This window comes from Actinoplanes sp. NPDC051513, from assembly GCF_044454685.1.
In the GTDB taxonomy this organism is placed as follows: domain Bacteria; phylum Actinomycetota; class Actinomycetes; order Mycobacteriales; family Micromonosporaceae; genus Actinoplanes.
The window spans coordinates 58,843-173,280 of record NZ_JBITDW010000010.1 but is presented as its reverse complement, the minus strand read 5'-3'; the positions used below and the strand labels follow the sequence as shown (position 1 = coordinate 173,280).

General features: G+C 70.4%; 107 protein-coding genes, 1 tRNA gene, 2 pseudogenes and 1 riboswitch (1 of these 111 only partly in view). Of the genes and pseudogenes, 31 read left to right on the top strand and 79 right to left on the bottom strand.

Annotated elements, in window-relative coordinates; all coding sequences use genetic code 11:
• Positions 1–482, bottom strand: the start of a protein-coding gene (locus tag ACIA5D_RS29930) for a hypothetical protein (RefSeq protein WP_396033639.1). It extends 1,192 nt beyond the left edge of the window; 482 of the gene's 1,674 nt are visible here — the first part of the coding sequence; the start codon lies at positions 480–482; its stop codon lies beyond the left edge, outside the window.
• Between the two features lie 170 nt (positions 483–652).
• Here ACIA5D_RS29930 and ACIA5D_RS29925 point away from each other — a divergent pair, with 170 nt between their 5' ends.
• Positions 653–1,489 (top strand): stage 0 sporulation family protein, encoded by an 837-nt coding sequence (locus ACIA5D_RS29925; protein WP_396033637.1) that lies wholly within the window; start codon positions 653–655, stop codon positions 1,487–1,489.
• On the opposite strand, the gene ACIA5D_RS29920 is transcribed toward ACIA5D_RS29925, so the two are convergent.
• Complete coding sequence (locus tag ACIA5D_RS29920; protein ID WP_396033636.1) at positions 1,490–3,211, bottom strand: metallophosphoesterase; 1,722 nt, start codon at positions 3,209–3,211, stop codon at positions 1,490–1,492.
• 86 nt (positions 3,212–3,297) lie between these two features.
• Here ACIA5D_RS29920 and ACIA5D_RS29915 point away from each other — a divergent pair.
• Positions 3,298–3,371, top strand: a tRNA-Thr gene (locus ACIA5D_RS29915).
• 37 nt (positions 3,372–3,408) lie between these two features.
• Here ACIA5D_RS29915 and ACIA5D_RS29910 read toward each other — a convergent pair.
• From ACIA5D_RS29910 to ACIA5D_RS29900, 3 genes are read right to left on the bottom strand one after another with little or no spacing between them, the layout of a single operon-like run.
• A complete protein-coding gene (locus tag ACIA5D_RS29910) occupies positions 3,409–4,626 on the bottom strand; it encodes an MFS transporter (RefSeq protein ID WP_396033635.1) in 1,218 nt (405 codons plus the stop codon).
• Positions 4,623–5,207: a TetR/AcrR family transcriptional regulator gene (locus ACIA5D_RS29905; RefSeq protein ID WP_396033634.1), complete on the bottom strand. Its 585-nt coding sequence runs from the start codon at positions 5,205–5,207 to the stop codon at positions 4,623–4,625. Before ACIA5D_RS29905 ends, ACIA5D_RS29910 begins: the two co-directional genes overlap by 4 nt.
• Complete coding sequence (locus ACIA5D_RS29900; protein WP_396033633.1) at positions 5,204–5,770, bottom strand: sugar O-acetyltransferase; 567 nt, start codon at positions 5,768–5,770, stop codon at positions 5,204–5,206. The genes ACIA5D_RS29905 and ACIA5D_RS29900 overlap by 4 nt, the downstream gene beginning before the upstream one ends.
• A 63-nt stretch (positions 5,771–5,833) precedes the next feature.
• On the opposite strand from ACIA5D_RS29900, the gene ACIA5D_RS29895 reads away from it, so the two are divergent.
• Positions 5,834–6,952, top strand: a complete 1,119-nt coding sequence (locus ACIA5D_RS29895; protein WP_396033632.1) for a geranylgeranyl reductase family protein — start codon at positions 5,834–5,836, stop codon at positions 6,950–6,952.
• Between the two features lie 13 nt (positions 6,953–6,965).
• Here the strand turns inward: ACIA5D_RS29895 and ACIA5D_RS29890 are convergent, their stop codons facing one another.
• The 8 genes from ACIA5D_RS29890 to ACIA5D_RS29855 all read right to left on the bottom strand — a co-directional run bounded on the left by ACIA5D_RS29890 (position 6,966) and on the right by ACIA5D_RS29855 (position 11,335).
• Positions 6,966–7,493, bottom strand: a complete 528-nt coding sequence (locus ACIA5D_RS29890; protein ID WP_396033631.1) for a DUF6226 family protein — start codon at positions 7,491–7,493, stop codon at positions 6,966–6,968.
• A gap of 70 nt (positions 7,494–7,563) precedes the next feature.
• A complete protein-coding gene (locus ACIA5D_RS29885) occupies positions 7,564–7,770 on the bottom strand; it encodes a DUF397 domain-containing protein (protein WP_396033630.1) in 207 nt (68 codons plus the stop codon).
• A gap of 170 nt (positions 7,771–7,940) precedes the next feature.
• Entirely contained in the window at positions 7,941–8,813 is an 873-nt protein-coding gene (locus tag ACIA5D_RS29880; protein WP_396033805.1) for a helix-turn-helix domain-containing protein, read from the bottom strand.
• Positions 8,814–8,997: 184 nt separating this feature from the next.
• The gene (locus ACIA5D_RS29875; RefSeq protein WP_396033629.1) at positions 8,998–9,189 is read right to left on the bottom strand and encodes a DUF397 domain-containing protein; all 192 of its coding nucleotides are present in this window, start codon (positions 9,187–9,189) and stop codon (positions 8,998–9,000) included.
• A gap of 88 nt (positions 9,190–9,277) precedes the next feature.
• On the bottom strand, positions 9,278–9,652 hold the full coding sequence (locus ACIA5D_RS29870) for a hypothetical protein (RefSeq protein WP_396033628.1): 375 nt from the start codon (positions 9,650–9,652) through the stop codon (positions 9,278–9,280).
• 156 nt (positions 9,653–9,808) lie between these two features.
• The gene (locus tag ACIA5D_RS29865) at positions 9,809–10,240 is read right to left on the bottom strand and encodes a DUF6232 family protein (RefSeq protein WP_396033627.1); all 432 of its coding nucleotides are present in this window, start codon (positions 10,238–10,240) and stop codon (positions 9,809–9,811) included.
• Positions 10,241–10,591: 351 nt separating this feature from the next.
• Positions 10,592–10,768 (bottom strand): hypothetical protein, encoded by a 177-nt coding sequence (locus ACIA5D_RS29860; RefSeq protein WP_396033625.1) that lies wholly within the window; start codon positions 10,766–10,768, stop codon positions 10,592–10,594.
• A 120-nt stretch (positions 10,769–10,888) separates the two neighbouring features.
• The gene (locus ACIA5D_RS29855) at positions 10,889–11,335 is read right to left on the bottom strand and encodes a DUF6232 family protein (protein WP_396033624.1); all 447 of its coding nucleotides are present in this window, start codon (positions 11,333–11,335) and stop codon (positions 10,889–10,891) included.
• 413 nt (positions 11,336–11,748) lie between these two features.
• Between ACIA5D_RS29855 and ACIA5D_RS29850 the strand changes: the two genes are divergently transcribed.
• Entirely contained in the window at positions 11,749–12,207 is a 459-nt protein-coding gene (locus tag ACIA5D_RS29850) for a DUF2231 domain-containing protein (protein WP_396033623.1), read from the top strand.
• A 318-nt stretch (positions 12,208–12,525) separates the two neighbouring features.
• Entirely contained in the window at positions 12,526–13,623 is a 1,098-nt protein-coding gene (locus ACIA5D_RS29845) for a peptidoglycan-binding protein (RefSeq protein WP_396033622.1), read from the top strand.
• Positions 13,624–13,626: 3 nt separating this feature from the next.
• Here the strand turns inward: ACIA5D_RS29845 and tmk are convergent, their stop codons facing one another.
• Positions 13,627–15,882, bottom strand: a complete 2,256-nt coding sequence (gene tmk / locus ACIA5D_RS29840; RefSeq protein WP_396033621.1) for a dTMP kinase — start codon at positions 15,880–15,882, stop codon at positions 13,627–13,629.
• 195 nt (positions 15,883–16,077) lie between these two features.
• On the opposite strand from tmk, the gene ACIA5D_RS29835 reads away from it, so the two are divergent.
• Positions 16,078–17,298 (top strand): amino acid deaminase/aldolase, encoded by a 1,221-nt coding sequence (locus tag ACIA5D_RS29835; protein ID WP_396033804.1) that lies wholly within the window; start codon positions 16,078–16,080, stop codon positions 17,296–17,298.
• 19 nt (positions 17,299–17,317) lie between these two features.
• Here the strand turns inward: ACIA5D_RS29835 and ACIA5D_RS29830 are convergent, their stop codons facing one another.
• Positions 17,318–17,947 carry a TetR family transcriptional regulator gene (locus ACIA5D_RS29830; protein ID WP_396033620.1) on the bottom strand — a complete coding sequence of 210 codons (630 nt, stop codon included), beginning with the start codon at positions 17,945–17,947 and terminating at the stop codon, positions 17,318–17,320.
• A 134-nt stretch (positions 17,948–18,081) separates the two neighbouring features.
• Between ACIA5D_RS29830 and ACIA5D_RS29825 the strand changes: the two genes are divergently transcribed.
• A complete protein-coding gene (locus tag ACIA5D_RS29825; RefSeq protein WP_396033803.1) occupies positions 18,082–19,386 on the top strand; it encodes a D-arabinono-1,4-lactone oxidase in 1,305 nt (434 codons plus the stop codon).
• A 46-nt stretch (positions 19,387–19,432) separates the two neighbouring features.
• Here the strand turns inward: ACIA5D_RS29825 and topA are convergent, their stop codons facing one another.
• The 6 genes from topA to ACIA5D_RS29795 all read right to left on the bottom strand — a co-directional run bounded on the left by topA (position 19,433) and on the right by ACIA5D_RS29795 (position 27,622).
• Positions 19,433–22,240, bottom strand: coding sequence for a type I DNA topoisomerase (gene topA / locus ACIA5D_RS29820; protein ID WP_396033619.1), 2,808 nt, complete (start codon positions 22,238–22,240; stop codon positions 19,433–19,435).
• Between the two features lie 195 nt (positions 22,241–22,435).
• Positions 22,436–23,596, bottom strand: a complete 1,161-nt coding sequence (locus ACIA5D_RS29815; RefSeq protein WP_396033618.1) for a hypothetical protein — start codon at positions 23,594–23,596, stop codon at positions 22,436–22,438.
• A gap of 15 nt (positions 23,597–23,611) precedes the next feature.
• Positions 23,612–24,142 carry a hypothetical protein gene (locus tag ACIA5D_RS29810; protein ID WP_396033617.1) on the bottom strand — a complete coding sequence of 177 codons (531 nt, stop codon included), beginning with the start codon at positions 24,140–24,142 and terminating at the stop codon, positions 23,612–23,614.
• A gap of 81 nt (positions 24,143–24,223) precedes the next feature.
• Positions 24,224–26,578 carry a sodium-translocating pyrophosphatase gene (locus ACIA5D_RS29805; RefSeq protein ID WP_396033615.1) on the bottom strand — a complete coding sequence of 785 codons (2,355 nt, stop codon included), beginning with the start codon at positions 26,576–26,578 and terminating at the stop codon, positions 24,224–24,226.
• Between the two features lie 247 nt (positions 26,579–26,825).
• Entirely contained in the window at positions 26,826–27,266 is a 441-nt protein-coding gene (locus ACIA5D_RS29800; protein WP_396033613.1) for an ATP-binding protein, read from the bottom strand.
• Positions 27,263–27,622: an STAS domain-containing protein gene (locus ACIA5D_RS29795; protein ID WP_396033612.1), complete on the bottom strand. Its 360-nt coding sequence runs from the start codon at positions 27,620–27,622 to the stop codon at positions 27,263–27,265. The genes ACIA5D_RS29800 and ACIA5D_RS29795 overlap by 4 nt, the downstream gene beginning before the upstream one ends.
• A 121-nt stretch (positions 27,623–27,743) precedes the next feature.
• On the opposite strand from ACIA5D_RS29795, the gene ACIA5D_RS29790 reads away from it, so the two are divergent.
• Entirely contained in the window at positions 27,744–30,038 is a 2,295-nt protein-coding gene (locus tag ACIA5D_RS29790; RefSeq protein WP_396033611.1) for a DEAD/DEAH box helicase, read from the top strand.
• 11 nt (positions 30,039–30,049) lie between these two features.
• Here ACIA5D_RS29790 and ACIA5D_RS29785 read toward each other — a convergent pair whose 3' ends face one another.
• The 9 genes from ACIA5D_RS29785 to ACIA5D_RS29745 all read right to left on the bottom strand — a co-directional run bounded on the left by ACIA5D_RS29785 (position 30,050) and on the right by ACIA5D_RS29745 (position 35,474).
• On the bottom strand, positions 30,050–30,445 hold the full coding sequence (locus tag ACIA5D_RS29785; protein WP_396033610.1) for an Rv3654c family TadE-like protein: 396 nt from the start codon (positions 30,443–30,445) through the stop codon (positions 30,050–30,052).
• Complete coding sequence (locus ACIA5D_RS29780; protein WP_396033609.1) at positions 30,442–30,801, bottom strand: TadE family type IV pilus minor pilin; 360 nt, start codon at positions 30,799–30,801, stop codon at positions 30,442–30,444. Before ACIA5D_RS29780 ends, ACIA5D_RS29785 begins: the two co-directional genes overlap by 4 nt.
• The gene (locus ACIA5D_RS29775; protein WP_396033802.1) at positions 30,798–30,926 is read right to left on the bottom strand and encodes a DUF4244 domain-containing protein; all 129 of its coding nucleotides are present in this window, start codon (positions 30,924–30,926) and stop codon (positions 30,798–30,800) included. The genes ACIA5D_RS29780 and ACIA5D_RS29775 overlap by 4 nt, the downstream gene beginning before the upstream one ends.
• A 164-nt stretch (positions 30,927–31,090) precedes the next feature.
• Positions 31,091–31,813, bottom strand: a complete 723-nt coding sequence (locus tag ACIA5D_RS29770; RefSeq protein WP_396033801.1) for a type II secretion system F family protein — start codon at positions 31,811–31,813, stop codon at positions 31,091–31,093.
• Between the two features lie 5 nt (positions 31,814–31,818).
• A complete protein-coding gene (locus ACIA5D_RS29765) occupies positions 31,819–32,013 on the bottom strand; it encodes a hypothetical protein (RefSeq protein WP_396033608.1) in 195 nt (64 codons plus the stop codon).
• Entirely contained in the window at positions 32,010–32,753 is a 744-nt protein-coding gene (locus ACIA5D_RS29760; RefSeq protein WP_396033607.1) for a hypothetical protein, read from the bottom strand. Before ACIA5D_RS29760 ends, ACIA5D_RS29765 begins: the two co-directional genes overlap by 4 nt.
• Positions 32,750–33,976: a TadA family conjugal transfer-associated ATPase gene (locus ACIA5D_RS29755; protein ID WP_396033606.1), complete on the bottom strand. Its 1,227-nt coding sequence runs from the start codon at positions 33,974–33,976 to the stop codon at positions 32,750–32,752. Before ACIA5D_RS29755 ends, ACIA5D_RS29760 begins: the two co-directional genes overlap by 4 nt.
• A complete protein-coding gene (gene ssd, locus ACIA5D_RS29750; protein ID WP_396033605.1) occupies positions 33,973–35,052 on the bottom strand; it encodes a septum site-determining protein Ssd in 1,080 nt (359 codons plus the stop codon). The genes ACIA5D_RS29755 and ssd overlap by 4 nt, the downstream gene beginning before the upstream one ends.
• A gap of 95 nt (positions 35,053–35,147) precedes the next feature.
• The gene (locus tag ACIA5D_RS29745; protein WP_396033604.1) at positions 35,148–35,474 is read right to left on the bottom strand and encodes a hypothetical protein; all 327 of its coding nucleotides are present in this window, start codon (positions 35,472–35,474) and stop codon (positions 35,148–35,150) included.
• 485 nt (positions 35,475–35,959) lie between these two features.
• Here ACIA5D_RS29745 and ACIA5D_RS29740 point away from each other — a divergent pair, with 485 nt between their 5' ends.
• Complete coding sequence (locus ACIA5D_RS29740; RefSeq protein ID WP_396033602.1) at positions 35,960–36,757, top strand: HAD family hydrolase; 798 nt, start codon at positions 35,960–35,962, stop codon at positions 36,755–36,757.
• Positions 36,758–37,274: 517 nt separating this feature from the next.
• Here the strand turns inward: ACIA5D_RS29740 and ACIA5D_RS29735 are convergent.
• A complete protein-coding gene (locus ACIA5D_RS29735) occupies positions 37,275–37,751 on the bottom strand; it encodes a PH domain-containing protein (RefSeq protein ID WP_396033600.1) in 477 nt (158 codons plus the stop codon).
• Between the two features lie 60 nt (positions 37,752–37,811).
• Entirely contained in the window at positions 37,812–38,549 is a 738-nt protein-coding gene (locus ACIA5D_RS29730) for an oxidoreductase (RefSeq protein ID WP_396033598.1), read from the bottom strand.
• A 205-nt stretch (positions 38,550–38,754) separates the two neighbouring features.
• Here ACIA5D_RS29730 and acs point away from each other — a divergent pair, with 205 nt between their 5' ends.
• From acs to ACIA5D_RS29710, 4 genes are all read left to right on the top strand, one after another.
• Positions 38,755–40,764: an acetate--CoA ligase gene (acs, locus tag ACIA5D_RS29725; protein ID WP_396033597.1), complete on the top strand. Its 2,010-nt coding sequence runs from the start codon at positions 38,755–38,757 to the stop codon at positions 40,762–40,764.
• Between the two features lie 241 nt (positions 40,765–41,005).
• Complete coding sequence (locus tag ACIA5D_RS29720) at positions 41,006–43,330, top strand: immune inhibitor A domain-containing protein (protein ID WP_396033800.1); 2,325 nt, start codon at positions 41,006–41,008, stop codon at positions 43,328–43,330.
• 122 nt (positions 43,331–43,452) lie between these two features.
• On the top strand, positions 43,453–43,881 hold the full coding sequence (locus ACIA5D_RS29715; RefSeq protein ID WP_396033595.1) for a hypothetical protein: 429 nt from the start codon (positions 43,453–43,455) through the stop codon (positions 43,879–43,881).
• A gap of 65 nt (positions 43,882–43,946) precedes the next feature.
• Entirely contained in the window at positions 43,947–44,861 is a 915-nt protein-coding gene (locus tag ACIA5D_RS29710) for an alpha/beta fold hydrolase (protein WP_396033594.1), read from the top strand.
• Between the two features lie 49 nt (positions 44,862–44,910).
• Here ACIA5D_RS29710 and ACIA5D_RS29705 read toward each other — a convergent pair whose 3' ends face one another.
• Genes ACIA5D_RS29705 through ACIA5D_RS29670 form a run of 8 tightly spaced genes read right to left on the bottom strand, consistent with a single transcriptional unit; the run spans position 44,911 to position 51,652 of the window.
• Complete coding sequence (locus ACIA5D_RS29705; RefSeq protein ID WP_396033593.1) at positions 44,911–47,079, bottom strand: chemotaxis protein CheA; 2,169 nt, start codon at positions 47,077–47,079, stop codon at positions 44,911–44,913.
• Positions 47,079–47,366 carry a lipid asymmetry maintenance protein MlaB gene (locus ACIA5D_RS29700; RefSeq protein WP_396033592.1) on the bottom strand — a complete coding sequence of 96 codons (288 nt, stop codon included), beginning with the start codon at positions 47,364–47,366 and terminating at the stop codon, positions 47,079–47,081. The genes ACIA5D_RS29705 and ACIA5D_RS29700 overlap by 1 nt, the downstream gene beginning before the upstream one ends.
• Complete coding sequence (locus tag ACIA5D_RS29695; RefSeq protein WP_396033591.1) at positions 47,363–47,731, bottom strand: response regulator; 369 nt, start codon at positions 47,729–47,731, stop codon at positions 47,363–47,365. The genes ACIA5D_RS29700 and ACIA5D_RS29695 overlap by 4 nt, the downstream gene beginning before the upstream one ends.
• Positions 47,732–47,740: 9 nt before the next feature.
• Positions 47,741–48,784, bottom strand: coding sequence for a methyl-accepting chemotaxis protein (locus ACIA5D_RS29690; protein WP_396033590.1), 1,044 nt, complete (start codon positions 48,782–48,784; stop codon positions 47,741–47,743).
• Complete coding sequence (gene cheB, locus ACIA5D_RS29685) at positions 48,777–49,760, bottom strand: chemotaxis-specific protein-glutamate methyltransferase CheB (protein WP_396033589.1); 984 nt, start codon at positions 49,758–49,760, stop codon at positions 48,777–48,779. The genes ACIA5D_RS29690 and cheB overlap by 8 nt, the downstream gene beginning before the upstream one ends.
• Positions 49,757–50,260: a chemotaxis protein CheD gene (locus ACIA5D_RS29680; protein WP_396033588.1), complete on the bottom strand. Its 504-nt coding sequence runs from the start codon at positions 50,258–50,260 to the stop codon at positions 49,757–49,759. The genes cheB and ACIA5D_RS29680 overlap by 4 nt, the downstream gene beginning before the upstream one ends.
• On the bottom strand, positions 50,253–51,089 hold the full coding sequence (locus ACIA5D_RS29675; protein WP_396033587.1) for a CheR family methyltransferase: 837 nt from the start codon (positions 51,087–51,089) through the stop codon (positions 50,253–50,255). The genes ACIA5D_RS29680 and ACIA5D_RS29675 overlap by 8 nt, the downstream gene beginning before the upstream one ends.
• Entirely contained in the window at positions 51,089–51,652 is a 564-nt protein-coding gene (locus tag ACIA5D_RS29670) for a chemotaxis protein CheW (protein WP_396033586.1), read from the bottom strand. Before ACIA5D_RS29670 ends, ACIA5D_RS29675 begins: the two co-directional genes overlap by 1 nt.
• 148 nt (positions 51,653–51,800) lie before the next feature.
• On the opposite strand from ACIA5D_RS29670, the gene ACIA5D_RS29665 reads away from it, so the two are divergent.
• Entirely contained in the window at positions 51,801–53,498 is a 1,698-nt protein-coding gene (locus ACIA5D_RS29665; RefSeq protein ID WP_396033585.1) for a methyl-accepting chemotaxis protein, read from the top strand.
• A gap of 25 nt (positions 53,499–53,523) precedes the next feature.
• Here the strand turns inward: ACIA5D_RS29665 and ACIA5D_RS29660 are convergent, their stop codons facing one another.
• The 4 genes from ACIA5D_RS29660 to ACIA5D_RS29645 all read right to left on the bottom strand — a co-directional run bounded on the left by ACIA5D_RS29660 (position 53,524) and on the right by ACIA5D_RS29645 (position 58,059).
• Positions 53,524–53,886: a hypothetical protein gene (locus ACIA5D_RS29660; protein WP_396033584.1), complete on the bottom strand. Its 363-nt coding sequence runs from the start codon at positions 53,884–53,886 to the stop codon at positions 53,524–53,526.
• Complete coding sequence (locus tag ACIA5D_RS29655) at positions 53,886–57,095, bottom strand: SseB family protein (protein WP_396033583.1); 3,210 nt, start codon at positions 57,093–57,095, stop codon at positions 53,886–53,888. Before ACIA5D_RS29655 ends, ACIA5D_RS29660 begins: the two co-directional genes overlap by 1 nt.
• A 309-nt stretch (positions 57,096–57,404) precedes the next feature.
• Positions 57,405–57,701, bottom strand: coding sequence for a WXG100 family type VII secretion target (locus tag ACIA5D_RS29650; protein WP_396033582.1), 297 nt, complete (start codon positions 57,699–57,701; stop codon positions 57,405–57,407).
• A 25-nt stretch (positions 57,702–57,726) separates the two neighbouring features.
• The gene (locus ACIA5D_RS29645; protein WP_396033581.1) at positions 57,727–58,059 is read right to left on the bottom strand and encodes a WXG100 family type VII secretion target; all 333 of its coding nucleotides are present in this window, start codon (positions 58,057–58,059) and stop codon (positions 57,727–57,729) included.
• Positions 58,060–58,350: 291 nt separating this feature from the next.
• Here ACIA5D_RS29645 and eccE point away from each other — a divergent pair, with 291 nt between their 5' ends.
• The 3 genes from eccE to rarD all read left to right on the top strand — a co-directional run bounded on the left by eccE (position 58,351) and on the right by rarD (position 61,676).
• Entirely contained in the window at positions 58,351–60,207 is a 1,857-nt protein-coding gene (eccE, locus tag ACIA5D_RS29640) for a type VII secretion protein EccE (protein WP_396033580.1), read from the top strand.
• Between the two features lie 43 nt (positions 60,208–60,250).
• Positions 60,251–60,634: a phage holin family protein gene (locus ACIA5D_RS29635; RefSeq protein WP_396033579.1), complete on the top strand. Its 384-nt coding sequence runs from the start codon at positions 60,251–60,253 to the stop codon at positions 60,632–60,634.
• A 115-nt stretch (positions 60,635–60,749) separates the two neighbouring features.
• Positions 60,750–61,676 (top strand): EamA family transporter RarD, encoded by a 927-nt coding sequence (rarD, locus tag ACIA5D_RS29630; RefSeq protein WP_396033578.1) that lies wholly within the window; start codon positions 60,750–60,752, stop codon positions 61,674–61,676.
• Between the two features lie 15 nt (positions 61,677–61,691).
• Here rarD and ACIA5D_RS29625 read toward each other — a convergent pair whose 3' ends face one another.
• Positions 61,692–62,384 (bottom strand): anti-sigma factor family protein, encoded by a 693-nt coding sequence (locus ACIA5D_RS29625; RefSeq protein ID WP_396033577.1) that lies wholly within the window; start codon positions 62,382–62,384, stop codon positions 61,692–61,694.
• A 138-nt stretch (positions 62,385–62,522) separates the two neighbouring features.
• A complete protein-coding gene (locus tag ACIA5D_RS29620; protein WP_396033576.1) occupies positions 62,523–63,317 on the bottom strand; it encodes an IclR family transcriptional regulator in 795 nt (264 codons plus the stop codon).
• A 153-nt stretch (positions 63,318–63,470) separates the two neighbouring features.
• Between ACIA5D_RS29620 and ACIA5D_RS29615 the strand changes: the two genes are divergently transcribed.
• Positions 63,471–64,652, top strand: coding sequence for an MFS transporter (locus ACIA5D_RS29615; RefSeq protein WP_396033575.1), 1,182 nt, complete (start codon positions 63,471–63,473; stop codon positions 64,650–64,652).
• Here the strand turns inward: ACIA5D_RS29615 and ACIA5D_RS29610 are convergent, their stop codons facing one another.
• From ACIA5D_RS29610 to mqnC, 19 genes are all read right to left on the bottom strand, one after another.
• Positions 64,653–65,651 (bottom strand): polyprenyl synthetase family protein, encoded by a 999-nt coding sequence (locus ACIA5D_RS29610; protein ID WP_396033799.1) that lies wholly within the window; start codon positions 65,649–65,651, stop codon positions 64,653–64,655.
• 410 nt (positions 65,652–66,061) lie between these two features.
• Positions 66,062–67,594 (bottom strand): NADH-quinone oxidoreductase subunit NuoN, encoded by a 1,533-nt coding sequence (nuoN, locus tag ACIA5D_RS29605; RefSeq protein ID WP_396033574.1) that lies wholly within the window; start codon positions 67,592–67,594, stop codon positions 66,062–66,064.
• Between the two features lie 2 nt (positions 67,595–67,596).
• Positions 67,597–69,135, bottom strand: coding sequence for an NADH-quinone oxidoreductase subunit M (locus tag ACIA5D_RS29600; RefSeq protein WP_396033573.1), 1,539 nt, complete (start codon positions 69,133–69,135; stop codon positions 67,597–67,599).
• Positions 69,132–71,057 (bottom strand): NADH-quinone oxidoreductase subunit L, encoded by a 1,926-nt coding sequence (nuoL, locus tag ACIA5D_RS29595; RefSeq protein WP_396033571.1) that lies wholly within the window; start codon positions 71,055–71,057, stop codon positions 69,132–69,134. The genes ACIA5D_RS29600 and nuoL overlap by 4 nt, the downstream gene beginning before the upstream one ends.
• A 12-nt stretch (positions 71,058–71,069) precedes the next feature.
• On the bottom strand, positions 71,070–71,369 hold the full coding sequence (gene nuoK, locus ACIA5D_RS29590) for an NADH-quinone oxidoreductase subunit NuoK (protein WP_396033570.1): 300 nt from the start codon (positions 71,367–71,369) through the stop codon (positions 71,070–71,072).
• A 34-nt stretch (positions 71,370–71,403) separates the two neighbouring features.
• A complete protein-coding gene (locus ACIA5D_RS29585; protein WP_396033569.1) occupies positions 71,404–72,153 on the bottom strand; it encodes an NADH-quinone oxidoreductase subunit J in 750 nt (249 codons plus the stop codon).
• A complete protein-coding gene (gene nuoI, locus ACIA5D_RS29580) occupies positions 72,150–72,782 on the bottom strand; it encodes an NADH-quinone oxidoreductase subunit NuoI (RefSeq protein WP_396033568.1) in 633 nt (210 codons plus the stop codon). The genes ACIA5D_RS29585 and nuoI overlap by 4 nt, the downstream gene beginning before the upstream one ends.
• A gap of 1 nt (position 72,783) precedes the next feature.
• Positions 72,784–74,142, bottom strand: a complete 1,359-nt coding sequence (gene nuoH / locus ACIA5D_RS29575; RefSeq protein WP_396033798.1) for an NADH-quinone oxidoreductase subunit NuoH — start codon at positions 74,140–74,142, stop codon at positions 72,784–72,786.
• Between the two features lie 5 nt (positions 74,143–74,147).
• Positions 74,148–76,673 (bottom strand): NADH-quinone oxidoreductase subunit G, encoded by a 2,526-nt coding sequence (locus ACIA5D_RS29570; protein WP_396033567.1) that lies wholly within the window; start codon positions 76,671–76,673, stop codon positions 74,148–74,150.
• A complete protein-coding gene (gene nuoF / locus ACIA5D_RS29565) occupies positions 76,673–77,989 on the bottom strand; it encodes an NADH-quinone oxidoreductase subunit NuoF (protein ID WP_396033566.1) in 1,317 nt (438 codons plus the stop codon). The genes ACIA5D_RS29570 and nuoF overlap by 1 nt, the downstream gene beginning before the upstream one ends.
• Positions 77,986–79,026 carry an NADH-quinone oxidoreductase subunit NuoE gene (gene nuoE, locus ACIA5D_RS29560; protein ID WP_396033565.1) on the bottom strand — a complete coding sequence of 347 codons (1,041 nt, stop codon included), beginning with the start codon at positions 79,024–79,026 and terminating at the stop codon, positions 77,986–77,988. The genes nuoF and nuoE overlap by 4 nt, the downstream gene beginning before the upstream one ends.
• Positions 79,027–80,352, bottom strand: a complete 1,326-nt coding sequence (locus tag ACIA5D_RS29555) for an NADH-quinone oxidoreductase subunit D (RefSeq protein WP_396033564.1) — start codon at positions 80,350–80,352, stop codon at positions 79,027–79,029. It lies immediately after the preceding gene.
• Complete coding sequence (locus ACIA5D_RS29550) at positions 80,349–81,065, bottom strand: NADH-quinone oxidoreductase subunit C (protein ID WP_396033563.1); 717 nt, start codon at positions 81,063–81,065, stop codon at positions 80,349–80,351. The genes ACIA5D_RS29555 and ACIA5D_RS29550 overlap by 4 nt, the downstream gene beginning before the upstream one ends.
• Positions 81,062–81,733 carry a NuoB/complex I 20 kDa subunit family protein gene (locus ACIA5D_RS29545; protein WP_396033562.1) on the bottom strand — a complete coding sequence of 224 codons (672 nt, stop codon included), beginning with the start codon at positions 81,731–81,733 and terminating at the stop codon, positions 81,062–81,064. Before ACIA5D_RS29545 ends, ACIA5D_RS29550 begins: the two co-directional genes overlap by 4 nt.
• 6 nt (positions 81,734–81,739) lie before the next feature.
• Entirely contained in the window at positions 81,740–82,099 is a 360-nt protein-coding gene (locus ACIA5D_RS29540) for an NADH-quinone oxidoreductase subunit A (RefSeq protein ID WP_396033797.1), read from the bottom strand.
• Positions 82,100–82,226: 127 nt separating this feature from the next.
• Entirely contained in the window at positions 82,227–83,537 is a 1,311-nt protein-coding gene (locus tag ACIA5D_RS29535; protein WP_396033559.1) for a geranylgeranyl reductase family protein, read from the bottom strand.
• Positions 83,538–83,635: 98 nt separating this feature from the next.
• Positions 83,636–83,914: a hypothetical protein gene (locus tag ACIA5D_RS29530; protein WP_396033558.1), complete on the bottom strand. Its 279-nt coding sequence runs from the start codon at positions 83,912–83,914 to the stop codon at positions 83,636–83,638.
• Positions 83,915–83,962: 48 nt separating this feature from the next.
• Complete coding sequence (locus tag ACIA5D_RS29525; protein WP_396033557.1) at positions 83,963–84,676, bottom strand: demethylmenaquinone methyltransferase; 714 nt, start codon at positions 84,674–84,676, stop codon at positions 83,963–83,965.
• Positions 84,677–84,986: 310 nt separating this feature from the next.
• Positions 84,987–86,222, bottom strand: coding sequence for a cyclic dehypoxanthinyl futalosine synthase (mqnC, locus tag ACIA5D_RS29520; protein ID WP_396033556.1), 1,236 nt, complete (start codon positions 86,220–86,222; stop codon positions 84,987–84,989).
• Between the two features lie 63 nt (positions 86,223–86,285).
• Between mqnC and ACIA5D_RS29515 the strand changes: the two genes are divergently transcribed.
• On the top strand, positions 86,286–89,204 hold the full coding sequence (locus ACIA5D_RS29515) for a DEAD/DEAH box helicase (protein ID WP_396033555.1): 2,919 nt from the start codon (positions 86,286–86,288) through the stop codon (positions 89,202–89,204).
• 1 nt (position 89,205) lies between these two features.
• Positions 89,206–90,051, top strand: coding sequence for an SWIM zinc finger family protein (locus tag ACIA5D_RS29510; RefSeq protein WP_396033553.1), 846 nt, complete (start codon positions 89,206–89,208; stop codon positions 90,049–90,051).
• Between the two features lie 9 nt (positions 90,052–90,060).
• Here the strand turns inward: ACIA5D_RS29510 and ACIA5D_RS29505 are convergent, their stop codons facing one another.
• Positions 90,061–91,653, bottom strand: a complete 1,593-nt coding sequence (locus ACIA5D_RS29505) for a beta-1,3-glucanase family protein (RefSeq protein WP_396033552.1) — start codon at positions 91,651–91,653, stop codon at positions 90,061–90,063.
• 147 nt (positions 91,654–91,800) lie between these two features.
• Between ACIA5D_RS29505 and ACIA5D_RS29500 the strand changes: the two genes are divergently transcribed.
• Together ACIA5D_RS29500 and ACIA5D_RS29495 are read left to right on the top strand one after the other, a co-directional pair.
• Positions 91,801–92,748: an aldo/keto reductase gene (locus ACIA5D_RS29500; protein WP_396033796.1), complete on the top strand. Its 948-nt coding sequence runs from the start codon at positions 91,801–91,803 to the stop codon at positions 92,746–92,748.
• Between the two features lie 73 nt (positions 92,749–92,821).
• Entirely contained in the window at positions 92,822–94,519 is a 1,698-nt protein-coding gene (locus ACIA5D_RS29495) for a phospholipid carrier-dependent glycosyltransferase (protein WP_396033550.1), read from the top strand.
• Positions 94,520–94,627: 108 nt separating this feature from the next.
• Here ACIA5D_RS29495 and ACIA5D_RS29490 read toward each other — a convergent pair whose 3' ends face one another.
• The 5 genes and pseudogenes from ACIA5D_RS29490 to ACIA5D_RS29470 all read right to left on the bottom strand — a co-directional run.
• Entirely contained in the window at positions 94,628–95,479 is an 852-nt protein-coding gene (locus ACIA5D_RS29490) for a menaquinone biosynthetic enzyme MqnA/MqnD family protein (protein ID WP_396033549.1), read from the bottom strand.
• Positions 95,480–95,605: 126 nt separating this feature from the next.
• Entirely contained in the window at positions 95,606–96,832 is a 1,227-nt protein-coding gene (locus tag ACIA5D_RS29485; RefSeq protein WP_396033548.1) for an MFS transporter, read from the bottom strand.
• 48 nt (positions 96,833–96,880) lie between these two features.
• Positions 96,881–97,462 (bottom strand): ArsR/SmtB family transcription factor, encoded by a 582-nt coding sequence (locus tag ACIA5D_RS29480; protein WP_396033547.1) that lies wholly within the window; start codon positions 97,460–97,462, stop codon positions 96,881–96,883.
• A 52-nt stretch (positions 97,463–97,514) separates the two neighbouring features.
• A complete protein-coding gene (locus ACIA5D_RS29475) occupies positions 97,515–97,835 on the bottom strand; it encodes a helix-turn-helix domain-containing protein (protein ID WP_396033546.1) in 321 nt (106 codons plus the stop codon).
• A pseudogene (locus tag ACIA5D_RS29470) lies at positions 97,822–97,979 on the bottom strand (DNA-binding protein); the annotation flags it as partial. The gene ACIA5D_RS29475 and the pseudogene ACIA5D_RS29470, both read right to left, overlap by 14 nt.
• A gap of 163 nt (positions 97,980–98,142) precedes the next feature.
• On the opposite strand from ACIA5D_RS29470, the gene ACIA5D_RS29465 reads away from it, so the two are divergent.
• A complete protein-coding gene (locus ACIA5D_RS29465; RefSeq protein ID WP_396033545.1) occupies positions 98,143–100,152 on the top strand; it encodes a HelD family protein in 2,010 nt (669 codons plus the stop codon).
• On the opposite strand, the gene ACIA5D_RS29460 is transcribed toward ACIA5D_RS29465, so the two are convergent.
• Positions 100,133–100,549 carry a GNAT family N-acetyltransferase gene (locus ACIA5D_RS29460; protein WP_396033795.1) on the bottom strand — a complete coding sequence of 139 codons (417 nt, stop codon included), beginning with the start codon at positions 100,547–100,549 and terminating at the stop codon, positions 100,133–100,135. The genes ACIA5D_RS29465 and ACIA5D_RS29460 overlap by 20 nt on opposite strands.
• Positions 100,550–100,616: 67 nt before the next feature.
• Between ACIA5D_RS29460 and ACIA5D_RS29455 the strand changes: the two genes are divergently transcribed.
• The 6 genes from ACIA5D_RS29455 (at position 100,617) to ACIA5D_RS29430 (ending at position 104,974) form a co-directional block, all read left to right on the top strand.
• On the top strand, positions 100,617–101,234 hold the full coding sequence (locus ACIA5D_RS29455) for a transporter (RefSeq protein WP_396033543.1): 618 nt from the start codon (positions 100,617–100,619) through the stop codon (positions 101,232–101,234).
• On the top strand, positions 101,231–101,590 hold the full coding sequence (locus ACIA5D_RS29450) for a winged helix-turn-helix domain-containing protein (RefSeq protein WP_396033542.1): 360 nt from the start codon (positions 101,231–101,233) through the stop codon (positions 101,588–101,590). The genes ACIA5D_RS29455 and ACIA5D_RS29450 overlap by 4 nt, the downstream gene beginning before the upstream one ends.
• The gene (locus tag ACIA5D_RS29445; RefSeq protein WP_396033794.1) at positions 101,590–102,480 is read left to right on the top strand and encodes an ABC transporter ATP-binding protein; all 891 of its coding nucleotides are present in this window, start codon (positions 101,590–101,592) and stop codon (positions 102,478–102,480) included. The genes ACIA5D_RS29450 and ACIA5D_RS29445 overlap by 1 nt, the downstream gene beginning before the upstream one ends.
• Positions 102,481–102,497: 17 nt before the next feature.
• Positions 102,498–103,202, top strand: coding sequence for an ABC transporter permease (locus tag ACIA5D_RS29440; RefSeq protein ID WP_396033541.1), 705 nt, complete (start codon positions 102,498–102,500; stop codon positions 103,200–103,202).
• A gap of 50 nt (positions 103,203–103,252) precedes the next feature.
• Positions 103,253–104,002, top strand: a complete 750-nt coding sequence (locus ACIA5D_RS29435) for a VOC family protein (RefSeq protein WP_396033540.1) — start codon at positions 103,253–103,255, stop codon at positions 104,000–104,002.
• 150 nt (positions 104,003–104,152) lie between these two features.
• Positions 104,153–104,974 (top strand): SGNH/GDSL hydrolase family protein, encoded by an 822-nt coding sequence (locus tag ACIA5D_RS29430; protein WP_396033539.1) that lies wholly within the window; start codon positions 104,153–104,155, stop codon positions 104,972–104,974.
• A gap of 25 nt (positions 104,975–104,999) precedes the next feature.
• On the opposite strand, the gene ACIA5D_RS29425 is transcribed toward ACIA5D_RS29430, so the two are convergent.
• The 6 genes from ACIA5D_RS29425 to mqnE all read right to left on the bottom strand — a co-directional run bounded on the left by ACIA5D_RS29425 (position 105,000) and on the right by mqnE (position 110,366).
• Positions 105,000–105,911, bottom strand: coding sequence for an ABC transporter ATP-binding protein (locus ACIA5D_RS29425; protein WP_396033538.1), 912 nt, complete (start codon positions 105,909–105,911; stop codon positions 105,000–105,002).
• On the bottom strand, positions 105,908–106,996 hold the full coding sequence (locus tag ACIA5D_RS29420) for a FecCD family ABC transporter permease (protein ID WP_396033536.1): 1,089 nt from the start codon (positions 106,994–106,996) through the stop codon (positions 105,908–105,910). Before ACIA5D_RS29420 ends, ACIA5D_RS29425 begins: the two co-directional genes overlap by 4 nt.
• Positions 106,993–107,952 (bottom strand): ABC transporter substrate-binding protein, encoded by a 960-nt coding sequence (locus tag ACIA5D_RS29415; protein WP_396033534.1) that lies wholly within the window; start codon positions 107,950–107,952, stop codon positions 106,993–106,995. The genes ACIA5D_RS29420 and ACIA5D_RS29415 overlap by 4 nt, the downstream gene beginning before the upstream one ends.
• A 115-nt stretch (positions 107,953–108,067) precedes the next feature.
• A riboswitch (cobalamin riboswitch) is annotated at positions 108,068–108,135 on the bottom strand.
• Positions 108,136–108,281: 146 nt separating this feature from the next.
• Positions 108,282–108,719, bottom strand: coding sequence for a DUF4229 domain-containing protein (locus ACIA5D_RS29410; protein WP_396033533.1), 438 nt, complete (start codon positions 108,717–108,719; stop codon positions 108,282–108,284).
• 10 nt (positions 108,720–108,729) lie between these two features.
• A complete protein-coding gene (locus ACIA5D_RS29405; protein WP_396033532.1) occupies positions 108,730–109,161 on the bottom strand; it encodes a hypothetical protein in 432 nt (143 codons plus the stop codon).
• A 35-nt stretch (positions 109,162–109,196) separates the two neighbouring features.
• Entirely contained in the window at positions 109,197–110,366 is a 1,170-nt protein-coding gene (gene mqnE, locus ACIA5D_RS29400; RefSeq protein ID WP_396033531.1) for an aminofutalosine synthase MqnE, read from the bottom strand.
• A 210-nt stretch (positions 110,367–110,576) separates the two neighbouring features.
• On the opposite strand from mqnE, the gene ACIA5D_RS29395 reads away from it, so the two are divergent.
• Complete coding sequence (locus tag ACIA5D_RS29395; protein ID WP_396033530.1) at positions 110,577–112,244, top strand: C40 family peptidase; 1,668 nt, start codon at positions 110,577–110,579, stop codon at positions 112,242–112,244.
• A 1,072-nt stretch (positions 112,245–113,316) separates the two neighbouring features.
• On the opposite strand, the gene ACIA5D_RS29390 is transcribed toward ACIA5D_RS29395, so the two are convergent.
• Positions 113,317–113,457 (bottom strand): hypothetical protein, encoded by a 141-nt coding sequence (locus ACIA5D_RS29390; protein WP_396033528.1) that lies wholly within the window; start codon positions 113,455–113,457, stop codon positions 113,317–113,319.
• A gap of 718 nt (positions 113,458–114,175) precedes the next feature.
• Between ACIA5D_RS29390 and ACIA5D_RS29385 the strand changes: the two are divergent.
• Positions 114,176–114,438 (top strand): annotated as a pseudogene (locus ACIA5D_RS29385) (hypothetical protein); the annotation flags it as partial.

Here is a 114,438-nt window from a genome sequence, read left to right as displayed (position 1 = left end):
CCCATTCCGCCGGTGCCGGTTCCGGTGTCCTCATCGAACTCGTCGTCGGCCGGATCGGCCTCCGCGTTGTCGGCGCGCGGCGCGGCGGACTCGCCGGTGGCCGCACGCGGAAGGATCGGGTTGTTCCTGGGCAGCAGCGGCTCGAGCAGCGCCGCTCCCGCCATGCCGATCCCCTCGCTCAGCGTGTCGCTGTCGTCGGGACTGTCCAGCGTCGGGTCGATGTTCCCGTCCGGAACCCGATCGGTGGCGCCCGCCGGGGGCGACGGCGGCTCCTGGTCCTCGTCCTCGGCCACCGGCCGCTCCTGCTCGCCGGCGCGTACCTCCAGCCGATCGATGCGGAGCAGTTCGGCACCGGACTGGGCCGCATAGCTCTCGGCCCGTTCGCAGGGCGCGGGAGCGCCGAAGGCGGGCAGTGGCGCGGCGACCGAACCGGCGAATCCGAGTGCTACGACACTGGCGGCCAGCGACCTGGCGGGCTTCATGGCAGTTCCCTCCCGAAGTGTTCCGCGATGGGCGGCGTCTACGGGTCTGCACAACGACGGTCGATCTGGGCGGTTGCGTGGTATCTATGCGACAACCCCAGCGGGTAGTTCAAAACCGGCATTTGGTACGGCTGATCTCGGTTCGGCGCGACCGTCGTAGGCTGGGGGCCATGGGCATGCTGTGCGCGGTCAGCTTCAACCGGTATGGCCGTCTCTACTACCTCGATCCGGGCGAGTTCTCGCCCCAGGTCGGCGACCGGGTGCTCGTGCCCACCGATGACGGCCCCGAGGTGGCGGAGTGCGTCTGGGCGGCGCAGTGGGTGGACGAGGACACGTCCGCGTTCCCCAAGGTCGCGGGCGTGGCGGCCGACGACGACCTGCGGCGCGACGAGCTGCTGCGCAAGCGCAAGGCCGAGGCCAAGGTCGCCGCGAAGAAGCTGATCAAGGCGCATGAACTGCCGATGAAGGTGGTCGCCGTCGACCACGTGCTCGATCAGAGCGGTTCCGGCGGCCCGCGCACGACGATCTATTTCACCGCGCCGCACCGGGTCGATTTCCGCTCACTCGTACGCGATCTCGGCGCGACCCTGCATTGCCGGGTCGAGCTGCGGCAGCTGTCGGCCCGCGATTCCGCCCGGGTGCAGGGCGGCATCGGCTCCTGCGGCCGCGACCTGTGCTGCGCGACCTTCCTCACCGACTTCGAGCCGGTCACCATCCGCATGGCCAAGGATCAGGACCTGCCGCTCAACCCGCTGCGCATCTCGGGCGCGTGCGGCCGCCTCATGTGCTGCCTCAAATACGAGCACCCTTTGTACCAAAAGTTCCAGGCGTCGGCCCCCGCCGTCGGCAGCCGGGTCACCACCCCCGAGGGCGACGGCCGGGTGGTCGCGCACAGCGTGCCGCGGGACGAGGTCGTGGTGCGGATGGACGCCGACGGGTCACGCTGCTCGTGCAGCCGCGCCGCGGTGTGCGGGCCGCGCCAGAGCCACGAGGAACGTTACAGCTGATCACCGCACCTGGATGGGCGGCTCGATCCTCCGCGCGACCAGCGGGGCGTCCGGCCGCAGCCACGAGCTTTGCGGTTCGGCCTCCGGGTCGGCCACCCACTTCTTGCAGATCTTGTCGATACCGATCGGGTGGATGGTCAGCGTTCCGTCGGCGGCGATGTGCATGCGCAGGAAGCTCTTGGCGTCCTCGATGCCCTGACCGGCGAACAGCTCGTTGACGTTCACCTGGAACTGCCCGGCGATCAGCAGGTAGAGCGCGCACAGCTGGGTCGACAGGAAACCGACGATCGGCAGGTACACGACCGCGGCCACCGCCAGCGGCGCCGGCCCCGTCCAGTTGTGCGGCGGCAGTTGCAGCCACACCCAGGCGCCGAGGATGGCCAGGCCGATCTGGGCGAGGCCGTGCCCCAGCCCGAACAGCCAGTGCCGGGCGTGATGGGTGAACGCAGCGCCCGGCGGCCGGGCGAACAGGACCGTGCCGGCCAGGATGATGAAGACCATCAGGCCGAGCGGGATCGTGAACAGCCGCTGGATGTTGCCGCCCTGGCTGGCCGCGCCGGCCATGGCGAGCATGGTCAGCGTCTGGATGATGCCGAGCATGGTGGCGAAGCCAGGGTTGCGCGCCGGCACCCGGCGGAAGACGCCCCAGCTCATCCGCCGGGAGGTGCCGGCGTCGGGGAAGCGGGTCTTCAGGTCGTATACCCGGCTGCGGCTCTTGCTTCGGGTCAGCGTCTCCTCGGGCGGGACGGTGAGCTGATCGGGCAGCTGGTGGGTGGCCAGCAGGTACGCGCCGCCGCCGCCACACGTGATCAGCTGCCGGTCGGGTCCGTCGTAGCGCGCGTAGTGGTGCAGGTCGCCGGAGACCAGCACCCGCACGTTCGCCCCGGTCGGCGCGAGGATGGTGCGGATGAAGTAGTCGGTCGCGTCGTACGCGTCAGGGTTTTCGGCCGCCTTCACCCACTTGGGAGACGGGGTCATCAGGATGATCCGGTCCTGCGGGCCGACGTGCCGGGCCGCCTTCTCGAAGTACAGCAGCTGCGGGTCGTCGATGTACGCCCCGAACTGCTCGTCCATCGCGAACAGCCACCAGTCCCCGGGCAGCTTGACCGCGAAGTACGACCGGCGCTGCTGGGTGCGCCAGCCGCCGATGTGGCCGTCCTTGCGGCGCGCGAACAGGCGCAGGAACGCGGTGAGGCCGTCGTACCAGTCGTGGTTGCCGGGCAGCGCGAACAGCGTCGGCCGTGGCTCGCCGACCGGCGGCTCGGGCAGGGCCGCCCGGTAGGGGCCCTTCATCCGGCTCTCGTACCCGTCGCCGCTGGCCAGTGGGTAGACCTGGTCGCCGCCCATCATCAGCAGCCGGCCGCGGGGTAGCTCGTCGCCGTCGACCGCGAGGCGCGGCTGGGCGAGCAGCCAGGCCACCGAGTACGTCGCGTGGAAGCCGTCGCCGAGGTCGGCCACGTAGTCGAGCCATATCTCGCCGTCCGCGGTCGCCGAGTGGTCGAACCACTCGCCGTCCAGCGAGTTCTGCAGCTCGCGCTTGTCGAGGTACGCCCCGAAGAGGACCGCCAGCAGCGCACGTAGCCCGGTGCTGAGCAGCAGCAGCGGCGCGAGCCAGCCCACCGAGCGCTGCGGGGTGAATCCGAGCTCCTTGGGATCCATGCTGCGCGGGCGGGGCGGCACGACGGGCTCCGCCTCGGCGGGCCGGGAGTGATCGTCGGTCACGCCTGGCACAGTAGTCCCGCGGGCCGACACGATGCAGCGCCCGGGTCCGGACGGCAGGGACGGATACCGTACACTTATCCCTCGTTGCCGCCTTAGCTCAGTCGGCTAGAGCGACGCACTCGTAATGCGTAGGTCGACGGTTCGATTCCGTCAGGCGGCTCCGCGAAAGGCCCAGGTCACCGACCTGGGCCTTTCTGTCATCTCCCCGCTTTGAGCGGCTTGATCGAGGTGGCCAGGGCCATCGCCACCACCAGCAGCACCATCACGGCGAGCAGGGCCTTGAGCACCGTGAAGTGGTCGCCGAGAAAGCCGATCAGCGGCGGCCCGCCGAGGAAGGCGCAGTATCCGATCGTCGCCACCACGCTCACCCGCGGCGCGGCGTGCGCCGGGTCGTCGGCGGCCGCGCTCATGCCGACCGGGAAGCCCAGCGACGCCCCGAAGCCCCACAGCAGCGCCCCGGCGAAGGCCACCGCCGGCCACGGCCCGAAGACGAACAGGGCCAGCCCGGCGATGCTCACCACCGCGAGGACCCGCACGACCGGCACCCGGCCGTAGCGGTCGAGCCAGCCCGGCCCGAACCAGCGGCCGACCGTCATCGCCGCCAGGAACACGGCGAACGCCAAGGTGCCGACGGTGGCGGGCACCCCGTAGCCGTCGATCATCGCGACGCTGATCCAGTCGATGCCGACGCCCTCGGTGAAGGCGAACGCCAGCACGAACAGGCCGATCAGCACGGTCCGCGGCTCCCGCCAGGTGGCGAGCGTGCGGCGCAGCCGGCTGGACGGCGCGGCCACGGCGTGGGCGGGCTCGTCGGGTACGACGTCCGCGGGGTCCTCGTCCGGCCCGAACGACCGCACCGAGGCGATCACCACGACCGCGACCACCACGGCGACGATCAGCAGGTGGACGGTGACGGAGAGGTGCAACGCCACCGCGAGGGCGCCGACCAGCGCGCCCGCCACGGTCCCGACGCTGAAGCCGGCATGGAAGCGCGGCATGATCGCTTTCCCGAGCCGCCGCTCGACGACCGCGCCCTGCACGTTCATCGCGACGTCCCAGGCGCCGGTGGCGAAGCCCAGGCAGAACAGCGCGAGCACCACCGGCAGCACCCCGAGCTGGTAGCCGAGGGCCACACCGGAGATCGCGATCCAGAGGATCACCGCCATCACGGTGACCGTTCGCCGCGAGCCGAAGTGGGCGACGATCTGCCCGGCGAGCGGCAGCGCCACGATCGAGCCGGCCGCGATGGCGAGCAGCACGAAGCCGAGCCGCGACGGCGTCAGCGACAGCTCGTCGCGAACCTGCGGGATCCGCGACGCCCAGCTCGCCCCGGCGAAGCCGAGCATGATGAAGGCGGCGTACACGGCCCGGGTCGCCTGCCGGACCGGCGTCGCGACCATCTCGACGGTGCTCATCGGCCGGCCTCCAACGGTCGAGTCTCCAGCAGGCGGGCGACGATCGCGCGGGTGTCGGCGCGGTCGGAGGTGGCGGTCGAGAGCGTCAGATGCATCACCATGCCCTCGATCTGGGCGTCCACACCCCGGGCCGTCACCGGATCGACGAACCGCTCGAGCACCGTGCGTGACCGCCGCATCCAGGACTCGGTCACGTTCCGGAGCGCGGGCTCGCGCAGGGCGGCGAGATAGAGCTCGTACGCGACGACCCAGTCCCGCGAATCCATGCCCGCCCCGCCGTGGATCAGATCGGTCACGGCATCGAGGAAACCCTCGTGATCGCGTACGTCCGCGAAGCGCGCCTCGTAGAGCGGCGACATCCGCTCGGCGTGCCGCTGGAAGGCCTGCGCCAGCAGGTCGTCCAGGCCCTCGAAGTGGTAGGTGAGCGAGCCGAGCGGCACGTCCGCGGCGGCCGCGATCCGGCGCATGGTGGTGCCCGCGACGCCGTGCGCGGCGACGACGTCGATGGCCGCGTCCACGATCCGGCTCTTGCGGTCGGGGTCGTACCGTCGCGGCGACCGCGCCACGGGAATGGCCGTCACGGCTCCACCTGCCGGATCACCCGGGCCGGGTTGCCGACCGCGACCACGCCGGGTGGCAGGTCGCGCGTCACCACCGCGCCGGCGCCGACCACCGTGTTGTCACCGATCGTCACCCCCGGCAGGACGATCGCGCCGCCGCCGAGCCACACGTTGTGACCGATGGTGATCGGCTTGGCCGCCTCCCACTTGTCGCGGCGCGGACCGGCGGCGACCGGGTGCAGCGCCGTGAGCAGCTGCACGCCGGGGCCGACCTGCACGTCGTCGCCGACGGTCACCCGGGCCACGTCGAGGCTGATCAGCCCGAAGTTGGCGAACGTGCGGGCGCCGATGAACGTCTGGTAGCCATAGTCGCAGCGGAACGGCGGCCGAATCTCGCTGTCCTCGCCGAACGCGCCGAGCAGCGTCGTCAACAGCTCCCGCCGCAACGAACGGTCGTTCGGGTCGGCGGTGTTGAGCTGGTGGGTCAGCGCCATGGCGCGCTCCGCGTCGCGGGCGAGGCCGGGGTCGTCGGCGATGTACAGCTCGCCGGCGAGCATCCGCTCCCGCATGGTCCGAGTGTCCATGCGTACGATCGTACACAGCATATGTACGCCCGTACACAACCCGCCTGACTAGACTCTCCGCTCGTGATCTGGGATGTCGCTGTGGTCGGGGCCGGCCCCGCCGGACTGGCCGCCGCACACGCCGCGGCCACCGCCGGCGCTCGCACGATCGTGCTGGAACGCGCGACCCACCCGCGCTACAAGACCTGCGGCGGCGGCCTGATCGGCACGTCCCTCGCGATCGCCGAATCCCGCCTCGACACCGTCCCGGGCCGCGACACGATCGACGCGGTCACCTTCACCCGGGGCGGGCGGCGCACCTTCACCAGACACGCCCGCGGCGGCCCGCTGCTGACCATGGTCCGCCGCGACGACTTCGACCACGCCTGGTACGAGGCGGCCGTCAAGGCCGGCGCCACCGTCCGCCAGGAGTCCCAGGTCAAGTCGCTGGCTCAGGGCGACGAGACGGCGACCGTGACCCTCAACGGCGGCGAGGAGGTCGTCGCCGCGACGGTGATCGGGGCCGACGGCTCGGCCGGGATCACGTCCCGCCACGTCGGCGTGACCTTCGACCAGCAAGATCTCGGCCTCGAGCTGGAACTGGCCGCCACCGAACAGGACCGCCGCGACTGGCGCGGCCGGGTGCTGCTCGACTGGGGCCCGTTCCCCGGCTCGTACGGATGGGTCTTTCCCAAGGATGACCAGCTCACGGTCGGCGTCATCATGACCAAGGGGCACGGCGCCGAGACCAAGCGGTATCTGCGCGACTTCGTGGCCCAGCTCGGCCTCGCCGACCGTCACGTGGTGCGCGACTCGGGCCACCTGACCCGCTGCCGCCGCCCGGACTCGCCGCTGCGCAACGGCCGGGTGATCGTCGCGGGCGACGCGGCCGGCCTGCTCGAGCCGTGGACCCGGGAGGGGATCAGCTACGCGCTGCGCTCCGGCTCGTGGGCCGGCGCCGCGGCCGCGTCCGGCGACCTCGCCGCCTACGAACGCCAGGTCGAAAAGGAGCTCGTCCCGGAGATGGCCGCCGGTCGCCGGCTGCTCGCCCTCCAGATGAGGCGTCCGATGCTGATCCACGCCGCCATGGCGATGCCGGTCGGCTGGCGCGCGTTCGAGATGTTCTGCCGCGGCCGGCTGGCGATGGCGAGCGTCATCGACCGCCCGGTCATCCACGCGGCGGTCAAGTTCCTGGGCGCATAGGGCGCGCGCGGTCCTAGATGCACAGGCGACGCGGCCACGGCGCCCACTGCACCGGCGCGGCGAACCCGCCACGCCGGGCATCTCGGGCGTCGCGGCTGGTCAGCGGCCCCTCGCGCCGCGCGCTGAGCCCGACGCCGATCAGCCGGGTCTCGAACCAGGACCCGCCGACCCCGCGGCGCACGCGTTCCCACAGCCCGCCCTCGATCAGCGCGCCGACCTGGCCGCGCAGGACCCCGATGAGCTCGGCCGGCTCCTCGGCGCAGGCCTCGCACCCGCAGGCCGGCAGCGTCTCGACCCACCAGCGGCCGAGTCGCACCAACAAACCCGGAAAGTCGGTGAAGGCGACGGCGAGTGGCCCCGCCGCCGGCGTACGCGGAATGAGCCGCACCATGCGCACCAGGGCCTCCTCGGCCCCCAGCAGCTCCTTGCTCTCCCGTCGCTCCACCATGTAGCGCTCGTGCAGGTCGTCGAGCAGCGTCTCGGCCGCGTCGTGCAAGACCGCGAAACGCCCGGTGTCGGTTGCGTGCGGGAAGGCCCTCACCTGCGCCAGTATGCCCCGTTCGGCCGGGGGCGGCGGCCGGTACACGGGAGCTTGGCGAATGATGAAGGACTCAGAAGCGGAACTCGCCGCCCTCGACCCCCTGGACGAAGGCGACCCATTCCTCGGCGGTGAAAGACAGCGTCGGTCCGTCCGGGACCTTCGAGTCGCGCACCAGGATTTGGCCATCGACCTTGGCAACCTCGACGCAGGAACCGTTGCCGCACCGCGATGATCGTTGCCACTGCGTGTGTTTCACTGGCCTGTTCAATTTCTGCACCTCCAGACGATGCCCGCCATCCACGGTAAGGGAGCATCGGAAGACCATGCAGAAGTTCACATGAGTGAATATGTACCTATGTCTCATTCATCCCCGAGTAAGCGAATTGTCAGTCGCCCTTAACGCCCGACTCAGGTGTTATGTCGTATTTTCCGGCGTCCCACCGGCGCTTACGACGTGGCGCGAAGCTGCTCTTCGAGGGCTTTCACGCGATCGGCGATGAAATCGAGCGTCTCGTCCTCGGTGGCCGCGGCGTTCCAGATCTTGTCGAAGCGGTCGTGGTATCGGTGGACCGAGCGGTCATCGACGATCTCGTCCTGCAGTCCCGTCTCCACGTACAGCACCTCGTTGCGCTCCCCTTCCTTCCCCGATTCGAGGGTCAGGAGGTCGAACGTGGCGTTGTTCGTCACCGTGTAGCCGCTGTCGAACCGGAGCACCCGCAGCTTGATCTTCTCGGCGGCCATGAGGTCGTGCAGGTCCTGGAGCTGCTCGAGGAAGACCTCCGGCCCGCCGATCGGCCGGCGGAGCACCGACTCGTCGAGCAGGGCGTAAATGCTGAGTCCGTTGCCGAGCCGGGCCAGAACGACCTCGCGGCGCCGCTCCCGCGCCTCGGCGCGCAGCCGGCGCGTATCCGGCAGGATGTCGTTCTCGTCGAAGTTGGCCAGGTTGGCCGATGTGTACGCCGGCACCTGAAGCGGACCGGGCATGTAGTACACCTGGTAATACCGGATCTCCACCGCCTCGGCCTCGAACTCGACCAGGCGAAGCATGGCGCTGGTCATGTGTTCCTTGACGCCGGGCTTCTGATACCACTCGCCCCGAGGCCGCTTACGCGCGATCTTGGTGAGCTCGAGCAGCTCGTTGATGGTGGTGCGGTCCTTGACTTTGAGGAAGGTCAGGAGCGGACGAAGATCATTCGGCGCGATGCTGACATCACCGTTCTCGATCCGAATGACCTTGCTGAGGGACCACTCCATAGCCTCGGCCACCTGCGGCTGAGTCACATTGGCGCGGTCGCGGGCATCACGTATCGCCAGGCGCACCTTATAGCGCGCGATCGTCGGCGAAACGTCGTCAGCCACAGCTCCTCGTCAATCCCCTCGTCGCCACCCGGTGATCAGTAATGGCATCATGCTATACACCGTCGCACCGAAACGACACCTCAGAACGGCCCGCGGCGGGGTGGGCGAATGCGGCACCCCGCACGCGAGCCGATAGTGAGTCGTCTTAGTTGAACTCCCCTGCTTTGACACCCTTCACGAAGGCAACCCACTCGTCGGTGGTGAAGGCGAGCGGCGCGGCCAGCGGGTTCTTGGAATCACGAACGAGAACAGCGTCCGTGGTCTGCGCGACCTCGACGCATGCGCTGCTGCCGCAGTAGCTGCTCTTCTGCCACTGTGGCATCTGATCGGTGTTCACTTGAGCCTGACCTTCCGAGTCGGCGGTGTTATCGCGTGCTAGAACCTTGCGATCCCTGGAATGGTTACGATGCTGTCGTCATCCCAACTCATTTTGACCCGCCTCCAGACAAAGAGATCGTGTCGTCTTTCCTATCGGCTGTGTTCCAGAGCTTTTGATAACGATCATTATGGCGCGCGAACAACCCGATCGCGGCAGCCTTTCCGATCGCGGCATCCTCGAGAATTACGTGCGGTGCCCCGGCGGCGCGATCGGCCGCGCTCATAGCCCGGGCGACCGCGCCGGCCCGCTCAAGGCTGCTGTGCAGCCGAGCCGCCGAACCCACACCTCGAGGAGGGCATCCCATAGGCGTGCGCAGCATCGAGCGCACGCGACGTCGCGCACCAGTGGGCGAGTCAACCTCAGCCATGAGGTCCTTCAGCGTCAGAAGATGATGTTGGGAACGACCGATAACCTGCGACATCGCTGGATGCCAAGATGCATCCAGCGAGGTCGCGCGATAGCTTACTTACCGTCGTACCAGATGGGAAATCCACATACGGCGGTTCGAGAAATTTAGACCCTGTCATTGCGTCACTAAATCTTGACGGGCTGCCATCGTTCCTGGTAGGCCGCGTTGCTAACCGGCCACCAGCCCGTACGACTGCCGGTGCGCACGTCGCTCGATCGTGCGCCGTAACGCGCGCGTCACCTGATTGAAGATGCGCGGGTCGGGCGAGGTGTACACGGTGACGTCCTCGGCGCGGTACCGCGCCCGGATCTCCCAGGCGTGCCCGGCGCCCCGGCGCCGCAGCGCGAACAGGGCGACCGCGACGATCGCAACGACCAGCGGCGTGGCCGCCAGGGCGCCGAACTTGAGTCCGGCGACGACCGCCAGGATGAGCAAACCAAAGCCCAACGCGAGCTCCACCCCGGATGGTCCGCCGGCGACGGTGCGCTCCAGACGGACGTCGTCCAGGTCATCGATGGCAAAGATCTTGACGGCCGGGCTCTGCCAGACGAAGTGGGTGTCGGTGATGACGGCATCGGGTCCGCGATAGTAGGTACGCATTTCCGTCTTCCCCCTCTGATCCCCAGTGGAAATCCGGCGAGGAAGGAGGAGCGGGCCGCCGATGCGACTCAGAGAGAATTCCCACCTCGCTTGACCGGGCGGTCATTCCCGTAGAGGGAAAACGGCACCTGGTTGCCGCCAGGTGCCGTTCTGGATCTCCCCTCCGAAATCCGCCCTCCGGACTGTCTGAGTTGAGTACAGCATGGCCACCAGTCTTCCCGCTACCGTTCAACCTGCCATCTAGCAGACTGCGCACAAGCCGATCCGGCCGGATCAGCATTTCCGCAGGTCAGGCGCGAAGGAGCGTCGAGGCGTGGCACGAAGCGGCCGGCGTCTCGCCCAGCAGTCGGCTCAGGATTGAACCGAGTTGACGATCAGGAACTCCAGGGTGCAGCTGCTGCCGAGCACGGCCAGGCCCGCCACCGCGGCCCGGTACCGGCCGACGCCCTGGGCGTCCGTGATGATGTAGCAGATGAGGCCGAGAATGATGGAGATGAGCACCAGGATTACCGCTACATAGGGCTTCATGTCGTTCTCCGGGTCGAGCCGTTTTGCTGTTCTCTTTGGGGTGCGGTTGCGAGATTGAGCCCTGAGTGGCACACATCCTACTCATCCGACAATCCGGTCACGTCCGAAACGACGGAAACGTCACGCGGCAGCGGCGCCATTCGTGTGCGGCGGCCACTCGTGCTCGGCCTCGATCGCCCGGCGCAGCGCCCGGCCGACCTGGTTGAACACCCGGGCATCGGTCGAGGCGTAGAGCGTGACTTCCCGCCCTCGATAGGTCGCGCGCAGCTCCCAGCGTCGGGGCCGGTGCTGGGACACCGCCGCGAAGACCACGCCGGCCGCGCAGGCCGAGACCACGATGGCGACCGCGACCAGCACGCCACCGGCCCCCGAGACGGCCGCCGCCGCGACCAGGGCGGCCGCGGCGGCGGGAAGAATGACGACCCCGGGGCGTACGCCCTCCGGTTCGCCGGGCGCGATGCCGACATCGCGCAGGTCACGGATCGCGAATCGTCCGGGCGATGGTCCGTGCCGGACGAAGAGCTCGCTGGTCACGACGACGTCAGGCGCACGGTAGTAGATGCGCATGGCGAACTCCCTCCCCTGGCTGTCTTGCGAGTCAGGGATATGCGAGCCACCATTGGCAAAGAGAGAATTCCCCGCCTCGCTCGTGTCGCTGATCTTTTGTCGAGTCTCGACGAACCAGTCTCGACGACGGAGCTCTAGAGGTGACAACGGCACCCGGTTGCCGCCGGGTGCCGTTGCGGTGTCTCCCCTGCCGACTCCGCCCTTGTTGCTCTACTGGTAGTAGAGCACGCCACCCGGCTGTCCGCTACTAATCAACCTGCCATGTTGCAGATTGCGTACAAGCCGAGTATCGGGGAGTAGTACGCGTCACTCCTGCCCTTCTGCGGCGTTTCATTGACGTATGCACCGGGTAGGCCTCACACGGATGCCACGACGAACCTACGATTTACGCAGGTAGGAAGGGCGATGACCGCATGGAGAGCCGCCTGAGCATCGCGGGTCAAGCGGTGCAACCCATCCTGGTGATGTTCCCGCTGGGACTGTTCACGATGGCCGTCATCTTCGACGTCGCGAACCTGCTCGGTGGTCCGAGCATGCTCGGCGCGCTGGCGTACTGGAACATCGTGGCCGGCCTGGCCGGCGGGTTCCTCGCGATGGTGGCCGGCGCGATCGACCTCGCCTTCGTCCGCCGCCCGGTGGCGAAGCGCATCGGCGTGCTTCGCGTCCTGGTCAACATGGGCGTACTGGTGCTGTTCGCCGTGATCCTCATGGTCCGCGTCGGCAACGACGACCGGGCCGCCGGCTTCGGTCTGCTGCTCATCGAGCTGCTGGCGCTGTCCATCTCCGGCTTCGGGCTCTGGTTCGGCGGCGAACTGGCCAACGGCCGCACCCCCGCCTTCGCCAAGGCCGCCGTCGGAAATCGCGGCTATTAGAAAGAGCATTTCACGGGTACGAGCAGCGAATAGTCCACGAGGCGCACCGCACGGCCGGTGCGCCTCGCGCTATGTGCGGCGACTGCCGGGCTGACCCGTCGGGGCGTTTCGGGCCCGCGGGCTCCGCCCGCATCGCCCCGTCCTTCATCCGGCAGGGGTGATCCCCGCTTCGCGCGGGTACCCGACCCTGGTCCCGACACTGACGCTCGGGAGGGGTTGTCGTGAACGGCTTGTTGCTCTGGGGACTCGTGCTGCCAATTCTGCTGGTGGTCGCCGGGACTGTGGTGATCCTGCGTCGCCGCAACGGCCGGCGGTGACATGAGCCCGCGGCGATGGCCGGCGGTCGCGGCCGGTCTTGTCGTGCTGGCGATGGCCGCCGGTTGCGGCGGCGGGGACGGCGACGCGCGCTCCTCGCTGGCCCAGAGCCGGGTGGAGAAGAGCCGGCAGGCCCTCGACGAGGCGCGCACCGAGCTGACCGCGCGGGTCGGCGAGTTCTGCCGCACGACGGCGAACTACATCCGGGCCCTGGACCGCTACGGCGACGTGCTCACCGGAACGGCCCCGACCGTCGGCGACGTCACCGAAGCGGGCGCCGACCTGGCCGAGCCCCGGTCCGAGGTGATCTCCGGCGCCGAGCAGGTGCAGGAGGCCAAACAGTCGGTGACCGAGGCCGAGAAGGAGCTGGTCGAGGCGCAGGCGGCACTGACCCCGGCGTCGGCCTCGGCCTCGCCGTTGGCCTCGACGTCGGCCGCCGCCTCGCCGAGCGCGACCCCGCTCGTCTCGGTGGCCACGGTGGATCGGGTCAAGCAGGCCGACGCCGACTTCACCGCCGCGCAGAAGGGCATCAGCGCGCAGAGCCCGATCGAAGACGCCTCCGAGCGGTTCAACGCCGCCGCGGTGGCGCTGGAGATGGCCTGGCTGCGGCTCTTCGACGAGGCCGGCTGCCTCACCGGCGACCAGCAGGAGCAGGCCCACCGCGCGGCCCGCGACTACACGCTGGCCCTGCAGAAGTCGCTCGCCGAGGCCGACTACTACCAGGGCGAGATCGACGGGGTGTACGGGCCGACGACCGTGGACGCGGTCTCGGCGCTTCAGGAGAAGCACGACCTGCCGGTGACCGGAACCGTGGACAAGGCCACCGACGCCGCGCTACGGGCCGACCTGGAGGCTAAGGGCGGCGCCGCGGCCGAGCAGGCCGTCGCCTCCACCGCGGCGGTGCAGCAGACGCTGAAGCTGGCCGGCCACTGGCCCGGGGCGGTCGACGGCACGTGGACGCCGGAGCTGACCGAGGCGCTCAAGGCGTTCCAGACCGAGCTCGAGGTGAAGCCCACCGGAACGGTCGACGCGGCAACCATCGCCGCCGTCCAGAAGAAGGTGACCACGGCGGCCACGCCCAGCCCGGCGACCTCGAGCTGAGCCTCACTTCCTCCGGTGCGGAGGGGTTTCGTCCTCGACGCCGAACAGCTCGGCCAGCTCTTCCAGAGGGGGCTCCCTGTCCCGCTCGGACGCGGCCCGGCTGGATGCGGTCCGGTCCGACGCCGCCTGGTCCCGCGCCGCCCGGTCGGGCGCTGTCAGGTCGGGCGCTGTCAGGTCGGGCGCTGTCAGGTCGGGCGCTGTCAGGTCGGGCGCTGTCAGGTCGGGGCCCGGGGGCAGGTCGGTGGAGGCGGGCGCCGGGGGCGGTGGCGCGGCCGCGAGCAGACCGGCGAGGCGCTCGCCGACCGCGGCGGTGATCTCGTCGGCCGGGCGGGCCGCGTCGAGCACCAGGTAACGCTTGGGATCGGCGGCGGCCAGGTCAAGGAAGGCGTACCGGACCCGCTCGTGGAACTGGCGCGACTCGCTCTCGAGGCGGTCCTGGCCCTGGCCGCGCGCGTCGACCCGGCTCAGTCCGACCCCGGGGTCGACGTCGAGCAGCACCACCAGGTCGGGCTTCAGGCCGCCGGTCGCCCACGAGGAGAGCCAGGAGATCTCGGAGACCGGCAGGGTACGGCCGGCGCCCTGGTACGCCAGCGACGAGTCGACGTACCGGTCGCTGACCACCACCGCGCCGCGGGCCAGCGCGGGACGCACGACGGTCGCCACATGGTGGGCGCGGTCGGCCGCGTACAGCAGGGCCTCCGCCCGCGGCGCGGGTGACTCGCTCTTGTCGAGCACCAGCTGGCGGATCCGCGCGCCCACGTCGGTGGCCCCCGGCTCGCGGGTGACCACGACGTCGCGGCCCCCGTCGCGCAGCGCCGACGCGAGCCGCTCCACCTGGGTGGACTTGCCGGCGCCCTCGCCGCCCTCGAAGACCACGAAGACCCCGGTGCGCACGAACTGCTCGGCGGGGGCGAGCGGCCGGCCACGGATCGAGCCCCACAGGTCGGCGAGCACGGGCACGCCGTGCTTGTCATCCATCTGCCGGAACGAGCTGATGCCGACCCAGATGCCAATCGCGCCCGCGACCAGCAGCAGCACCCGGGTGAACGACACCTGGACGCTGAACGCGCCCAGGTCGACCCGGCGGGAGCTGCCCAGGCCGACCAGGAAGCCGGAGAGCGTGATGGCCAGCAGCAGCACCATTCGCACGCCGATCTGCACGACCGCGAAGACCCGGCCGCGGACCGCGTCGTCGACCTCGCCGTACAGCAGCGTGGTGCCGGCCAGGAACGCCATACCGGCGCCGGCGCCGACCAGCAGCGCGCCGACCAGGGCCATGGACAGATGGAACGCGACGCCGAGGAACATCACCGAGCCGCTGGCCAGCACGATGCTCATGCCGAACCAGCGGCGCCGGGAAAGCTCACGAATGATCATCGGGCCCAGGCCGATGCCGACCGCGAGGCCCATGAAGATGGTGCCGAAGAGCAGGTAGAAGGCGGCCTCGCCGGCGCCCAGCGAAGTGGCGAAGGTCTTCGCCGCGCCGATCACCACGCCGCCGGCCGCGAACGCGCCGAAGATGCCCAGCACCAGGCCACGCACCAGCGGGGTGCCGCCGATGTACTTCCAACCGTCGAGGAACTGCCGGAACATGCTCTGCTGCGCCTCGCGCTGCCGCTCGGCGCTCTTGCCGCCGATCTCCTTGATGCCGAAGAAGACGGTGAGCGCGGTGGCGAGGCGGGAGAACGCGTTCAGGTAGAGCGCCAGCTGCACGGGCTGGGCCCAGTCGGGCAGCGTGACGCCGGACTGCTGGACACCGGCGGTCAGCGCGGAGAGCGCGAGCGCGGCCAGGATCGGCGTGATGCCGTACGTGGTCACCAGGGTGAGCTGGTTGCTGATCTCGATGCGGGACTTGGGGATCAGGTTGGGGACCGCGGCCTCCTTGGCCGGGATCCAGATCAGCGTGACCGTCTCGCCGATGAACGTGGCGATGGTGGCCCAGGCGACGATGACCCCGGGCGAGGCGCCGATCAGCGCCACGATCGGGATCGAGCCGTAGAAGACGAACCGGATCAGGTCGGTGATGACCATCGTGTAGCGGCGGTCGAACCGGTCGGCGAAGACACCGGCGATCGGGCCGAGCAGAAGAGCGGGCAGCAGCCGTACGGCGATCGTGCCGCCGAATGCGGCGCCCTGCCCCGCGCTGCTCTGGAACTGCGCGGCCGCGAAGATGCCGGTGGCGAGCAGGCCGATCCAGTCGCCGAACGAGGCCAGGCCGAGCACCAGCCACAGTCGCCGGAACGGCCTGATGCGCAGCACTGACCGCAGCGCCGCGACCCCCGACAAGTCGACAGGTCCGGTTTCGCGCGATTCGGTGTCGATGGCCGTACCTCCCGTGATTCCAGCAGGTGCACTCTAACCGGCGACCCCGGCGCGCCTGGTCTCGCACGTTCGGGTAGCGCAAAAGTGAAGGTCTTTCGCATTGCCCGATGAAGGCGTTACCGTGCTCGCGTGATCCCCCGAGACCGCGGCACCCTGCAGAAGCGCCTCGACCGGGCGACCGGCGACCTCGAGACGCCGATCGCGGCGGTCGACCTGGCCGCCTTCGACGACAACGCGGCCCAGCTGGTGGCCCGGGCCGGCGGCAAGCCGGTGCGCGTGGCCAGCAAGTCGGTGCGTTGCCGGCAGCTGATCGAGCGGGTGCTGGCCAAGCCGGGCTGGCACGGCGTGATGGCGTACACGCTGCGCGAGGCGGTCTGGCTGGTACGCGAAGGGGTGACCGACGACGTCCTGGTCGCGTACCCGACAGTGGACCGCAAGGCGATCGCCGACCTGACCTCCGACCCGGCCCTGGCCGGATCGATCGCTCTCATGGTCGATCACCCCGGCCACCTCGACGTGGTCGACCGGGTTACCCCGCCCGGCAAGCGTCCGGACGTGCGGCTCTGCATCGACCTCGACTCGTCCTGGAAGCCCGGCCCGCTACACGTGGGCGTACGCCGCTCGCCGATCCACTCGGCGGCGCAGGCCTCCGCGCTCGCCCGGCGCCTGGTCGAGCGGCCCGGCTTCAAGCTGGTCGGGATGATGTCGTACGAGGCGCAGATCGCCGGCGTGGGCGACGCGCCGCCTCGTCAGGCGCTGCGCGGACGGGCCATCCGGCTGATGCAGTCCCGCTCGTTCCCCGAGCTGCTCAAGCGCCGCGCCGAGGCCGTCGCCGCGGTCCGCTCGGTGCTGGCCGCGGAATCCGGCGCCGACCTGGAGTTCGTGAACGGCGGCGGCACCGGCAGCGTGGCCGTCACCGGCGCGGACCCGGCGGTCACCGAGGTCACCGCCGGTTCGGGGCTGTTCGGTCCCACGCTCTTCGACGCGTACCGGAGCTGGCAGCCCACCCCGGCCGCCTTCTTCGCGCTCTCGGTCGTGCGCCGCCCGGCGCCGCGCATCGCCACCGTGCACGGCGGCGGCTGGATCGCCTCGGGCCCGGCCGAGCAGTCCCGCCTGCCGCAGCCCTATCTGCCGGAGGGGCTGCGGTTCAAGCCCGACGAGGGCGCCGGCGAGGTGCAGACGCCGTTGCTCGGCGACACGGCCGACACGCTGCGCACCGGCGACCGGGTGTGGTTCCGCCACGCCAAGGCCGGCGAGCTGTGCGAGCACGTCAACGAGCTCCAGCTGATCGACGGTGAGACAGCGACGCCGGCCCCGACGTATCGGGGAGAGGGACATGCCTTCTTGGGCTGACAGAGACGGGGGTAACTGCTCAGGCCGTCACATGACGGTGCAGATACTCCCGAATCAGGGCCTTTGCCTCGGTAAGCACCGATTCGTCGCCATTGGTGTCCCGGCGGAACGCCAGCTTGATCAACGCGTCCGCCGCCTCGACCGAGATCTGCAGCGCGAACCGCAGGCGGGCCCGGTCGATCAGCTGGAACTGGTCGACCAGCAGCTCGGCCAGCCGGTCGGCGATGACCGCGTTGTTGTCGCGCTCGACGTCCAGCAGGTGAACGTCGACCACGTCGCCGAAGTGGAGCGTGCGGAAGCCCGGCACGCTGCGGTGCATCTGGATGTAGACGTCGATGGCCGCGTCGACCCCGTCCCACCAGTGGGCGAAGGTCTCGCTGCCGAACCGGGCGGACAAACCCTGCAGGTACGCGTCCATGTTGCGCATGGCCAGCGCCTGTACGATCGCCCGCTTGTCGGGGAAGAACTGATAGACGGAGCCGATGGCAACCTCGGCTCGTTCGGCGAGCAGCGTCGTGGTCAGGCCCTCGTAGCCGACCTCATCGACGAGCTCGGCGCAGGCGTCGAGCATGCGCTGGACCCGGGCAACGCTTCTGCCCTGCACCGGAACGCGCCGCAGCGGCCCGGTGGTGACGGTTGGTGTCGACACGCGTCGCCACTCCCTCTCAGCAGTGATAATCGGAACGTTACTCGGATCAACGAGCGAGGGGCATCGACGGGACGCGGAGGACACTCCGTACGCCCAGTTTTGTGCGACTGTCCGCTCGTACGGAGGACAAAGCCATAATGACGACCCCTGTCATCGCTCGCCGCTGGACCAACTGGGGCGGCAACCAGCAGGCCCACGCGACCGACATCCTGACTCCTGGCACTGTCGACGAGGTCGTGGCCCAGGTCAAGGAAGCGTCCAATTCCGGACGCCGCATCAAGGCGGTGGGCAGCGGACACTCATTCACCGACATCGCTGTGGCCAACGACCAGCGGTTGTTCCTGCATCGCCTGGCCGGGCTGGTGTCGATCGACGCGCCGCTGGTCACCGTGCAGGCCGGGATGCCGCTGCACGTGCTGAACGCGGTGCTCGCCGAGCACGGGCTGGCCATGCCCAACCTCGGCGACATCGACCAGCAGACGGTGGCCGGGGCGATCTCGACCGGCACGCACGGCACCGGCGCGGAGCACTCGACGCTCGCCTCATGCGTCGAGGCGGTCAAGCTGGTGACTGGCTCGGGCGAGGTGCTCGAGGTGGGCAAGGACGACCCGATCTTCCCGGCCGCGCGGCTCGGGCTGGGGGCGCTGGGCATCCTCGTCGAGGTGACGCTGCGCTGCGTGGACGCGTTCACCCTGCTGGCGGACGAGCGGCCGATGCCGCTGGCCGAGGTGCTGGCCGGCCTCGACGAGTGGATCCCGGCCAACGACCACGTCGAGTTCTACTGGTACCCCTACACCGACCGCGCCCAGCTGAAGATCAATAACAAGGTGCCTGCGCACGACCGGCCGCTGTCAAGGTTGCGCGGCTGGATGGACGACGAGTTCCTCTCCAACACGGTCTTCGGGGCGGTCTGCAAGCTCGGCAGGGCGGTGCCGGGCGTGGTGCCGGCGGCCAGCGCCGTCGCGGCCCGCGCGCTGACCGCGCGCACCTACACCGAGCGGTCCGACCGGGTTTTCTGCACGCCGCGGCGGGTGCATTTCACGGAGATGGAGTACGAGATCCCGCGCGCGGCCCTGCCGGAGGTGATCGGGGCGCTCCCCCGCGTGATCGAGGGGCTGCCGTTCAAGGTCCAGTTCCCGGTCGAGGTGCGCTTCACCGGGCCCGACGACGTCTGGCTCTCGCACGGGTACGGGCGCGAGTCGGCGTACGTGGCCGTGCACCAGTTCACCGGGGTCGACTACGAGCCGTACTTCCGGGCCGTCGAGGCGGTCTGCCGGCCACTCGGCGGCCGGCCGCACTGGGGCAAGCTGCACTACCGCTCGGCCGACGACCTGCGCCCGGTCTACGAGAAGTTCGACGACTTCGTGGCCGTACGCGACCGGATCGACCCGGCCCGGGTCTTCAGCAACGAATACCTGGACCGGGTGCTCGGCAGCTGACCCGCTCGCCTACGCGGCGGAGGGCGCCGCCTTCTCGCCTTCTCGCCTACTCGGCGGAAGCCGCCGCCTTCCGGGGGGCGGCCTTCTTCGCCGGGGCCGCCTTCTTGGCGGCGGTCGTCTTCTTCGCCGCGGTCGCCTTCTTGGCCGGCGCCTTCTTGGCCGCGGTCTTCTTCGCGGCCGCCGGCTCGGCGTTCTTGGCCGGAGCCTTCTTGGCCGCCGCCTTCTTCTTGGGCGCCGGACCCTTCGCCCGCTTCTCGGCGAGCATCTCGGATGCCTGCTCGACGGTGAGCTCCTCGGGCGTCTGCCCGCGCCGCAGGGAGGCGTTGTACTCCCCGTCGGTCACGTACGGCCCGAAGCGGCCCTCCTTGATGATCATCGGCTTCTCGGTGACCGGGTCGGGGCCCATCTCGCGCAGCGGCGGCTTGGCCTCCCGGCGCTGCCGGTTCTTAGGCTGCGCGAGCAGGGCGAGCGCCTCGTCGAGCGTGACCGTGAAGAGCTTGTCCTCGCTCTCGATCGACCGGAAGTCGTCACCGCGCTTCACGTACGGCCCGTAGCGACCGTTCGCGGCGACGATCTCGTTGCCCTCCTGGTCCTTGCCCAGGACGCGCGGCAGGCTCAGCAGGCGCAATGCCTGGTCGAGCGTCAGCGTCTCGGGCGACTGGCTGCGGAACAGCGACGACTTGCGCTCGCCGGCCTGCACGTACGGCCCGAAGCGGCCGGACTTGAGCTGCACGGACTCGCCGGTCGCGGGGTCGTCGCCCAGCGACCGCTCACCGCCGCCGCCCAGGAAGAGCTCGCTGACCTTCTCGGGGGTCAGCTCGTCGGGCGCCACGCCCTCGGGGATGGAGACCCGGTCTTCGGGCGACTCCTCGGTCGCCTCCGGCAGCTGGCGCTGGAGGTAGGGCCCGTAGCGGCCGACCCGGACGACCACCTGGCGGCCGGCCTCGTCGGCGAAGAGCGGGATCGAGTTGACCGAGCGCGCGTCGATCGCGCTCAGGTTCTCGGTCACCATCTTCTTCAGCCCGCCGGCCGCGGCGATCGTGTCGTCGGCGCCGGCCGTCTGGCTGCCGAAGTAGAAGGAGGTGAGGAAGTCCAGCGCGGCATGATCGCCACCGGCGATGTCGTCGAGCTGGGTCTCCATGGCCGCGGTGAAGTTGTAGTCGACCAGCCGGGGATAGTGCCCCTCGAGCAGTCCGATCACCGCGAACGCGAGGAAGGACGGGATCAGGGCCTGGCCGCGCTTCTCCACGTACCCGCGGTCCTGGATCGTCCGCATGATCGACTCGTACGTCGACGGGCGGCCGATGCCCAGCTCTTCGAGTGCCTTGACCAGCGACGCCTCGGTGTAGCGGGCGGGCGGAATGGTGTGGTGGCCGGACGCGGCCAGTTCCTCGGCGGTCAGCGGCTGGTCCTTGACCAGGGTGGGCAGGCGGCGCTCGGCGTCTTCGGCCTCGGCGTTCTCGTCGTCGGAGGACTCGACGTAGGCGCGCAGGAAGCCCGGGTCGGTGATCGTCTTGCCGGAGGCGGCGAAGTCGACCTCCTCGCCCGTCGTGGAGATCGCGCGGATCCGGACGCTCACCGAGTTACCGACGGCGTCGGTCATCTGCGACGCGATCGTGCGGCGCCAGATCAGCTCGTACAGCCGGAACTCGTCGGCCGACAGCTCGTTGGCGACCTCGCCCGGCGTGCGGAAGTTGTCGCCGGCGGGGCGGATCGCCTCGTGCGCCTCCTGCGCGTTCTTGACCTTGCCGGTGTAGCGGCGCGGCTGCGGCGGCACGTTGGCCTGGCCGTAGAGCTCGGCGATCTGCCGGCGCGCCGCGGTGAGCGCGGTCTCGGACAGATTCACCGAGTCGGTACGCATGTAGGTGATGTAGCCGTTCTCGTACAGCCGCTGCGCGGTGCGCATTGTCTGCGAGGCGGAGAACCGCATCTTGCGGGCCGCTTCCTGCTGCAGCGTCGAGGTGATGAACGGCGCGTACGGGCGGCGGCGGTACGGCTTCTCCTCGACCCGGGTGACCGTGAACGGCCGGTCTTCCAGGCGGGCGGCCAGGCCGCGGGCGCCGGACTCGTCGAGGTGCACCACGCCGGAGCCGGGCTTGACCTGGCCGGTGGTGGGCTCGAAGTCCTTGCCGGTGGCGATCCGGTCGCCGTCCAGGGCGATCAGCGTCGCGGAGAAGTTCCGCGGCCCCTCGATCTTTCCCTGCACGGCCAGCGTCGCCAGGATGTCCCAGTACTCGGCGGTGCGGAAGGCCATGCGCTGACGCTCGCGCTCGACCACGATGCGCGTCGCGACCGACTGGACCCGCCCGGCGGAGAGGCGGGGCATCACCTTCTTCCACAGCACCGGGCTGACCTCGTAGCCGTAAAGACGGTCGAGGATGCGGCGCGCCTCCTGCGCGTCGACCAGGTCGCGGTCGATTTCGCGGGGGTTGGCCACCGCGGCCTGGATGGCCGGCTTGGTGATCTCGTGGAAGACCATGCGCTTGACGGGGACCTTGGGCTTGATCGTCTCGACCAGGTGCCAGGCGATCGCCTCGCCCTCGCGGTCCTCATCGGTGGCGAGGAAGATCTCGTCCACCTCTTTCGACAGCTTCACCAGCTTGGCTATCTGTGCCTTGCGGTCCTGGGAGACGACGTAGAGCGCGTGGAAACCGTTGTCGACGTCGACGCCGAGCCGCGCCCACGACTCGCCCTTGTACTTGGCGGGCACGTCGGCAGCGTTGCGCGGCAGATCACGGACATGGCCGAAGGAGGCCTCGACGAAATAGTCGGGGCCCAGATAACCGGCGATCGTCTTGGCCTTCGACGGGGACTCGACGATGACCAGACGGATCGTCCTGGCGGCACTCGGCACGGCACTCCCAAACTTCGCACTCAGCGTCCCGCCATCTCTACCGGCGGGTCACAGACTTTCAACGTAACGCGCCGGACGGGACCGCATTCCCGGGGAACCCCGGACTCGGATGGTAACGGTCCGGCCACCGCATGCGTCCGACGGCGACACCGTACACCGCGAAAGGTGAGTCGTGTCGCACACAATCCCGGAAGATCACGCACCTGCGCGGTCCGGCCACACGTGCTCCGGAGCCGCATCGGGGCGCTCGCCGACCAGCTCGGCAAGACGCCGCAGCCGCCGTTTTCCGGCGATCACGTAGCGGCGTCCGTCATCCGACAGGCGGCCGGCCAGACCGACGCGCACCAGCGCGGCATCGACCGCGACCATGTCCTTGACCGGGTCCAGCCCCAAAGAATACCCGCTCGGCACGGGTTCGCCCGCCGCCGCGACCCACAAGCGAAGACGAGGCCCGGACAGGAAGAGCTGCGTGGCGGCCTCCGGCCAGCCGCGGGCCAGGCCATTCAATCGACTGGAGTACGCCGTGAGCACCTCGAACCGGGGTTTCGGCTCGGGTGCTGGGTGGTCTGTGCCATATTCGTCGGTTTCGTCGGCGTCTGCCTCTTTGTGAAGCTCCTCCCTGGGATCGGGCTCGGCCGGGGATGTCGACCGGCCGAGCTCATCCGATTTTTCGGATTCCTCCTCACTTGCGGCCGGACGCCGGCCGGATGTGAGAGAGAGCTCCCCTGGTACAGGAACGCGCCGGCCGGCGTCCGGGTGTTGTGGATCTCTCCGGCCATCTTCAAGGAGATCGTCGTCGACCGGCTCATCCGCAGCGGAGGACTCGGGCCAGGGGTCGGGCTCGGGATAGGCGTCGGGCTCGGGATAGACGTCGTCGAAAGGATCGGATTCTGGCGCGTGATGGTTTTCGACGGCCCGATTCCCGGGCGGCGCCGGGGAGCGCCCGCCCCGCGGTTCGTGGTGCTCCTCCGCCCGTACATCTGCATCTTGATCTTGATCTTGATCTTGGTCGTGAAGCGGACGCCAGTGGGCGGTCAAGCCGCGCGCGACCAGCTCGGAGACCAGGACATGGACGCGCCACGCCGCATCGACCTCGACCGACACCCGGGCCGTGCCGCCCATGCGGTCGAGGCGGCCGGGGCCCGCGAGCAGACCGGCGAGATCGGCGGGCGACGGCTCGGTGGTCTCGGCGCCGAAGAACGGCAGCTGACGGCCGAGATCGGACAAGGGCCGGCGCTTGGCCGCGGTGGCATCGCCGGCGGTCGACCCTGCGGAGGGCGCGGAGAAACCGGGCGCTTTCGGGACCGGCGCCGGCAGCATGTCGCGCGGGATCAGCGGCCACCCCGTCTCGGTCATCGCGGGTCGGTCACCTCACCGGCACTCGGGCACTTCGTCGAAGGCCTGCTTGAGCTCGGGCGAGTCGAGCCTGCTCGTGTCGAGGCTGCTCGCCTGATAGTCGGTGTTGAGCTGGTTGACGACCTTTTCCACCTGCTCGTAGAAGACCTTGGCCGGGGCCGTGGGCAGGCCGTCGATGCCGGTGGCGGCCTTGCCGTAGGCGTCGCGCAGGCCCGCCAGGGCGCCGGTGAAGCTGTCGGCGATCTTCTTGCCGTTGTCGACGTCGGGCACGCCGGCCTCGACCACGCCGGCGCGGGCCCGCTCGCTCGCGTCCTGCGCGCCGGCGAAGAGCCGGCTCAGATTTTCTTTGGCCTGGTTGGGCGTGGTGTTGACGTTGATCTGCTGCTGGGCGCGGGTGGTCAGCGAGCCGATCTCGGTGCGCCACGGACTCAGGGTGCCGCACACGGACGCTGCCCAGGCACGCGCATTCTGCGCGCTTCCGCAGGCCGCGGCGCTCAGCACGAGCGCGACCAGAAGCACTACCGAGAGGGGACGGGCCGCACGCATGGGAAGCAGCGTACGGCCCGGGTGTGACAACCTTCCATGGTGCTCAGGGGGTGCCCGGCCGGGCACCCCCTTCGATGATCGTCAGGCGCTGACCTTCTCGGTCGGGACCGAGTTGCCCGCCGGGGCGTCGTCGCCCATCGTGATCGGCTTGCGCTTGCTGATGAACACGGCCACGACGATGATCGCCGCCGCCACGAGCGCGATGGTCACGCGCAGCGGGGTGTTGGCGTCCGAGCCGATGCTCCAGCTCACCACGGCCGGCGCGATCAGCAGGGAGACCAGGTTCATCACCTTGAGCAGCGGGTTGATGGCCGGGCCCGCGGTGTCCTTGAACGGGTCACCCACGGTGTCGCCGATGACCGTCGCGGCGTGCGCCTCGGAGCCCTTGCCGCCGTACGAGCCGTCCTCGACCAGCTTCTTGGCGTTGTCCCAGGCGCCACCGGAGTTGGCCAGGAACACCGCCATCAGCGTGCCCGCGCCGATCGCACCGGCCAGGTAGGCCGCGAGCGCCCCGGCGCCGAGGCCGAAGCCGACCGCGATCGGGGCCAGGATCGCCAGCAGCCCGGGGGTGAGCAGCTCGCGCTGCGCGTCCCGGGTGCAGATGTCCACGACGCGCCCGTACTCGGGCCGCTCGGTGCGGTCCATGATGCCCGGGTGCTCGCGGAACTGGCGGCGGACCTCCATCACGACCGCGCCGGCGGAGCGGGAGACCGCGTTGATCGCCAGGCCGGAGAAGAGGAAGACCACCGCGGCGCCGATGAGCAGGCCGACCAGGCTGCGCGGGTTGGCGATGTTGAGCAGGCCGAGGATCTCGGCGCCGACGTCCTTGATCCCGGCGTCGGTCAGCGAGCTGGCCAGACTGTTCGTGTACGAGCCGAACAGCGCCGTGGCCGCCAGGACGGCGGTCGCGATCGCGATGCCCTTGGTGATCGCCTTGGTGGTGTTGCCGACCGCGTCGAGCTCGGTGAGGATCTGCGCGCCCTTCTCGTCGACGTCGCCGGACATCTCGGCGATGCCCTGCGCGTTGTCGGAGATCGGGCCGAAGGTGTCCATCGCGACGATGACGCCGACCGTGGTGAGCAGGCCGGTGCCGGCGAGCGCCACCGCGAACAGCGACAGGGTCAGCGACGAGCCGCCGAGCAGGAACGCGCCGTAGACGCCGGCGGCGATCAGCAGCGCCGAGTAGACGGCCGACTCGAGGCCGACGCTGATGCCGGCGAGCACGACGGTGGCCGCGCCGGTCTGCGACGACTTGCCGATGTCCTGCACCGGACGGCGGTTGGTCTCGGTGAAGTAGCCGGTCAGCGCCTGGATGGCGGCGGCCAGCACGATACCGATCACGACGGCGCCCACGGCGACCCAGCGCGGGTCACGGCCGCTGTTGACGATGTCGGCGCCGATGCCCGCGTCGTCGAAGCCGGCGAACGAGCTCGGCAGGTAGATGAAGCTGACCACGGCCACGGCGATCGCGGAGAGCGCGGCCGAGATGTAGAAGGCCCGGTTGATCGCGGTGAGGCCGTTCTTGTCGGACGGACGCAGCCGGGTGATGAAGACGCCCACGACGGCGATCACGATGCCGATCGTCGAGATGATCAGCGGGAAGATCAGGCCGTCCTGGCCGAACGCGGCCTGGCCGAGGATCAGCGCGGCGACCAGGGTGACCGCGTACGACTCGAACAGGTCGGCCGCCATGCCGGCGCAGTCGCCGACGTTGTCGCCCACGTTGTCGGCGATCGTCGCGGCGTTGCGCGGGTCGTCCTCGGGGATGCCCTGCTCGACCTTGCCGACCAGGTCGGCGCCGACGTCCGCGGCCTTGGTGAAGATGCCGCCGCCGACCCGCATGAACATCGCGAGCAGCGCGGCGCCGAAGCCGAAGCCCTCGAGCACGGTCGGCGCGTCGCTGTTGAAGATCAGAACGACGAGCGCGCCGCCGAACAGGCCCAGGCCGACCGTGAGAAAGCCGACCACGCCGCCGGTGCGGAACGCGATGCCCATCGCGGTCTCGCGACCGCCCTGCTCACCGGCCGCCGCGGCCACCCGCAGGTTGGCCCGCGTCGCGAGCGCCATGCCCGCGCCGCCGATGAACGAGGAGAAGACCGCGCCCACGACGAAGAAGAGCGACCGGCCGATCTTGACCCAGACCTCGTTGTCGGTGTCGTGCACCGGCAGGAGGTAGAGCAGTACGACCGCGATGACTACGAAGATCGCCAGTGTCCTGAACTGACGGAACAGGTACGCCGAGGCGCCTTCCTGCACGGCGCCGGCGATCTCCTGCATGTTCTTGGTGCCGCGCCCCGCCTTCAGCACCGACTGGACGAACATCGCGGCGAAGCCCAGCGCGATGAGCGCGAAGACCAGCGCGACGATGACGAATGTGACGTTTGAACCACTCAGGGACACTCCGCCCGCGGCAGAAGTTATCAAGGTCCCGGACATCAATGTCCTCCTGTACACCGACCGCACCCGTGACGACGGACGAGACCGCCCGGGCGCTCCCCCGCTACCGGGGAGACGACAACTGGGCCCCGCGGACGCGGGACCAGGAGCAGTAGCTGATAACTCGCGTACTGTATCGGCCGGTCGTGGTGGTGGTCACACCCGCCTCCGGCCGTGTCGTGGTGATGTTCGCCGCTGTGTTAGCGCGGCGCCAGAGGGGTACAGATCTTTTTTGATCTCTGATGGGTCAGCGGCGCTGGACCGGCCACACCATTCGGACCTCGGTGCCGGGACCGTCCTCGACCGGGCGAACCTGCAGGTCATCGACAAATCCGGCGAGCAGGGCGAAGCCCACTCCGGTGGTGAGCGCGTCCTCGCTCAGCGACTCGGCGGCGAGCTCGTCGGGCGGCAACTTGGCCAGGCCCACGCTCGCCTCGATCGGGGCATGATCGATCACCCGAACGGCATAAGAGTCCGAATCAGACATTTCGACGGTCACGAGATCGGGGAGGCCGTACTGGTTGTGCAATGCCACCGCGCGGGTGCACGCCTCGCCGATCGCCAGCCGGACCTCGTCGAGCAGTTCCTCGGCGACCCCCGCCCGCCGAGCAACCGCCACACCGACCAGCCGTGCCGTCCGGACATGGACCGGCGCCGGAGAGAAAGACAGACGGACCGTCGCCATCACGAAGTCGGACCGCTGCCGTCGCTGTCTGCGGTCGCCGCCTCGATCGTGGGGTAGATCGGGAACACCTGGTCCAGCGCGGTGATCCGGAAGATCTTCAGCAACGACTCCTTGGCGCAGACCAGGCCGAATCGCCCGTTCGCCACGCGCAGCCGCTTCATCGCGCCGACCAGCACACCCAACCCCGTGGAGTCGAGGAAATCGACTCCGCCCAGGTCGACAACCACGTTGCGGGCACCGGCGTCGACGAGCTCGACAAGGCGCTCACGCAGCCTCGGAGCCGTGTACACGTCGACCTCGCCGCCCACCTCGAGCACCGTGTGCTCGGCGACGGTCCGAGTCGCAAGGGACAGCTCCATCGCTCCTCCTCCCTGCGGATCTCTCCTGCGAATCTAACCACCGCCGGGGTTGCCGCTACGCACGGCACCCACCCAGGTACCCGTTTGGGGTTGCGCCCATACCGATGCCAGAGTGCAACGCGTGACGTCCACCGCCCACCGCCCGGCTTCGTTGTCGCAGCTCTCCTCCCCCTCGGTCACGCACATCGAGAACGTTCCGGCCCGTGCGGGCACGCAGGTCCCGTGGCCGGCGTGGGCTTCGCCGTCTTTCGTCGCAGCGTGCAACGCCCGCGGGATCTCGGCGCCGTGGGCGCATCAGGTGGCGGCGGCATCGCTCGCCTTCGATGGCGAACACGTCGTGCTGGCAACCGGGACGGGGTCGGGCAAGTCGCTCGGCTATCAGCTGCCGGTGCTCACGCGCCTGCTCGACGACCCACGGGCGACGGCGATCTACATCGCGCCGGCGAAGGCCCTGGCGGCGGACCAGTTGCGCGCCGTCGCGGGCTTCGGTCTTCCCGACGTACGCCCGGCCACTTACGACGGTGACACGGCGCGCGAGGAACGGGATTGGATCCGGCAGCACTCGCGCTTCGTACTGACAAATCCAGATATGTTGCATCATGGGATGCTCCCCGGGCACGAACGGTGGGCGACGTTTCTGCGGCGCCTCTCGTACGTGGTGATCGACGAGTGCCACGCCTATCGCGGGGTGTTCGGCTCACACGTGGCGCACGTCCTGCGGCGGCTGCGCCGGCTGGCCGCCCGGTACGGCGGGAAGCCCACGTTCATCCTTGCGTCGGCCACTTCGGGCGACCCGGCGGACGCGGCGTCGCGGCTGGTCGGGGCGCCGGTCACGGCGATCACCGAGGACGCGTCGCCGCGCGGGGCCATGACGTTCGCGCTCTGGGAGCCGCCGCTGCTGCCCCCGGTTTCATCCGGATCACTCGATGGGGATCTGCCTCAGGTACGACGGTCCGCGTTGCGGGAGACGGCCGATCTGCTCACCGACGCGGTGGTGAGCGGGGTTCGGACGCTCGCCTTCATCCGGTCGCGGCGCGGCGCCGAGGTGGTGGCCGCGGTGACCCGGCGGCAGCTGGACGAGGCGGTGCCCGGGCTGGGCGATCGCGTGGCCGCATATCGGGCCGGCTATCTCAAGGAGGATCGGCGGGAGATCGAGCGGCAGCTGCTGGCCGGCGAGCTGCTCGGGCTGGCCTCGACGAACGCGCTCGAGCTCGGCGTCGACCTGGTCGGGCTGGACGCGGTGCTGATCTGTGGCTATCCGGGTACGCGGGCGTCGCTGTGGCAGCAGGCCGGGCGGGCCGGGCGCGCGGGCGGGTCGGCCACGGCGGTGCTGGTCGCCCGGGACGATCCGCTCGACACGTACCTGGTGCACCACCCGTCGGCGCTGTTCGGCCGGCCGGTGGAGGCGACCGTGCTCGACCCCACCAACCCGTACGTGCTCGGGCCGCAGCTCTGTTGCGCGGCCTCGGAGGCGCCTCTTACCACCGCCGACCTCGCGCTCTTCGGCAGCGGGGCGCAAGCCGCGGTCGACGGCCTCACCGCGGTCGGGGCGCTGCGCCGCCGCCCGAGCGGCTGGTACTGGACGCACACCGGCCGGCCCGACGTGGACCTGCGCGGCACCGGCGGCGCGCCGGTGCAGGTGGTCGAGTCGTCGACCGGCCGGCTGCTGGGCACGGTCGACGCCGGCTCGTCGCACGTCATGCTGCACACCGGCGCCGTCTACCTGCACCAGGGCGTGACGTTCGTGGTCGACGACCTCGACCTCGACGACGCGGTGGCGCTCGTGCACCAGGAGGAGCCGGACTGGTCGACGCACGCTCGCGACGTGACGGACCTGTCGGTGGTGAGCGTCCGCTCGTACGTGGACGCCGGGCCGGTCGGGCTCTTCCTCGGCGAGGTCGACGTGACGAACCAGGTCGTCTCCTATCAGCGCCGCCGCATCGGCTCGGGCGAGGTGATCGACACCCGGCCGCTCGACCTGCCGCCACGCGAGCTGCGGACGGTGGCGGTCTGGTTCACGGTGTCGCCACGGGCGCTGGAGGCGGCCGGGGTGGCGCCGCCCGACTTCCCGGGCGCCCTGCACGCGGCCGAGCACGCCGCGATCGGGCTGCTCCCGCTGATGGCGACGTGCGATCGCTGGGACATCGGCGGCCTCTCGACGGCCAACCACCCCGACACCGAGGTGCCGACGGTCTTCGTCTACGACGGGCATCCGGGCGGGGCGGGCTTCGCCGAGCGCGCCTACGAGACGGCGGCGGCCTGGCTCAGCGCCACCCGGGACGCCATCGCGGCCTGCGGGTGCGAGGCCGGGTGCCCGTCGTGTGTCCAGTCCCCGAAGTGCGGCAACGGCAACAACCCCCTCCACAAGCCCGGCGCCGTCTCGGTCCTGGACACGGTCCTCGCCGCCCTCCCCTGACGCCCGCACGCTCACTCGACGGGGCCGAAGAGCGGGCCCGCCCGGGCGCCCTGCCGCGCGTGGCGGACCATCCCCGGCATGGGCTCGACCTCGACCTCCGCCCAGACCACCACCTCCAGACCTTCGACGGTGCAGAACGTCAACCGCCCGCCGTTCGCCGCCGCGAAGTCGCTCGCCCGCGCGCAGGCCGCGTCCTCGCCTTCGATCGCCCGCATCGCCCCCGCCAGCGCCGCCAGGTCGGCCGCGGCGCGTGCCTCGTGCCGCGCGACCCGGGCCGTGCCGATCGACGCCCCGCCCAGCCCGGCCAGTACCAGCGCCAGCCCGACGGCCAGCAGGAAGATCGAGGCCGCGCCGCGATCCGGATCGTCCGCCGGGAGGCTCACCGGGTCGTCCGCCAGGAGGCTCACCGGGTCACCCCCGGCTCCCGGGCCGCGACCGCCCGGCCCTCCACGGTGATGGCCGGAAGGTGCGCGCCCAGCATCCGCACCGGCGCCCGCACGACGACGGTGACCGAGTCGCCGCCGGCGGCCACGTCGATGCTCGCCCCCGGCGGCGCCACCCGAGCCGCCGCCGCGGGCGCCCCCTCGCCCCGGGCGCCGGCCAACGCACCCTCCCGGGCCGCGTCGACGCACTGTCCCTTGGCCGTCACCGCGGCGACCGCGGTGAGCCCGGCCAGGAGCAGCAGGATGAGCGCCGGCAGCCCGGCCGCGAGCTCGGCGGTGAACGACCCCCGGTCGCGTCCGGGCTGCCGGCGCCGTATCACTGCAGGGCCCGGTCGATGATCGCGGTCAGCGCCGCCTGCACCCTCTCGCCCCCGACGACCTTGAGCAGGACGCCGGCGAACGTCACCGCGGCCAGCGTGCCCACGGCGTACTCGACGGTGCTCATCCCGGCGTCGCCGGCCTCCGTCCGAAGCCGGGCGAAGTTCGCGATCAGATTGCGCACGTGGTTCTCCTTCGGTTGTGGTGGGCAGCGGCCGGCGGCCGCCGCCGGAATCCGTGACCCAGGGGTCACGGGGGTCAGGGGTCGGGGATCTCGGAGGCCTGGGGCCGTCAGAGCACGTCCTGGAGCACCGCGATCACGACCGGGACGAGCCCGGCCAGCAGAAACGCCGGCAGGAAGCACAGACCCAGCGGCAGCACGATCAGCACCGCGGCCCGCTGGGCGGCCGCCTCGGCCGCGACGGCCCGGTCGGCGCGCAGATCGTCGGCGAGCCGCCCGAACGCCCCGGCGAGCGCTCCCCCGCTGGCGCTCGACCGGACGGCCGCGGCGACCAGCCGCTCGGCGCCGTCGAGGCCGTCGAGGTGCTGCCAGGCCTCGGTCGGTTCCGCACCGAGCCGGAGCGACCGCGCCGTCCGCTGCAGCCGCTCGCCGAGCGGCCCGCCCAGGGCCTCGGCCACCGCGGCGGCGGCCCGGTCGATCGGCGCGCCGGCCCGCAGCGCCGCCGCCAGCAGGTCAGCCCCGAGCGGCAGATCGGCCAGGGCGGCGAGCCGCTCCCGCCGCCGGGCAGGCGGCTCGCGCCGTCTCAGGTAGCGCTCGACGCCCGCGCCGGCAGCGACGCCGGCCGCCACGCCCCACCAGGCCCCGATCAGTCCGGCGACGGCGGCGCCCACGAGCACCCCGATGCCGATCCGGCCCCAGCGGCCGGCGCCCCCTGCCTTCGCGGCCTCCCGCTCCGCCGAGGGGAAAGACCGCCGCAGCCGATCGAGCCGCCGCCGCGTCCGCCCCCGCCACACCGTCGCCACCAGGAGCAGCACCGCCGCGACCAGCGCCACCAGGCTCACGGCGACACCCGCATCTCGACCTCGGCCGCAGCGCACACCATCGACGGGTCCGCCGCGGCTCCCTCATCCGCTGAATTGCCCGGCGCAGGCCGGCGGCGCCCCACCAGCGCCGCCAGGCAGCAGGGCCGCACCGCCACCCGCACCAGTCCGCCCGCGCTCAGCAGCGTGTCCAGCGCGCACCGCTCCTTCACCGCGCCACCCCCGCGGTGAGCCGGTCGGCCCAGATCAGCCCGCCGCTCTGCAGCACCACGGCCCCGACCGCGCAGGCCGCGCCCACCGGCGTATGCAGCAGCACTCCGACCGGATCGGCGCCGATCCCGATGCCCAGCCCGATCCCGCCGGCCGGCAGCCCGGCCAGCAGCAGCGCAGTTGCCTGCGCCCCGGCCGACTGGGCCGCCGCCGCGTCCGCCGCCCGGTCCGCGGCCCGCGCGTCCGCCTCGATCCGCTCGATCAGGTCGGCCGCCGGCGCTCCGGTCCGCTCGGCCAGCCGCCACACCGACAAAGTGAGTCGCTCGAGACGGCCCGGCGCGAGCTCAGCCAGCGCCGCGCCGGCCCGGGGCGGGCCGGCCCGGAGACCGGCCCGGGGCAGGCTCGCCCGGAGATCGGCCGGGGGCAGACCTGCGTGGAGATCGGCCGGGGGCAGGCCCGCCCGGAGGTCGGCCGCCAGCGCCCCCAGCCTCGCAAGCGACGCCGCCCGGGCAGCCTTGGCCCGCCGCCGGGCCGCCCGCCGCAGCACTGCCCGCCCGGCGAGTCCGGCATAAGCGGCGACCACCACCGCCAGCACCGGCCCGCCGACGACCAGCCCGGCGGCCGCCACCGCACCCACTCCGGCGACGACGGCTTGCGGCGACGTCCAAGAGAGACGGCGCCGCGCGGGCCAGGCGATCACCGCCGCCCCGGCCACGAGGCACCCCACGAGCACGGTGGTCACGCGCCCACCCCCGAGGGCGGATCGAGCACCGTGGTCACGCGCCCAACCCCCGACGGCGGATCGAGCACCGCCGGCACGGCGACCCCTCGACCGGCCAGCAGCCGTGCCAGCGCCGCCGCGCCCGGCCCGGCCCCACGCGTACGCCTCCAGGCCGGCACCACGGTCGCGAGCCGCTGCTCCCCGGCCGGCAGCAGCACGCTCACCGACTCGAGCGCCCGCCCCCGGACCGTACGCCGAACGTGCAGCACCACCTGCAGCGCCGCCACCACCTGCGCGTGCAACGCGGTCCGCGGCAGTCCCCCGAGCAGCCCCAGCGCCTCCAGCCGCGCCGGCACGTCGCCCGCCGTATTGGCGTGCAGCGTCCCCGCCCCGCCGTCGTGCCCCGTGTTCAACGCCCCCAGCAGGTCGGCAATCTCGGCGCCCCGGCACTCCCCGACCACCAGCCGGTCCGGCCGCATCCGCAGCGCCTGCCGCACGAGATCGGTCAGCCCGATCGCCCCCGCCCCCTCGACGTTGGCGGTACGGGCCTGCAGCGCCACCACGTGCGGATGCACCGGCCGGAGCTCGGCCGCGTCCTCGACCAGCACGATCCGCTCGGTCGGCGGCACGAGCCCGAGCAACGTGGACAGCAGCGTCGTCTTGCCGCTGCCGGTTCCGCCGGTCACCAGGTACGCCAGCCGCGCCTGCACGATCGCCCGCAGCACCGGCGCCGCCGTCCGGGTGAGGGTTCCGTGCTCGACCAGATCGTCGAGCGTGAACGGCCGCTGCCGGAAGGTCCGCAGCGACAGGTACGGCCCGTCGGTGGCCACCGGCGGCAGCACGGCGTGCAGGCGGGTGCCGTCGGGCAGGCGGGCGTCCGCGTACGGCTGGCCGTCGTCGAGCCGCCGTCCGCACGCCGCCGCCAGCCGCTGGGCGAGCCGGCGCACCTCGTCGTAGTCGCGGAACATCTCGCCGACCCGCTCGAGCCCGGCGCCCCGATCGACCCAGACCTGCTTGCCGTTGACCAGCACGTCGGTCACTTCATTCGAGGCGAGCAGCGGCGCGAGTGGCCCCGCCCCCACCAGTTCGTCGTGCACGCGGTCGGCCAGCCGCAGCACGGCGTGGTCGCCCAGCGCCCCGGTCTCGCGGCGCACGGCGTGAACGACCGCGGCCGGTGTGGCCTCGACCCCGCCGACGGCGAACTGCTGCCGCACCGAGGTGGTGAGCTCCCCGTACCCGGTCACGCCGCCACCTCGGACCGCGGCCGGCGAAGCAGGTCGGCGAGGATCTCGCGGCACAGGCCGGCGAGTCGCCCGCGGGCGCCGTGGGCGGGGCCCCTGCCGCGATCGATCGCCAGCAGCATGTCGGGCTCGGGCCGCAGCGCTCCGGCGAGCGGCAGCCCGAGCGCCTTGGCGACTTCCCTGGGTTGGAGAGGGCCGGGCGCCGGGCCACGCACCACCACCGCGAGGTCGTCGCGGTGGACCCGGACCATCTGTGCCACGCGGAGCGCGCCGGCGATGCCGCGCACCTCGGGGCGCACGACCAGCAGGGCCCGATCGGCGGCCTGGAGAGCGAGCACCGACGCGTCGTCGAGCTGCCGGGGCAGGTCGGCGACGATAACGTCGCGGGCGCGGCGGCCGGCGTCGAGGGCCGCCGCCATCGCCTCGCTCGGCACCGGCGCCGACTCGTCCAGAGCGAACGAGAGGAGCACGAGATCGCCACGCTGCGGCAGGGCACGCAGCAGCGCCGGCGGGTCGACCCGGCCGCCGGCCCGGACGAGGGCGGGCCATCGCAGGCCGTTCTGCCGTTCCCAGCCGAGCAGCAGGTCGAGGCCGCCGCCGAGCGGGTCGCCATCGACGAGCAGGGTGCGGTGCCCGGCCCGGACGGCGGTGACCGCGAGCCCGCCGGCGAGGATGCTGGCGCCCGCGCCGCCGCTGCCGCCGATCACGGCGAGGGTGCGCGCCATGGGCGGCTCGGCATGGGGCAGCGAGGCGAACCGGTCGACAAGCCAGGCCTCGCCGTCCGGCAGCAGGCAGACGTGCACCGCGCCGAGCCGCCGGGTCGCCTCGTCGACGCCGGGCGGCCAGGCGCGACGGGCGACGATCACGGTTCGCGAGTGGCGGGGCAGTCCGGCCCGCAGGCACGCGATGACCATGTCGGCGCCGTAGACGACCATGGGCGCGGCGGTGACCCTCGGACCGGCCGAGATCGGGTCGGTGGCGACGACGACCTCGGTGCCGCCGGCGGCGGCGAGGCGCACGAGATCGTCGAGAAGCTCCTGGTCGGCGGTCACGACGAGGGGCAGGCGCGGAGCGGGCATCGTGGCTCTCCAACACGGCGGGGGCGGATGAGGCGCCCACCGTCGCGGAGACCGGCGATGACCGGCAAGGCCGTCAGCCGTCGCCTGTGGATAACTCAGGCCGTTGTGGAAAACTCACACTGTCGGGGTGGATCTGCTACGCGTGTCGGCGGCACGGAGCTGGTCGACTCGTGCAGCTGGTCGACGGCGACCCAGCCCAGCTGCCGGTGCAGCAGGTACACCGGGTAGGTCAGCGCGCCGAGCGTCGTCAGCCACGGCCACCGCAGCCAGGAAAGGCGCCCCAGCGCCAGCAGGATCATCACCGCGAACATCGCGAACATGACGACGAGCGCGACCTTGTACGAGACGACGCCCAGCCGTACCAGCCCGTCGCTGCGCCCGTGCACGGACGGGATGGCCATCGCGATCGAGAGGCCCAGCATGCACCAGAGCAGCAGGTTCGGCCCGAGGCTGCTGTAGAGGTGTTTGTGGCAGTTCTGTGGTGCGCTCGTTGAGCGCAGCCTCCGTGTCGAGGCTGATGTCGTGCTCCCCGGTCCCCGCGGCGTGGCGCGTACCCGCGGGCTTCCGGATAGGGAACGACCCCCGTCGGGGGAGACGGGGGCCGTCCGAGGATTCGGCTCCGGGGGGGTCGAGCCGAATCGGCTCGGTGATCGCGGGGGGCGCAACCACCGAGGGTCAGGTGATGGAAGCGGATGGGTCATGACGCGACCGCGATTCACCCGCAATACATGAATCCCGATCGCAACAGCACTAGCATGCCTCACGAAAGGCACACGCGTCGAGTACCGATTGTGGCTCGGTGCGAGGGTGCTGCCCGTCTGACTGATTTCACAGCGCGTCACCAAGCCTCAGCGCGGCGCGCCGGGGGACGACGGGGATGACCGAGTTGCGGCTACACTTTCGGCCCGTGGGCCGCAGCGCCGCGTTTTTCGACCTAGATAAGACCGTCATCGCCAAGTCCAGCGCGCTGGCCTTCGGACGGCCCTTCTACCGTGACGGCCTGATCAGCCGCCGCGACGTCGTCAAGTCCGCTTACGCACAGCTCATGTTCCGGCTGGGCGGCGGCGGTGACGAGCACGCGATGGCCCGCACCCGCGACTATCTGGCGACCCTGACCAAGGGCTGGCGGATCGAGCAGGTCCAGCAGATCATCGCCGAGACCCTCGACGAGCTGATCAACCCCTACGTGTACGCCGAGGCCGCCACCCTGATCAGCGAACATCAGGCGGCCGGCCGCGACGTGGTGCTGGTGTCGGCGTCCGGCGAGGAGATGGTCCGCCCGATCGGCGCCCTGCTCGGCATCACCGATGTGATCGCCACCCGCATGAGCATCGTCGACGGCCGCTACAGCGGCGAGATCGAGTTCTACGCCGCCGGTCCCAACAAGGTCGTCGGGGTGAGCGCCCTGGCCGCGACCCGGGGCTACGACCTGGCCGACTGCTACGCCTACTCCGACTCGGCCAGCGACCTGCCCCTGCTCGAGGCGGTGGGCCACCCGAGCGCCGTGAACCCCGACCGGGCCCTGCGCCGGGCGGCGTTGGAGAACTCGTGGCCCATCCTCGAGTTCCGCAACCCCATCCCGGTCGGCAAACGCCTGCGCGACCGTCCGGCCGTCCCCGTGGCGGCGGCGTTGGGCGTCGGCGTGGGCGCCGCGATCGGCCTGGTCATCTACGCAAGACATCGCCGCTCTCGCACCGTCGTCTGAAGGCCCGTCGGACCTTTCCACGAGCGACCCCGGAACGTACGCCGAGCTGCGCAAAGAGTGATGACGCAGGGGCCGCGCAAGTCAATGAGCAGCGCGAATGGCTTTGGTCTGACTAATCTGAAACGCCAGGTTTGCCAGGCTGAAGGCCTGGCGATCAAGCGGCGAGCGGCGTAGAAAGAACTGGCGAGAACCGTTGCGGTGGACCAGGAGCCGGGGTGACCCGGGGGTCGGGATACCGAGCTTCGGAAGGCCTTTCGCTCCAGGGCCAGGCATCGGGTCTCGTGCACGGCCACCGGGAACCCACGCGCGATCAGCCACGGCAGGCACGTTGCGGCGGGACCTCAGCCGAAAGGCTTCAGGACTGTCGACAACGACCCAGGTGCACGCTTGATAACCCGGTCCGGACGCGCTACAGCCGGCGCCCCTAGCGGGACGCCGGCTCTATTTTGTGGCCACGTCACTGTGGACGCCTCGAGCTCACGGCGGGGACGCGGCTGACCGCGTACCCGAAACCGGTTTAGGCTTTTTGGGCGTCTGAATGGCGATTGCGCAGCTCGTGGTAGACCGCGCGGAACAACGACGGCCGGGAGTGGAAGTCGATGCCCTGGGCCCACAGCTCCGTGTTGACCATCGAGCCGTCGCGGCGCTCGATGAGGACGGTCATGCCGCTCTCGATCTGCCATGGGCCGACGCGGTGGGTGGCCTTGTGCAGGCGGACATGGGCGACGTCGCGCCACGACATCGTGCGGGAGCGGACGAGGCCGTGGATGCGCACACCGGTGGCGCCGACGTAGGCGCCCATCTGCAGGATCCGGTGGGCGCCGATCACCCAGAGGGCGGCGAGCGCGCACGCGACCAGCTTGACGCCGTGACCGGTCAGGTCGAACTGGCGGATCGTGGACCAGGCCAGGAGGGACAGAGCGACGGCCTCCCAGGCGATCACCAGCCAGCGGCCGGGGCCGGGCGAGTAGGGGCGGGTCCAGGTTTCGCTCACCCGAGCGATTATCCCCGCGGGGACGCGCCCTTTGACCGGCATCGACCGAAGTTTGGCCGATCAGACCGCGGCCAGCACACCATCGCCGATGACCGTCAGCTCGTCGGCGGCCGCGGAAACCGCCGCGGCGTAGTGGCGCAGCCAGGACCTGACCCCGTCGGGGGTGCCGGTGGCGTAGGCGCCGGCCGAGCCGACGTATTCGGGCTCGCGGGCGAAATGTCCGATCTCCACCGCGATCAAGCCACGCGGGTCGAAACCGCGGCCGATCAGCGTGAGGCGGGCGGCGGCGCGGGCCACGACACCCGCCGGCCCGGCGAAGGGGCGCAACGTGATCAGCTCGGCGTGCACGACGGCGGCCAGCAACAGGGGTGGAGAGTCTGATTTGTCCGCAACAGACACCAGCTCCGCCAACGCGTCGATGCGAGCGGCGCCCCCGGTCAGCCGGCCGAGGTCGTCGGCGGGAACGACGCCGCGCGCCGCGAGCATGTGCAGCTTGGCGAGCACCTGCCGCGGCGCCCGGGGCCAGAGATCAACGAGCCCGCCGAGTCCCTCGGCCACCCGCAGCGACCCCTGCAGCACCGGATCGGTCACCGTCCCGCCGCGGACCTCCTCGACGTCGTACGCATGCCCCTCGAGCGCGGCGCTGGCCACGGCCGCCCGCAGTGACGCCTCGGCCGCCACCTGCCCCCCGTGCCGGCGCAGGGCGCGATGCCGCATGGCGGCGTCCACCCGGTCGCGGGCCTCGGCAAAAAAATCGGCGACGCCGGCGAGATCGAGCAGCGGTGCGAGTGGATCCACCCGAACACCGTAGCCGGTACGACACGCGAAACATGGGCTGCGCAAAGAGGCTCGTAACTGGCAAGATTCGCGCAGTACCAAGCAGCAACCCGTCATCCAGCGCGCCCATCACGCCACCGAGCGCGCTGCCCGGCGCAGGTGTCGCCGCGGCACAGCGGCGGAACTAGTGTGCAACGAAGATAACCAGTGAAGAGGAGCCGCCCTCATGAGCGAGACATTGGCGAACCTGTCGTCGGAGACACGTCAGTTCCCGCCGCCGGAGCAGATCGCAGCGGACGCCAACGTCAAGGCCGACGCGTACGAGGAGGCAGCCGCCGACCGCCTCGCCTGGTGGGCGAAGCAGGCCGAGCGGCTCACCTGGGCCAAGAAGTGGGACCAGGTCCTGGACTGGTCCAACCCGCCGTTCGCGAAGTGGTTCATCGGCGGCGAGATCAACGTGGCGTACAACTGCGTCGACCGGCACGTCGAGGCCGGCCACGGCGACAAGGTCGCGATCCACTGGGAGGGCGAGCCCGGCGACACCCGCGCGATCACGTACGCCGAGCTGCTGAAGAGCGTCAGCCAGGCCGCCAACACGCTGACCGAGCTCGGGGTCGGCGCCGGCGACCGGGTGGCCATCTACCTGCCGATGATCCCGGAGGCCGCGGTCGCGATGCTGGCCTGCGCCCGGATCGGCGCGACGCACAGCGTGGTCTTCGGCGGCTTCTCGGTCGACGCGCTCTCGACCCGTATCAAGGACGCCGACGCCAAGCTGGTGATCACCGCCGATGGCGGGTACCGCCGGGGCAAGCCGTCGGCGCTCAAGCCGACCGTCGACGAGGCCGTCGCGCAGTGCCCCAGCATCGAGAACGTGCTGGTCGTCCGCCGCACCGGGCAGGAGGTCGCCTGGGGCGAGAAAGACAAGTGGTGGCACGAGACCGTCGAGCAGGCCAGCCCCGAGCACCAGGCGCAGCCGTTCGACTCGGAGCACCCGCTGTTCATCCTCTACACCTCGGGCACGACCGGTAAGCCCAAGGGCATCCTGCACACGACGGGCGGCTACCTCACGCAGACGTCGTTCACGCACCACGCCGTCTTCGACCTCAAGCCCGAGTCCGACATCTACTGGTGCACGGCCGACATCGGCTGGGTGACCGGCCACTCGTACATCGTCTACGGCCCGCTCTCCAACGGCGCCACCCAGGTCATGTACGAGGGCACCCCGGACACCCCGGGCCGCGACCGCTTCTGGCAGATCGTCGACAAGTACAAGGTGTCCATTCTGTACACCGCGCCCACGCTGATCCGCACGATGATGAAATGGGGCGACGACATCCCCGCCGGGTACGACCTGTCGTCGCTGCGCATCCTCGGCAGCGTCGGCGAGCCGATCAACCCGGAGGCCTGGATGTGGTACCGGGAGAACATCGGCCGCAACCGCACGCCGGTGGTCGACACCTGGTGGCAGACCGAGACCGGCGCCATCATGATCTCACCGTTGCCCGGCGTGACCGCGGCGAAGCCGGGCTCGGCCATGACGGCGCTGCCGGGCATCACTGCCGACGTGGTCGACGACCAGGCGCAGTCGGTGCCGAACGGCGGCGGCGGCTTCCTGGTGCTGCGCGATCCGTGGCCGTCGATGCTGCGCACGATCTGGGGTGACGACAAGCGGTTCATCGACACGTACTGGTCGCGGTTCGGCGCCGGCGCCGGCCAGGGTGAGGCCGTCACAGCGAGCAGCGGTAAGGATTGGGTCTATTTCGCCGGCGACGGCGCCAAGAAGGACGACGACGGCTCGATCTGGCTGCTGGGCCGGGTCGACGACGTCATGCTGATCTCCGGGCACAACATCTCCACCACCGAGGTGGAGTCGGCGCTCGTCTCGCACCCGGCGGTGGCCGAGTCGGCGGTGGTGGGCGCGACCGACCCGACCACCGGCCAGGCGATCGTGGCGTTCGTGATTCCGCGCGGCAATGTGGACACCGAGGGCGACAAGGGCGAGCAGCTCAATCAGGACCTGCGCAACCACGTGGCCAAGACGCTCGGCCCGATCGCCAAGCCGCGGCAGATCATGCTCGTGCCCGAGCTGCCGAAGACCCGCTCCGGCAAGATCATGCGGCGCCTGCTCAAGGACGTGGCCGAGCACCGCTCGCTCGGCGACGTGACGACGCTGCAGGATTCCGCGGTGATGGACCTGATCTCCGCCGGCATGAAGACCGGCAAGACCGAAGACTAGTACAAATCGGACGTTCGGCGGGCCGGCGGGACTTCTCGCCGGCCCGCGGTGTTATGGACTTCCATAGCGCGTAACTGATCGATATCGATTCGCCTCAGCCATCGCTGTCTTTGCATACGTTTACCTCCTGCCCCGAACCCCGGGGCCGTTTTGATGCCGGGCCGCTCACCCCAGCGCCCGGCCCCTTAAGCGGAGGTAATGCGTGGTGCGCAAGGTAGTCGCAGGACTGCTCGGCGCCGCGATGGTCACCAGCGTCGGAGTGTTGCTCCCGACGGTGGCCCAGGCGGCACCACCTGTTGACCCGGCCCCTTCGGCCATATCGAAGGGCGAGACCCAGGTCGACGATCTGCCCAACCCACTCGAGGAGAAGCGCCGTGCGCTCACGACGCAGGCCGTCTCCGATGTGGTCAAAGGCAAGGCCAAGGCGGAGACCCGGAACGGCAGCCAGGTCGTCAAGGTCGGCCACACCCGCGGGGGCGTCGGGGGCAGGAAAGGCAAGGACCAGTACGTCGAGCTGAGCCGCGAGCGCACCGACCGGATCTTCGTGATCCTGGCCGAGTTCGGCAACGACCGCTCGCCGAGCTACCCCGACGTCGACTCCGACCCGAACACCCCCGGCCCCACGACGTTCGACGGGCCGCTGCGCAACAAGATCCCCCAGCCCGACCGCAGCAAGGACAACAGCACGGTCTGGCAATCCGACTACAACGCCGACCATTACCGGGACCTGTACTTCGGCACCGGCAAGAACGTCGAGTCGCTCAAGACCTACATGGAGGCGCAGTCCTCCGGCCGGTACACCGTTGACGGCGAGGTCACCGACTGGGTCAAGGTGAACTACAACGAGGCCCGCTACGGCCGGGACGTCTGCGGCAGCCACGTCTGCACCAACGTCTGGGCGCTCGTGCGCGACGCCGCCAACCAGTGGGTCGCCGACCAGCTGGCCGCCGGCAAGACGCCCGCCGAGGTGGCGGCCGACCTCAAGTCGTTCGACCAGTACGACCGGTACGACTTCGACGGCGACGGGAACTTCAACGAGCCCGACGGCTACATCGACCACTTCCAGATCGTCCACGCCGGCGGCGACCAGGCCGACGGCGACCCGCAGCAGGGCGAGGACGCGATCTGGAGCCACCGGTGGTACGCGTACTCGACCGGCCAGGGCACCACTGGCCCGTCCGGCAACCTGCTCGGCGGCACCCAGGTCGGCACCTCCGGCATCTGGATCGGTGACTACACCATCCAGCCGGAGAACGGCGGCCTGAGCGTCTTCACCCACGAGTACACCCACGACCTCGGCCTGCCGGACGACTACGACACCAGCGGCCTGGGCGACAACAACAACGAGTACTGGACGCTGATGGCGCAGAGCCGCCTCAACGCGGCCGGTGAGGCGCTGGGCACCCGCCCCGGCGACATGGGCGCGTGGAACAAGCTCCAGCTCGGGTGGCTCAACTACACCACGGTCAAGGCCGGCCAGAAGAAGGTCGTGAACCTCGGACCCGAGGAGTACAACAACAGGAAGCCACAGGCGGTGGTGGTGACCCTGCCCGACAAGTCGGTCACGACCGACCTGGGCCAGCCGTTCGCCGGGACGAAGCAGTTCTTCTCCGGCAACGCCGACGGGCTCAACACGACGCTGACCCACGACATCGACCTGACCGGCAAGACCAGCGGCAGCGTCACCGTCAAGGGCCGGTACAACATCGAGCAGGACTACGATTACCTGTACTTCGAGGCGTCCGCCGACGGCGGCACCACGTGGACCCCGCTCAACGGCACCGTGGGCGGCGCGCCGCTCCCCGTCGACTCGAGCAACGTTCCGGCGCTGACCGGCAGCTCGGCCGCGTGGACGGACATCGCGATCCCGCTGGACGCGTACGCGGGCAAGGCGATCAAGTTCCGCCTGCACTACATCACCGACGGCGGCGTCTCCGAGGGCGGCTTCTTCGGCGACGAGCTCACCATCGCCGCGGACGGCGCGACCGTGCTGGCCGACGGCGCCGAGGGCACTTCGACCTGGGCGGCGAATGGCTGGTCGATCGTCGGATCGAGCGTGACGAACCAGTTCGCGAACTACTACATCGCCGGCAACCGCAGCTACACGACGTACGACAAGTACCTGCAGACCGGTCCGTACAACTTCGGCTGGGCCTCCACGAAGCCCGACTTCGTGGAGCACTACAACTACCAGACCGGCCTGCTGATCTCGTACTGGGACACCTCGCAGGCCGACAACAACACCAACGAGCACCCGGGTGAGGGCCGCAACCTCTACGTCGACGCGCACCCGAAGCCGTTCAACAACGTCAACGGCGTTCCGTTCCGGTCCCGGATCCAGGTCTACGACGCTCCGTTCGGCCTGTACCCGACCGACGGCATGCTGCTGCACGTGGACGGCAAGCCGTCGCTGGTGTGGCCGCAACTGCCCAGCCCGCTCTTCAACGACAAGGGCAAGTACTTCTACAGCGAACTGCCGAACCACGGCGTCAAGCTGCCCGCGGTCGGCGTCAAGATCGGGGTGCTCAGCCAGAACGGCACCTCGATGACGGTCGCGGTCTCCTGACCGTTTCTCTGCCGGCGCCCGGGGAGTTTCTCCCCGGGCGCCGTTTTTCTTGCGGAACCCGAGCCGGTCGCGCGGCGTCCAACCCGACACGCCTCGCTTCGCTTCGGAAGGGACAGACCATCATGAGGTACGCCGTCCCGGCCGCCCTCGCCGCAATGCTGGTCGTCCTCGCGTCCGGGTGCGCCCGGCCCGAGCACGTGAACCCGGCGAATCGCGCCCTCTCCACCCCGTCGTCGGCTTCGTTGTCGGCTTCCAGCGAGCCCGCGGTCGCCGACGTGCCCCGCCCCTCCGCCCCGACCGCGCCGCCCAACGGCCCCACCGACCAGAACAAGCCCACCGGCTGGATAGTGGGCACGGTGACCGCCGGGGGCACCGGCCCCTGCTACGGCCTGGAAACCGACGACGGCGTGCAATACGCCCTGCACTCGACGGCCGGCACCCGGCTCGACCGCGGCGCCCGCGTCCGCGTCAAGGGCACGCCGTCCCGCCTGCGCATCAACTGCGGGCCCGGAAAGCTGCTGGACATGACCGTCGCCGAGCCGCTGCGTTGAACCCCGAACTCGCCCGGTCGCGGCCGCGGTCGGTCCGATTCGACCGAACCGCCTAGGCTGGACGCATGGTTGACGAGTCGTGTGTCCTGGTGGAGGGCCCCTGGACGCACCGTTTCGTCGGCGCGAACGGCAGCCGGTTCCACGTCGTCGAGGCCGGCGCCGGCCCGCTCGTGCTGTTCCTGCACGGCTTCCCCGAGTTCTGGTGGGCGTGGCACGACGTCATGACCAGGGTCGCCGACGCCGGTTTCCGTGCCGTCGCGATCGACCTGCGCGGCTACGGCGCCAGCGACAAGCCCCCGCGCGGCTACGACGGCTACACCATGGCCGCCGACGTGACCGGCCTCATCCGCGCGCTCGGCGAGCGCAACGCCATGATCGTCGGCGCCGGCGCCGGCGGCATGATCGGCTGGGCGGCCGCGGCCTTCCACCCCAAGCTCGTCAGCCGCCTGGTGGTCCTGGGCGCCGCCCACCCGCTGCGCCTGCGCGCCGCCCTGTTCGCCGACCCGCGAGGCCAGCTGGCCGCCTCCTCGACGGTCCTGCGCTTCCAGGTCCCTCGCTACGAACACGTCCTGACCCGCGACGACGCGGCGCTGGTCGGCGAGCTGATGTCCCAGTGGTCCGGTCCGACGTGGAGACACACCGACGAGTTCACCGAGTACGTCCGCCGCTGTCGCGACGCCATGCAGATTCCGCAGGCGGCCTTCTGCGCGCTCGAGGCCTACCGCTGGGTCGCTCGCAGCGCCCTACGCCTGCAGGGCTACCGCTTCGTCAAGCTGATGCAACACCCGCTGATCACCCCGACGCTTCAGCTGCACGGCGCCCTCGACACCGCCACGCTCCCCCGCACCGCCCAGGGGTCCGGCCGCTACGTGATCGCCCCCTACGAGTGGCGCCTGATCCCCGACGCCGGCCACTTCCTCCACCTGGAGGCCGCCGACTTCGTCACCGGAGAGATCCTGCGCTGGCTCAAGGCGGCTTAGAGCTCGAGGCCGACGAGTACGAAGTGGACGATTACCGCCGCAGGCGGTTTCAGCGTGCGGCGCCGACCTGTTGTGGCGCCGGACGACGACGGGCCGAGTGGCGAACCTTCTCGAGGTCGGCGTATTCGGTGACCAACGGTCCCACGTCGAGGATGAGGGCGACGTCGCCGTTGCCGAGGATCGTCGAGCCGCTGACGCATTTCAGCGAGCTGAACAGCGGGCCCAGCGGCTTGATGACGGTCTGGAACTCGCCGAGCAGGGCGTCCACCACCAAACCGGTGCGCTGGCCGGACTGCTCGACCACGACGACGCTCTGCCGGCGGGCCGCGTCGCCGTCAAGGCCGAAGAGGTGGTTGAGGCGGATGAACGGCAGCACCTCGCCGCGCAGGTTCATGTGGTCACGGTCGCGGTCGGTCGTGGGGAATTCGACGCACTCGGTGACGCGGTCCAGCGGGACGATGAACGACGAGCCGCCGACGCCGACGAGGAAGCCGTCGATGATCGCGAGGGTCAGGGGCAGGCGGATGCGGATGGTCGCGCCCTGTCCGCGGACGGAATCGACCTCGATGCTGCCCCGCAGCGCCGCGACGTTGCGGCGCACCACGTCCATGCCGACGCCGCGGCCGGAGAGGTTGGAGATCTTCTCGGCGGTCGAGAAGCCGGGCTCGAAGATGAGGTCGTAGACCTCGTGATCGCTCAGGGTGGCGCCGGACGGGACCAGGCCGCGGTCGACCGCCTTGGCGAGGATGCGGTCCCGGTCGAGGCCTTTGCCGTCGTCGGAGACCTCGATGACGATGTTGCCGGCATCGTGGTAGGCATTGAGTCGTAGCTGCCCCTGCTCCGGCTTGCCCGCCTTCGCGCGGTCCTCGGGCGACTCGATGCCGTGGTCGAGCGAGTTGCGCACGAGGTGCAGCAGCGGGTCGCTGATCCGCTCGACGAGGGCCTTGTCCATCTCGGCGTCGCCGCCGGTGATGGTGAGGTGCACCTCCTTGCCGAGGTCGACGCAGACGTCCCGCACGACCCGCTCGAAGCGGCGCAGGGTCATCCCGATCGGCACCATGCGCAGGGCCAGCGCGCTGTGCCGCACCTCGTCGATGAGCCGGGTGACCTCGCCCTGCGCCTCGGACTGGTGGTCGGTGACGCTGATCCCGGCCTGGGCGATCACCAGCTCGCCGACGAGGTCGATGAGCCGGTCGAGGCGGCCCGCGTCGATGCGGATGGTCTGGGTGTCCGACGAGCGGCTGTCGGCGGTGCGGCGCTGCTTGCTGAGGGCGGCCTCCACCACGGCCGGCGGCGCCATCCCCTGCTCGACGAGGACCTGGCCGATCGGCACCGGCCCCTCGCTCCTGCTGCGCTCACGCTGGATGCGCAGCGCCTCGTCGATCTCGCCGGGGGTGACCGCGCCGCTCTCCTGAAGCACGTCGCCGAGCCGGTCCCGGTCGGGCATCGACTCGATGACGCCGACGAACGCCGAGTCGTCGACGGGCACGATGCGGATGTCGCTGTCCTCGCGGACGAAGTCGAACACCGCCTCGATCTCGTGCTTGGCGACCTCGGTGTGCAGCTCCGCCTCGAACGCGAGGTAGTTGGTCTCGGGGTCCAGATCGGACGCCTCGGGCAGCGCCGAGTCGTCGACGGCGACCCGGGTGACGTCGCCGAGCGTGGTCAGGTGGCGCAGCAGCGAGAGCGGGTCCATGCCGTTGCGCAGGCAGTCGGGGCCGAAACGCAGGCTCAGTTGCCAGCCGCGCGGGCCGGCGGCCTGCTCCGGCGCCTCGACCGGCGCAGCTTCGACCGGCGCCGACTCGACCGGCGGGGCGGCGCCCGGCTCGAACGGCGCCAGCCGTGCCAGCAGCGCGTCGGCCTCGGCCTTCTCGGCGCGACTGGGCTCGATCCGGCCCTCGGCGACCCCCTCGACGTAACGGGTGATGTGATCGGCACACGGGAGCAGGATGCTGATCAGTTCGGGGGTGACGCGGACCTCGCCCTCCCGGACGTGGCCGAGGAGCGTCTCGACGACGTGCGCGAAACCGACCAGGTGGTTGAGGCCGAACAGGCCCGAGGAGCCCTTGAGCGTGTGCGCCGATCGGAAGATCGCGTTGATCGTCTCGGCGTCGTCCGGGTCGCCCTCGAGCGCGAGCAGCCCCTCCTCGAAGCTCTCCAGCAGCTCGCGGGCCTCGGTGATGAAGATGTCGAGTGCCTCGTCGGCGTCGAAGGACATCAGCTGTTCCCCACCGGTCGGAGCTCACCGTCGAGGCGCACGATCGCCAGGGCGTCGAGGACGGGCTCGCGCGCGCCGTGGAACTCGGCCGTGCCGCCGAGGCGTTCGGCCTCGCGGCGCGCGGCCAGCAGGATCTGCAACCCGGCGGTGTCCATCTCGGTCACCCCCGCCAGGCCGACCCGGACCGTGTGGCTTTCCTCCAGCGCCGCGAGGAGCCGGGGGCATTGCTCGGCGGCGGTGTAGATGGTGAGCTCGCCGTCGAGGTCGACGGCGCGGGCCTCGCTCACGGCGCGATCAGCTTGGAGACGGCGGCGAGCATCTGCTCGGGCTGGAACGGCTTGGTCACCCAGGCCTTGGCCCCCGCGGCCTGCGCCCGCCGCTTCTTGTCCTCCTGCGATTCGGTGGTCAGCATGATGATCGGCGTGAACTTGTACGCGGGGAGCTTCTTGGCCTCGCTGACGAACGTGATGCCGTCCATGTTCGGCATGTTCACGTCCGAGATGATCAGGTGGACGCGACGGCCGTCGAGCTGCTTGAGGGCATCCTTGCCGTCCGAGCCCTGGATCACGTCGTACCCGGCGCCCTTGAGCGCGATGCTGACGACCTGGCGAACCGAGGCCGAGTCGTCGACGACGAGAACGGTCTTTCCCATCTCTTCCCCCTAGAAGAACGTGATCTCCGATTCGCGGACGTTGGCGGCAGAGCCCGAGGTGTGCGCCTGGCGCTCGTCCTCCATCGTGTAGCTGGCCGAGATGGCTTTCAGCGCCTCGTCCGGGTCGATCGGCGGCGCGTCGTTGCGGGCCCGCTCGCCGGCCTCGGCGACGGTGTCGGCGAACTGGGTCACGCTGTCGCGCAGGTGCTCGAGCACCTGGCAGACGCGGTCCTGGAACTGCAGCTGGGTCAGCGACTGGCTGACCTCGGAGCGGATGCCGACGGCGGCACGCTCCAGCTCGCTCGACGAGTCGCGGAATCCGGTCACCAGGGCCTGGAGGTCGTCGAGGACCGCCTGCACCTCGGCGTTGGCGCCGGCGACCGCCCGGTCCTCCCGCTCGGCGGTCTCCTCGGCGTGGCCGAGGATCGCGCTGATGGTGCTGCCGGCCCGGCCGACCTTCTCGGCCATCCGGTCGCTGGTGCCCAGCGAGTGGTCGGCGAGCTGGCGCACCTCGTCGGCGACCACGCCGAACGCGGCGCCGGCCTCGCCGATCCGGGCGGCCTCGATAGAGGCGTTGAGCGCGAGCAGGTTGGTCTGCGCGGCGATCGCGCCGACCTCGCCGGACATCTGCCGCAGCTCGCTGTTGAGCGTCTGGAGATTGCGCAGCTCGGCGACGGTCTGCCGCTTGGTGGCCAGCGCCTCGTCGAGGGTGCCGACGACGTCGCCGAGCCGTGCCCGGCTGCGGTCGAAGGTGCCGCCCTGGCCGTCCTCGAGGGCGCCGCTCGACGAGGCGAGGACAGTGTCGAGGTTCTCCACGATCCCGGCGAACTGCTCGGTGATCTGGCCGATCGCCGTCTCCATCTGGCTGCGGCTGGAATCGATCTGGGCCGACCAGACGGGCGCGAGGGACCCGGCCAGCCGCGTGACGCTGGCGATGTGGGTGTCGGCCGCACGGGCCTCCGCCGGCGCGACCGCGGGCCGGCGGCGGCCGGCCGCGAAGCCGGCGCCGAGCCCGACGGCGAGGGCGCCCAGCGCCCAGAGCAGCTCAGCCATACCGATGGATCATCTCCGCGATGTGTGTCAACGGCGCCTCCCGCTGGACGGCGCCGAGCTGGACCGCTTCGTGGGGCATGCCGTGCACGACGCACGTCGCCGCGTCCTGGGCCACCGTGAACGCGCCGGCCTGGCGCATCTCGAGCAGCCCGCGGGCGCCGTCGTCGCCCATGCCTGTCATGATCACGCCGATCGCGCTCGGCCCGGCCGCCCGCGCGGCCGATCGGAAGAGTACGTCGACCGAGGGCCGGTGCCGGTTGACCGGTGGCGCGTCGAAGACACGCACCCGGTAGCCGCTGCCGCACCGGACCAGTTCCGTGTGCCGGCCGCCGGGCGCGACCAGCACCCGGCCGGGCGTCACCTCGGCGCCGTCCGCCGCCTCGGCGACGTGCACCTGGCACATCTCGTCGAGCCGCTGGGCGAACGCCGCAGTGAAGTTCTCGGGCATGTGCTGCACGATCACCATGCCGGGGATGGCCCGGGGCAGCGCGGGCAGGACGATCTCGAGGGCCTTGGTGCCGCCGGTGGAGGTGCCGAGCACGACCACCCGGTCGCCGGTCTCCTTCGCGGGCTCCGTCTGGCGGGGAACCCGGTGGTCGTGCGTCGCGGCCGCCCGTACCGCCGCCACGATGTCGCCGGCCCGCTTCTCGATGAACGCCTTGAGCTCGCTGTCCGGCTTGGTGATCACCGCGGTCACCCCCGCCGGCGGCGCGGCCGGCTCCGCGGACGGGGCCGCGCAGAGCACGACCGGCGTGGGCCGCACCGCCATCACCCGCTGCAGGAAGCTCGCCCCGCCCAGCCGCTGGTCGACCACCAGCACGTCCGGCCACACCTTGTTCATCTGCGCCAGCGCGTGGACCGGGTCGGCGTATGCGCCGATCACCTCCATGCCGCTCTGCCGCAACCGGGCCGCGAGGTGCTGCCGCACGACGGCCGAGTCGTCGACGATCAGCACGCCGATCGACCGGCCGTTCACAGCGCGCTCCCCGCGCGGGTGTGGCGGCCGGCCTGCGAGGTCAGCGTCACCTCGCCGGTCGCGATCTCGAAGCTGAGCCGGCGCGGGCCGGTGCCGCCGAGATCGGTGTGTACCAGCCGGAAGCCGAAGCGCCGGAGCAGGGCGAGTCCGGCCTCGATGTTGTCCCGCGCGATGTCGGGCGCGCGACCGCGCTGGAACGGCGGGAACTGGTTGCCACCGCCGTACAGATGGGTCACGTACTCCGACGGCCGGGTGCCGAGCCGCTCGATCGACTCGAGGAACATCCGGATCGCGTGGTCGGCGTAGCGGCCGTCCAGGCCGCGCCGGGCCGTGGGGATCCGCCGGTGCGGAAGCATGTAGTGGCACATGCCGCCGACCAGGAGCCGCGGATGCCAGAGGGTGACCGACACGCACGACCCCAGCAGCGTTTGGATACGGGTGTCGTGGCCGCCGAAGTAGAAGTCTCCGGGGTTCAGCACCACTTCGACGACACTAGCCACGCGGCTGTCCGGGGATGCGGTAAATCGACGGTTCGATCATCTGCAGCCGCGAGGGGATGCCGTTGAGCGACTCGGAATGGCTCACGATGAGGTAGCCGCCCGGGTTCAGCATGTCCTGCAGCCGCAGCACCAGGTCGCGCTTGGTCTCCGGGTCGAAGTAGATCATGACGTTGCGCAGGAAGATGACGTCGAAGCGGCCGAGGTGGCCGAGCTGCCCCATGAGGTTGTCCTGGCGGAAGCTCACCCGGCCGCGCAGCCGCCGGTTCACGGCCATCGTCCCGTCGTACTCCTCGCGCCCGCGCATGCAGTACTTGCGCAGCATCGGGTGGGGGATCTTCTCGGCCGCCGTGATCGGGTAGACGCCGAGCCGGGCGTTGTCGACGACCCGGCTGGAGATGTCGGTGCCGACGATCTCCCACGGCGCGTCCGCGAGCGCCTCGGAGAGCACCATGGCCGCCGTGTACGCCTCCTCGCCGGTCGAGCTGGCGGCGCTCCACAGCCGCAGCGTCCGGCCGCGGTCGCGCGCGGGCACGACGACGTCGCGCAGGAAGTCGAAATGCTGCTGCTCGCGGAAGAAGAACGTCTCGTTGGTGGTCAGCACGTTGATCAGCTGGATCATTTCCCCGCCGGCTGGTGGCTGCGTACGCAGGTACCGGACGTACTCGGGGTAGTCGGCCATGCCCAGGTGGCGCAGGCGCTTGTCGAGCCGGCCGGCGACGAGCGCTTCCTTGCCGGCGGCGAGCCGGATGCCGGTCTCACGGTGGAGCAGACCGGTGATGAAGGCGAACTCCGCCGGCCCGATCTCGCGGAAGTTGAGGGCTTGCTGCATCAAAGTCCTTCTGGCGGTTCGCTCGGTTCCTCGTCGTGGCCCCCCGCCCGGGCTGCTTCGCCGAGGCTGACCATCTCGCTGATCGACAGAACCTGCCCCACGTCAAGCAGAATCAGGAAATCTCCGTCCCGCCGGGCCATCCCGCTGATGTAGTCGGCCCGGATCCCGGAGCCGAAGGAGGGCGCCGGCTCGATGTCGCCCTCGGTCAGCTCCACCACCTTGTTGACCGAGTCGACGAGGATCCCGATGTCCTGCCCGCCGGCCGCGACGCCCTCTTCCTCGTCGTCCAGTCCGATGTCGTCGAGATGCACGATGATGATGCTGGTGCGGCGCCGGACCGTGGTGGAGCCGCGGTCGAACCGGATGGCCAGGTCGATGACGGGCACCGCCCGCCCTCGCAGGTTGATCACGCCACGGATGAAGGCGGGCATCATCGGCACCACGGTCAGATGGCGGTACTCGAGAATCTCCAGCACGTGGAAGATGTCGACCGCGTACGCCTCGTCGTTGAGCGTGAAGGTCAGGAAGCGGCCGGAGCCCACCCGGGCCAACGTGTCGGTCACCTCAGGTCCTCTCCGTCGTCGATCCCGTCACGCACAATCCGACCATTAGTTCGGCGACTCAACCCAAGATATGAATCTTTATCGCTTATATCCGACCAATTAACCCTAGGCTGAGGAGGCGATTCGCCGACCAACCGAGGAGCGTCACATGGCGGACAAGGGCTTCGGGTTCCGCAACCTGTCGGTTGCCTGGAAGCTGCGCTGGATGGCCATCGTCACCTGCGTCCTGCTGCTGGCCGTGGGAGTGGTCGGCATCTACCAGCTGGGCAACACGCAGGACCGGTTGCAGGAGATGTACAGCACCAACCTGCAGAACACCAAGGCACTCGACGACGTCGCGATCGCATACCGCGACGTGCGCCTCGGGGTACGTGCGCTGGCGCTCGCCCAGACCACCGCGGAGACCCAGGCCGCCACCACCCGGGTGCAGGACGGCCTGGACACCCTCAACGGCGACTGGGACAAGATCGAGGCGCTGAACCTGTCGGGCAGCGACACCGACCGGGACACGATCACCAAGAGCTTCGCCTCGTACCAGGACATCGCCCAGAACAAGCTGATCCCCGCCATCACCGCGAACAACCTGGCGCAGTTCAACCAGATCATCTCGGCCCAGGTGAACCCCATCTCGGACACGATCGACGAATCCCTCGGCCAGCTCCTGGACGCCGAGGCGACCGAGGCCGAGACCTCGATCAACAAATCCTCGGACGCATACGACACCGCCCGGATGACGATGATCATCCTCGTCGTGGTGGCCCTGCTGTTCACCTTCGGCATGGTCGTGCTGATCAGCCGCTCCATCGCCGGACCGCTGCAGAAGACCGTCGCGGTGCTCTCCGGGCTCGCCGCCGGACGCCTCGACCAGCGGCTTCACGTCGACAGCCGGGACGAGGTCGGTCAGATGGCGGTCGCGCTCAACAGCGCGCTCGAGCGGCTCTCCGACACCGTCGGCACGGTCATCGACTCGTCCGCGCAGATCAACAACGCGGCCGGCCAGATCAGCGGCGCGTCGCAGAGCCTCTCACAGGCCGCGACCGAACAGGCATCCAGCGTCGAGGAGACCACCTCGAGCCTCGAGGAGATGACCGCCGGCATCGCCCAGAACAGCGAGAACGCCACCGCCACCGAGGAGATCGCGGCCAAGGCGAAGTCGGAGGCGCTCGAGGGCGGCGAGGCCGTGCAGCTCACCGTCGACGCCATGAAGCAGATCACCAGCAAGATCGGCATCATCGACGACATCGCGTTCCAGACCAACATGCTGGCCCTCAACGCCACGATCGAGGCCGCCCGGGCCGGCGAGCACGGCAAGGGCTTCGCGGTCGTCGCCACCGAGGTCGGCAAGCTCGCCGAGCGCAGCCAGATCGCCGCCCAGGAGATCAGCGAGCTCGCCTCGGGCAGCGTGCAGACCGCCGAGCGCGCCGGTGACCTGCTCAACACGATAATTCCCAGCATCATCCGCACCTCCGACCTGGTGCAGGAGATCGCGGCGGCCAGCTCCGAGCAGCGCACCGGCGTGCATCAGGTCAGCATCGCAATGAGCCAGATCGGCAAGGTCACCGAGCAGACCGCCTCGTCGAGCGAGGAGCTCGCGGCCACCGCCGAGGAGATGTCGGCGCAGACCGCACAGCTCCAGACGATGATGGAGTTCTTCAGCACCGGCGGCGGGCACGGCGGCCGGTCGCCGGGCGGCCGGTCCTACGGCCACGCCGAATACACCAACGTGGGCTCGTCCGGCGGCGGGACCTACGCGAGCCGCAACGCTCCGGTCGGCGGGTACTCCAACGCCTCCGGGCAGGACGCCTTCGGACCCGAGATGGAGGCGAAGTTCGACAGCTTCCGGTGAGCCCGCTTCGCCGGAGGCGACGACGTCAGATGCGCTGCTCGTGGAGGCTGCTGATCTCGTGTGCCGGCGCCCACGTCTGATAGACGCCGAAGTCGAACTCCTCGAGGCCGAGCTGACGGGCGATCGGGGCGCGGCCGCCGGTGTACTCGACCCGCATCCAGTTGTCGGCCTCGGCGAGCACCAGGAACGGCGCGCCCCGCCAGGTGCAGGTCGTGCGGACGTAGACGAGCTCGTCGTACTCCTCGGGAGTCAGCACCCGCACGTACCGGCCGGGCTTGATCTCCTCGAAGCCGTCGGCCGGCTGGTTCGTGTAGATCCGCACGTTGTCCCCGTCGGGAACGGCGTCGAACTCGCGACCCTGCCAGGTCACCACGTAGCCGTCGCGCATCACTGGTCACCCACCCGGCGCCACTGCGGACCGTCGTTGTCGAAGATCGCGATCATGTGCTCGCTGCAGTCGTCGTCGATGCGCCACAGCTGCGCGCCGTGCGGCAGCCGGACACTGTCCACCTTGAACTCGGCGATCACGTCGCGGCCCTCGCCCGGGGCGAAGCCGTTGCCCCGGAACGGCCCCCGCTCGATCACCCAGCCGTCCATGGCCTTGAGCGCCTGCTCGTTCTGCCCGCCGTAGGGGATCCGGTACAGGCTCGGGCGATACGCCGGCCAGCGCAGCACGTACGCCTCCTTGGCGTCGGCCTGGTGCGGGGAGCCCTGGTACGTGAGCCCCAGGGCGCCGAACAGCTCGGCCGGAGTACGCAGATGCTCCACCTCGGTGGCGCGGTGCACGAAGCCGGCGACCCGGTCGTAGCCGCGCTCGAGGTAGTAGTCCACCTGCTCGGGCGGCAGCGTCTTCTGCATCACCGTGGCGTGCTGGGCGTCGTCGTTGGCCGGGGCGGGCGCGGGCACCGGAATCTGCGGCTCGTCGTGATCGGACGGGTCGGTTCCCAGGCCGGCCTCGGCGGCCCAGCTGGCCAGCGCGATCACCTGCGGGCCGGGGTACTTCGCGCCGATCGGGCTGACCGGGTTCACCGCGAACGACCAGGCCGGGTCGGGCCAGTTGCGGATGAGCTCGTAGAACCGGACGCTCACCGTGCGCGTCGGCTCGGCGTAGTGCTCGGCCAGGCGGTCCTTGCTGGTGAAGACGACCAGGAAGGTCTCGCCGTCCATCTGCTCGGTGCGGAACGCGAAGCCGGACTCGCCGGGCGCGCTGCCCGGGCGCGAGTGAGGCGCGACCGGGACCAGGACCGCGGCGAGCAGCAGCGTCGACAGGAAATGGTCGGTGCTGTGGCCGTCGGCGGCGTCGTACAGGTCGCGCTCGACGTCGTTGGCCGGCAGGAACGGCTCGGCCGACGGCTGCGAGGGCGGCATGGCCGACGGCCCGAACGGGCGGCCCGGCGGGCCCGGGTTGGCGCCGCGGACCTCGAGCTGCGGCGCGCCGAGACGGGCCGGGCGGTCGCTGCCGGGCGCGCCGGGAATGACCGGCGGGGCCAGGCCGGGACGGCTCGCCGAGGGCGCAGCGGGGGCCGCGGCCTGCGCGTCGGCGGTGGCGGCGCGCTCGGCCGGCGTCTTGAACGCGGGGAACGACGTCATCGGGGCCGGCTCGGTGTCCGCGGTGGCCTGCCGGCGCGGCAGCGGTGTGCCGGAACCGGCGGCCGGCTGCCCAGGGGTGAAGCCAGGCGCCTGCGGGGCACCGCCGAAACCGGGGCCTTGCGGGGCACCCCCGCGACCGGGACCCTGCGGGGCACCCCCGAAGCCAGGGCCGTTCGGGGCACCCCCGACACCGTGGCCCTGCCCGGGGCCGCCGTAGCCGGGGCCCTGCGCGGGGCCGCCGTAGCCGGGGCCCTGCGCGGGGCCGCCGTAGCCGGGGCCCTGCGCGGGGCCGCCGTAGCCGGGGCCGTTCGGAGGGCCGCCCAAACCGGGACCCTGCGGGAAGCCGCCGACGCTGGGAGCCTGCTGTGCCGCTGCGGCCTGCGGGGACGCCGGGCCCTGCGGGAAGCCGCCACCGCGCGCGGGCTCGTCGCCCGGGCCTGCTTGGCGGCGCGGCAGCTCGGGCAGTGCCGGCGCCGGTACCGGCCCGGCGGAGCCGGCCGGCCCGGACCAGCGCGGGTCCAGCGGCGGCTCTTCCGCCGGGAGGTCGGCCAGGTGCTCGGGGACCGGCGGCGTGTTCGCCATCGGGGTGCGGACCGGAAGCGGGCCCTGCGGGTCTTGACCCGGGCCGCGAGGGTCATCGCCGGAGCGGAACGTAGGCCAGGCGCCGGTCGGCGCGTCTCCGGCCGGCACGGACGGCGGGCGGTAGCCCAAAGGGACCGCCGTGGCGGCGGACGCGGGCACGGCGGACGATGGCGCTCCCGAGGCGGGCGCGGCCGGGGTACGCGAGGGCAGACCGCTCGGCATCACGCCGCTCGGCGTGCGGATGGGCAGGCCACCGGGGCCGATCTGCGGCCGGTCGGCGCCCGGGGGCGGCCCGGCGGCGGGCGGCGGCGCGGATACCGGGCGAGCGGTGGCCGGGGGCGGCCCGGAAACCGGACGAGCAGTCGGCGGCGGCGCGGAAACCTGCCGAGCGCCCGGGGGCGGCCCGGAAACCGGACGAACGGCCGGCGGTGGCGCGGAGGCGGGCGCGGCGGCCTGCGGGGTCGCCTCGGGCTGCTGCTCGTCGGCGGCCGGGAACTGCGGCATCCGGGTCTGGGCGGCGGCCTGGGCGTAGCCGGGTGGGCCCGCCATCGGCGCGGACGATCCGGACGGGCTGGTGGTCACGGGCGGCGCGCTGGTCGGCTGGGGATAACCGGCCGCGGCCACGGAGGGGACGTTGGACGGCTGGTAGCCGGAGGCGGCGGCCGGCACGCTCGTCGGCTGGGGATAGCCGGGAGCGGACGCGGGCGGGACGCCCTGATGCGAATAGCCGGGGCCGGATGCAGGCGGGACGCCCTGATGCGAATAGCCGGGGCCGGCCGCGGGCGGGAGATCTTGATGCGGATAGCCGGTTTCGCCCGCGGGCGGGACGCTCGTCGGGCGCTGCGGGTAGCCCGCCGGAGGCGCGCTCGTCGGCTGCGGGTAACCGGCCGCGGCGGCGGACGGCACGCCGACCGGACGCTGTGGGTGGCCGGCGGCATCTTGATGCGCGGCGGCCGCGTTGGCGGCCATCGCCGCGGAGTGCAGGTCTTGGATGCGGGCGGGGGCGGCGGCCTTCTCGCGGCCGGGGCCGCGGGTCGGCAGCCTCAGGTCGCCCCGGGACAGCTGGGCCACGAACCAGGCCGGAAGGTAGCCCTCGATCGGCAGGCCGGGATTGACCGCCAGCCACCACTCGAGGTTGGGCCAGGTGTTGGCAAGTTCCGCGTACGGCACGCGACGGGCCGAGCCGCTGTAGTCGGCCAGGCAGTGCTGCATCGCCGCCGGGGATGTGAATGCCAGCACATGTGTGCGGCCCCCGGTGCTCCAGGTGCCCCAGCCGAGCGGCGTCAGTCCCTGAAGGGCGTCGGCCGACACCGGCAGCAAGAGGTCAACGCCGGCGAGGATGCGGAAGTACGACTCCTGGTCGTCCGTTCGTAACGCATCGCGCATGGCGACCTCGGCGTCCGTAGCCGGTTCCCACTCGGACACGTCCACCTCTCCCCACCGCGCGACGAGGCCATCTCAACGCGTACAACCTACAAGGTCAGGCGGCGATCACAATGGGGGGCGTTGAGCTGACGGGCAAGTCGTGTCCGTGGCGCCCCCAGTTCGTCGCCGACGACCCTGTTTTGATCACTGGGCGCGATGATTCAAGCACCGACCGTAGGCGTCAACGGCCATTCGGGCCAGTACGCGATCGGGGGACATCAAACACGAAAGAACGGACTAAACGGAAACGGCCGGTCAGCCGCTGGGGGCTTGACCGACCGCTTCTCGTCGTTCAGCGATGCGCGGCGCTCACTGGAAGCGCTGGGTCGCCTGCTTCTCGGTGCTGATGTAGTCCTCGGTCGACTGCTCGACGGCGGACCTGATGTTCTGCAGGATCTGGGTGAGGTCGGCCGAGGCCGCCTTCCACTTGGCCTGGCGGGCCGCGTAGGCCTGCTGGGCGTCGCCACCCCAGGTCTCGACCAGCGGAGCCGCGGCGCGCTCGAGCTCGTCGAGCTGGCTCTGCATGGTGCTGATGCCCTTGTTGATATCGGCGGTCGCCTGCTGCAACGCGCCGAAGTTGACGAGAAGAACTCCGTCGTTGGCCATCTTTACTAACCCTCCTCGTCGGGGCTCAGAGCGGCAGGCTGAAGCCGCCGCCGCCGGAGTTGGCAACCTTGCTGGCGGCCGTGGTGTCGGTGGAGTCGTAGCCGGCGCCCGACTGGCGGATCGACTCGGCCGTCTCCGACAGAGCCTGGTTCAGGCTCTTGAGGTCGGCAGCGTATTGGGCCTTGACCTGCTCGAACGCCTGCGCGCCGAGACCCTTCCAGGAGCTCTGCAGCGCCGAGAGCTCGTTCATGAGCGTGCTCAGCATCGACTGCAGTCCATCGTTGACTGTGTCGAACTTGGTGGCGGTCGCCGCCATCACCTGGGATTCTGCCTGCGTGTAGGCCACCCCGGTCGTCACCCCGCTTTCTCGATCGTGTCGCCGAAAAGCGCCGGAATCCCTTGTGGACGGGCAGCACGGCCCCTCGGCGTATCGACGGTGGCCTTCACGTTAACCCGGAATCGCAAGGCGATGGGATGACCCGTGAGCGGCCGACTTCAGTTTCTTTCTGAACGCTGACGGTAGCGATCCGGTTCAATCGGCGATACCCCGGGATTGCGATCTGTGGATAACTCGTCACCCCCTACGGTGGCTGCGCGCGCCCTACGATGGGCTCCGACAAGGTGGAACGCGCCGGAAGGGCGGTAAGCGGTGACAGTGGGCGTGGCGGGCGGCCGGGATTACCGCGACCTCACCGGGGCGGCCGGTCAACTACCCAAGGTCAGCACCCGCCCGCACCGGCAGGGCCGGTTGCTCGGCATCCGCGCGAGCCAGCTGGTCGGCACCCAGGTCGCCGCGGCCGCCCTGCTGATCGGCGCCGTCAACGGCCCGATCGCCCTGGCCGCGTCGGCCGTGCCGGCCTTACTCATACTCGCCCTCACCTGGCTGCGGCTGCGTGGCCGGTGGGTCTTCGAGTGGATCGGCGTGGCGATGCGCTACGGCAGCCGCCGGCACGCCGCGCCCGCGGGCCCGGCGGTCGGCGCGCTGCTCGAGTTCGTGGCGCCGGGCAGCCGGGTCGAGCAGACCGACCTGGCCGGCGACCCGGCCGCGGTCATCGTCGACGGCCTCGGTCTCACCGCGGTGCTCGAGCTCGGCGATCCGGCCGGGCTGCTCGCCGAAGACGCGCAGGCGCTGCCCTCGCCGGCCTCGCTGCTGCCGCCGGCCGGGCCCGACCAGCCGCCGGTGATGATCCAGCTGCTGCTCAGCGGCGCGCCGGCGCCCTCGGTCCGGGCCGGCGCCGGAACCCCGGCCAACTCGTACCGTCAGCTCACCGAGGGCCGCGTGCTCGGGCACAGCCGCGCGCTGCTGGCGGTGCGGGTGCTGCGCACCGAGGGCTGGTCCGACGACGAGCTGCTGCGCACGCTCTCCGGGCTGGTGCGCAAGATGACCCGACGGCTCTCGGCCGCGCCGGCCCGCCCGCTCGGCGAGGCCGCGGCGCTGCGGGCGCTGGCCGAGATCGCCCACGACGAGGGTGCGGGCGGCGCTCAGGAGACGTGGCCCGGCCTGCGGGTCGGCGGGCTCGCGCAGACCACGTTCCGGCTGCGCCGCTGGCCCGACACCCGGGTCGAGACGTCGCGCCGCCTGGTGCCACGCATGCTCACGCTGCCCGCGGCGGCCACCACGGTCTCGCTCACCGCCGGGCCGCGCCCCACGCACGGCCCCACCCCGATCGACCTCACCGTCCGCCTCGCCGCGCCCGACCCGGCCACGCTCGGCGCCGCGAGCCAGGCGCTGCGCAAGGTGGTGTCGGCCGAGCACGCGCACGTCCGCCGGCTCGATGGCGAGCACCTGATGGGCCTGGCCGCCACCCTCCCACTCGGCGGCAGCGGCGCGCCGTCGCCCGTGCCCGGCGTGCCGCCCGAGGTGCAGCCGGCAGACTATTCCGACGGCCTGCTCCTGCCGGTCGGAACTTCGGGGCTGATGCTGGGCCGCAACCGGCAGGGCAACCCCGTGGTGACCCGGCTGTTCCGCCCCGAGCAGACCCGCGTGTTGCTGGTCGGCGGCGTGCGCTGTGCCCAGCTGATCTCGCTGCGGGCGATGGCGCTGGGCGCCCGGGTGGTGGTGCAGACCGCCCGCCCGCAGGCGTGGGAGCCGTTCGTGCGGGGCGCGGCTGTGCCCGGCGAGTCGATCGCCGTGGTGCCGCCCGGCCGGGCCTTCGAGATCGCCCCCGGCTCGGCCCTGCACCCGCTGCTGGTCGTCGTCGACGTGGGCCCGGTGGGCGCCGACAACCGGCCCGGCGCGGGCTGGCAGGCCACGCTCGTGGTGCGCGACGACTTCGGGGCCGCCGACGTCGACGTGGCCTCCCGCGCCGACCTGCTTGTGCTCCAGCCGCTGCGGCCCGACGAGGCGACGCTGCTCGGGGGCGCGCTCGGCCTCGGCGAGGTGGCGCAGTGGATGACCCGGATCCGCCCCGACATGGTCGGCGTCGTCAACCGGCGCGCGGTGCGGTGGGCGGCGCTGGCCGAGACGCCCATCGAGGGCCAGCTGATCGGCGCGCCCACGCGCTGAAAAGGTATCGCCGATTGGCATGATCGTGACACCATCCCGTGCCATGGGAATCCTCATCCGGCTGGTGGTCACCGCCGTCTCGCTGTGGATCGCGACTCTCGTGATCAGCGGGATAGAGCTGACCACCGATTCCGTCCCGAAGAAGATCGGGACACTCCTGGCCGTCGCGGTCATCTTCGGCATCGTCAACGCGGTGCTCCGGCCGATCATCAAGGTGATCGGCTGCGGGCTCTACGTCCTCACGCTCGGCCTGATCGCGATCGTGGTCAACGGCCTGCTGTTCATGCTGACCAGCTGGATCGCGGGCGAGCTCGACCTGCCGTTCCACGTGGACAGCTTCTGGCCCAGCGCGGTGCTCGGCGCCCTGCTCGTCGGCGTGGTGAGCTGGCTGCTCAACATGCTGGTCCCGGACGGCGGCGACGACTGATCACATGGTGGTAAGGCGCGTACTGGCCATCGATGGATGGAGTGCGACCTGCGCGCCACCGTGAGCTGAGCCATATGCAAGGGGCTGACGCGGGTCGACACCTTACGGTGTTGGCATGAGCGAGGAGCGGCGCGGTTACCTGTACGGCCTGGCGGCGTACGTGCTCTGGGGTTTCTTCCCGATCTACTTCAAGCTGCTCAGGCCGGCCGGCGCGCTCGAGATCCTCGCTCACCGCGTGATCTGGTCCGTCGTCTTCATCAGCCTCCTGCTCGCCGCGGCCCGCAACTGGCGCTTCCTGGTCCGCATCGTGCGCTCACCCAGGCTGTTCGGCGGGATCGCGGCCGCGGCCGTGCTGATCGCGATCAACTGGGGCACCTACATCTACGGCGTCAACTCGTCGCGGGTCGTCGAGACCGCGCTCGGCTACTTCATCACCCCGCTGGTGCTGGTGCTGTTCGGCGTGACCATGGAGCGCGAGCGGCTGCGGGCCTGGCAGTGGGCGGCCGTCGCGGTCGGCGGGATCGCGGTCGTGGTGCTCACCATCGACTACGGCCGCCTGCCCTACATCGCGCTGCTGCTGGCCGCGAGCTTCGGCACCTACAGCCTGGTCAAGAAGAGGCTCAAGCTGCCGCCGGCCGAGGGCCTGTTCGTCGAGTCGTCGGTGCTGGCGATCCCCGCGCTGGTCTACGTGGGCTGGCTGACCGTGGCCGGGCACGCGAAGTTCGGGCACGTGTCGGCGACGCACACCGCGCTGATGATCTTTGCCGGGGTGGCCACCGCGGTGCCGCTACTGCTGTTCGCGGCGTCGGCCAACCGGGTGCCGATGGTCGGGATCGGCATTCTGCAGTACGTGGCGCCGATCCTTCAGCTCGCCTGCGGACTGCTCATCTTCCACGAGCCGATGCCGCCGGCCCGCCTCGCCGGCTTCGGCCTGGTCTGGGTCGCGCTGATCATCTTTACCGTGGACGCGCTGCGCCAGCGGTCGGCGCCCGGCCCGGCAGCCGCCACCGCCGAGCCGGTCGCCGCCCTTCCACCCCGCTGACCCGGAATCAGAAGATCAGGGGACGTCGTAGGCGAGCAGTACCTTGCCGTCGAACCGCACCAGCGCGATCCGGCTGATGCTGCCACGGCCGAAGTGGGTGAAGCCCTGCATGGCGAAGACCGCGCCCGGCTCGGCGTCCCAGGAGCCGATCTGTTCCTGGTCCTCGTCGTGGCCGTACGCGACCAGGCGGAACGTGGACTTCTCGGCCGCCGACGAACTGTAGGTGCAGACCAGGTCGGCCTTGGTGCCGCCGGCGGCGCTGGTCAGCCGTACGGTGGCGGAGACCGGGGAGGACGCGTCGACCCGGGTCATCGCGATCGCGGGGCCGCTCGGCACGGTGCCGGGTGCGGTGGTGTCGCGGGTCCAGGCCAGCACGCCGATGCCGACCAGGCCGACGAGGATGGCCACGGCGACGGAGCTCAGCACCCGTACGCCGAAATTCTTCCTTCTTTTGCCCTTTGCCGCCGGAGGCGCCGCGAGGTCGCGCAGGGACGCGCCGGGGTGATCGGCCGTCAGCGTCGGGTCGAGGAGCTTCGCGAACTCCTTGGCATCGAGCCGGGAGAGCAGGTCGGGCAGCGTCGAGATGTCGGCCACCGCCTCACGGCAGAAGGAGCAGGTCGCCAGGTGCCGTTCGTAGGCGGCACGCTCGGCCGGCGAGAGGGCGCCCAGCACATACGCCCCGTCGTCATGCTCGTGCTCACAGTGCACCCCGTCACCACCCTCCGCTGATCTCCCGCGTGCACCCTGTCTTACGTGGCCGGGCGGCGTGAGGTTCAACGGAGTCTTAGGCCCCCTCGTCAGGCTGCCGTCGACGAGCGATTTGTCGGACTAGCCCCGTAACGGGGCTCAGGCTGTCGCCGACTCGCCCGCCGACAGGGCCTCGGCCACGTTTCGCGCCGCGCCGGTCAGCTTGGCGCGCACCACCCGCGCCGAGGTGAGCATCTCGGCGGCCGGCAGCGAGCAGGCCAGCACCAGCCTGCGCTCGATGTCGCGGTCGGCGACCACCAGCACGGCGGCGCAGGCCAGGCCCTGCCGGAACTGGCCCATCTCGATCTGCATGCCGCGCCGCTCGCCCGCCGCGAGGTCGGCCTCGAGCGCCTCGGGCGTGACCAGGGTGGCCGGGGTGAACTGCCGCATGCCGTAGTCGCGCAGGTAACGCGCGCGCTGATCGGGGGTCAGGGTGGCGAGCAGACACTTGCCCAAGGCGGTGGCATGGCCGCCCTCGTCGAAGCCGGGCGCCATGTCGTCGACGAACGGCGAGCGCGCGCCCTCGGCCGAGGCGGTCACCGCTATGCGGCCACCGACGAAGCGGCCCAGATAGTGGGTGTACCCGGTGTCGAGGGCGGCACGGCGCAGCGCCTCGCCGACCGCGGGCGGGCCGCGGAACGCCGAGACGAGCTCACGATATCGATCGGCGATCTCCAGCCCGACGATGTACGTGCCGTCCTCACGACGGATCACATAGCCCTCGTACGCCAGGGTGCGCACGAGGTGATACGTGGTCGCGACGGTCAACTCGCACCGTCGCGCTATCTGCTTCACGGTGAGTCCGCGCGGGGCCCGACCGACCGACTCGAGGACGCGCAAAGCGCGTGACACGCTCCGAATCAGATCGGACGGCTCCGCCAGGGGGTCGCGCACAGCTACCTCCGACGCCAGGGACTTACACCATATGAATAATCTTCCCCCGACGGAATGCCAAACAGCATGTGGATCACGATCGATTTACACGACGTGTGTGGTCATTTGCACTGAACGCGGTGGGATGCATTCTGCGGGCATAGGCTTCGAACGATGGCTCGGACGCTCCGCAACGCATCGACCAGCGTAAACGTAACCCGCCCCGCGCAAGCGGCGGCCGGTGCGCTCACCACGACGGTCGCGGTCGCCTTCCCGGTCTTCCTGGTCGGCGGCCTCGCCGTGCAGGTAAGTGATGATCTTCGATTTTCTCCGGCGGGGCTCGGCATCGCGGTCTCGGCGTACTTCGGGGTCAGCGCGCTGGCGTCGCTGCCGGCCGGGTGGCTGGTCGAGCGGTACGGGGCCGCGCGGATCTCCCGGTACGGCATCGCGCTCTCGGCGGCCTCGATGATCGGGATAGCGGTGGCGGCGAATGCACTGTGGAGCCTCGTCGCGATCCTCGCGCTCGGGGCGGGGGCCAACGCGATGGGTCAGCTCGCCAGCAACACCAGCCTGTCGCGGCACGTGCCGCCGGGGCGGCAGGGGCTGTCGTTCGGCGTGAAGCAGGCCGCCATCCCGGTCAGCACGCTGCTGGCGGGCGCGGCGGTGCCGACGGTCGCCCTGACCCTGGGATGGCGGTGGGCCTTCGTCATGGGCGGCCTGCTCGCGGCGGCGGCGCTCCCGCTGGTCCCATCCGAGGGCACTCGTCCGCATATTTCCCGAAATATAGTGGAAAAGCAGGCGACTGGGGCGCTCGTCGTGATCGGGCTCGCCGCCACGCTGGCCGCCGGCTCGGCCAACGCGCTCGGCACGTTCCTCGTCGACTCGGGGGTGGCGCGCGGCATCGCCCCGGGGCCGGCCGGACTCTCGCTCACGCTGGGCAGCGCGGTCTGCGTGGCGGCCCGGATCTTCGGCGGCTGGCAGGCCGACCGCCGCCCGGGCCGGCAGGTGGGCGTGATCGCCGGCCTGCTGGCCTGCGGGGCCGCCGGACTGGGCCTACTCGCCGTTCCGGGCCCGCTCCCCCTGATCGCCGGTGTGGTCCTCGGTTTCGGGCTCGGCTGGTCGTGGCCGGGGCTGATGAACTTCGCAGTGGTCCGGCTCCACCCGCAGGCGCCGGCCGCCGCCACCTCGATCACGCAGACGGGCGTGTACGCCGGCGGCTGTGTGGGGCCGCTGGGGCTGGGCGCGGTCGCCGCCCTCGCCGGTTACCCGACCATGTGGATCGTCGCGGCCGTGGCGATGGTGAGCGCGGCCGCCCTGATGCTGCTGGGCAGCCGCATGCTCCACCCACACGAGTAACTAGCTTGTGCGGTCGGCGATGAAGTCGCAGAGCGCCTCCATCGCGCGCTTCGCCTCGCCGGACGGCAGTGGCGCCAGCTGAGCCCGCGCCTCTTCCGCATAACTCCGCACGGTTTCGCGCGCCCGCTTCATCGCCGCCGACTCGCGCAGCAGCGTCAGCGCCTCGGCGTGCAAGGCGTCGTCGGTGATCGGGCCGGTCGCCAGGATCTCGCGCAGCCGCACCGCGGAGGCGTCGGTGTCGTCGCCGGCCAGCGCGTACAGCACCGGGAGCGTCGCCACACCCTCGCGCAGGTCGGTGCCCGGGGTCTTGCCGGACTGCACCGACTCGGAAGCGATGTCGAGCAGGTCGTCGGAGAGCTGGAAAGCGATGCCGATCGTCTCGCCGTAGCCCGCGAGGGCCTCGACGTGCTCGGTCGACGCGCCCGAGAACAGGCCGCCGAAGCGCGCCGACGTGGCGATCAGCGAGGCCGTCTTCTCGGTGATGACGTGCAGGTAATGCTCGATCGGGTCTTCGTCGCGGGCGCCCACCGTCTCGGCGATCTGCCCGTGCACGAGCCGCGCGAACGTGCGCGCCTGCAGGTGGACGGCCTCGGGGCCGAGCGAGGCGGCGATGTCGGCCGCGCGGGCGAACAGGTAGTCGCCCACGAGGATGGCCACCGAGTTGCTCCAGCGCGAGTTGGCGCTGGGCGCCCCCCGCCGCACGGGCGCCTCGTCCATGACGTCGTCGTGGTAGAGCGTCGCCAGGTGGGTCAGCTCGACCACATTGGCCGCCGCGATGATCTCGGGCGCCTGCGGATCGCCGAACTGCGCCCCGAGCGCCACGAGCAGCGGACGGAAGCGTTTGCCACCGGCATCGGCGAGATGCCGCGCAGCCTCGGCCACCAACGGATCGGCGCTGGCCACGTTGGCCCGCAGCGCCTCCTCGACGGCGGCCAGCGTCGACGTGACCGACGCATCGACGACGGGGTCGATGTCGAGGCCGAGCGACGAGAGCGTCATATCACCGGTGCTCACCACGCTTTCACGATGCCATATGGGCCCGACACTTCCCGCATCCGGGGTGTCGGATACAAGATCAAAATCAAAATCAGACATGGGTACGCGGTCGGCACGGCACCCGCCGTGCCGGCCCGGCCGGGTGGGTGGTCACGCTCCACGCGCGCCACCGGGCGGGCCCAGTGGTACATCTTCGACAAATGGCTCGCCGTTAGTCGCGGCACCCGCCGGTGTTGCAGGGCAGATCGCGGCCCCTGACCCGGGGGCGAGGCACCTGCGGTTGTGGTCGGCCGGCGGCCGTACGGAAAGAAATGCGCAGGCAGGCACCGGCGTGAGCGAACGTCGGGGTTATCAGTTTCGGACGGTACGCGAACGGGCCCCGGCAACAAGCCAGGGCCCGTCACAGCGAGGGATCAGCGGACGAACTGCGCCGCGTCGCGGGTCAGGTCGATCAGCGGGGCCGGGACGACGCCCAGCGCCAGCGTGGCGATCACGCCGATCGCCAGGGCCGCCGACGTGAGGAAGCCGGGGATGGACACCGTCGGGGTGGTCTCGCCCGGCTCGCTCAGCCAGAGCAGCACGATCACCCGCAGATACGGGAACGCGATCAGCATGCTGGTGATCACGCCGACGATGACGAGCCAGGTCTGCCCACCTTCGACCGCCGCGCCGAAGACCGCGAACTTGCTGGTGAAGCCGCTGGTCAGCGGGATGCCGGCGAAGGCGAGCAGGATGAACGAGAAGGTGAGGGCGAACAGCGGGCTCTTGCGTCCGAGGCCGGCCCAGCGGGACAGGTGGGTGGCCTCGCCGTCCGCGTCGCGCACCAGCGTGATGATGCCGAAGGCGGCGAGCACCGAGAAGCCGTAGGCGACCAGGTAGAACATCGTGCCGCTCAGGCCGTCCTTGTTGAGCGCCAGGACGCCCACGAGGAGGTAGCCGGCGTTGGCGATCGAGGAGTAGGCCAGCAGCCGCTTCATGTCGGTCTGCGTCACCGCGAGGACGGCGCCGACCAGCATGGTGAGGACCGCGACGGTGCCGAGAACCGGCTGGAAGCCCCAGCGCACCCCCTCGAACGCCACGTACAGGATCCGGAGCAGCGCGCCGAACGCGGCGACCTTGGTGCAGGCCGCCATCAGCGCGGTGATCGGGGTGGGCGCGCCCTGGTAGACGTCGGGCGTCCACACGTGGAACGGCGCCAGCGCGGCCTTGAACAACAGGCCGATGGCGACCAGCGCGAGGCCGGCGTACAGCAGGATCTCGCTCTGGGTCGGGTTGTCGACCGCCGCGTGCACCTGGCTGAGCGAGATGCCGCCCGCGAAGCCGTAGATCAGCGCGACGCCGAACAGGAAGAACGCCGACGCGTACGAGCCGAGCAGGAAGTACTTGAGCGCGGCCTCCTGGCTGAGCAGGCGGCGCCGGCGGGCGAGCGCGCACAGCAGGTAGAGCGGCAGCGAGAAGACCTCGAGCGCCACGAACATGGTCAGCAGGTCGTTCGCCGAGACGAACAGCAGCATGCCGCCGAGCGCGAACAGCGTCAGCGGGTAGACCTCGGTCGCGCCGGGCTGGTCGCCGGCCTGCCGCAGGTCTTTCTGCGAGCCGACGGTGATCGCGGCCTGCGAGACGAACGCGCCGCCCCGCTCGATCGACCGCTCGCCGATCAGCATCAGCGAGACCGCGCCGAGCACCAGGATCGCGCCCTGCAGGAACAGCGTGGGCCCGTCGACGGCGACCGCGCCGCCGATGGTGACCTTCCGCGTGCCGTGCTGGACGATCACCATGACGAACGCCGCGACGATCGCCAGGAAGGAGAGGCCCAGCTGGACCGCGTGCCGCGACTTGCGCGGGACCGCCGCCTCGACGAGAACACCGACGCAGGCGACCCCGAAGAGGATCAGCATCGGCGACAGCGCGCCGTAATCGATGGCGGGAAGTTTGAGAGCTTCCATGGCTAGCGCGCCCCTCCGTTAGCAACGACCGACGTCGGGCCCGGGTCGGTCTTTCCGACGTCCTGCATGGTCGCCTGCACCGCCGGATTGATCACATCGGTGACCGGCTTCGGGTAGAAGCCGAGCAGGATGAGCAGGAGGATCAGCGGCGCGACCACGACCTTCTCCCGCAGGGTGATGTCCTTGCGCATCGCCGGGACCTCTTCGAGGGCCGGGTTCAGCGTGCCCTGGGTGGTGCGCTGCACCATCCAGAGGACGTAGGCGGCGGCGAGGATGATGCCCGCGGTCGCGATGACGGCGTACGCCTTGTGCACCGTGAACGTGCCGATCAGCACCAGGAACTCGCTGATGAACGGCGCCGTGCCCGGCAGGGCCAGCGAGGCGAGACCGGCGAAGAGCAGCACGCCGGCCAGGACCGGGGTGAGCTTGCCGGCGCCGCCGAAGTCGCTGACCAGGCTGGAGTTGCGCCGGGCCACGTACATGCCGACCACGATGAACAGCAGGCCGGTGGCCAGGCCGTGGTTCACCATGTACAGCACCGCCCCGGTGCCGGCCTGGGTGGTGAAGGCGAAGATGCCGATGCCGATGAAACCGAAGTGGGCGATCGACGTGTACGAGACCAGCCGCTTGAGGTCGTTCTGGCCGATCGCGAGCAGCGCCGCGTAGATGATGCCGATGACCGCGAGCACCAGCGCAGCCGGCGCGAACCAGCGGGACGCCTCCGGGAACAGCGGGAGGCAGTAGCGCAGGATGCCGAAGGTGCCGACCTTGTCCATCACGCCGACCAGCAGCGCGGCCGCGCCCGCCGGGGCGGCGCCACCGGCGTCGGGCAGCCAGGTGTGGAACGGGAAGAATGGCGCCTTGATCGCGAAGGCCACGAAGAAGCCGAGGAACAGCCAGCGGGCGGTGTTCTGGTCGATCGAGTTGACCGACTCGATCAGCTTGGCGAAGTCGAACGTGTGCCCGCTGACCACCCAGAGGCCGATCACCGAGGCCAGCATGAACAGACCGCCGACCAGGCTGTAGAGGAAGAACTTGACCGCCGCGTACTGCCGGCGGGGCCCGCCGAACGACCCGATGATGAAGTACATCGGGATCAGCATGACCTCGAAGAACACATAGAAGAGGAACACGTCGGCGGCCGCGAAGACGCCGATCATCGTGAACTCGAAGGCCAGCAGGAGCGCGAAGTAGACCGGCGCGGAGCGCTTCTCCTGATCGACGTCGTTCCAGGACGCGAGGATCACGACCGGGGTGAGCACCGCGATCAGCATCAGCATGACGAGCGCGATGCCGTCGGCCGCGAAGGTGAAGCGGGCGTCCCAGGAGGGGATCCACGCGTACGACTCGTGGAACTGGAACCGGTCGCCGTCGACCTTGAAGGCCACCCACATGAAGATGCTGAGCACCAGCACGACGAGCGACCAGATCAGCGCGATCTGCTTCGCCAGCTCGGCGTTGCGGCGCGGGATCGCGGCGACCACGATCGCGCCGACCAGGGGCAGCAGGGTCAGGATGCCGAGAAACGGAAAGCCGCTCATGCGAGCCACCCCAACTGGATCGCGAGGAAGGCGCCGACCACGAGCAGGGCGCCGGTGAGCATGGAGAGGGCGTACGACCGGACGAAGCCGGTCTGGAGCCTTCGTAGCCGGCCGGAACTGCCGCCGACGCCGGCCGCGATGCCGTTCACGATGCCGTCGATTCCCCTGTTGTCGAGGTAGACCAGCGCCCGGGTCAGGTAGATGCCGGGCCGCTCGAACACCGCCTCGTTGAACGCGTCGGTGTACAGGTTGCGCCGGGCCGCCGTGACGACCGCGCCGGCCGGCTGCTCCTGCAGAGCGGTGCCGCGGCGGAAGAGCGCGTAGGCCAGGCCCGCGCCGGCGACCGAGAGAACCAGCGTGAGCGTGGAGATCACGTACTTGTTCATGACCGGGCTGTGCTCGCCCTCGCCGGTGACCGGCTCGAGCCACTGCGGGATGGCCGACTGACGGCTGAGCAGGAAGCCGGCGACGATCGAGCCGAGGGCCAGCAGCATCAGCGGAATCGTCATGATCAGCGGCGACTCGTGCGGGTGCTTGTTCTCCTCGGTGTAGCGCTCAGGGCCGTGGAACGTCAGCACGTAGAGCCGGGTCATGTAGAACGCGGTCAGGCCGGCGCCGAGCAGCGCGGCCGTGCCGAACAGCCAGGACGTCCAGTCACCGCGGGAGTAGGCCGCCTCGATGATCGGATCCTTCGAGAAGAAGCCGGACAGCGGCGGAATGCCGATGATCGCGAGCCAGCCCATCATGAAGGTGAGCCAGGTCCACCTCATGTACTTGCGCAGGCCGCCGAAGCGCCGGATGTCGACCTGGTCGTGCATGCCGTGCATGACCGAGCCGGCCCCGAGGAACATGTTGGCCTTGAAGAAGCCGTGCGCGAGCAGGTGGATGATCGCCAGCGCGTACGCCCCGCCACCGATGCCGACACCCAGGAACATGTAGCCGATCTGGCTGACCGTCGACCAGGCCAGGACCCGCTTGATGTCGTCCTTGGCGGCGCCGATGATGCAGCCCATCAGCAGCGTGAGCGCGCCGACGCTGACCACGATCGTCTGCATCGTGGTGTTCGCCGAGAAGATGTAGTTGGAGCGGGCGACCAGGTAGACGCCCGCGGTGACCATGGTCGCGGCGTGGATGAGGGCCGAGACCGGGGTCGGACCCTCCATGGCGTCGGGCAACCACGCCTGCAGCGGGAACTGGCCGGACTTACCGGCCGCGCCGAGCAGCAGCAGAATGCCCAGGATCAGGACGGTCGTGGCCGACAGCGAGCTGACCCCGTTGAAGACCTCGGCGTACTGGGTGGTGCCGAGCTGGGCGAACATCACGAAGATGCCGATGGCCAAGCCGGCGTCGCCGACCCGGTTCATCAGGAACGCCTTCTTGCCGGCGGTGGCCGCGGACGGCCGGGTGTACCAGAACGAGATCAGCAGGTACGAGGCGAGACCGACGCCCTCCCAGCCGAAGTAGAGCATCACGTAGTTGTTGCCGAGGACCAGCAGCAACATCGCCGCGACGAAGAGGTTGAAGTAGCCGAAGAACTTGCGGCGTCCCGGGTCGTGCTCCATGTAGCCGACCGCGTACAGGTGGATCAGCGAGCCGACGCCCGTGATCAGCAGGACGAAGACGCCGGACAGCGGGTCGAACAGCATGCCGAAGTCGACATGCAACCCACCGACGGAGATGAAGTCCCACATGCTCAGCTCGGCCGACCGGTGCTCGGCGTCGAGCCCGGCGAGACTGAAGAAGAAGATCAGCCCCAGCACGAACGAGGCCGCCACCGCGAGGACGCCTAGCCAGTGTCCCCACTTGTCGGCCCGCTTGCCGAGGAGCAGCAGGACCGCGGCGCTGGCAAGCGGAATGGCCACCAAAAGCCAGATTCCGCTCAACGCTCCCGTCGCGTGGGCATACTCCACTGTCTGTTCCACAGGAAGGCCCCTTTAGTACTTAAGAAGGTTCGCGTCGTCGACGCTCGCCGAGCGTCGCGTACGGAAGATCGACATGATGATGGCGAGACCCACCACGACCTCGGCCGCCGCGACGACCATCACGAAGAACGAGATGATCTGACCGTCGAGGGTGCCGTTGATCCGGCTGAAGGTGACCAGCGCCAGGTTCGCCGCGTTGAGCATGAGCTCGATGCACATGAACAACACGATCGCGTTGCGGCGGATGAGCACCCCGGTCGCGCCGATGGTGAAGAGGATCGCCGCGAGGATGAGGTAGTAGTCGGGAGTCACTGCGCCACCTTTATCGAAGACCAACGCTCCGCGCTCATTTTTCGGTTCCCTTCGGAGCCGCTTCCTGGGCGGTCAGCTCACGCACGGGCAGGATCGGCGAGATGCTCCGCTCGCTGCCGTTGCCGTCGGGCAGCCGCGCGGGCGCAGCGACCGACATCGTGTTGGCGTAGACGCCTGGGCCCGGCTTCGGGCCGGGATAGTTGCCCGGCCGGAACCGCCGGGTCATGCGGGTGACCTGGTCCATGATGTCGGCCTTGGCCCGCTCGACGTGCGCCATCACCATCGCGCCGACCGCCGCCGTGATCAGCAGGGCCGACGTGATCTCGAAGGCGAAGACGTAGCGGGTGAACAGCAGACTGGCCAGACCCTGCACGTTGCCGCCGTGCTCGGCGTTCGCCTGGGTGAGACCGACCGCCGGGAGGTCGCCGACCCCCCGGGCGAGGCCGGTGGCGACCAGCGCCGCGAAGCCCACGCCGAGGACGACGGCCGCGACCCGTTGCCCGCGTAACGTCTCGATCAACGAGTCGGAGGCGTCCCGGCCGACCAGCATGAGCACGAAGAGGAACAGCATCATGATCGCGCCGGTGTAGACGATGATCTGCACCATGCCGAGGAACGGCGCCGAGTTGACCACGTACATGAAGCCCAGGCAGAGCATGGTCAGCACGAGCCAGAGCGCGGAGTGCACCGCGTTACGGGCGAGCACCATGCCGAGCGCGCCGATCACCGAGATCGTGCCGAGGATCCAGAAGGCCCACGCCTCGCCGGTCGATACGTGGCTCATCGCACGCCCTCCGTGGCTCCGCCGACTGATAGTCCAGGCTTGGGTAGAGGCCCAGCCTCGCCCGTTCCGTCGGCAGCCTCGTTGGTCGCCCACGGCGCGCGTTCGGCGCCGGCCGAGGTGCCCGGGTTGGTGAGCGCCCCGAGGTAGTAGTCCTTGTCGGTCTCGCCCAGGCGCATCGGGTGCGGCGGCTGCTCCATTCCCGGCAGCAGCGGCGCCAGCAGTTCCTTCTTCGTGAAGATCAGGTCCTGCCGGCTGTCGCGGGCCAGCTCGTACTCGTTGCTCATGGTCAGCGAACGGGTCGGGCAGGCCTCGATACAGAGTCCGCAGAAGATGCAGCGCGCGTAGTTGATCTGGTAGATCTTCGCGTACCGCTCACCGGGCGAGAATCGCTCCTCCTCGGTGTTGTCGCCGCCCTCGACGTAGATCGCATCGGCCGGGCAGGCCCAGGCGCACAGCTCGCAGCCGATGCACTTCTCGAGGCCGTCCGGGTGCCGGTTGAGGATGTGCCGCCCGTGGTAGCGCGGCGCCGGGGTGGGCGGGGAGAACGGGTAGTCGGTGGTGATGACCTTGCGGAACATGTGCGCGAAGGTCACACCGAAGCCCTTGAAGGAACCCGTGAACGTCCCCACATCACACCTCCTTGGTTTCGGATTCGCCGCCGACGGTGGCGGGGGTGCGTTCGGCCACCGCGCGGCGTGCCCGCGGGCTCGGGGGTATCTGTAGATCCATCGGTGGCACCGGGAAGCTGCCCGGTGGACGGGCCGCCAGCTGTTCCTCGATGGAGATCTGCCGCGGCTTGCGGGCCGCCGGCCAGAAGAGGGCGACCAGCAGGACGACGACCACGATGCCGCCGATCGACAGCCACTTGGTGCGGTCGGCGAGCTCGTTGTTCGCGACCTTGACGTACGAGAGGAAGAGGATCCACACCAGGTTGACCGGGATGAGGACCTTCCACCCGAAGCGCATGAACTGGTCGTACCGCATCCGGGGAAGCGTGGCCCGCAGCCAGATGAAGCCGAACAGGAAGATCAGCACCTTGGCGAAGAACCAGATCATGCCGAACCAGCCGGAGTTGGCGCCCGCCCAGACCGCGGTGATCGGCCATGGTGCACGCCACCCACCGAGGAAGAGCGTGGTACAAAACGCCGACACGGTGATCATGTTGATGTACTCGGCCAGGAAGAACATGGCGAACTTGAACGACGAGTACTCGGTGTGGAAGCCGCCGACCAGCTCGGACTCGGCCTCGGGGAGGTCGAACGGCGCCCGGTTGGTCTCGCCGACCGCCGAGATCATGTAGATCACGAAGCTGGGGAGCAGCAGCACCGCGTACCAGCTCGGCGTGGTCAGGTCCATGCCGAGGAAGTGGAAGGGGTTGCCCTCGGCCTGCGCCTTCACGATCTGCGAGGTGCTCATCGTGCCGGCGGTCATGAAGACCGCGACGATCGAGAGGCCCATCGCGACCTCGTACGAGATCATCTGCGCGCTCGACCGCAGGCCACCCAGCAGCGGGTAGGTCGAGCCGGACGCCCAGCCGGAGAGCACCACGCCGTACACGCTCATCGAGGAGCAGGCCAGCAGCACCAGCACCGAGACCGGCACGTCGGTGAGCTGCAGCGCGGTCTTGTGGCCGAACATGCTGACCACGCCGCCGAACGGGATCACCGCGAACGCCGTGAAGGCCGTCGTACAGGAGATCACCGGCGCGATGAAATAGACCACCTTGTCGGCGGTCTTCGGGATGATCTCTTCCTTGAACGGAAGCTTCAGGCCGTCGGTGAGGCTCTGCAGCCAGCCCTTGGGTCCGACCTGGTTGGGGCCCGGCCGGACCGCCATCCGGGCCACGACCTTGCGCTCATAGTTGATCGTGAACAGGGTCAGCAGCAGGAGGAGCACGAAGACGCCGACCAGCTTGATCAGGACGATCCACCAGACGTCGTTCTCGAACGACTCGAGCGTCGGGTCCTGGGCGTGCGCCGCCACAACCATGGAGATCATGCGTTTGCCCCCTCGGCGAGGATCGGGCCTGGAACGCCGGCGGTGAGCCGGACGATCGCCCCCGAAGTGACGCCGAGGCTGCGACGCAGTGTCGAACCCGGCGAGTTGGTGGGAAGCCACACCACCTGCGGGGGCAGGTCGGTGATCGCGGCCGGGAGCGAGATGCCACCCCGGTCGGTGCTCACGGTGACGATGTCGCCCTCGGCCACGCCGAGCGACTCGGCGAGGTCCTTGCCGATCCGGACGACCGGCGGCCGGGCCGTGCCCTTGAGCACGTCGTCGCCGTCGAGCAGCGAGCCCATGTCGATCAGGTGGTGCCAGGTGGCGAGCACGGCCTCGCCGGCGGCGGGCGCCTTGGCCGCGGCCGGGGCCACCGTCGGCAGCGCCGGGCGGTCGGCCTTGCTCGGCGGCATGGCGCCCAGCTCGCGCCGGATCGCCATCACGTCGCCGGTGCCCAGCGAGATGCTTTTAGTCGTTCCTAGGGCGGTGGCGGGGTGGTTGGACGAGACGTCGAGCAGGGCCGCGATCGCCTCGAGCACCCGGCCGTCGGTCATCGCCGTGGTCGGCAGGACGGTCTCGAACGAGCGGAGCCGGCCCTCCCAGTCCATGAAGGTGCCCGACTTCTCCTGGGCCGGAGCCACCGGGAGCACCACGTCGGCCCGGCGGGTGACCGCGCTGCCGCGGATCTCGAGGCTGACCACGAAGCCGGCCTTGTCGAGCGCTTGCTCGGCGAGGCGCGGGTCGGCCAGGTCGGACGGGTCGACGCCCGCGACCAGCAGGCCGCCGAGCTCGCCCTTCGCGGCGGCCGCGACGATCGCGTCGGTGTCGCGGCCCGGCTTGCTGGGCAGGCCGCCGGCCTCGACGTCCCAGGCCAGCGAGAGCTCGGCGCGGGCCGCCGGGTCGGCGACCGGACGGCCGCCGGGGAGCAGGTTGGGCAGGCAGCCGGCGTCGACGGCGCCACGGTCGCCGGCCCGGCGCGGCACCCACGCGAGGCGGGCGCCGGTGCGCTCGGCCGCCGCGGCCGCCGCGGAGAGCCCGCCCGGCACGGTGGCCAGGCGCTCGCCGACGATCAGCAGCGCGCCCGGCGTGGCGAGCGCCGCGGCCACGGCCGGGTCGTCGGCCAGGATCCTGGCCTCCTCGCCGGGGGCGGCCGCGACGAGCGACGCGCTGATCTTGGTGAAGCCGCGGGTCAGATACGGCGCGACCGCCGTGACCCGGAGCCTGCCCTTGTCGGCGGCCTTGCGCAGCCGCAGGAAGAGGATGGGGCACTCCTCCTCCGGCTCGAGCCCGACGATGACCGCGACCGGGGCCTTCTCAACGTCCTCGTAGGTCACGTCGGAGACCCCGCCGGCCACCGAGGCGGCCAGGAAGTCGGCCTCCTCGGCGCTGAGCGGGCGGCTCCGGAAGTCGATGTCGTTGGTGCCGAGCGCGACCCGGGCGAACTTCGCGTACGCGTACGCGTCCTCCACCGTGAGCCGGCCGCCCGTCAGCACCCCGACGCCGCCGGCGGCCTTGGCCGCCTTGAGACCCTCGGCCGCCGCGAGCAGCGCCTCGCTCCAGGAGGCCTCGCGCAGCTCACCGCTGCGGGAGTCGCGGATCAGCGGGTTCATGATGCGGTCGTTGGCGGTGGCGTAGCGGAAGCCCCACCGGCCCTTGTCGCAGTTCCACTCCTCGTTGACCGCCGGGTCGTCGCCGGCCAGGCGGCGCAGCACCTTGCCGCGGCGGTGGTCGGCGCGCATCGAGCAGCCGGCCGCGCAGTGCTCGCACGCGGTCGGCGTGGAGACCAGGTCGAACGGGCGGGCCCGGAAGCGGTACTGCTCGCCGGTGAGCGCGCCCACCGGGCAGATCTGGATGGTGTTGCCGGAGAAGTACGAGTTGAAGGCGACATCCCCCTCGCCCTCGCCGACCTGCCCGTCGCCGGTGCCCCGGCCGCCGAAGAAGTCGTCCCGGTACACGTTGATCTGCTCAGCCGAGGAGCGGTCCATCAGGTCGATGAACTTGTCGCCGGCGATCTCCTCGGAGAACCGCGTGCAGCGCTGGCACAGGATGCAGCGCTCGCGGTCGAGCAGCACCTGGCTGGAGATGTGGATCGGCTTCTCGTACTCCCGCTTGTGCTCGTGGAAGCGGGACTCGGCGCGGCCGTTGGACATCGCCTGGTTCTGCAGCGGGCACTCGCCACCCTTGTCGCAGGTCGGGCAGTCCAGCGGGTGGTTGGCGAGCAGGAGCTCCATCACGCCGTGCTGGGCCTTGTCGGCCACCTCGGAGGTGAGCTGCGTGTGCACCACCATGCCCTCGGCGACCGCCTGCGTGCAGGAGGCGACCGGCTTGCGCTGGCCCTCGATCTCGACCAGGCACTGGCGGCAGGCGCCGGCCGGGGCGAGCAGCGGGTGGTCGCAGAACCGGGGAATCGCGATGCCCATCCGCTCGGCGACCCGGATGACCAGCTCGCCCTTCTCGGCGGTGACCGCGATCCCGTCGATGGTCAGCGTGACGGTATCCGTCTTCTTGGCTACGTCGGTCATCAGTGAGCTCCAACCAGGGCCTTAGCCGACAAGCGCGGAGCTGTGCGGCCCTCGATGTAGTCCAGGTAGTCCTGGCGGAAGAACTTCAACGTCGAGATGACCGGCGTGGCCGCGCCGTCGCCCAGACCGCAGAACGACCGGCCGAAGATGTTGTCGGCGGTGTCCTGCAGGGTGTCGAGGTCGGCGTAGGTGCCCTCGCCGGAGAGGATCCGCCGGTAGGTGCGGACCATCCAGTAGTTGCCCTCGCGGCACGGCGTGCACTTGCCGCACGACTCATGGTGGTAGAACTCCAGCCACCGCCAGGTCGCGTAGACCGGGCAGTCCTGGTCGCCGAAGATCTGCATGGCCGTGGTGCCCAGCAACGAGCCCTGCGCGGCGACGCCCTCGAAGTCCATCGGGGTGTCGATGTGCTCGGCCGTCAGCAACGGGGTCGACGAGCCGCCCGGCGTCCAGAACTTCAGGGTGTGCCCGGGCTTCATGCCGCCGGCGAGCTCGATCAGCTCGCGCAGCGTGATGCCGAGGCCGCACTCGTACTGGCCCGGGTTGGCGATCCGGCCGGAGAGCGAGTAGATCATCGGGCCGGTCGACTTCTCGGAGCCCATGCTGCGCCACCAGTCGGCGCCGCCCAGCACGATGTAGGGCACGCTGGCGATGGTGCCGACGTTGTTGACCACCGTCGGGCTCGCGTACAGGCCGGCGATGGCCGGGAAGGGCGGGCGCAGCCGGGGCTGGCCGCGGAAGCCCTCCAGCGAGTCGAGCAGCGCGGTCTCCTCGCCGCAGATGTACGCGCCGGCGCCCGAGTGCACGACCAGGTCGAGGTCGAAGCCCGAGCCCAGGATGTTCGTGCCGAGGTAGCCCTTCGCGTACGCCTGCTTGACGGCGGCCCGCAGCCGGCGGGCCGCGTGCACCGCCTCGCCGCGGATGTAGATGAAGGCGCGGTTGGCCCGGATCGCGTACGAGGCGATGATCGCGCCCTCGATCAGCGAGTGCGGGTCGTAGGTCATCAGGGGCAGGTCCTTGCAGGTGCCCGGCTCGCCCTCGTCGGCGTTGATGACCAGGTAGTGCGGCTTGCCGTCGCCCTGCGGGATGAAGCCCCACTTGAGACCGGTGGGGAAGCCCGCGCCGCCGCGGCCGCGCAGGCCAGAGTCTTTCACCAGCTGGATCAGGTCGTCGGGGTGCACGTCGAGCGCCTTCTTGAGCGCCGCGTAGCCGTCCAGCCGCTCATAGACGTCGATCTTCCAGGCGTCCGGCGAGAGCCAGCGCTTGGTGAGGACGGGGGTCAGCTTCTCGAGAACCTCACGCCGTGGCTGAGTCACTTCTGCTCCTCGTTGCCGACGCTGTCGCCGGCCGGCTTGGCGTCACCGGCGGGCTTGTTGCTCGCGACCCCGGCGGCCTCGGCGGGGTTCGCCGGGGCGGGCGAGGCGACCTCGGTGGTGCCGGTCTTGTCCGGCGTGCCGCCGGTGGGGTTGCGCGCCTCGGCGGTGCGCACCTCCGGGTCCTTGGCGTCCCCGGCGTCGATTGGCCTGCCCGAGTTGCGGTGTTCTGTGACCTTGCCCGCGACCGCCTTCACGGCGCCGGCCGCCTTCTCGGCGGCCATGGCGACCTTGCCCTTGCTCTCCTCGCGGGGCGCGGGCTTGGTCTTGTTGATCGGGGCGTCGAGGTTGAAGTTCGGCACCGCGATCCCGTGCTGCTGGGCCAGGGTCACGCCGCGCAGGGTGGATGCGCCGGCCGGTCCGTCGCCGACCGCGCCGTCCCGCTCGTCGGTGAAGCCGGCGAGCTGGTGCTGCATCTCCTTGAGCGAGCAGATCCGGGCGCCGCGTGTAGGCGTCGGCAGCTCGCCCTTGCGGAGGCTGTCGGTGAGCGCGATCGCGGTCTCCGGAGTGGCCTCGTCGATGGCGAAGTCGTAGTTGACCGTCACCACCGGCGCGTAGTCGCAGGCCGCCAGGCACTCGGCGTGCTCGAGCGTGATCCGGCCGTCGGCCGTGGTCTCGTCGTGGCCCACACCCAGGTGGTCGTTGAGCCGGTCGTAGACCTCCTGGCCGCCCATCATGTTGCAGAGCGTGTTGGTGCAGACGCTGACCAGGTACTCGCCGGTGGGGCGACGCTTGTACATGGTGTAGAACGTGGCGACCGCGCCGACCTGGGCCTTGGTGATGCCCAGCACCTCGGCGCAGAAGGCCACGCCGCCGGGGCTGACGTGGCCCTCCTCGGTCTGCACCAGGTGCAGCAGCGGAAGCAGCGCCGAGCGGCTGCGGCCCTCCGGGTAGCGCGCGATGATCTCGAGCGCGGCGGGAAGCAGCTTCTCCGCGAGCGGCGCTGCTGCCGGGGAGAACTCGATTGTCGTGTCGGACATTTAGCGGTCACACCCACCCATCACGGGGTCCAGGGATGCGCCGCCGGCGATGACGTCGGCCAGCAGCGCGCCTTCGGCCATCGCCGGGATGGCCTGCAGGTTCACGAAGCTCGGGTCGCGCATGTGCACCCGGTACGGATGAGTGCCGCCGTCCGAGACCGCGTGCACACCGAGCTCGCCGCGCGGGGCCTCGATGCCGATGTAGACCTGGCCGGGCGGCACCCGGAAGCCCTCGGTCACGAGCTTGAAGTGGTGGATCAGCGACTCCATCGACTGACCCATGATCTTGGCGACGTGCTCGAGCGAGTTGCCCATGCCGTCGATGCCGACCGCGAGCTGGGCCGGCCAGGCGATCTTCTTGTCCGCGATGAAGATCGGGCCGGGCTTGAGCCGCTCGAGAGCCTGCTCCACGATCTTGAGCGACTCCCGGATCTCGGCGATCCGCACCTGGTAGCGGCCCCACACGTCGGCGGTGGTCGCCGTCGGCACGTCGAACTCGTAGTTCTCGTAGCCGCAGTAGGGCAAGGTCTTGCGCAGGTCCCAGGCCAGGCCCGAGGCGCGCAGCACCGGGCCGGTGATGCCGAGCGCGAGGCAACCGGTGACGTCGAGGACGGCTACGCCCTGGGTGCGCTCGTGCCAAATGACCTGGCCGGAGAGCATGGCCTCGTACTCCTTGAGCTTCTTCGGCATGTAGACGAGGAAGTCGCGGATCTTCTTGATCGCCGACTCGGGGATGTCCTGCGCGACGCCGCCGGGACGGAAGTACGCGTGGTTCATCCGCAGCCCGGTGGTCTCCTCGAAGATGTCCAGGATGTACTCGCGCTCACGGAAGCCGTACAGCATCATCGAGATCGCGCCGAGCTCCAGACCGGTGGTGCCGAGCCAGACCAGGTGTGACGCGATCCGGTTGAGTTCCATGAAGAGCACCCGGATCGTGGTGGCCCGCTCGGTGATCTGGTCGGTGATGCCGAGCAGCTTCTCCACCGCAAGGCAGTAACCGGCCTCGCTGAACAGCGGCGCGAGGTAGTCGGCCCGGGTCACAAACGTGGTGCCCTGAGTCCAGTTGCGATACTCGAGGTTCTTCTCGATGCCGGTGTGGAGATATCCCACGACGGGACGGACATCGGTGACCGTCTCGCCCTCGAGCTCGAGGACCAACCGGAGCACGCCGTGCGTGGACGGGTGCTGCGGGCCCATGTTGACGACGATCTTCTCGTTCGACAACGGGTCGATGCTGCCGGTGACCGTGTCCCAGTCGCCGCCCGTGACCGTGAAGACGCGGCCCTCGGTGGTCTCTCGCTCAGTTGCATAACCCGATGAAGTCATTGGTAGACCCTCCGCTGGTCAGGAGGCGGAATCTCGGCGCCCTTGTACTCGACGGGCACGCCGCCGAGCGGGTAGTCCTTGCGCTGCGGGTAGCCCTCCCAGTCGTCCGGCATGAGGATCCGGGTCAGGTTGGGGTGGCCGGTGAAAACCACGCCGAACATGTCGTACGTCTCCCGCTCCTGCCAGTCCGCAGTGGGGTAGACGCTGGTCACGCTCGGGACGGGGACGTCGAGGGCAACGGCGACCTCGAGGCGTACGCGTCGGCGGTAGGTCATCGAGGTCAGCTGGTAGGTCACGTGCAGGCGGCGCGGGTCCGCGTTGAGGTAGTCCACGCCGGACACCGACGAGCACAGCTCGAAGCGCAGCGCCTCGTCGTCCCGCATGGTCTGTGCGACCTCGGCGATCTTCTCCGCCTTGATGTGCAGCGTCAGCTCGTCCCGGTCGACCACGACCTTCTCGATCGCGTCGGCGAAGCCCGGGTACGCCTCCTCGAGGGCGTCGGTGACCTCGTCGAAGTAGCTGCCGTACGGCTTGGGGCTGCCGACCACGTCGGGCTTGCGCCGGACCAGGCCGCCGAAGCCGGAGACGTCACCGGTGCCCTGGATGCCGAACATGCCCTTCTGCGGGTTCGGCGGAACCTGGGCCGGGGCGTCGATGTCGGCGCCGACCGGCTCCGCGTTCACCGGGACGCCGCCAGTGGATTCGATGCTCACTTCCCGTCCTTCCGCATGTGCGGCTGCAGCTTCATCCAGTTCTCGATGCGCAGCTGCTCCTCGCGGCCTTCCTTGACGGCCTGCGTCCACTCCGCACGGCGGGTCTTGTCGGCCCGGTAGGAGGAGGGCATCGCGCCGGGGGCGACGATCGGCATCTTGCCGGCGGCCTTGCGCGCCTCGAGCATCTTGCGGCCGTTGGGGCCGAGCGGCTGATGCAGGACCTTCTCGCGCATCTTGAGGATGGCGTCGATCAGCATCTCGGGCCGCGGCGGGCAGCCGGGCAGGTAGATGTCGACCGGGACGATGTGGTCCACGCCCTGCACGATGGCGTAGTTGTTGAACATGCCGCCGGACGACGCGCAAACACCCATGGAAATCACGGAGCGCGGCTCGGGCATCTGGTCGTAGATCTGGCGGACGACCGGCGCCATCTTCTGGCTGACCCGGCCGGCGACGATCATGAGGTCGGCCTGGCGGGGCGAGGCCCGGAAGACCTCCATGCCCCAGCGGCCGAGGTCGTAGTGCGGACCGCCGGCGGCCATCATCTCGATGGCACAGCAGGCGAGGCCGAAGGTGGCGCCCCAGAACGACGACTTACGCGCCCAGTTCGAGAGCAGCTCGACGGAGGTGAGCAGGATTCCGGCAGGGAGTTTCTCTTCGATACCCATGACGCATCAGTCCCAGTTGAGTCCGCCGCGCCGCCACACGTACGTGTAGGCGATGAAGACGGTGACGATGAACAGGAGCATCTCCACGAACCCGAACACGCCGAGCGCCCCGAAGGACACGGCCCACGGGTACAGGAAGATGGTCTCGATGTCGAAGATGATGAAGAGCATCGCGGTCAGGTAGAACTTCACCGGGAAACGCCCGCCGCCGATCGGCTGCGGCGCCGGTTCGATCCCACACTCGTACGCCTCGAGTTTCGCCCGGTTGTAGCGCTTCGGGCCGACGATCGGCGCGATACCGACCGAGAACAGCGCGAACAGCGCGCCCAGGACCATCAGCCCGACGATCGGGACGTATGGGTTGATCGTCATGATCTCTCCTGCTCGAACGTTAGCCTCTTCACACTATTAATCCGATTCGGCCGTGCGTCGACCGGGCCCGTCCAACCACCCCGCCGCCGCCCTTGACCTGGCTGAAGGCTCTGCTCAAGGCTCATACGGCGGGCGCCACCTTGGTGAGGCCATTGATGATCCGGTCCATGGCGTCGCCGCCACGCGGATCCGTCAGGTTGGCCAGCAGCTTGAGCACGAACCGCATCAGCGTCGGGTGCGGCATGCCGTGCTTGGTGGCGAGGCGCATGATCTGCGGGTTTCCGATCAGCTTCACGAATACTCCACCGAGGCGGTAATAGCCGCCGAACCGCAGGCTCAGCTCGGACGGATAGGCCCGGAGAGCGCGTTCACGATCGGCGCCCGCGGGCCGGGCGAGCGCCTGCACGGCGACCTCCGCCGCGAGCTCGCCGGACTCCATCGCATACGCGATACCCTCGCCGTTCATCGGATTGACCATGCCGCCGGAGTCGCCGACCAGCATGAGCCCGCGGGTGTAATGCGGCACCCGGTTGAAGCCCATCGGCAGCGCGGCGCCGAGGATCGGGCCGTCGGCGTTGCGTGCGTCACGCATGCCCCAATCGGCGGGCGTGCCGGCCAGCCAGTCGGTGAGCATGGCGCGGTAGTTGGTCTTGCCGAAGGCGCTGGACGAGTTGAGGATGCCGAGGCCCACGTTGACCCGGCCGTCGCCCATGCCGAAGATCCAGCCGTACCCGGGGAGCAGGCGGTTGTGGTCGGTCGCGCTGCGCAGCTCGAGCCAGGACTCGAGGTAGTCGTCGTCGGCGCGCACCGGGGAGTGGTAGTAGCGCCGGACCGCGACGCCGATCGGCCGGTCGTCGCGCTTCGCGAGGCCCATGGCCAGCGGCAGCTTGCCGGAGACGCCGTCGGCGGAGATCACCAGGGGGGCGCGGAACTCGACCGGCTCGGCGGCACCGATCTTGGCGGTGACGCCGATCGCCCGGCCCTCGTCGTCGAGGACCGGGCCGGTCACGTTCACCCCGGTGCGCAGCAGCGCGCCGGCCTCGGCCGCGCGCTTGGCGAGCATGTCGTCGAAGTCGAGCCGGGTGCGGACCAGGCCGTAGTTGGGAAAGCTGGCCAGATCGGGCCAGTCCAGCTCGAGGCGGACGCCGCCGCCGATCACGCGCAGGCCCTTGTTGTGCAGCCAACCGGCCTTTTCGGAGGTGTCGACCCCCATCCGGACGAGCTGCCGGACGGCGCGCGGGGTCAGACCGTCACCGCACACCTTCTCGCGCGGGAACTCGGTCTTCTCCAGCAGCAGGACCCGCAGGCCGTGCCGCGCCATGTGGTAGGCCGCCGCTGAGCCTCCCGGCCCGGCGCCGACCACTATTACGTCGGCTTCGTCCTCGATGACTCCCGACGGACCAGCGGGCCCCGATGGTTCTGGGTTGTGCACGGCACACCTCCGTCTCGTGCGGGCTCGTGAAACAGTTCACAAGCACGCCCAGATCGGAGTCTAAGACGGCCATCGAAGCTCGTTCGGGTTAGGCAACCCTAACTGTTCCGCGCCGGTGAAATGCCCGATCCGCTATCTGTCAAGGACCCTTCTGCTCCGGTACTCGGCTCTTGATCCAGGTATTCCCGAAACGTACCGCCCATGGCGCGATCAAGGGCAACGATCAGCTCATCTACTAGGTCTTGAGCCAGTTCCGGATCTTGTGCGGCCACCATGCGGATCCGGGCGGCCAATTCCATGCCGCGGCGCTCGCCCGCTTCGCTGTCGTCGATGGCGATGTCGATGTCCGTGTCCTCTAGTTGCCCGAAGGTCGTCATAGGTGCAGCAAAACAGGGTTTACCGCCCCAGACAGCCGAATGACCGTTTTATACCCTAGTGGCGCGATGGAGCGCGACAACACCCCCGGTGAGATTGCGCCAGCCGACCCGTGCCCACGGACCCGAAGCCCCGATCCGGGCGGCGAGGGCCTCCTGGTCGGGCCACGCGCGGATCGATTCCGCCAGATACACGTACGCGTCGGGATTGCTGGACACGCCGCGGGCCACGGCCGGCAGCGAGCGCATCAGGTATTGCAGGTAGACCGTACGGAACGCCGGATTCACCGGGTGGCTGAACTCACACACGACCAGCCGGCCGCCGGGACGCGTGACCCGCCCGAGCTCGCGCAGCGCCCCCTCGGTGTCGACCACGTTGCGCAGCGCGAAGGAGATCGTCACCGCGTCGAAGGTGGCGTTCGGGAACGGCAGGCGCAGCGCGTCCCCGGCCAGCAGCGGCACCTGCGGCCGCACCGAGCGCCCGGCCCGCAGCATGCCGATCGACAGGTCGGCGCCGACCGCGTAGGCGCCCGACCGGGACAGCTCCTCGGTGGAGACGCCGGTGCCGGCGCCCACGTCGAGGACCCGCTCGCCGGGGCGCAGCCCGAGCGCCGCCCGGGTGGCGCGGCGCCAGCCGCGGTCCTGGCCGAAGGAGAGCACCGTGTTGGTGAGGTCGTACCGCTGGGCGACGCCGTCGAACATCTCGGCGACCTCGTGCGGCTGCTTGTCCAGATCTGCGCGCGTCACGAGGCAACTCTCTCCCATCCAACCGCCCCGCCCACCACCCATAGGCGGACTAACGGCGAACCTCACAAACAGTACGGGCGGGATGGTTGCCCATCCCGCCCGCTCCTTATGCGTTATATATACGACCGCCATCGGTCGGGTCCGCGGTTGTCAAGCTGCAGCTTGACGTTCCAAGGAAGTTCTCAGCCTTACGGGACTGAACGTAACCAGCGAGAACAGAGGGGTACAGGGGTTTACCGGCCTCGTTACGAAGGAGCAATCGCCCCACGGCCGGTTACCCGACCCCCACCTGTCCGAACGGTGGACCGTGACCCCTCAATGGCGGTGCTTACTTGACGTCGACCAGCGGCAGGTTCTTGCGTCCGCCCTCGGGCAGGGCGATCGACGAGAAGTGCGAGACGACCCGCTCGTCGGTGGGGTCGTCGGCCTCGGTGTGGTGCACAGCGAGGTGGCGGTAGAGCGTGTCGCGCTGCGCCGGGGTCCGCTCGGCCGACCGGATCATCCAGATCAGCTCGTGCAGGTTGGACCGGTGCCGGGCGCCGGCCGAGGAGATCACGTTCTCCTCCAGCATGATCGAGCCGAGGTCGTCGACGCCGATGTGCAGCGAGAGCTGGCCGACGTCCTTGCCGGTGGTCAGCCAGGACGCCTGCAGGTGGGCGACGTTGTCGAAGAACAGCCGGGACACCGCGATGAACCGCAGGTATTCCATGCTGGTCGCCTGGGTGCGGCCCTTGAGGTGGTTGTTCTCGGGCTGGTAGGTCCACGGGATGAAGGCCCGGAAGCCGCCGAGTTCCTGCGAGCTCTCGACGGCGTCGTCGCGGTAGCCGTTGGCCACGGCGAGGTCCTGGCAGTCGCGGATCATGCGGATGTGCTCGATGCGCTCGGCGTTGGTCTCGCCGGTGCCCATCATCATCGTCGCGGTGGAGGACAGCCCGTTGCGGTGCGCGATGGTCATCACCTCGATCCAGCGCTCGCCGCTCTCCTTGAGCGGGGCGATCGCCTTGCGCGGCCGCTCGGGCAGCATCTCGGCGCCGGCCCCGGCGATCGAGTCGAGCCCGGCGGCCTTGATCCGCAGGATCGCCTCCTCGATGGAGACGCCCGAGACCTTGGCCATGTGCAGGATCTCGCTGGGGCCGATCGAATGGATGACCAGCTGCGGGTACGCCTGCTTGACGCCGGCGAACAGCCCCTCGTAGTACTCGACCCCGAAATCGGGATGGTGGCCGCCCTGGAGCATCACCTGGGTGGCGCCGAGGTCGATCGCCTCGCCGCAGCGATGCAGGATCTCCTCCATCGGGTGGGCCCAGCCCTCGTTGTGCTTGGGCGCACGGAAGAAGGCGCAGAACTTGCACGCGGTGACGCACACGTTCGTGTAGTTGATGTTGCGGTCGATGAGATATGTGACGACACCGTCGGGGTAGCGGCGGCGGCGCACGGTGTCGGCCGCCTCGCCCAGCGCGTGGAAGGGCGCCTCCGTGTAGAGCAGCAGCGCTTCCTCGGGCGTGATGCGCCCGCCGTCCGCGCCGCGCTGCAGGATGCTGTCGATCTCCCGGTTCGCCGTCACGTCTCGAAGATTACGTCCCCCGGTTCGGCGACGACAGCGGCGCCCGTCACCGTCGTACTCTCGATGCCGTCGTTTCAGGGGGTGGGTGTGCTCGTCTTGCAGGGGTCCTGGCTGCCCGGAAAGCTGGCGCTCTGGGCAGAGGGTGACGAGCCCCTTCCCGACATTTCCGGAATGTCGCCCGAGGCGGCCGCGAAAGTCGCGGCCGCGACGGTCATGCTGCGGCTGCCCGGCACCAGCCGCGGCCCCGCGCCGTCGCCGGAGACCGGAGCCGAGCCACCCAAGCGCCTCACGCTGCGGTCGTACCCGATCCCGGCGCTGGTCGCCCCTGCCTCCGCGGCGCTCTCAACATTGGGCGATTTGTCCGACCTGGGGGAGGTGACCCCGGCCGCCTCCGTGCGCTACCTGCAACTGCTGGCCGGCTTCGCCTGCGACCTGGCCCGCCGCGGCCGGATGCTCCCTCAGCTGGTCCTCGAGGCGGGCGTGCCGACCGCCCGCTGGCGCCCGGTGATCACCGGGGCCGACGCCGCCACCTATCGCGACTTCGCCGCCGCCATGCCCCCGGTCGTGCGGGCCGGCGACACCGGCGTGGCCCGCACCCTGCACGAGGCGCTCGACGCCCTGGTCGACGCGGCCGCCCGCGGCGTGATGCCCGAACGCCTGCTGCACGGCCACCGGGCCGGCCCCAAGGCGCCCCTCCCCGACCGCTGGATCGCCGCGCTCACCGCCGACGACCCCACGCTGCCCGGCAGCCGCCCCGAGGAAGTGCGCGAGCTCGGTGTGGCGCTCGGCGACTGGATGCGCGCCGCCAACGAGGCGAACGGGCCGATCCGCGTCTCCTTCCGGCTGACCGAGCCGCTGCCGGGCGAGGACGCCTGGGGGCTGGCGTTCGCCCTGCAGTCGGCCGAGGACCCGAGCCTCTGGCTGCCGGCCGCCGACGTCTGGGAGGGCGCCCGCTTCCCCGGCCTGCCGCCGCGGCCCGACGAGACGCTGCTGGCCGGGCTGGGCCGGGCCGTGCGGCTGTTCCCACTGCTGCACGTGGCGCTGGCCGAGCAGGAGCCGGCCGAGATGGAGCTGAGCACCGGCGAGGCCCACGACTTCCTGATGCAGGCCGCGCCGCTGTTGCAGGCCGCCGGCTTCGGGGTGCAGCTGCCGACCTGGGCCGGGCGCAAGGCGGTCGGCCTCAGGCTGACCACCCGATCGAAGACCACCAAGAGCCGGGCGGTGGCGGGCTCGGGCTTCGGGCTCGAGCAACTTGTCGACTTCCGGGTCGACCTGGTCATCGGCGAGCACACGGTGACCGCCGACGAGCTGGCCGAGCTGGCCCGGCTCAAGGTGCCGCTGGTGCGGGTGCGCGGGCAGTGGGTGGAGCTCGACGACCGGCAGCTCAAGGCGGCCCTCAAGGCGGTGGGGCGCCGGCGCGAGGGCGAGCTGACCGCGGGCGAGGTGCTCCAGCAGGTGATCGACGGCGGCGAGGAGGACCTGCCGCTGGTCGAGGTGGACGCCGACGGGGAGCTGGGCGACCTGCTGTCGGGGCAGGCGGCCGAGCGGATCGCGCCGCTGCCGACTCCGGACGGCTTCCAGGGGACGCTACGGCCGTATCAGGAGCGCGGGCTCTCGTGGCTGAGCTTCCTCTCCCGGCTCGGGCTGGGCGGGGTCCTCGCCGACGACATGGGCCTCGGCAAGACGGCCCAGACGTTGTCGCTGCTGCTGACCGAGAACAAGGGCCCGACCCTGCTGATCTGTCCGATGTCCCTGGTCAGCAACTGGCAGAAGGAAGCTGCCCGGTTCGCCCCGTCAATCAGCGTTTACGTCCATCATGGCGGGTCGCGCCGCCGCGACGGCATCGACGACGCCGACCTGGTGATCACGACTTACGGCACTGCAGTGCGTGATTTGTCCACTTTAAACCAGATCAACTGGGAACGGGTCGTCTGCGACGAGGCCCAGGCGATCAAGAACAGCGGCACCCGCCAGGCCCAGGCGGTACGCGCGATCAAGGCGCGCACCAGGATCGCCCTGACCGGCACCCCGGTGGAGAACCACCTGGCCGAGCTCTGGTCCATCATGGACTTCGCCAACCCGGGACTGCTCGGCCCGGCCAAGCACTTCCGCCGCCGCTTCCAGGAGCCGATCGAGGTGCGCCAGGACGAGGACGCCGCGGCCGCCCTCAAGCGCGCCACCGGCCCGTTCGTGCTGCGCCGCCTCAAGACCGACAAGTCGATCATCTCGGACCTCCCGGAGAAGAACGAGATGAAGGTCTGGTGCACGCTCACCCCCGAGCAGGCGACGCTCTACCAGGCCGTGGTCGAGGACATGATGGCCACGATCGAGAACACCGAGGGCATCGAGCGCCGCGGCAACGTCCTCGCGGCGATGACCAAGCTCAAGCAGGTCTGCAACCACCCGGCCCACCTGCTCAAGGACGGCTCCCGGCTGCCGGCACGCTCGGGCAAGCTGGCCCGTCTCGAGGAGCTGGCCGAGGAGATCATCGAGGACCGCGACAAGGCGCTGGTCTTCACCCAGTACTCGGAGTGGGGCTCGCTGTTGCAGCCGTACCTGGCGGCGCACCTCGACCGGCCGGTGCTGTGGCTCCACGGTGGACTGTCGAAGGCCCGGCGGGACGAGATGGTCGAGCGGTTCCAGACCGACGACGAGCCGATGCTCTTCCTGCTTTCTCTCAAGGCCGCGGGCACCGGGCTCAACCTGACCGCCGCGAATCACGTCGTCCACTTCGACCGGTGGTGGAATCCCGCGGTCGAGGACCAGGCGACCGACCGCGCGTACCGCATCGGACAGTCGCGCGACGTGCAGGTCCGCAAGTTCATCTGCACCGGCACGCTGGAGGAGAAGATCGACGCGATGATCGAGCGGAAGAAAGCGCTCGCCTCGTCGGTGGTCGGCACCGGCGAGGACTGGATCACGGATCTGAACACCGATCAGCTGCGCGAGCTGTTCGCCCTGGACACAGGGGCGGTGCGCTGACATGCCGATCGACCCCAGCGGACGGTTCTTCGAGGGTGGCACGCCGATCGCGGTCGACGGCGGCATCGCGGTGCGCGCCAAGCGCGGCAAGATCGGCGAGCAGTGGTGGTCGCGGCGCTTCGTCGACGTGCTGGAACGCGTCTGCGACGGCGGGCGCCTGGCGCGCGGGCGGGCGTACGCCCGCAAGGGCCAGGTGATGGACTTCCACCTCTCCGCGGGTTCGGTGACGGCTCGCGTGCAGGGTTCACGACCTCGGCCGTACGAGGTGAGCATCGTCATCGCCGCGTTCGACGAGGCACAATGGACCGACTTGACGGAGTCGCTCGCGGGCCGGGCGCTCTATCGGGCCGCGCTGCTGGCCGGCGACATGCCCAAGGAGATCCTCGGCGTCTTCGAGGAGCACAGCCTGCCGCTCTTCCCCGATCAGCTGGACATCCGGTGCAGCTGTCCGGATTGGAGTGTCCCTTGTAAACACGGCTCAGCCGTCCTCTATGTACTCGCCGAGGCGTTCGACGACGACCCCTTCCTGGTGCTGGCCTGGCGCGGGCGCGATCGGGACACGCTGCTGACCGCGCTGCGCGGCACGCCCGAGCCGGTCGAGGCGGTCGACCCACTCGCGGTCGAGGAGTCGCCGCTCGAGGAACATCTGGCCGACTTCTACTCGTCCGGCATCAGCCTGAGCCGGCTGCGGGAACGCCCGGCCCGCGTGACCACCCCTCCCGAGCTGCTGCTTCGCGCGCTGGACCCGCCGCCGGTCAAGGTGCGGCACATCCCGCTCACCGACCTGCTGCGGCCGGCCTACCGCGACCTCGCGGCGCCGCCGTCCACGGGGGACGACGGCGCCTGAAGCCGAGCGTCAGCCCTTGCGCCACTTCTGGTTCGAAGAGCCGGCACAGTCCCAGAGCTGGAGCTTCGCGCCGTCGGCCGGGTTGATGTCGACGATGTCGACGCACTTGTTGGCCTGCGGGTTGACCAGGTCGCCGGTCGCGCTCAGCACGACCTGCTGCGCGCCGGTGCCGTTGCAGGTCCACAGCTGGATCGCGGCGCCGTTGGCCGTCGAGCCCGAGGCGACGTCCAGGCATTTGCCGCTGGGGCTGACCAGCGCGCCGCCGGTGAACGTCCACTTCTGGGCGTTGGTGCCGTTGCAGCCCCACATCTGCAGCCGGGCGCCGTCGACGAAGTTGGAGCTCGGCACGTCGATGCACTTGTTGTTGAGTGAGCTGATCACCGAGACGGCGCCGGTGGGCGTGGTGCCGCCGCCTCCCCCGGTGAACGGGGACAGGATGATCCCGGCCGAGCGCGGGTCGCCGTCGTTGACCAGCGACTCGAAGTTGCCGACATCGTCGAAGGCGAACGCGTACGCCTTGCCGTCGGTCATGTTCGCGTGGATCGTTTTGGCGTACACGTTGGTGGGATTGTTCTGGTAGAACTGCCCGGCGTTGGTGCTCGGCTGGGTGTCGACGGTGCCGAGCGTCCCGCGGTTGAGGGCGGCGCAGAGCGTACGGGAAATCGGCCCCACCACCAGGTCGTTGGGCGCCGGGAGGTCGCCGTCGCAGCCCCACACGCTGGCCGACGAGGGCCGGTTGAACGACGCCACGACCGCGCCCGACGTGTTCGTGAAGGTCATGACGTTGCCCGATGTCCGCCCGAAATACTTCGTGTTGGGCTGGTCACCGAACGGCACCACGGTCAGCGTCTTGCTCGTGTACGCGTTCCAGGCCGAAGCGATGTACGAGTCGAGGTAGTTGCCCGCCAGCAGGCCCGCGCCGGCCGCCTTGCCGGGCGCGAGCACCCGCAGCACGGTTCCGTCGGACCGGGTGTAGACGGTGTTGGCCCAGCCCGACGCGCCCTTGATCGTGTTGATCACGTTGGTCCGGCCGTTCGCGACCAGGTCGCCCGTGCGCTTGGTGACGCCGGCACTGTTGGTGACGGTGACCGCGTGCGGCACCGCGAACATGTCGACCTGGGAGCTGTTCAGCCAGAGCCCGGCGTCGTTGTAGGTGAACTCGCTCCAGTCGAACAGGATGTTCTGGTTGGCGTCGCCGCCGGCCCACGGCGCGGGCTGCACCAAGCCGTCCGGGGTGAGGAAGAACTTGAGCTTCTCGCCGAAGGAGAAGTAGACCCGGCCGGAGAAGCCGCGCGGGAAGTTGATCGTGGTGCTGCCGCCGTTGCCGGCGCCGGCGATCGAGACGTCGGGCGCGGGTGACGGCGGGATCTGTCCGCCGCTCCACGCGGTGAACGTGCCGGCCTGGTTGACATAGCCGAGCCGGCCGGAGGAGAGCTGGATGCCGATGACGTACAGGTAGACCGCGTCGCCGCGGCCGGTGCTGTTGGCGACGGTGACCGGCAGCAGGTTCGGGCCGACGGCCTGGGCCGCGGGCGGGGATATGACAGCCGCGAGGGGGATGGTCAGGGCCAGGGCGGCCAGAGCTCGGACGACGGAACGCACCGGGGACACCTCTTTCCTCTGAAAGGGGAGAGCGCTCTCAGCGAGCGTCGGCTTTGTTAACAACGTGTGTCAATAGACATGTACGGATGTCCGGCGTCCCCGGGCAAACGTTGTACCGAACGGGCATAGGGTTGGGCCGTGAGTGAGATGACCTACCGCCGGCTGGGCACCTCCGGCCTCGTCGTGTCCGTCGTCGGCATCGGCTGCAACAACTTCGGGCGCAAGCTCGACGCCGACGGCACCCGCGAGGTCGTCGACGCGGCCATCGACGCCGGCATCACCCTGTTCGACACCGCCGACATCTACGGCACCCCGCACGGCGCCTCCGAGGAATGCCTGGGCGCGGCGCTCAAGGGCCGGCGCGACGAGGTCGTCCTCGCCACCAAGTTCGGCATGAACATGGAAGGCCTCAACGGCAACGACTTCGGCGCCCGCGGCAGCCGCCGCTACATCGTGCGCGCCGTCGAGGCGTCGCTGCGCCGGCTCGAGACCGACCACATCGACCTCTACCAGATGCACGAGCCCGACCCGGCCACCCCGATCGACGAGACGCTCAACGCCCTCGACGACCTGGTCCGCGCGGGCAAGGTGCGCTACCTCGGCAACTCGAACTTCGCGGGCTGGCAGATCGCCGACGCCGACTGGACGGCTCGCGCCGGCAACCTCACCCCGTTCATCAGCGCGCAGAACAGGTACAGCCTCCTGCAGCGCGGCGCCGAAGACGAAGTCGTGCCGGCCTGCGAGCAGTTCGGGCTCGGCCTGCTGCCGTTCTTCCCGCTCGACTCCGGCCTGCTCAGCGGCAAGTACCGCCGCGGCGAGGCGCCCGCCTCGGGCACCCGCCTCGCCCAGGCCCGCTACGCGCGGGTGCTGGCCGGCGCCGACTGGGACACGATCGAGGCGCTCACCGCGTTCGGCGCCGAGCGGGGGCACAGCCTGCTCGAGGTCGCGATCGCCGGGCTCGCGTCGCGGCCCGCCGTGACAAGTGTCATCGCCGGCGCGACCAGCGCCGAGCAGGTCCAGGCCAACGCGGCCGCCGCAACGTGGCAGCTCAACGCCGGCGAGCTGGCCGCGCTCGACGCGGTGCTGGAGGCCTGAGCCTGGCGGCGTGCTGATAGCTTGGCCCCGCCACAGCACACGCACAGCATCGTCGCCCGTTGGGATGTTTCTCGTGTCGGTTGCCGACGGTTTCGTGCGCTCCGCGGGGGAGCGCGCGATCAACCACTCCTCGTACCCGAAGCGGCTGATCGCCCTCCTCGGGCTGCACTGGCCGCTGCTGGCCGTGCTGGGCGTCGCGACCGCGATGCGGGTGTGGTTCGTCTACGCGTACCCCTATGCGTTCTTCTTCCCCGACAGCCGCACCTACATCCAGTCGGTCGTCGACGGCTACCCCAATCAGATCCGCCCCTGGGGGTATTCGGGACTGGTCTGGCCCCTCATCGACCAGCCGTACATCCGGATCGCGATCCTTCAGCACGTCATCGGCCTGGCCATGATCTTCGCCGGCTACGCGCTCCTGCGCCGCCGCGGCATCTGGCCGTGGCTGTCCGCGCTGGCCATGCTGCCGTTCGCGCTCGACGCCCGGGTCCTCACCATCGAGCACTACGTGCTGGCCGAGACCGCGTACGTCGCGTTCACCGCGGCCGGGCTGTTCCTCATCGCCTGGCGCGACCGGGTCGGCTGGGTCGCGGCGTCCCTCGGCGGGCTGCTGCTCGCCTGCGCCGCGCTGACCCGCAGCGTCGGCCTGCCGATCCTCGCGCTCGCCGGGGTTTACCTGCTGATTCGCCGCAGCGGCATCCTGCGGCTGGTGGCGTTCGCGGTGCCGGTCGTGGCGCTGCTCGGCGGGTACATGATCTGGTACCACCAGCATTGGGGCGTCTACGCGATGGGGCAGTACCAGGGCCGGTTCCTCTACGCCCGGGTCATGTCGATCGCCGACTGCTCCAAGCTGAAGCTCACCGACGAGCAGCGCAAGCTCTGCATGCCGGGCAGCCCGAAGGAGTGGGCGCAGCGGCCCGACACCTTCCTCTGGAGCACGATCAGCCCGGCGTATCAGCTCCACCGGGACCCCATGGACGACCCGATCCTGCAGAAGTTCGCGATCACGGTGATCGAGCAGCAGCCCGGCGACTTCGTGGCGCTGGTCGCCGAGCAGACCGGGTGGCATCTGAGGTGGCGCGCGCCGATCACCGGCAGCGCCGAGTGCCTGGCGACGCAGTGGCTGCCGCCGCCGAACCCGGGCGACAACTGCCAGGCCCGTTACTACCTTGCGAGCGAGCCCGGGTTGGCGCCGGCGCCCAACTTCGTGGTGGCCAACCCCCAGGCAAAGGCCCTGCACGTGTACGGGGAATGGGTGACCACGCCGGGTCCGCTGTATGCGGCCGGCGTGGTGGTCGCGCTGTTCGCGGCGGTGTGGCGTGTCCGGCGCCGGCCGTGGCGGGATGCGGCGGACGCCCTGATGTTCACGTTCGCGGGGTTCGGGTTGCTGATCGTCAGCGTCGCCACCAGCCTCTTCGACTACCGGTACGCCGAGCCGGCGGTGCTGTTCATCCCGGTGGGGCTGGCGCTGTCGGTCAACCGGATCGTGGCGCTCGCCAAGACACCGGCGCCCGAGCGCACGTCGGGGTCTCGCTCCGAGGCGCCTTCCGCATCGGGGCCGGCGGCTGCATCGGGGCCGGCGGCTGCATCGGGGCCGGCGGCTGCATCGGGGCCGGCGGCTGCATCGGAGCCGGCGGCTGCATCGGGACCGGCGGCTGCATCGGGGCCGGCGGCCTCACCAGGGCCGGCGGGCTCATCGGAGGGGGACGCCGAGCCGCCGGCGGCACAGATCGAGCGCGCCTGGGCGGCCGGAACTCGCGAGGCGCTTTGACGTTCTGAGTGGGGACGATCGCGTCAGCCCGCGCAGGCGCCCGCGACCCGGGGACGGGCCGCCTGCGGTTGGGGGCGGCCGGCGCCGTACCAGGTGATGGTTTGAATTTCAGACTTCGGCGAAGACCGGGCCGTCGGCCGGAAGCGCCGGGACCTCGCCCCGGAGGGCGGCACGGCGGGCGAACTCGCGCAGACCCGCGACCTGACGCTCGCCAAGCGAGAAGTCGAGAGCGCGAAAGTAGTTGGCCAGGGTGGCCGCGTCGAAGGGCTCCCAGCGTGCGGCGGCCGCGGCGACCTCGTCGAGCTCGCCGAGGCAGAGGTCGCGGGAGCGCTGGAAGGCCTCGTGCACGTCCTTGACCGCGCCCGGATTCGCGGCCGCGAAGTCCTTGCGAGCCGCCCAGACCGCGAAGACCATCGGCAGGCCGGTCCACTCCTTCCAGGCCTGGCCCAGGTCGGTGACCGTGAGACCCAGCCGCGGCGCCTCATACATCGCCCGCAGCGCCGGGTCGCCGATCAGCACGCCGGCGTCCGCCTCCATCAGCATCTGGGTGAGCTCGGGCGGGCAGCGGAAGTACTCGGGCTCGGCCTGGTAACGCTCGGCCAGCAGCATCTGCGCCAGCAGGACGCCGGTGCGCGACGTGGAGCCGAGCGCGACCGGCCGGCCGTCGAGCTCGTCCAGCGGGCGCGTGGAGATCAGGTTGACCGAGAGGACCGGCCCGTCGCTGCCGACCGCGAGGTTGGGCAGCAGGAGCAGCTCGTCGGCGTGCCGCAGGTACTCCACGAGAGTGATCGGGCCGATGTCGAGACTGCCGGCCACCAGGTCGTGGCTGAGCTTGTCGGGGGTGTCCTTGCGCAGGTCGACGTCGAGCAGGGCGCCGGATCGCATGAGACCCCAGTAGATCGGGAGGCAGTTGAGGAACTGAATGTGCCCAACCCGGGGCCGACCGGCGACGTCGCTCATGGTCTCGACGCTATCCCGCCCGGTCTCCCGTTCGCGCCCGGGCGGACCCCGGGTGGCTCACATCGCACCGCCAAGCTTTGCCAAAGTCTTTTGCAAGAGTCTCTTGCAAGCCCTGCGCGGTCGCCATTACGCCGCTACCGGCGCACCCCGCCTGGTCTTTGGTGAGTCGACTTCGACCTCGGTCGCCTTGGCCCGTCGAACCAATGGCATAGCGGCCAGTGCGGCCAGGAGACCAAGCCCGCCGGCGGCGGCGAGGAGCCAGCGCGGGTCGAACTGCTCGACCAGCGGCCCGGCGGCGAGCAGGCCGATCAGGGCAGCGCCCTGGATCGCGGCGGAGACCATGGCGAACGCGCGGCCGTGCGCGGCGGCCGGGGCACGGCCGGCGACGATCACCATGACGAAGACGTTGATGCCGCCGTTGAAGGCGCCGCCCACGATCCAGAGCGGGATCAGCCACAGCGCGTTGCCGACCACGGCGCTGCCGATCAGGGGCGCGCAGGAGCCGGCGACGACCACCAGCGCAGCCGGGACGGTGATCCGGTGGCGGGGGACGCGGCCGAAGGCGATGCTGCCGATCAGCATGCCGACCGGCCACGCGGCGGCGACCAGGCCGAACACCGTCGTGGAGGCGGCGAGCGTGTCGCGGATGAAGAACACGTCGACGACGTTGACCGCGCTCACGCCGGCCACGACCGCGGCCAGGGCGACGACCATGACGGTGAGCGTGCGGTCGTCCCAGACCCGATATCTCACGTTTGCGGCGGCCTCGGCCGCGGCGGGCGGGGTTCGCCGGGTGCGGATCGCGAAGCCGGCCACGACCAGTGCGAGGTAGGTGGCGGCGTCGAGCAGCAGCGGGAGGCGCGGGCCGGTCTGGCCGACCAGGAAGCCGGCCAGCGCCGGGGCGATGAGCATGCCGATCACGCCCGCGGTCTGGTTGAGGCCGCTGGCCCGGGCCAGGTTCTCGGGGCGGACCATCTGCGGCACCAGCGCCGCGATGGTCGGCTGGGTGACCGCGAGGCCGCAGGCGAGCAGCGCGACCAGGCCGATGATCGCCACCGGGTGGTGGACGAACGCCAGGGCCAGGCAGATCAGCCCCTGGAAGACGCCGGCCGCGACCAGGACGACGCGGCTGTCGGCGCGGTCGGCGATGCGCCCGCCGAGCGGGGCGACCAGGGCGAGCGGCAGGCTGGCCGCGACCATCAGACCGGAGACGGCGAGGCCGCCGTGGCCCGCCTGCTGGAGGACCAGGGCAAGCGTGGTGGCGGCCAGGAAGTCGCCACAGACCGAGACGGCCCGAGTGATCGAGAGCAGATAGACATCCGCCCAACGCTCATCGCCAGTTGTGAAGGACATACTTCGAAAGTAATCCTTCACAACTGGTCGCCGCAAGACGCTCCGGTGTCAGTCCTCCGGGAATGACGCGTAGCTGACCGACACCCGCCGGGCCGTCGCCGGGGCGCTCTCCTGCCTCTCCCGCATCCGGTAGGGCTCGACCAGCTCACGGACCTTGGCATTGAGCTCCGTCAGCTCGTCCGCCGTGATCAGCAACCGCTGCCCCATGATCGTCCCGGCCTCCCGCCACTCCGGATCCTCGTCCGGCTGCCGCCTGATCCACTCCCGCAGGCGCTCCTGGTCGCGGTGCAGATACATGTCGACCAGCGCCTGTGTGGCGGCCCGCGCCCCCGGCTCGTCGAGGTCGGCGTCGATCCGCAGCCCCGAGCTGGTGCTCTGCCAGACACGCTCGCGCCCGTCGCCGCGGCTGGGCGCCTGCTCGACGAGGCCGTACTTGGCGAGCTCGCGCAGGTGATAGCTGGTGGCGCTGGGCGACAGCCCCACCATGGCGGCCGCCTCGGTGGCGGTCACCGCGGTCCCGGTGTCGTTGAGATGCTCGACGATCTCGATGCGCGCGGGGTGAGCCAGCGCCCGCATGACCCGCGGATCACCGATCCGCATCCCGCCACTGTCCCCACGCCCGTCAGCCATGACCCCCATTCTTCAACCGCGGAGGCTCCACCCGCGCAGGGCGTCTCCGGTGTTATGCGACTTTCAGCTGCTCGTCGCCGAAATCGGCGATGGGCTTGAGTGTTCCGCCGAGCGCGGCGATGTAGCGAGCGAGGACATCCTGGGTCGAGACGTCGCCCGCCTCGATCTGCGAGACCCGGGCCGCGGAGATCCCGATCCGGGAGGCCACCTGCTCCTGGGTCATCTCCCGCCGCTTGCGGAGCTCCGCCAATCGCCAGCTCCGGGCCTGGTCAAGCATCTCTTCGACGCCGGCCTCGAAGGGCTCCGGGCCGCCCGCGGTCTCGACCGCCCGCGCAAGGTGGTCGGTGTCGCGCCGCCGCTTAGTTCCGCTCATCGTCCATCTCTCCTTGCCGCTCTTTCAGATAGAGGGCGTAACGCTGCTCCGCCTCCGGTTCCATTGCCCCGACTTGTCACCCGCGACGAGCAGGACGGCGGCTCGCCATGGGTCGAAGACTCGAGGAATGCGTCCTGCCACAGGGGCGGGCGGAAAATCGGTGGACAAGGGGTTTTGTGGGCGTAGTGTCGAGGGCCGCTTGACGGCCGTGGTGAGCATGCACCGCAGCGGGCGTCCTCCGCGCCGAGGGCCGCTGGTCGGACTCGGGTACGCGAGCAGCCTCCGAAGCCTGTTGTGAGGATGGACCGTGTCTTCCTTCGATCTGGACACCGAGCTCTCCGCCGAACGCCGGCATCTCAGCGAGTCGCGGGCCGCGCTGGCCCGGATGCGCGGGCGCGCCGAAGCCCTCTTCTCGGCCGGCTCCGAAGTCGCCGGCGACCCGTACGGGGCCGAGGCTCTCGGCCGTACGCTGTCGCGCCGGGTGGCCGAGCTCGCCGACGATCCGACCACGCCGCTGTTCTTCGGGCGGCTCGACATCGAGGAATCGAACTACTACGTCGGGCGGCGGCACGTCACCGACGACGCCGGGGAGCCGATGGTGCTCGACTGGCGGGCGCCGCTCTCCCGGTCGTTCTACCGGGCCAGCGTGCGCGACCCGCAGGGCGTGGCCGTCCGGCGGCGGTTCGGGTTCGTCAAGGGTGCGCTGACCAGCTTCGAGGACGAGCACCTCGACCGCGGCGAGGAACTGGGCACCAGCAGCCGCATCCTGACCGCCGAGATCGAGCGGCCCCGCGTCGGGCCGATGCGCGACATCGTGGCGACCATCCAGCCCGAGCAGGACGAGCTGGTACGCGCCGAGCTGGGCGACTCGATCTGCGTGCAGGGGGCGCCGGGCACCGGCAAGACCGCGGTCGGGCTGCACCGGGCCGCCTATCTGCTCTATCTGCACCGGGAAAGGCTGCGCCGGTCGGGGGTGCTGATCGTCGGGCCGAACACGGCGTTCCTCTCGTACATCTCGGCGGTTCTGCCGGCCCTCGGCGAGGTCGAGGTGCAGCAGGCCACGGTGGACGCCCTGATCGGGCGGCAGCCGGTGCGCGCCGTCGACAGCGAGGCGGCGACGCTGGTCAAGCACGACGTGCGGATGGCCGAGGTGCTGCGCAAGCTGCTCTGGTCGCGGCTCGCCAAGCCCACCGAGGCGATCATGGTGTCGGACGGGTCGTACCGCTGGCGGATCGACCCCGAGCCGCTGCGCCGGATCGTCGACGAGGCTCGCCGGGAGGCGCTGCCCTATGCGGTGGGGCGCGAACGGGTGCGGGCCCGGGTGGTCGGGCTGCTGCAACGGCAGTCGGAGTACCGCACCGGGAACTCGCCGAACGAGTCGTGGTTGCGCAAAATGTCCAAAGTCGCTCCCGTCGCCACGTTCCTGGATGCGGCCTGGCCGGCCGTAACCCCCGAGGCATTGGTCGTAGAAATCCTGGTAAATCCGGAAAAGTCGGGTGAGGCGCTCGGCGTTGAGGAGCAGGACGCGATCCGCTGGGTCAAGCCTCCCAAGACGGTCAAGTCGGCGAAGTTCAGCGCGGCCGACCTCGTCCTGATCGACGAGGCGGCGGGCCTGCTGGAAAGGGAGAGCAGCTTCGGCCACGTCGTGGTGGACGAGGCCCAGGATCTCTCCCCCATGCAGGCACGAGCGATCGCCCGCCGCAGCGAACACGGCTCGATCACCCTTCTCGGCGATCTGGCACAGGGCACCGCCCCGTGGGCGACCGCCGACTGGCGCGACACCCTGGGCCACCTGGGCAAACCCGAGGCGAGCGTGGTGCCGCTGACCGTGGGTTTCCGCGTCCCCGCCGCCGTCGTCGCCCTGGCCAACCGCCTCCTCCCGGCGCTCGCGGTCGACGTGCCCGAGGCGGTCTCTCTTCGCCGCGACGGCAACCTCTCGATCATCCCGGTCGAGGAGCGGCAGCTCGACGCGGAGACCCTGGTGGAGGTGACCGCGGCCCTCGACCACGAAGGCTCGGTGGCCGTGATCGCCGCCGACGCCGCGGTCGATCGGCTCCGCGCCCATCTCGCGGCCGCGGGCATCGAGAACGCGACCCCCGACGATGTCGAGTCCGAAGCGCGGGTCACGGTGGTGCCGGCGACGATGGCGAAGGGCCTCGAGTACGACCACGTGATCGTCCACGAGCCGGCCGACATCGTGGCCGCCGAGGCGCGCGGGCTCAACCGCCTCTACGTGGTGCTGACCCGTGCCGTCTCGCGCCTGTCGGTCGTACACGCGAAACCCCTGCCGCAGGCTCTCACCGAGGCAGCGGCTTGACCCACCGGGACCATTCGGCCTGCCGGCGATAGCCGGCGGCCGACCACGCGCCGTGCGCGCTCACGTTGTCGTCGAGCACCATCGCGTCGGCGCGGGCGCCACCGAGCGCCCGGAACCGCTCCTCCGCGGCGCCGATGAGACCACGGCCGATCCCCTGCTTGCGGCGCGACGGCGCGACGGCGAGCCGGTAGAGGTGGCAACGCCAGCCGTCCCAGCCGGCGATCACGGTCCCGACTATCTCGTTGCCGTCGATCGCGAGCAGCAGCGCGTCGGGGTCGCGCAGGTGCAGCGCGGCGAGGGCGGCGTGCGTATCGGCGGGCCGGTTCTCGTTCTCGGCGGCCTCCTCCCAGAAGTCCAGGACGGCACCAAGGTCATCGACGGTCGCGGGCCTGATCATCACGCCTCCGAGCTTAGTCAACTTTACGGCACAAACCTCTTTGACTTTGTGCGGTAAAGTTATTTGCATGGAAGACGACGACGCGCCTCCGGCCGACCCACTCGCGCTGATCCAGCGGGAGCGGGCCAACCTCGAGCGCGACCTCACCCCCGATCCCCGCCTGATGTACTGGCCGTGGGGTTTCGCCTGGTTGGTCGGCTTCGGCCTGCTGTTCCTGCGCTTCGGCCCCGACGGCAAGGTCTTCGTCGACCTGCCCGAGTGGCTGCCACTGACCGTGCTGCTGGTCCTGCTCATCGCGGCCGGCATCACCACCGGCTTCGCCGGGGGCCGCTCGGCGAGGCAGACCGCCGGCCCGACGTCGCGGCAGGGCAAGATGTACGGCTTCGCCTGGTCGATCGCGTTCTTCAGCCTGTCGGTGCTGTTCACCCAGTTCAGCGGCCACCTCCCCGACGACCTGCTGAGCCTGCTCTGGGCCGGCGGCATGGTGGCGCTGACCGGCGCGCTGCACATGGCCGGCGGCGCGATCTGGAACGATCGCCAGCTCTTCTTCCTCGGCGCCTGGACCAGCGTGATCAACGTGATCGGCATCGTCGCCGGTCCCGGCTGGCACTCGCTGATCGTCGCGGTAGCCGGCGGTGGCGGCATGCTCCTCGCCGGCCTGCTGTGGCGGTCGAGGCTGCGATGACCGATCTTGACCCCGTCATTCACGCCCAAGCCCGGCTCCGGGTGGTCTCGGCCCTCTCCGTCCTGCGCGAGGACGACAAGGTCAGCTTCCCCCGGCTTCAGGACTCGCTGCGGATGACCGCCGGCAACCTCTCGGTCCACCTGCGCAAGCTCGAGGACGCGGGATACGTCGAGGTCACCAAGACCCACCAGGGCCGCACGCCCGCCACGTTCGTGCGGCTCACCCGGCGCGGCCGGCTCGCCTTCGAGGAGTACCAGGAGGCGTTGCGCGCGCTGCTCAACCCCCATCCAACCGCCCCGCCCGCCACCCAAAGACGGACTGAAGGCCCGCCGACTTCGCTGGAGGAGAAATCGTGATGCTCGCCCGCGCCGTCGAGGTCAGCCGCCGCTACGGCGACACCTTGGCGCTCGATTGTGTCTCGCTCGACATCGCGGCCGGCGAGCTCGTCGGACTGCTCGGCCCCAACGGCGCCGGCAAGAGCACCCTGTTGAGCCTGCTCACCGGCGTGCGGTCGCCCAGCTCCGGGCGGGTCGAGCTGCTCGGCGGGGATCCGCGCCGGCCGGCAAGCCGGCGGCGGCTGGGGGTCACTCCGCAGGAGACCGGACTGCCCGCCTCGCTTCGCGTCGGCGAGGTCGTCGATTTCGTACGCGCGCACTACGCCGACCCGATGTCACGCGACGAGGTCCTCTCCCGCTTCGGGCTGGATGATCTCGTACGCCGTCAGACGGGTGGGCTGTCCGGCGGCGAGAAGCGGCGGGTCGCGGTGGCGCTCGCGTTCGCGGGCCGCCCCGAGATCGTGTTCCTCGACGAGCCGACCACCGGTCTCGATGTCGAGGCGCGCCGTTCGCTCTGGGAGGGCATCCGTGAGTTCCACGCGGGCGGCGGCACGGTGGTGCTGACCAGCCACTACCTGGAGGAGATCGAGGCGCTGGCCCAGCGGGTGGTGGTGATCGGGGACGGCCGGGTCCTGGCCGACGACACGGTTTCGGCGGTGCGCGGCCTGGTCGCCGTGCGCCGGGTGAGCCTGACGTCAGCCGTACCCATGCCGGTCTTGCCCGGTCTGAGCGCGACCGACCGCGAGGGTGACCGCTGGCACCTGCTCACGCCCGACTCGGATCGCCTGGTTCGTGATCTCGTCGTGGCCGGCGTGCCCTTCACCGACCTCGAGGTACGGCCGACGTCGCTGGAAGAGGCATTCCTGACCCTCACCGATCGCCTGGAGAAGCCGTGCCTGCTCTCGTCCTGACCCACGCCCGCTTCCAAATGATCGAGACGGCGCGCACGCCGATCGCGGTGATCGGCAGCGCGTTCTGGCCGGCGGCTTCGATGCTGGCCTTCGTGGTCCCGTTCGTCGGTTCCGACCCGGTCTACGCGACCTACGCGACGGCCTCGATGATCACCTTCGCCGTGATGAGCACCAACCTTTTCCAGTACGGGGTGGGCGTGGCCGAAGATCGGGTCCAACCCTGGGAGCCCTATGTGCGGTCGCTTCCCACCGGCGCGTTGCCCCGCTTCGCCGGACGGCTGCTCTCGGGCTTCGCGCTGATGGCGTTCTCGCTGCTCCCGGTCGTGCTGATCGCTTGGCTGTGCACTGCGGCGACGCTCTCGCCGCTGTCGTTCTTAACGGCGGTTGTCGTGACTTTTATTATTTCGGTGCCCTTTATCTTGATGGGCTTGGCGATCGGGTATTCGGTGCCGCCGAAGGCCGCGGTCGTGGTCGCGCAGGTGCTGTTCTTCCCGCTCGCGTTCGCGGGCGGGCTGATGACGGCGCCCGGCGGCGCGCCCGGCTTCGTCGAGGACCTCGCGCCCTATCTGCCGACCGGCGCGTCGGTACGGCTCATGTGGGCGGCGGTCGGCGACTATCCCGTCGAGATCCGCTCGATATTGTCCTTGATCGCGTGGATTGTCGTGCTCGGCGGGGTGGCCCTATGGGCCTATCGACGAGACGAAGGCCGTCGATTCAGCTAGAACATCGACACTTAATCCCAACCAAAGGCAAGCGATGCGACGATGCGCTCATGACCGCATCGACGCCCGGCTTTCCTACCTGGGTGGATCTGGGAACGGCCGATCTCGAGGATGCGAGGCGCTTCTATTCGGCGTTGTTCGGCTGGAGCTGTGAGGACGACGGGGCGTACACGACGTTTCTTCTCAACGGGCGGCCCGTTGCGGGTGCCGGGCCGCTCTTCGGGGAGGGACAGCCGACGGCCTGGAGCACATACATCGCGACGGACGACGCCGACGCGGTGGCGGCCCGCGTGGCGGCGAACGGCGGCAAGGTTCTGGTGGCGCCTTTCGACGTTCACGACCAGGGGCGCATGGCGGCATTCCTCGACCCCGGCGGCGCCCCTTTCAGCGTCTGGCAGGCGGGCACGATGCGCGGCGCGGCGTTGTTCGACGTGCCCGGAACCCTCACGTGGAATGAGCTGAACACCCGCGACCTGGAGGGCGCACACGCCTTTTACGGCGCGGTGTTCGGATGGCAGTTCCGGCACAGTTCCATAGGCGAGATGCCGTACTTGGTGGCAAAGCTCAACGAGACCCCGATCTGCGGCATTCAACCGATGACGGCCGAGGATTGGCCGGCCGACATGTCGCCACATTGGATGGTTTATTTCGCGGTGCACGACTGCGACCGCTCGACCGACCACGCGCTGGCGCTGGGCGGGCGGGTGCTGTTTCCGCCGATGAGCCTGCCTATCGGGCGCTATGCGGTGCTGATGGATCCGCAAGGTGGCATGTTCTCGGTGCTGGCGTCCAATCGTTAGCAGGCCTCCCCCAGATGTGCGCTCCGCTCGGCGCGTGGCGTCGACCGCTTGCCGCCCCTTCGCGGGTAAGCGCTTGCCATCGCTATAGATAGATGGGTATCACTGTCTGACACGCCGTCTCCCCGCGGCCCGTTCCGATGGGAGATGGTCATGTTTCGTTGGCTTGCCGCCGTTGCGCTGTTGGTTCCTCTGCAGGTGGTGGGAGTTGCGGCCGCGTCCGGCACACCCGCGTGTGCGTCCGCAACGCCGGCCGCCGCGCTCGCCGCCGGGCCCACCGTCTGGCTGGCCGGGGACTCGACGATGGCGAATCCGAGCGCCACCTGCCCCGTCGGGTGGGGCAACAAGTTCGGGGCGCTCTTCCAAACTGGGGTCACGGTCAACAACCAGGCCGTGGGTGGGCGGAGCATTCAGACCTGGCTCTACGAGGGCAACGTCACGGGCACCAAGAACACGAGCGGTGAATGCGTGCTCAGCTCCACCACGTACTCGAGCCGCTGGCAGGAGATGCTCACCGGGATGAAGTCCGGTGATTACCTGTTCATCCAGTTCGGCATCAACGACGGCGACCCGAACTGTCCCCGCCACGTCGGCACGGCCCGCTACCAGCAGCTGATGACGATGATGGCGCAGGCGGCCCTGGCCCGCGGCGCGCATCCGGTCTTGCTCACCGCGGTCGCCGCGATCACCTGCTCGGGCAGCACCGCGGTCAAGAACCGGGGGTTCGTCACTCAGACCAGCGCGGCCGGCTCGGCGACCGGCTCGCCCGTGATCGACCTGCAGACACTGAGCGTGAATCTCTACAACAGCCTGCGCTTCTGCCCGAACAACGGCGACTACACGACCGGCACGCTCGGCGCGTTCTTCTGCAACGACCACACCCATTTCGAGGCGTACGGGGCGCAGCAGATCGCCAATCTCGTGGCCGGCGCCCTTCGCACCCAGAACAGCCCGCTCGCCGCGTATCTCAAGTAGCCCGAGCCCTCAAGCACCCGCGCCCTTAGGAGGCCCGAACCGGAACCACCAACGGCCCGTGATCCCCTTCGATCACCCGGACCCGCACCCGGTAATGCTCGGCCAGGTTGCCCTCGGTCAGCACATCGCGGGGCGTCCCGGCCGCCACGACCCTTCCGGCCGCGAGCAGGACCATCCGGTCCGCATACTCCCCCGCGGTCGTGAGGTCGTGCATGGTCGCCAGCACGGTCAGCCCCCGCTCGGCCCGGAGCCGATCGACAAGCTCGAGAACCTCCTGCTGGTGCCCGATGTCGAGCGCGCTGGTCGGCTCGTCGAGCAGCAGGATCCGCGCCCCCTGAGCCAGCGCCCGCGCGAGAAACACCCGCTGCCGCTCGCCACCGCTCAGCGTGTCGAGCCGCCGTCCGGCGAACCGCTCGAGGTCGAGCTCCCCCAGCACCTCATCGACGGTGGCGAGGTCGGCGGCCGACTCACGGCCGAGCGGAGGGACATATGGGGTACGCCCCAGCAGCACGTAATCGAACACCCGCATGGCGGGCGGCACCACCGGCGACTGCGCGACGGTGGCGATCGTCTTGGCACGTTCCCGCCGGTGCAGCTTGTCGACGGCCACGCCGTTCAGCTCGACGACACCCTCGAACGGCACCAGGCCCCCGATGGCCCGCAACGCGGTCGACTTCCCGGCGCCGTTGGGCCCGATGACCGTGACCCATTCCCCGGCCGCGACATCGAGGTCGACCCCGTCGACGATGAGCGCCTTCTCGAGCCGCACCCGCAATCCCGCGACAACGATGGCACGCTCCCGCTCACTCGCTTCGCCCCGCGTCCTCTCGTGTTCGCGCTCACCCTCGGCGACGTCCCCGGCAGCACGCGCACCGTTGGCGGCGTCGCGCTCGGCGTGGGCAGGGCCGGCGGTGTTGCGGTCCGTGTTCCTGGTCATGGGGCGGCCGTCCGCGTGGTGCGAAGCACGACGATGAAGAACGGCGCCCCGAAGAATGCCGTCACCACGCCGATCGGGATCTCCGCCTGGCCGCCCGCCGTGCGCGCCAGCAAATCCGCCAGGGCGAGGAAGGCGCCGCCGAACAGCACCGACAGCGGGAGGATCGAGCGGTAGCTCGGCCCCGCCAGCAGCCTCATCGTGTGCGGGACAATGATGCCCACGAAGCCGATCAGACCGGACACCGAGACGGCCGCCGCGGTGCCGAGCGAGGCCGCGATGATCAGCAGGTAGCGGCTTCGCTGGGGGTGCAGGCCCAGGCCGGTCGCCTCCTCGTCGCCGACCGTGAGCACGTCCAGCTCGCGGCGCTGGGACAGGACGATCGCGCCGGTCACCGCCGCGTACGGCAGCACCAGCAGCACGTCGTGCCAGCCGGCGGTGGCCAGGCGGCCCAACAGCCACGAGTAGACCTCACGCAACGTCTCGACGTGTTGCTGCATCACGTACGTCTGAGCGGCCGCCAGAAACGACGAGACCGCGACCCCCGCCAGGATCAGGGTGGCCGGCGAGCGGTCGCGGCCGCCGGCCGCGCCGAGGAGCCAGGTCAGCGCCACCCCGATCAGCGCGCCCACGAACGCCGCCACGGGGACGCCGAAGGGCAGGTCGACCGTGGCGTCGCCGGTGGTCGAGCGGATGGCGATCACCGCGGTGACCCCGAGGCCGGCGCCGGCGGCGACGCCGAGCAGGTGCGGGTCGGCCAGCGGGTTGCGGAAGACGCCCTGGTAGGCGGCGCCGGCCAGGGCCAGCATGGCGCCGACCAGCAGGCCCAGCACGACGCGCGGCAGGCGCAGCTCGAGGAGGATCGCCACGTCGCGCTCCGAGAGACCGCTGTGCAGCCGTACGCCCGGAATGAGATTGAGAAGCTCGGCCGCGACCCCCGCCGGAGGCAGCGGGACCGAGCCGACGGCGAGGCCCGCGACCAGCGCGACCAGCACCGCGAGAATGCCGCCGGCCAGCCACGCCGGCTTCAGGCCGGCGGGCCGCACCACTCGCTCGCTGGGCCGCGCTTCGCGCAGGCCGGAGATCACGCGGGGACCTTGGCCACCGCGTCGGCGACGGACTGCACAAGATCAACCGTACGGGGGCCCCAGCGCGACGCGATGTCGTCGTCGAGCGCGTAGATCTGTTTCGCCTTGACGGCGGTGATCGTCTGCCAGCCGGAGCGAGCCGAAACGGTCTGCGCCGACTGCTGGCAGCACTTGCTGTCGGCCAGGAAGACCGTGTCGGGGTTGGCCTTGATCAGCGCTTCCTGGCTGAGCTGTGGGTACCCGCCCTTGGCGCCGTCGGGGTCGGCGGCATCGGCCACATTGGTCATGCCGAACATCGAGAAGATCGAGCCGATGAACGTCTTGGACGTGACCGAGTAGAGCGTCGGGTCGAGCTCGTAGTAGTAGCTGAGCGGCTTGGTGCGGGCCGGCACCCCTTTGACGATCTGGTCGATCTGGGTGGTCATCTGCTCGTGCAGCGCCTCGGACTCGGCCAGGTGGCCGGTGAGCGTGCCGAGTTCGGCGATCTCGGAGTACGTGTCGTCCATGCTGGTCGCGGCGGGCGTCAGGAAGACCGGGATCTTGAGCTTGCCGAGCTGGTCGACGATCTTGTCGGTGTCGTCGGAGAGCACCACGAGATCGGGGTTCTTGGCCGCGATCGCCTCGGCGTTCGGCTTGAATCCCGACAGATCGGTCTTGGGGGCGTTGTCCGGATAGTTCGACTGGTCGTCGACGGCTACCACCTGCGGCCCCGCCCCGATCGCGAAGAGCATCTCGGTGGCGGTCGGCGTGAGCGAAACGATCCGCTTGGGCTGCGCATCGAGCGTGAGGTTGCCGACGGTGACCGGATAGGCCACCGTGGCGGCGCTCGCCGGCGGCGCGCTGGTCGAGGTGTCGTCGTTGCTGCCGCCGTTCTTGCTGCCGCCGTTCTTGCTGCCGCAGCCGCCGGCGAACAGCAGCGTGGCAGTCGTCGCCGCGGCGATGAGCGCGCGTTTCATCGGATCCTCCTGTCGGCCGGGCATGCGGTGCTTCGCCGACAGGACGCGGTCGACCCGGCCCGCCCGCGAGGCGCCCCTCCCCGAGAGCGCTACGTCGCGACCGGCGCGCAGGCGACCTGGCTAGACCCCGCCGAAGCCCGGCGAGGCATCACAGTTGCGGGACAGCGCCGGTTTCCCACCGGCTTCGCTGCGACGCGGTCCCCCGCACGCTATCCCACCTCACCGACGCTATCCCCGGGACGTCGATGCCACGTGTGCTTGCTTTCGTTTTCGCCGCGGGCCGGCATGGCGACCCGGCTCGGAAGGGCTGCCTATTTCTTGTCGTCGGCTTACTTCTTGTCGTCGGCCGGCTCAGGGGTCTTCCGCCGGGCTGCGGCCTGGGTGGGGGCGGCGTCCCGGTCGCCCGCGGCGGCAGCACGGTCGCCCGCGGCGGCAGCACGGTCGCCCGCGGCGGCAGCACGGTCGCCCTCGGCGGCAGCACGGTCGCCCTCGGCGGCAGCACGGTCGCCCTCGGCGGCGGCGTCCTCGTCGCCGGCCAGGGCGGCGCGGAGGCGCTGCTTCTCGGCGGTACGGCGGGTTGCCGCGTCGGCCAGTTGCTCGCCCATCTTGTTGCGCCAGTCGGCCAGCAGGAAGAAGGAGAGAACGGCCGACAGGAGCAGAGCGACCATCGCTTTGATCAAAATGTTCAGCGGGAGCGGCAGGAGCAGCACGAAGATCAGCACGAACAGCCCCAGGCGGCCGAGCGTGTACTTGACGGCGGGACTCATTCTCTTCTCCCTAACCCGCGCGGTGGCTCAGCCACCGGAGGCCGTAGAACCAGATCAGGCAATAGACGAGCGTGAACGCGCCGGCCCCGACCACCCCGCTGACCAGCGCCGGGAAGAGGGGAGCGACCAACCCCACCAAGATCAGACCGGCCGCCACGCCGAAGCCGGCGGCCAGCACGGCCACGACGACCCGATAGGCGCCCTGATCTTTCGCGGCGCGGAACTCCTCGGTGAACAGCCACAGCGGGAGGATCAACGCGAGCCAGCCGCTCGTATGGCCGAACTCGGCTGTCCGGGTCAATGCCAGGATCGCCTCGAAGGCAAGCAGGAGGACGGCGCCGATCACGAGCCCGGCCAGCGCGGTGCCGAGCAGATCACCGATGGTGGCCAGGCGTCCGCTGGGGTCGCGGCGCGGGCGCCGCTCACTCTTGGTCTCGGTCATGACACCCCGAGGGTACGCCGTGCCGAAGTGTCCGCTTACGCCCAGACCTGCTGAGGTGCGCTGCGTCGATCAGCCAGGCTCGGCGCCTCGTCGTACTCGCGAACGACCTCGTACCGCGTGTTGCGCTCGACCGGGCGGAAACCCGCGTCCCAGATGAGATGCAGCAGGTCGTCGCGGTGCATGGTGTGCGGCGTCCCGTACGAGTCGGCGTCGTGGGTGATCTTGTATTCGACGACCGAGCCGTCGAGGTCGTCGACGCCGAAGTTCAGGGAGAGCTGGGCGACCGACAGGCCGTGCATGACCCAGAAGTTCTTCACGTGCGGCACGTTGTCGAAAAGCAGCCGGGAGACCGCGAACGTCTTCAGCGACTCGGCGGGCGCGGCCATGCGCGTACGCGATTGGAGCCTGTTTCTGATCTTGCCGTCCTGCGAGTCGACGAAGTCGTGCTGGTAGCGCAGCGGAATGAAGACGGCGAAGCCACCGGTCTCGTCCTGCAGCTCGCGCAGCCGGAGGACGTGGTCGACCCGGTGCCGGCGCTCCTCGATGTGGCCGTAGAGCATGGTGGCCGGCGTCTTCATGCCCTTGGAGTGGGCGAGCCGGTGTATGCGCGACCAGTCTTCCCAGTGGCAGTCGTGATCGACGATGTGCTGCCGGACCTCCCAGTCGAAGATCTCGGCGCCGCCGCCGGTCAGCGACTCGAGCCCGGCCTCCATCAGCTCGTCGAGGATCTCGCTCGCCGGCCGGCCACTGATCTTCTCGAACCACTGGATCTCGGTGGCGGTGAAGCACTTGAGCTTGACGCCGGGCAGGGCGGCCTTGAGCTCGCGCAGCACCGTGGGGTAATAGCGCCACGGTAGGGTCGGGTGAAGGCCGTTGACGATGTGCAGCTCGGTGAGCCCTTCGGCCTCCATTTCCTTGGCCTTGCGCACGGCTTCGTCGACGCGCATGGTGTATGCGTCCTTTTCGCCCGGTTTGCGCTGAAAGGAACAATAGGCGCAGCTCGCACTGCAAACGTTGGTGAGATTGAGGTGCCGATTGACGTTGAACATCACCCGCTCACCGTTCAGCTCGGTGCGTCGGTGGTGGGCCAGCCTGCCCAGCCAGGCAAGATCGTCCGACTCGTACAGAGCTATGCCGTCCTCGCGGGTCAGCCGCTCGCCGGCGTAGACCTTCTGCTCCAGCTCACGCTTGAGTTCAGCATCCATCAGGGCCCCTCTCCTCATCTGGTGGTCGAGACTACGGCCCACCTCCGACAGAACCGCGGCCCGCTACGGCCTACGCTGTCGTTCTCTTGATTCCCAGCCTTCTTTCACCTCTGATCAATCGACAGGCCCGTAAGGCATGCGGTAAGCAATGAGAGGGACACCAAGCGGCAGTGGATCAGCCCCCGATCCGCTGTCACGGACGGGGAGCTCATGGCGACAGCACGACAGGCAGACCGACGAACCCGCACGGCGCGCCCATGGTGGCGCCCCGCGGCGTATTCGGCTGCCGCGACTGCGGCCATCGCGGCGCTGTTCACCCCCGTTCCCGCCCTCGCCGCTCCCAACGCGCCGCAGGTTCCGGGCGCCCCGATCGCCGTGCCCGACGTCGGCTCCCGGCCGATGGCGCTCGGCACACTCGTGCTGCCCGGTCAGGCCGCCTCGACGACGCCCGCGGTCACGCCGATCGTCGGCGCCGCCACCAGCCCCGTCCTCCAGCAGATCGAAAAGGGCCGGGCCGACATCGCCACGATGGGCGACCAGCTGATCCAGGTCGGCCAGGACCGCGATCTCGCCAAGACCCAGCAGGAAACCGCCGCGCAGAAATACGACCAGGCCGTCCTCCTGATGCAGGACGCGCGGTCGTCCGCCGCGTCCGCCGCCGCCCGGTCCGTGATCGAAGCCGCGGCGATGCCGCCTGGCGCGTTCGACTCCGGGCTCGCCGGCCTCGACGACCTGGCCCGCCTCCAGCGCGGCGACACCGGCACCGAGCAGGCCGCCGCCCGGCAGCTGGAGACCGCAGAGACCACGGTCCAGCTCTCCCTCGACGAGACCACGCTCGCCAAGCAGCATTACGACGAGCTGGTCAGCCAGTACGGCAAGCTCAACACCCTGCTCTCCAAGAAGCAGACGGCGCAGCAGGCGCTCGAGCTCGCCCACGCCGACGAACTGAGCGCGGCCGAGGCCACCGAGACCGCGACCGACAGCCAGCTCGGCGCGCAATACCTCGCGGGCGCCAACGCCGGCCGCGGCGCCGACCCGAAGGCGATCAAGGCCCTGGAATTCGCCCTGGCCCAGCGCGGCGACCCGTACGTGTGGTCCGAGGAGGGCCCCAACGCGTACGACTGCTCCGGCCTGATGTGGGCGGCCTACCGGTCGGTCGGCTTCCAGCTCGATCGGGTCTCCCGCGACCAGTACTGGCAGACCCACGAGAAGGTCGTCGACCGCTACTCGCTGCTCCCCGGTGACCTGCTGTTCTTCAGCTACTCCAACAGCTGGCGGGGCATCCACCACGTCGCGATGTACGCCGGCAACGGCCTGATGGTCGAGGCGCCGCGCACCGGCCTCAACGTGCGGCTCGTCCCGGTCCGCTGGTCGCGGCTCTTCCAGGCCACCCGGGTGTTCGGCTCGGTGCCGGGCGTCACCGAGGGCCCGGTGCTCGGCCAGCCCGACCCCGACACCGACAACGGCGCCACGACACCCGACAACACATCGCCGGCGACGACCAACCCCACCTCGGGCACGCCGGCCCCGTCGACGAGCACAACCAAGCCGAGCACCCCGCCGACGACGCCGACGACTTCGCCGAGCACGACCAAGCCGACCACCCAGCCGACCACGAAGCCGACCACCGAGCCGACTTCGGAGCCGACGTCGCAGCCGACCACCACGACGCCGACCACCGGGACGCCGACGACGCAGCCGACCACGCCGGTCGAGACGCAGACCACGACGACCCCGAGCGGCGGCGACTCGTCGAGCGGCACGAACGAGCCGTCCAACGACTCGTCGAGCAGCAGTTCGTCGTCCGCCGTGTCGTCGTCGAGCACCAGCTCGGCGAACGCAACCGAGGAAGCGTCCGCGTCCGCGTCGGCGGGTTGATCCGTCCGGCTATCGTCCGCCGGGGCGGTAAAGATCGCCTTTCCGGTGGTAAGGATCTGGCCGCGCGAGTGGCCGGGTTGGTGCCGGGTGTGCTGACGCGCACGGATATGGCACGGTAAAAGGCAGCGCCCGACGTCCCGGACCGTCGGCATGCGCGGTCGGGAGGTTTCATGGACGAGCGGCAGGCGACACCGGACAGCGACGGCACCAGGCCGGCCACCGGTGACGACCAGGAGGCGTACGCTCCTCCACCGCCGCCTGCTCCAGGCGCGCTCTGGTCCTCACCCACCTCGGCGCCGCCCGCGGCGTCGGGCAAGCCCGGGGACGACAAGCTCTCGGACGATGAGGTCTCGAAAGACGGGTCTTCGAAAGACGACCCTCCTCCCGGCAAACCGGATGAAAAGGACAGGGTCGCCGTCGCCCCGGTGAGCGGTGCGGCGAGCGGTCGCGCCACGGTGGGCCGGCCGGCCAGCCCCGGCTCGGTCAGCGCGTCGGTCCCCGTCTCGGGCCCCGGTCGCGTCACCGGCTCGGCAAAAGCGCCCGTGCCGGGCACGGCTCCCACCTCCGGCGCAGCACCTAGTTCCGGCGCAGCACCGGTCTCGGGCGCAGCACCCGGCTCCGGCGCAGCACTCTTTTCCGGCTCGGCCCCCGTTTCCGGCTCGGCCCCCGTTTCCGGCTCGGCCCCCGTTTCCGGCTCGGCCCCCGTTTCCGGCTCGGCCCCCGTTTCCGGCTCGGCCCCTGTTTCTGGCTCGGCCCCTTTTTCTGGCTCGGCACCCGTTTCTGGCTCGGCACCCGTTTCTGGCTCGGCACCCGTTTCTGGCTCGGCGTCGGTATCGGGTCCGGGCTCGGTGAGCGCCGCGGCGCCGGTCTCCGGTCCCGGCCGAGTCACCGGCTCCGCCCGCCCCGTCAGCCCCGCCGGCGAGGGCCTCATGCCCGAGCGCATCGACGGCTCGTCCCGCCAGCTTCCGGCCGCCCTGAGTTCGGGCGCGGCCCGCGCCGCCGTCCCCGGCGCGATCAACCCCGACCCCGGCGCCGCGCGTGCCGGTTCCTGGCCGAGCGGCCCGGCGACGGTCTACGGCGGCCGCCCCGCGGAGTCACCGTCGACCGACAAGCCGGCCGTCTCCTCGAAGTCGATCGGCTCGGCCACCGTGCCCGCCCCCGACCGGATCAACGAGCCGGAGAAGCCGCAGCCCAGCGACGCGAGGCCGGCCAACCCTGAGCTGTCGGAGCCGAAGCCGGCAGACCCGAAGCTATCCGACCCGAAGCCGGCAGACCCGAAGCCATCCGACCCGAAGCCGGCAGACCCGAAGCCGTCGGATCCCAAGCCGTCGGATCCCCGGCCCGAGCCCGACCCCGAGAAGCCTGAGCCGGAAGGGCCGGAGCCGGAGAAGCCCGAGCCACTCCGCCCGGTCCCGGTCCCGCCGACGAGGCCCGAGCCCACCGGGCCCGACCCGACCAAGCCGTTCGAGCCCCCCGCGCCCTTCCCGTCGCCGCAGCCGGGCCCGTTCCCGCAGCCAGGACCACAGCCAGGCCCCGGCCCGCAGCCAGGACCGCAACCAGGACCTGGCCCGCAGCCAGGACCGCAACCAGGACCCGGCCCGCAGCCAGGCCCGGCCCCACAGCCTGGCCCTGGTCCGGCGCCGCAGCCCGGCCCGTTCCCGAGCCCCGTCCCGCCGGGCCCCGGCCCGTCCCCGGTCCCGCCCGGTCCGGGCCCCTCGCCCATCCCGCCCGGCCCCGGCCCCTTCCCCGTGCCGCCGCCGTCGCCGAGCCCGGTGCCCGACCCGCCCGGCCCGAACCCGATCCCCGGCCCGCCGCAGCCGGTCTTCCCACCCCCGCCGAGCATCCCGCAGGCGACTGCACAACCGGGCGACCCGACCACGGCACTACCGGGAATCCCGCCGGCGACCACACGGCCAGGCAACGGCAGCCCAGTGACTGCACAGCCAGGCAGCAGCCTCCCGGCCACCGCACAGCTGGATAACGGCCAGTCGGCCACCGCACAGCCGGGTAACGGCCTCCCGGCGACGACACAGGCGGGCGGCAGCAGCCAGCCGGCGACGACACAGGCGGGCGGCAGCAGCCACCCGGCCACCGCACAGGCGGGCGGCAGCAGCCACCCGGCCACCGCACAGGCGGGCGGCAGCAGCCACCCGGCCACCGCACAGGCGGGCGGCAGCAGCCACCCGGCCCGTAC

Coding starts and splice junctions, on each gene's coding strand:
- ACIA5D_RS29635 (WP_396033579.1), top strand. CDS start 60,251: ATGGGAATCCTCATCCGGCTGGTGGTCACCGCCGTCTCGCTGTGGATC.
- ACIA5D_RS29545 (WP_396033562.1), bottom strand. CDS start 81,733: ATGGGTATCGAAGAGAAACTCCCTGCCGGAATCCTGCTCACCTCCGTC.
- ACIA5D_RS29510 (WP_396033553.1), top strand. CDS start 89,206: ATGCCGATCGACCCCAGCGGACGGTTCTTCGAGGGTGGCACGCCGATC.
- ACIA5D_RS29460 (WP_396033795.1), bottom strand. CDS start 100,549: ATGATCAGGCCCGCGACCGTCGATGACCTTGGTGCCGTCCTGGACTTC.
- ACIA5D_RS29870 (WP_396033628.1), bottom strand. CDS start 9,652: ATGTCGCAGGTTATCGGTCGTTCCCAACATCATCTTCTGACGCTGAAG.
- ACIA5D_RS29705 (WP_396033593.1), bottom strand. CDS start 47,079: ATGTCCTTCGACGCCGACGAGGCACTCGACATCTTCATCACCGAGGCC.
- ACIA5D_RS29410 (WP_396033533.1), bottom strand. CDS start 108,719: ATGAGTCCCGCCGTCAAGTACACGCTCGGCCGCCTGGGGCTGTTCGTG.
- ACIA5D_RS29440 (WP_396033541.1), top strand. CDS start 102,498: ATGATCGAGACGGCGCGCACGCCGATCGCGGTGATCGGCAGCGCGTTC.
- ACIA5D_RS29865 (WP_396033627.1), bottom strand. CDS start 10,240: ATGCGTACCTACTATCGCGGACCCGATGCCGTCATCACCGACACCCAC.
- ACIA5D_RS29395 (WP_396033530.1), top strand. CDS start 110,577: ATGGCGACAGCACGACAGGCAGACCGACGAACCCGCACGGCGCGCCCA.
- ACIA5D_RS29720 (WP_396033800.1), top strand. CDS start 41,006: ATGGTCACCAGCGTCGGAGTGTTGCTCCCGACGGTGGCCCAGGCGGCA.
- ACIA5D_RS29555 (WP_396033564.1), bottom strand. CDS start 80,352: ATGACTTCATCGGGTTATGCAACTGAGCGAGAGACCACCGAGGGCCGC.
- nuoH (WP_396033798.1), bottom strand. CDS start 74,142: ATGGTTGTGGCGGCGCACGCCCAGGACCCGACGCTCGAGTCGTTCGAG.
- ACIA5D_RS29415 (WP_396033534.1), bottom strand. CDS start 107,952: ATGAAACGCGCGCTCATCGCCGCGGCGACGACTGCCACGCTGCTGTTC.
- ACIA5D_RS29585 (WP_396033569.1), bottom strand. CDS start 72,153: ATGAGCCACGTATCGACCGGCGAGGCGTGGGCCTTCTGGATCCTCGGC.
- ACIA5D_RS29475 (WP_396033546.1), bottom strand. CDS start 97,835: ATGAGCGGAACTAAGCGGCGGCGCGACACCGACCACCTTGCGCGGGCG.
- ACIA5D_RS29435 (WP_396033540.1), top strand. CDS start 103,253: ATGACCGCATCGACGCCCGGCTTTCCTACCTGGGTGGATCTGGGAACG.
- ACIA5D_RS29665 (WP_396033585.1), top strand. CDS start 51,801: ATGGCGGACAAGGGCTTCGGGTTCCGCAACCTGTCGGTTGCCTGGAAG.
- ACIA5D_RS29480 (WP_396033547.1), bottom strand. CDS start 97,462: ATGGCTGACGGGCGTGGGGACAGTGGCGGGATGCGGATCGGTGATCCG.
- ACIA5D_RS29405 (WP_396033532.1), bottom strand. CDS start 109,161: ATGACCGAGACCAAGAGTGAGCGGCGCCCGCGCCGCGACCCCAGCGGA.
- ACIA5D_RS29525 (WP_396033557.1), bottom strand. CDS start 84,676: ATGGGAGAGAGTTGCCTCGTGACGCGCGCAGATCTGGACAAGCAGCCG.
- ACIA5D_RS29805 (WP_396033615.1), bottom strand. CDS start 26,578: ATGTCCGGGACCTTGATAACTTCTGCCGCGGGCGGAGTGTCCCTGAGT.
- ACIA5D_RS29425 (WP_396033538.1), bottom strand. CDS start 105,911: ATGACCAGGAACACGGACCGCAACACCGCCGGCCCTGCCCACGCCGAG.
- ACIA5D_RS29795 (WP_396033612.1), bottom strand. CDS start 27,622: ATGGAGCTGTCCCTTGCGACTCGGACCGTCGCCGAGCACACGGTGCTC.
- ACIA5D_RS29430 (WP_396033539.1), top strand. CDS start 104,153: ATGTTTCGTTGGCTTGCCGCCGTTGCGCTGTTGGTTCCTCTGCAGGTG.
- ACIA5D_RS29860 (WP_396033625.1), bottom strand. CDS start 10,768: ATGAAGCCCTATGTAGCGGTAATCCTGGTGCTCATCTCCATCATTCTC.
- ACIA5D_RS29810 (WP_396033617.1), bottom strand. CDS start 24,142: ATGCGTGCGGCCCGTCCCCTCTCGGTAGTGCTTCTGGTCGCGCTCGTG.
- ACIA5D_RS29745 (WP_396033604.1), bottom strand. CDS start 35,474: ATGCTGGGCCTCTCGATCGCGATGGCCATCCCGTCCGTGCACGGGCGC.
- ACIA5D_RS29615 (WP_396033575.1), top strand. CDS start 63,471: ATGGCTCGGACGCTCCGCAACGCATCGACCAGCGTAAACGTAACCCGC.
- ACIA5D_RS29490 (WP_396033549.1), bottom strand. CDS start 95,479: ATGAGCGACGTCGCCGGTCGGCCCCGGGTTGGGCACATTCAGTTCCTC.
- ACIA5D_RS29530 (WP_396033558.1), bottom strand. CDS start 83,914: ATGACGACCTTCGGGCAACTAGAGGACACGGACATCGACATCGCCATC.
- ACIA5D_RS29715 (WP_396033595.1), top strand. CDS start 43,453: ATGAGGTACGCCGTCCCGGCCGCCCTCGCCGCAATGCTGGTCGTCCTC.
- mqnE (WP_396033531.1), bottom strand. CDS start 110,366: ATGGATGCTGAACTCAAGCGTGAGCTGGAGCAGAAGGTCTACGCCGGC.
- ACIA5D_RS29710 (WP_396033594.1), top strand. CDS start 43,947: ATGGTTGACGAGTCGTGTGTCCTGGTGGAGGGCCCCTGGACGCACCGT.
- ACIA5D_RS29455 (WP_396033543.1), top strand. CDS start 100,617: ATGGAAGACGACGACGCGCCTCCGGCCGACCCACTCGCGCTGATCCAG.
- ACIA5D_RS29675 (WP_396033587.1), bottom strand. CDS start 51,089: ATGCAGCAAGCCCTCAACTTCCGCGAGATCGGGCCGGCGGAGTTCGCC.
- ACIA5D_RS29855 (WP_396033624.1), bottom strand. CDS start 11,335: ATGCGCATCTACTACCGTGCGCCTGACGTCGTCGTGACCAGCGAGCTC.
- ACIA5D_RS29445 (WP_396033794.1), top strand. CDS start 101,590: ATGCTCGCCCGCGCCGTCGAGGTCAGCCGCCGCTACGGCGACACCTTG.
- ACIA5D_RS29515 (WP_396033555.1), top strand. CDS start 86,286: ATGCCGTCGTTTCAGGGGGTGGGTGTGCTCGTCTTGCAGGGGTCCTGG.
- nuoE (WP_396033565.1), bottom strand. CDS start 79,026: ATGTCCGACACGACAATCGAGTTCTCCCCGGCAGCAGCGCCGCTCGCG.
- ACIA5D_RS29910 (WP_396033635.1), bottom strand. CDS start 4,626: ATGAGCACCGTCGAGATGGTCGCGACGCCGGTCCGGCAGGCGACCCGG.
- ACIA5D_RS29690 (WP_396033590.1), bottom strand. CDS start 48,784: ATGGCTGAGCTGCTCTGGGCGCTGGGCGCCCTCGCCGTCGGGCTCGGC.
- ACIA5D_RS29660 (WP_396033584.1), bottom strand. CDS start 53,886: ATGCGCGACGGCTACGTGGTGACCTGGCAGGGTCGCGAGTTCGACGCC.
- ACIA5D_RS29485 (WP_396033548.1), bottom strand. CDS start 96,832: ATGTCCTTCACAACTGGCGATGAGCGTTGGGCGGATGTCTATCTGCTC.
- ACIA5D_RS29600 (WP_396033573.1), bottom strand. CDS start 69,135: ATGAGCGGCTTTCCGTTTCTCGGCATCCTGACCCTGCTGCCCCTGGTC.
- ACIA5D_RS29500 (WP_396033796.1), top strand. CDS start 91,801: ATGACCTACCGCCGGCTGGGCACCTCCGGCCTCGTCGTGTCCGTCGTC.
- ACIA5D_RS29650 (WP_396033582.1), bottom strand. CDS start 57,701: ATGGCCAACGACGGAGTTCTTCTCGTCAACTTCGGCGCGTTGCAGCAG.
- ACIA5D_RS29610 (WP_396033799.1), bottom strand. CDS start 65,651: ATGACGCTCTCGTCGCTCGGCCTCGACATCGACCCCGTCGTCGATGCG.
- ACIA5D_RS29570 (WP_396033567.1), bottom strand. CDS start 76,673: ATGACCGACGTAGCCAAGAAGACGGATACCGTCACGCTGACCATCGAC.
- ACIA5D_RS29450 (WP_396033542.1), top strand. CDS start 101,231: ATGACCGATCTTGACCCCGTCATTCACGCCCAAGCCCGGCTCCGGGTG.
- ACIA5D_RS29900 (WP_396033633.1), bottom strand. CDS start 5,770: ATGGACACTCGGACCATGCGGGAGCGGATGCTCGCCGGCGAGCTGTAC.
- ACIA5D_RS29775 (WP_396033802.1), bottom strand. CDS start 30,926: ATGAGCACCGTCGAGTACGCCGTGGGCACGCTGGCCGCGGTGACGTTC.
- ACIA5D_RS29925 (WP_396033637.1), top strand. CDS start 653: ATGGGCATGCTGTGCGCGGTCAGCTTCAACCGGTATGGCCGTCTCTAC.
- ACIA5D_RS29695 (WP_396033591.1), bottom strand. CDS start 47,731: ATGGGAAAGACCGTTCTCGTCGTCGACGACTCGGCCTCGGTTCGCCAG.
- nuoN (WP_396033574.1), bottom strand. CDS start 67,594: ATGGAAGCTCTCAAACTTCCCGCCATCGATTACGGCGCGCTGTCGCCG.
- acs (WP_396033597.1), top strand. CDS start 38,755: ATGAGCGAGACATTGGCGAACCTGTCGTCGGAGACACGTCAGTTCCCG.
- ACIA5D_RS29815 (WP_396033618.1), bottom strand. CDS start 23,596: ATGACCGAGACGGGGTGGCCGCTGATCCCGCGCGACATGCTGCCGGCG.
- ACIA5D_RS29845 (WP_396033622.1), top strand. CDS start 12,526: ATGAGCCCGCGGCGATGGCCGGCGGTCGCGGCCGGTCTTGTCGTGCTG.
- ACIA5D_RS29850 (WP_396033623.1), top strand. CDS start 11,749: ATGGAGAGCCGCCTGAGCATCGCGGGTCAAGCGGTGCAACCCATCCTG.
- ssd (WP_396033605.1), bottom strand. CDS start 35,052: ATGCCCGCTCCGCGCCTGCCCCTCGTCGTGACCGCCGACCAGGAGCTT.
- rarD (WP_396033578.1), top strand. CDS start 60,750: ATGAGCGAGGAGCGGCGCGGTTACCTGTACGGCCTGGCGGCGTACGTG.